This window comes from Croceibacterium soli (assembly GCF_009828065.1).
Lineage (GTDB): Bacteria > Pseudomonadota > Alphaproteobacteria > Sphingomonadales > Sphingomonadaceae > Croceibacterium_B > Croceibacterium_B soli.
In genome coordinates this window covers 167,315-278,097 of sequence record NZ_WTYK01000004.1, presented here as the reverse complement: position 1 = coordinate 278,097, position 110,783 = coordinate 167,315, and the positions used below count along the sequence as shown (strand labels likewise).

Below are 110,783 nucleotides of genomic sequence, written 5' to 3'. Positions count from 1 at the left end.
TCGCATTAGCTTGCTTACGAATCGTCGAGAGAGCTGTCGAATGTACGTCTGCATCTGCAATGCCATCAGGGAAACGGACCTGCGCTGCGCGGCGCGCCGCTGCCCCGGCGATGCCGATGCGGTCTACGCGTTCCTGGGCAAGCGCCCGCAGTGCGCGCAGTGCCTGGACGACGCGGCGGAGATCTTGATCGAGGAGCGCGAGGGCTGCTGCCACCAGGCCATAGCCGCCTGAACCGAGCGTCCTGACACGCATTCGCAAAAGCGCGGAATTCCGCCGTTTTTCGCTCTCTGCGAGGGCGTTCGCGCTTGCCAAATCCCCGGCCCGAGGCGCATGCTGATCCCCGGCTCACGAAAGGGAAGCGGCATGAAAGGCGACGACACTGTCATCGACTATCTCAACAAGGCGCTCACCAACGAGCTGACCGCGATCAACCAGTATTGGCTGCACTACCGCGTGCTGGACAACTGGGGGATCCACAAGCTCGCGGAGTACGAACGCCACGAGTCGATCGACGAGATGAAGCATGCGGACACCCTGGCGGACCGTATCCTGTTCCTCGAAGGGCTGCCCAACTTCCAGGCGCTGCACAAGCTCAAGGTCGGTGAAACGGTCGAGGAGATCCTCCGGGCCGATCTGGCGCTGGAGATGGAAGCCATCCCGCTGCTGAAGGACGCGATCCAGCACTGCGAGACGGTGCGCGATTACACCAGCCGCGAAGTGTTCGAGCGGATCCTCGAGAACGAGGAGGAGCATGTCGACTTTCTCGAGAAGCAGTTCGACATGATCGAGCGGATGGGGCTGCAGAACTACGTTCAGCTGCAAAGCAAGCCCGCGGGTGACGGCGACAGCTAAGGCTTCGACCGGCACCGTATTAATGCGGAGCGGTTGATTTACCTTCAAATTCCGCCCGACAGCGCATACTCCCGGTTAACGGGGAGGGCGGCGGGCACATGTCATCGCGACTCACAGGGCGGGTCCGGCAGGCGATGCTTGCGCGCCAGTCGCTTTCGAGCGGCCTGGCCTGGACCGCCGCCGCGGTGGTGCTTCCGACAGCGCTCCGGCTGGCGATAGACGGCGAACGCAGCGGGTTTCCTTTCGTCACCTATTTTCCCGCCATCGCACTGGCGGCCCTGTTTCTCGGCTGGCGCTACGGCGCCCTCGTCGCGCTGCTTAGCGCCGTTGCTGCGTGGCTGCTGTTCATGCACGGCGAGCCGCCGCTGATCGAAACGCCGGAGGGCGCGGCGATCCTCGCCCTGTCCGTGCTGTCGTGCGTGCTGCTGATCTTTATCGGCGAGACGCTGCGCCAGACCTTCATCGAGCTGGAGGAGGTCTCCACGCGCGAGGAACTGCTCAACGCGGAGCTGCGCCACAGGATGAAGAACATGCTGGCGGTGGTCGGCTCGCTGTCGTCGCTGACCCATCGTCACGCCGATCCGGAGAAGGCGCATATCGCTTTCGCCGAGCGCCTGGCGGCGCTCGACCGGGCCACGTCCCTGCTCGGCGGAGACAGCACGGTTGCCTGTGCCTTGCCCGATCTGGCCGAAGAGGCGCTGCGGCCGTTCCAGAGCGATTACGACATCCGTCTGTCAGGCGCTCCGCAGCAGGTTCACCGCGATTGCTGCGTTCCCGCGGTGCTCGCGCTGCACGAACTGGCGACGAACGCAATCAAGTACGGCGCACTGAGCGTGCCCCACGGCTGGGTCGAACTGGAGTGGGGCGAGCGCGAGGGCGGCATGGTGACGCTGCGCTGGCGCGAGTACGGCGGCCCGCCGGTGGTGAAGCCGGAGCGGCGCGGGCTCGGCAGCCGCATCCTGTCGATGCATTCGGCCGCAACCAGCTTCAAGATCGATTTCGCGCCGGACGGAGTCCGCTGCGAAATGCAACTGAAGGCGACCTAAACGGCGCCTCCCCGACTCAGTTGCCGAACGGGTTCTTCGGGCTCTTCAGCGTTAGGCGCACCGGCACGGCGCCGAAGCCCAGCTCGCGGCGAATGCCGTTGAGCAGGTAGCGCTCGTAGCTTGTCGGCAGCTCGGTCAGCCGCGTGCCGAAGATCACGAAGCGCGGCGGGCGCGTGCTCGACTGAGTGATGTAGCGCAGCTTGATCCGCTTGCCGCCGGGGGCCGGCGGGGGATTGGCGTCCACGGCCTGCTCGAACCAGCGATTGAGGGCGGCGGTCGAGACGCGCCGGCTCCAGGCTTCGCGCACTTCGAACGCGGCGGAGAGCATCTGGTCGAGGCCTTTGCCGGTGATCGCCGAGACGGCGACCAGGGGCACGCCCTTGAGCTGCGCAAGGCCTTCGTCGAGCGCGGTGCGGATGCCGTTGAACAGCGCGCTGGGGCCCTCGGCGATGTCCCACTTGTTGACCGCTACGATCAGCGCCCGGCCTTCCTCCAGCACGAGGTTGGCGATCTTGAGGTCCTGCACCTCCAGGCCGCGGGTGGCGTCGAGCAGCAGCACGACGACTTCGGCATAGTCGATCGCATGGCGCGCGTCGGCGACAGACAGCCGCTCGAGCTTGTCCTGGACTTTGGCCTTCTTGCGCATGCCCGCGGTGTCGACCAGCTTGATCTCGCGCGGTTCGCCGGTCGCCGGATCGGTCCACTGCCAGTCGACGGAGATCGAATCGCGGGTGATCCCCGCCTCGGGCCCCGTCAGCAGACGGTCTTCGCCCAGCAAGCGGTTGATCAGCGTCGACTTGCCGGCGTTCGGACGGCCGACGATGGCGAGCGAAAGGGGGGCGGAGCTGTCATGCTCTTCCTCCTCTTCCCCTTCACCGCCTTCTGCGGGCTCCTCAAACTCGTCCTCGTCGAGCTCCTCGCCCTCGATATGCGGGCGCAGCGCCTCGAACAGGTCCACCGTGCCCAGGCCGTGCTCGGCAGAGAACGGGATCGGATCGCCGAAGCCGAGCGCGTAAGCTTCCATGATGCCGTCGTCGCCGGAGCGGCCCTCGGCCTTGTTGGCCAGCAGCAGCACGGGCACGTTCTGTCCGCGCAGCCAGCGGGCGATCTCCTCGTCCAGCGGCGTCAGGCCGGCGCGCGAATCGATCACGAACAGCGCGACGTCGGCGCCCTTCAGCGACATTTCGGTCTGGGCGCGCATCCGGCCGGGAAGGGTGTCGGGCTCCTCGTCCTCCCAGCCGGCGGTATCGACCACCTGGAAATCGAGGCCGAGCAGCGAAACGTCGCCGTAGCGCCGGTCGCGGGTGACGCCGGGCTGGTCGTCGACCAGCGCGATGCGCTTGCCGACGAGCCGATTGAAAATCGTCGATTTGCCGACGTTGGGGCGTCCGATGATGACGACTTGGGGGAGGGGACGCATACGCATGCCGCGCCAAGTGGCGTTTCACCTGGCGCTTGGCAAGACAAAGCGGCCGAAGTCAGTCCTTGCGGGCGACCGGCGGGTTCTCTCCAAGATCCTCGTACCAGGCTTCGACCGGCCCGTTCAGCTTGATCGTCAGCGGCTGGCCCTTGCGGTCCATCGCCCGGCCAGCCTGCACGCGCACCCAGCCTTCGGAGATGCAATACTCCTCGACATTGTTGCGCACGACGCCCTTGAAGCGGATGCCGACGCCACGCTGTAGCTTGTCGGCATCGAAGTGCTCGCTGCGCGGGTTGATCGCGAGGCGATCGGGCGGGATGTCGGGGGCGTTGTCTTCGCTCATGCCGCCCCCCTAACCGCGCTGGGGGGAAAATCAATCCGGCGGCGGCGTTTCGCTTGGCATGTCCGGCTGCGACGGGGTTTCGTCGGGAGTGAAGCCGGGCTGGTCGATGTCGTCGCCGCGATCGGGCACTTCCTGTTCCGGCGCGCCGCCGGGCTCGTCGAAGTCGCCCTGGCCGGGCTCGATCTCGTCCGGGTTGCTGCCGGGGAAATCGCTGTCGCCGTCCTGGTCCGGGCGCGTCGCCGCGTCCTCCGCGCTGGCGTTGCGGTTGATCATGGGGGGTGTCGCCGGGGGAACCGTGCGGCCCCCGAATTCTTCTGCTTCCTGCTGGTGGGTTTGCATCGCGGGGTTTCCTTTCGCTCGGCGGAATCAACGCGCCGCCGGGGACGGGCGTTCCGCGATGACGAAACAGCCTGCCGTCCCGCTTGCCCTTTTGGCCCCGCATCTGTAACGGCGGCGGCCTGTTTGTGGGCTTCGGCCTGCAGAAGTTCGTTGGGCCGCGGGCGTGGCGGAACTGGTAGACGCGCTGGATTTAGGTTCCAGTATCGCAAGATGTGGGGGTTCGAGTCCCTTCGCCCGCACCAGTTTCCCGGCGCTCAATCCAGTGGTTTGGGGCCCGGGTATGTTTTGGAAGGCATAGAATGCAGATCGTCGAAACCACCAACGAAGGCCTCAAGCGCGCCTACGCGGTGACCATTCCCGCAAAGGACATCGAGGCGCGGATCGATGCCGAGGTCAAGAAGGTCGCGCCGCAGGTGCGCATGCCGGGTTTCCGTCCGGGCAAAGTGCCTGCGAACCTGATCAAGAAGATGCACGGCGAAGCGCTGCACTCCGATGCGTTCAACACCACGGTGCGCGAATCGGTCGATAAGCTGATGCGCGAGAAGAAGCTGCGCCCCGCGCTGCAGCCGAAAGTCGACCTGGGCGAAGGTTACGAGCAGGGCAAGGATGCCGAGCTCACCGTCGAGCTGGAAGTGCTGCCGGAGATCGCGACTCCTTCGATCGAGGGCCTGACGCTGGAAAAGCTCAACGTGCCCGTCTCCGACGAGCAGGTGGACGAGGCGCTCGCCAACCTGGCGAGCAATCAGAAGACCTACGTCGATGCGCCGAAGAGCAAGAAGTCCGCTGACGGCGACCAGCTGATCATCGATTTCGTCGGCCGCGTCGACGGCGTGGAATTCGAAGGCGGCAAGGCCGAGGACGCACCGCTCGTGATCGGCTCCGGCCAGTTCATCCCCGGCTTCGAGGAACAGCTCTCGGGCCTCAAGACCGGCGACGAGAAGACGATCACCGTCACTTTCCCGAGCGACTATCCGGCGGCCAACCTCAAGGGCAAGGACGCCGAGTTCGACATCAAGGTCAAGCAGGTCAAAGTGCCCGGCGAGACCACTGTCGACGACGAGTTCGCCAAGTCGCTCGGCATCGAGAGCCTCGACAAGCTGAAGCAGCTGCTGCGCGGCCAGCTGGAGCAGGAGACTGCCGGCCTCACCCGCACGCAGATGAAGCGCCAGCTGCTCGACAAGCTCGCCGCCGATTACGATTTCGAAGTTCCACCGAGCATGGTGGAAGCCGAATTCCAGCAGATCTGGCAGCAGCTCCAGTCCGAAGTCGCCAAGGAAGAAGATCCCGCGGCGGCGATGCAGGAAATCGAGGACGAGAAGGACGATTACCGCCGGATTGCCGAGCGCCGCGTGCGGCTCGGCCTGCTCCTGTCGGAAATCGGCCAGTCCAACGGCGTCGAAGTGACGAACCAGGAAATGCAGATGCTGCTGCAGCAGGCCGCTCAGCAGTATCGCCCGGAGGACCGCGAGCGGTTCGTCGAGTACGTCCGCAACGAGCCGATGGCCCAGGCCCAGCTCCGCGCGCCGCTCTATGAGGACAAGGTCGTCGACTTCCTGTTCGACAAAGCCGAGATCACCGAGCGCGAAGTGACGCGCGAGGAGCTCGAGGCAGCGATCGAAGCGGAAGAGACCGAGGAAGCCAAGCCCGCGGCCAAGAAGAAGGCTCCGGCCAAGAAGAAGGCCGCTGCAGCTGAGGGCGAGGAAGCCCCCGCCAAGAAGGCCGCTCCGAAGAAGGAAGCCGCCAAGGCGGCTGGCGACAAGCCTGCCGAGAAGAAGGCGGCCAAGAAGGCTCCCGCCAAGAGCGACGAGGCAGCCGAGCCGGCCAAGAAGGCCGAAGCCAAGAAGCCCGCCGCCAAGAAGGCCCCGGCCAAGAAGTAACCCGGATCCGCATCCTGCAGGCGCACAGCCTGCAGGATGCGCCTGAGTTCAGGATGACGGGTGGCCTGAATAGCCACCTGCCCTCACCGTCACCCTGAACTTGTTTCAGGGCGCCCATTGCGCAGCCAAGCTCAGGCGCCTCTGGGGCGAGCGTAGCACTCCTCCGCACCCCAATGCTCGGGGCACGATGGATCCTGAAACGAGTTCAGGATGACGAAGGTTTTGGCCTAGCGCCAACCCACCCACCCTTGAACCCAACTTCCCCATCGTCACCCTGAACTTGTTTCAGGGCCCATGCGGCAGTCACGCACGGGCGCCCGCTGCTAGGCCACGTGACCTGTCCCACCACCCGCTTCGCGGGCAGTTCCCTCTCCCCGCAGGGGAGGATCGATTGCTCAGGGCTTCTCCGGCGGAGACGCCCGCGATCGCGTCAGAAGCTGCCGGATACGTTCAGGTTGAAGACGTAGCCCACACCGCGCCGGCGGTTCTCGCGGAACAGGATCGGGGCGCGGTCGCGAGGGCCGGCGTAGATCGCCCGGTGCAGCACGCTGCCGCCCTTGAACAGGTTGCCGACACGGGCCCGCACGGTCAGCCCCATGACATCCTTGTGCTCGGCGAACACCGCACCGAAAGTGGGGACGTTGTAGTCGTAGCCGAACTCGCTGACGCGGTAGTACGGCGCGAAGATCGAGCGGCGGAACTCTGTGCCCCAGGCGAGGTCGGTGCGCGGCACGTCGTGGCGGAAGTCGAGCCGGATCTCTTTCAGGCGAGTGCGGTCGAATGCCCGCCTCGCCCGGGTGACCGGGTCCTTCAGCGTGGATTCCTCGATGTGCAGGTTGAGATCGGTCTTGGCCCCGGCGAAGCCGATCGAATCCATCTGCCAGGTACCCTGGACCGAATAGCCCCGCCGTTTGGCGCTGGGCACGTTGCCGCTGGATTCACCGCCGCCAAGGACCGGGATGACCGTGACGTAGTCCTGGATCCAGTCGTGGAACAGCTTGACCGAGGCCGATCCCCAGGCGCCGAAGTTGCGGCTCATCTCGAGCTCGAACTCCCAGCTCTGCGGCGGGCGCAGCTGGTTGTTGCCGGCATCGGTGTTGTCTTGCGACAGGTTCACCGCGGCAAGGAAGTCGGCGAAGTTGAGCTGCCCGACGCGGCGGGCGAACTCCATGGAGACGTCGAACCCTTCGGCCGCGGCCCAGGCCAGGTTGAGCGATCCCTTCGGCCGCAGGAACGAGCGCGAGAGCGCATTCGCCCCGCTTTGCGCGATGGTCGAATGCTCGGCGCCGGCGGCAAGTTGCAGGGTGACCTTGTCGGTCAGCGGGCGGCCGTAGCTCAGGATCGATTCGTAGCGGTCTTCCCGCACCCCGCCGGTGGCGGCGGGGAAGGGGACTTCGACGAAGCTGCCGGCCGGGTTCAGGAAGAACAGTGCGCCGACATTGTCGAGCCGGTTGAACGCCGCCTCCACCGACCATTGCCAGTCGCCGCCGAGCATGGCCCTGCGGTATTCGGCGCGGCCGACTCGTTCGCCTTCGTCGCTGGAGCGGGTGAAGCGGCTGCCCAGGGCTGGGCGGCCATCGGCGATCGACAGCACCGACTGGGTGCTGAAGTCGATCGTCTCGAAGCTCTCCAGCCCAATCAGCTTGAGCCGTCCACCACCTATCAGGAACTCTATGTCGCCGCCGATCTCGTAGTCGTAGCCCCGGTCGCGGGTGCGCAGTGCCCTGGACAGAGGGGTAAGCGCGCGATCGGTCCGCGCCTCGTCCTCGCGCGAATTGAACCAGCGGCGGCCATAGGACAGGTTGAGGTTCGCCTGGGTCTCGCCCAGGTCGAAGCGCAAGCTGGCGCCGAGCTTCGGGACGTCGATCTTGGACCGGGTCTCGTTCCGTCGGAACTCCACCACGCCCGGAGGGAAAGTGATCAGGTTCGGCCCGGCGGAACCGCCGTAGAAGGAATCGTTGCGCAGCGAGAGCGTCCAAGCCGTGGGGCCCGTCGTTCCCGAAACCGAAACGTCGCCCTGGCTCCAGCGCAGCGGGGCGGGGCCGGTCGATGCCTGCGGGCGCCACTCGAAGCGACCCGCGATCCCTCCCGTGCGGGTCGCGATCACGTTGGCCACCCGGCCGGAGAGGCCGGGGATGTTGAGCGTGGAGCCGTCGACGATCTCGATGCGGGTCACATCGCCGGCAGCGATACGGACGAGTTGGTCGGAGACGCTGGTCGATTTGCTGGACAGGCGCTCGCCGTTGACCAGCACGTTGCCGCTGGCCTGGCCGATCCCGCGCTGCGCTGCTCCGGGGGCGGGGCCTGCGCCGCCCTCGATCGAAAAACCGGGTACGTTGCGCAGCATGTCGAGCGCGGTACGCGGTGCATAGCGAGCAAAATCGGCCGGAGTATAAACCTGGCGCTCGCCGCCGGCCGCGCTGGCGGCAGGCTCTGCCACGGCCGTCGGAGCCGGCGGAGGGGCATCGCCGGTGATCGCCGCGTCGGCGGGTGGGGAGGCCTGATCTTCGGCGTTCGCACCGTTTCGCGCCGCGGCCGGCACAGCGCCCGCCGCAGCCAGCGCGAGGGCGCATGCGGTGGCCGAGCTCCACCCTGTCGTTCGGCGCATCCTCACCCTGTTTTACCTTATCGTTGACTTTGCCCAAACCCCTGAGCGGCGCCTCCTTAGCTACCTAACTTCCTTCTGCCAAGCGCGTGGGCTGTATCAATCTGTCGCCGGCCGGGCCCGGCACCGCCACGCCCACAGCTTGCAAGCGCGCTCGCGCTGGGGAGAAGTGTGCGGCGCCCTGCGGTTCTCCCCCAAGCCCCTTGAACATCGCGGCCCGAGGCGCGACATAGGCGCCCGTATCCCAAGACGAGAGGCTTTATGATCGACCTGTTCGGTACCGATAGCGCGCAAGGCAGATTCAACCACGATCCCGTGACCGGCGCATTGGTGCCAGTGGTCGTCGAAAGCACGAGCCGCGGCGAGCGCAGCTTCGACATCTTCAGCCGCCTGCTGCGCGAACGGATCGTGTTCGTGACCGGCCAGGTGGAAGATAACATGGCCTCGGTCATCGTCGCCCAGCTGCTCTATCTCGAGAGCGAGAACAGCCGCGACATCTCGATGTACATCAACTCGCCGGGCGGCGTGGTCACCGCCGGCATGGCGATCCACGACACGATGCAGTACATCAAGCCGCGCGTTTCCACCGTGTGCGTCGGCCAGGCCGCCAGCATGGGCAGCTTCCTGCTCGCCGCGGGCGAGCCGGGCATGCGCATCGCGCTGCCGAACTCGCGGATCATGGTCCACCAGCCTTCGGGCGGCGCGCGCGGCATGGCCTCGGACATCGAGATCCAGGCGAAGGAAATCCTCCGTATTCGCCAGCGGATGAACGATCTTTACGCGAAGTACACCGGTCAGACGCTAACCGAGATCGAGCGGGCGCTCGATCGCGACACGTTCCTGGAAGCCGACGAGGCACTGAAGTTCGGCATCGTCGACAAGGTTTTCGAGACCCGGCCGGCGACGGATGCGGTCGGCGACACGACCGGTTCCAGCGGCGGCGCGCCGGAGTGATCCGGAACGCCTCCGGGCGCGGGGCGTAAGCAGCAGGAAAGTGTAGCGTTTTGGCAACCCTGTGTCTTCAGGCTGGAGCAAGCCGGCGGCATCTAGGATAGACCGATTGATATTGGAGGTCCGAGGTTTACATTAGCCTTGGGCGAATCCTTCGCGGCCCAGCGGAGGGACAGGAAGAAAGAATGACCAAACTGAGCGGATCCGACAGCAAGAGCACGCTCTATTGCAGCTTCTGCGGCAAGTCCCAGCACGAGGTGAGGAAGCTCATCGCGGGCCCGACCGTGTTCATCTGCGATGAGTGCGTCGAGCTGTGCAACGACATCATCCGCGAGGAGACCAAGGGCGGCTTGGCCGGCAAGAAGGACGGCGGCGTACCCACGCCGCAGGACATCTGCGCCACGCTCAACGACTACGTCATCGGGCAGGAGCGGGCGAAGCGCGTCCTCTCGGTCGCGGTGCACAATCATTACAAACGCCTGAAGCACTCGGGCAAATCCGGTGAAGTCGAGCTCGCGAAGTCGAACATCCTGCTTGTCGGCCCCACCGGCTCGGGCAAGACCCTGCTCGCCCAGACCCTGGCGCGGACGTTCGACGTGCCGTTCACGATGGCCGACGCCACCACGCTGACGGAAGCCGGCTACGTGGGCGAGGACGTCGAGAACATCATCCTCAAGCTGCTGCAGTCGAGCGACTACAACGTCGACAAGGCGCAGCACGGTATCGTCTACATCGACGAGATCGATAAGATCACCCGCAAGGCCGAGAATCCCTCGATCACCCGCGATGTTTCAGGCGAAGGCGTGCAGCAGGCGCTGCTCAAGCTGATGGAAGGCACGACCGCTTCGGTTCCGCCGCAGGGCGGCCGCAAGCACCCGCAGCAGGAATTCCTGCAGGTGGACACGACCAACATCCTGTTCATCTGCGGCGGCGCGTTCTCCGGGCTGGAGAAGGTTATTGCCGACCGCCTGCAGAAGCGCTCGATCGGCTTCGGCGCGAACGTCGCCGATCCGGACCAGCGCCGCGTGGGCGAACTGCTCGAGAAGTGCGAACCGGAAGATCTGCTCAAGTTCGGGCTGATCCCGGAATTCGTCGGCCGCCTGCCCGTCATCGCGACGCTGCGGGACCTCGATGTCGGCGCCCTGGTGCAGATCCTTAAGGAACCGAAGAACGCCCTGGTCAAGCAGTACCAGAAGCTGTTCGAGCTCGAGGATGTGGAGCTGACGTTCACCGACGACGCGCTCGTCGCGATCGCCGAGAAGGCCATCAAGCGCAAGACCGGCGCGCGCGGCCTGCGCTCGATCGTTGAGAGCATCCTGCTCGACACGATGTTCGACCTGCCGAGCATGGACGGCGTGACCGAAGTCGTCGTCGACAAGGACGTCGTCGAAGGCCGCAAGGAACCCGTCCGCGTCGTGTCCAACGACAGCGGGAAGAAGAAGGAAGCGGCGGCCTGAGGGCTGCCGCTTCGCTCCCTAGCAGCGCGAATGGCCCAAGGTGCAATCGGCATCGCTGCCGGTTTCGATCTGCACGGTCGCATGGCCGATGTGGAAACGATGATCGAGGTCGTGGGCGATCTCCCGCAGGAACACATCGCTCGAACCGCCGGCAGGCATGACGAGATGGGCGGTTAGCGCCGTTTCGGTCGTGCTCATCGGCCAGATGTGCAGGTCGTGCACCGCGGCCACCCCGGGAAGGCTTGCCAGGTAGGCCCGCACCGCGCCCTCGTCGATGTCGTCCGGCACCGCGAGCAGGCCCATCTTCACGCTGTCCTTCAGAAGGCCCCAGGTGCCCCAGCCGATCACCGCCACGATGATCAGGCTGGTGATCGGGTCGATCAGCAAGACCCCGGTCAGCAGGATGAGCACCCCCGCCACGACCACGCCCAGCGAGACCAGCGCGTCTGCCGCCATGTGCATGAAAGCGCCGCGAATGTTGATGTCGTGCTTGCGCCCGCGCATGAACATCAGCGCGGTGGCGGTATTGATCACGATGCCGACCCCGGCCACGGCGATCATCGTCCAGCCTTCGACCGGGGCGGGATCGATCAGGCGGTCGACCGTCTCGAATAGGATCGCTCCTAGAGCGACCATCAGCAGCCCGGCATTGGCCAGCGCCGCGAGGATCGAGCTCGATTTGTAGCCGTAAGTGAACCGCGCGTTGGCCGGGCGAGCGGCCATGACACTGGCGCCCCAGGCGATCAGCAGGCTGAGCACGTCTGAGAGGTTGTGCCCGGCGTCCGCCACCAGCGCCATCGAGCCGGACAGCAGGCCGAACGTGGCCTCCACCAGCACGAAGGCGGAATTGAGCACGATGCCGATCGCGAAAGCGCGGTTATGGCTCCCCTGCCGAGGGAGGTGATCGTGGCCGTGACTGTGACCGTGCGAATGAGAATGCCCCGCGCCCATGGCGGTCAGTCGTAGACGCAGGAATCGAGCCCGTCACGCCGAACGACGCCGATGCGTGCTTCGATCGTGCGGGCATAGCGGCCGGTGAAGCCGGTCGGGTTCACCACGGGGCGCTTCTTGGGCTGCGGCAGGGCCGCGACCATGCGCGCGGCCTCGGACCGCGAAAGCCGCGCGGCCGAGTGGTTGAAATAGCGCTGGGCGCCCGCTTCGACGCCGTAAGTGCCGATGCCGGTCTCCGCGACGTTGAGGTAGACCTCCATGATCCGCCGCTTGCCCCAGATGTTTTCGATCAGCAGCGTGAACCAGGCTTCCAGCGCCTTGCGGAAATAGCCGCCGTCCTGCCACAGGAATACGTTCTTGGCGGTCTGCTGGCTGATTGTCGAGCCGCCGCGAATACGCCCGCCCTGCTGGTTGCGCTGGATCGCCTGCTCGATCGCCTCACGGTCGAAGCCGGCGTGGGAGCAGAACTTGCCGTCCTCCCCGGCGATCACCGCGGAAACCATGTTGCGGTCGATGCTCGAAAGCGGCTCCCAGTCCTTGGTCATGCCGTGCTCGTCCATCAGCATCGTGGCGGTCACCGGCACCGGCACGAAGCGGTAGACGATCACCAGCGCCAGGCTGACGCCCATGAACCACACGATAGCGAGGATGAGGAAACGCATCAGGCCGATCATGCAGCGCGGACTACAGCCCAGGCAGCCGAGGCGCAACGGCTCGACTCCGTCAAGAACGTGCGTAAAATCCTCCCCGTTTCCGCGAAGCGGGAATGGGGAGGGGGACCGCGCGCGAAGCGCGTGGTGGAGGGGTATGGCGCTACGTCGACACCAACATAACTACCGAGCCGCGCGCGAACTGCGCCGCAACTCCGGCGGAATCAAGCTTCGTAAGCAGCACCCGGTCGGCCCTTACGTGGTCGACTTCTACTGTGCGGAGGCGAAGCTCGCGATCGAGATCGATGGGATCGTGCATGATATGGGCGAGCGGCCGGAGCTGGACGCCCGGCGGGATGCGTTTCTGCGCACGCAGGGCATCGAAGTGGTGAGGATCCCGGCATCCGAGGTGCTGAAGTCGGTGAAGGATACCGCCGAGGCGATCGCGGCGTGCTGCCGCGAGCGTTGCGCTTGACCCCTCCACCACGACGGCTTCGCCGTCGCGGTCCCCCTCCCCATTCGGCTGCGCCGAACGGGGAGGATTTTCGTTAGGCAATCGCCGGGAGCAGGCGCTCCGTCGCGATGCGCTGCATGGCCTTCTGAAGCTTCTCGAACGCGCGGACTTCGATCTGGCGGATGCGTTCGCGGCTTACGTCGTAGACCTGGCTCAGTTCCTCCAGCGTCTGCGGATTGTCCGTCAGGCGCCGTTCGGTGAGGATGTGCTTCTCACGCTCGTTGAGGCTTTCCATCGCCTCCTGCAGCATCTCGTGGCGGACCTGGGCTTCCTCGGCATCGGCCACGACGCTGTCCTGCAGCGGGCGATCGTCGGTCAGCCAGTCCTGCCACTCGCCGGAGCCTTCCTCGCCGTTGCGCATCGAGACGTTGAGCGAGCCGTCGCCGCCCATCATCATGCGCCGGTTCATGTTGATCACTTCCTGCTCGGGCACGCCGAGGTCGGTCGCGATCTTGGTCACGTCGTCGGGATGAAGGTCCGTGTCCTCGTAGGCTTCGAGCTGCTTCTTCATCCGCCGCAGGTTGAAGAACAGCTTCTTCTGCGCCGCGGTGGTGCCCATCTTCACGAGCGACCACGAGCGGAGGATGAATTCCTGGATCGAGGCCTTGATCCACCACATGGCGTAAGTCGCCAGGCGGAAGCCCCGATCGGGCTCGAACTTCTTGACGCCCTGCATCAGGCCGACGTTGCCTTCTGAGATGAGGTCGCTGACCGGCAGGCCGTAGCCGCGATAGCCCATGGCGATCTTGGCCACGAGCCGCAGGTGGCTGGTGACGAGCTGGGCCGCCGCTTCGGGGTCCTCATGCTCGGCATAGCGCTTGGCGAGCATGTATTCCTGCTCGGCCGTCAGCACAGGGAATTTTTTGATTTCGGCCAGATAGCGGTTGAGGCTCTGCTCTCCGCCGAGAGCCGGCACGCTGAGTGCTTTGCTGTTACTCACGTCTTCCTAAACCTTTCTGCGTCGACCGGCGGCGCATGGACCCCTGCAGGGCATCCGTGCTGTGCGGTCACACCCTGATCTGTAATACACTAAAATTCTGTAGGACAGCGCGCAGTTCATCGATTTCAATGACCGGTTTCGTCGATCAGTTCCCGCATGTCGGGCGGCAGGTCGCTTTCGAAGCGCAGTCTGTCGCCGGTGACCGGATGAACGAAGCCGAGGACGGCTGCGTGCAGCGCCTGGCGCTGGAACCCGAGTTTCTGAAGGATCGGCCGGAGCCGTGCGTGTGCGCGCCCATAGACAGGGTCTCCCAATAGCGAATGACCGGTTGATGCAAGGTGAACGCGCACCTGGTGGGTGCGCCCGGTCTCCAGGCGGCACTCGACCAGGGCGCAATCGGCAAGCCGTTTCAGGACTTTGTAATGCGTCACGGCGTGCTTGCCGCGGGGCGAGGCGTCGGGGAGCAGGGCCATCTTCTTGCGGTCGGTGTCGGAACGTCCGATCCGGCCCTGGATAGTGCCCTCGCGCGGCATCGGATGGCCGTTCACGATCGCCAGGTAGACCCGCTCGATCGAGTGGTCGGCGAATTGCTTCGCCAGCCCCTCGTGCGCCGCGTCGCTCTTCGCCACGACCAGCAGCCCGGACGTATCCTTGTCGATCCGGTGCACGATCCCAGGGCGCGCCACGCCGCCGATGCCGGAGAGCTGGCCCGCGCAATGGTGCAGCAAGGCGTTGACCAGCGTACCGTCGCGATTGCCTACAGCCGGATGGACGACCAGCCCCGCCGGCTTGTCGACGACGATGAGATCCGCGTCTTCGAAGACGACGTTCAGCGGAATATCCTGCGGCTGCGCCACGGGATCTGTCGCCGGCGGGAGCGCGATGGCGAATTCGACGCCGTCCGCTGCCTTGCCCGACACTTGCCCGACCGGCTTGCCGGCCACCGTGACCGCGCCTTCGCCGATCAGCGCCTTGATCCGCTCACGCGACAGGCCCGACGCTTCGGCCAGCGCCTTGTCGAGCCGCTGCCCGCCGGTCAGCGTTCCGCTAATGATTTCCCCGTCCCCCATGCTAGGGAAAATGGGGATGGAGATCGTGCTGACAAGAGTGGCTTTCGACCGCATTACGGCAGAGGCCGCGAACGCCTTACCGGATGAGGCCTGCGGTATTCTCCTCGGCCAAGGGAACCGCATCGAACAAGCCCGGCCCGCGCGAAATGTTCATCCGGAACCGCGCACACACTTCGAGATCGATCCGCAGGCGCTGGTCGACGCGCATCGCGCCGCACGGGCCGGCGGGCCGCAGGTGATCGGGTATTACCACTCCCACCCGTCGGGTCCCGCAGAGCCTTCGAAGACCGACCAAGCCATGGCTGCGGGCGACGGCAGCGTGTGGGCGATCGTGGCCGGGGGCGACGTGCGGTGCTGGATAGACGACGCCGCGGGCTTCGCGGAACTTTCCTATGTGCTCGCGGACCGCTAAGTGCCCGGCATGACATCACCCACCGAACTCGCCGCTTTGCTCTGCTCCCGCCTTTGCCATGACATGCTCAGCCCCGTCGGCGCCCTCAGCAATGGGCTCGAACTCCTGCGCGACGAGCGCGATCCGCAGATGCGCCAGCGGTGCATGGAATTGCTGGAACAGAGCGCGCGGATCAGCGCCGACAAGCTCAAGTTCTTTCGCCTCGCCTATGGCGCGGCCGGCGGATTCGGCCAGGACGTGCCGGTGGAGGAGCCGCGCGCGCTGGTTCAGGCGCTGCTGGGCGACAACGATCGTATCGCGCTCGCCTGGGCCGTCGGCGACGCGATGCTGCCCAAGGCGGCGGTGAAGGTCCTGCTCAACCTGGCGGCGATCGGCATCGATGCCCTGCCGCGGGGCGGCAACCTGGACATCGGGGCCGAGCGGCGCGACGGCGCGACGGAGATCGCTGTCCGGGCGGCCGGCGCCCGGATCGCCTTCGACCGCACGATCGGGCAGGCGCTGGAAGGCTCGCTTCCGGAGGACGAACTGTCCGGCCGCACAGCGCCGGCGCACATGGTCCGGCTTCTGGCCGAGGAGCGCGGCGGCGGCCTGCAGTACGCGCTGACGGACGGAGCGCTCGTGATGGGCGCGGTCCTGCCGGACGCCTGATGAGCTGCCGGCCGGCCCAGGACGATCGGATCGGCGGATGAGCGACGAGCTTGTCCACCGCGAGGTTCCCTCGCCGAACTGGGACGAGCGCGAGGAGCGGATCTCGATGGTCGTGCTCCACTACACGGATATGCCCTCGGCCGACGGGGCGATCGGGCGGCTGTGCGATCCGGATGCGAAAGTCAGCGCGCATTACCTGATTACCGAAGACGGCGAGGTGGTCCGGCTGGTCCCGGAGCACAAGCGCGCGTGGCACGCCGGGCTCAGCTACTGGCGCGGCAAATCCAACGTGAACGGCATCTCGATCGGTATCGAGCTCGATCATCCCGGTCACACATGGGGTTACCGCGAATTCGCCGATGCGCAGATCGAGGCGCTGCTGCCGCTGCTCCACCGCATCGTTCGCGATTACGACATTCCGCGCGCCAACGTCGTCGGCCACTCCGACGTCGCGCCGCATCGCAAGCTCGATCCGGGCGAACTGTTCCCGTGGGAGCGGCTGGCCCGCTGCCACCTCGCCTTGCCGCGGCCCGAGAAGCTCGGGCTGGGCGATCCGTTCGAGAACGACGGCGCGTTCTTCCTGGCGCTGGAGCGCTTCGGCTACGATATTTCCGACGGGCGCAAGGCGGTCGAGGCGTTCCAGCGCCGCTGGCGGCCCGAGAAGATCGACGGCGAGATCGACGGGCAGATCCGCGCGATCCTGTTCCGATTGCTCTTGGACCGCGACCAGGGACGTACTAGGTAGGCAGCGCCAGGGGGCCGGGCAGCCGCGCCCTTCGTCAGGCTCAGGATGAGCGGGCGGAGGTCGAGGAAAGTCCGGGCTCCACGAAACAAGGGTGGCGGGTAACGCCCGCCGGGTGGAGGGCTTCGGCCGTCCGCTCAGGGAAAGTGCCACAGAGAGTATACCGCCGATGGCCCCTAAAAGGCACAGGCATGGGTGAAAGGGTGCGGTAAGAGCGCACCGGGGCTGCGGCAACGCAGCTCGCACGGCAAACCCCACCCGGAGCAAGACCGAATAGGGGTCTCGCGCCCATTCTAGGGCAGGGGTGTTTCGCCCCGAGAGGCCCGGGTTGGTTGCTTGAGCCTTGCGGCAACGCAAGGCCTAGATGAATGGCTGCCCTTGCGGGGACGTGGTCTTCGGATACCGCCCGCGAGACAGAACCCGGCTTACAGGCCCCCTGGCTCCACCTTCGACGAACTCAGGCAGCGAGTTGCCGGGAGGCCGCCGTTATGGCTCCGTTCTCGTCCACTGCTTCCAAGTATCGGCGCCGGTCGTCTTCGAGCACGAGCGCCGTCAGCCGGCCGCTGACGTAAGCGCCGGTGTCCACGCCGATGCGATTGCCGCGGTCTTCGGGCTCGTCGCAGATCGTGTGGCCGTGGACCACGACCGCGCCGAACGGCTCCGCGTGGGAGAGAAACGGCTCGCGGATCCAGCGCAAGTCCTGGCGGCGCTGCTCCTCCAGCGGCACGCCGGGAACGATGCCGGCATGGACGAACACGTAGTCGCCGATGGCGATCAGGTCTTCGAAGCCTTTGACGAATTCGCGGTCCGCAGCCGGTACGGCATGCACCATCATCTCCTGCACTTCTTCCACGGAAGCCTTCTGGTAAGCCGCGTGGTCGACGCCGTAGCTGAGCACAGTTTCCTTCCCACCAAACCGGAGGAAGTGGCGCAACGTTTCGATTTTCTCGAAGCTCTTGAGGAACATCTCCTCGTGATTTCCGGCCAGGATCCGCACCCGGCGCTGGCCCTGCCATGCGCGCGCACGGGCGATCACACCGGCGCTGTCGGGACCCCGGTCGACCAGGTCGCCGAGCAGGATCACTGTCGTCTCGGCAGCGCCTGCTTGGGCGTCATCCTCCTCGATCGCGGCGATGAGCGCCTCGAACAGGTCGAGCCGGCCGTGGATATCGCCCACGGCATAGACGCGCTGGCCGGCGGGAATGGCGGGCAGGGGAGCGCTCTCGGCGCGTTCGAAGATCCGGCGAATTGTTTTCAACATGGCTGCAAAGGTGTCGGTCCACACTCAAACACTGGCGAGGCAATTCGGTCCTGCGTTGCAGGGCCAGTGGGTCAATATACCTGACCGCCACGTTAATGTGATGCCGAAACAACACACCAGCGGCGACAGAGCGCGCGCTTATGGCAATTTCTCTTGTGCGTTGCAGCAACAATGTGCAGCTACGGCGCGTGTTCGCAGAATGTCGGCCCATCGAACGAGGCCGGCTCGCGTGACCGCAGGTGGGACGAAGCACAATTTCAACCAGCAATTGAGGAAATTGCCCATGCTTACGTCCGTCCGCAGCCTTCTGGCTGCTACTCTTCTTGCCGGCAGCGCCTTCGTCGCCGCTCCTGCTCTGGCGCAGGATGCCGGGTCCGGTCTCTCGGTCTCCGGCAACGCCGCGATCGTCACGGACTACCGCTTCCGCGGCGTCTCGATGTCGGGCGGCGACTTCGCCATCCAGGGTGGCCTCGATGTCGGCCATGACAGCGGCTTCTACGTCGGCACCTGGGGCTCGTCGATCGACGGCACTGCAGACTACGGCGAGATGGAGCTCGACGTCTACGGTGGCTGGAGCGGCGACATCACGCCTGGCGTGACGCTCGACGTCGGCCTGCTGTATTACATGTACCCTTCGGGCGACACCGGCGCCGACACGGACTATTTCGAGCCCTATGCCTCGATCGGGACGACGCTCGGCCCGGTCGGCGCGACCGTCGGCGTTGCTTACGCCTGGGAGCAGGATTCGCTCGGCGGTGACGACAACCTCTACCTCTACAGCGATTTCGAGCTCGGCGTGCCGACCACTCCGCTGACCCTGACCGCGCACCTCGGCTACACCGAAGGCCCGCTCGCGCCGCCGTACCTCGCCGGCAGCACGGACGACAGCGGGTTCGACTACTCGGTCGGCGCCAGCGCCACTGTTCTTGGCGGGCTGAGCCTCGGCGTCTCCTACGTCGGCGTCGATGGCCCGTCGGTCGACGGGCTCACCGACGATGCCGTCGTCGGTTCGCTATCGATGAGCTTCTAAGCTTCGACGCAAGTGTACCGGAAGGCCCGCTCCGCTTCGGCGGGGCGGGCCTTCTGCTTTTGCGGCGACGCGCACTAGAAAGCTCTGGCGGCGGCCATCACGTTTTCGCTACGGCGAGGCAGCAACTCGATACGAATGGAGCGACTTCCGATGGTTAAATATCTCCACACCATGATCCGGGTGAGCGATCCGGACGCCACTGTCGCGCTGTTCAAGCTCCTCGGCCTTGAGGAAGTGAAGCGCATGGAGAGTGAGAAGGGCCGCTTCACGCTGATCTTCCTTGCCGCGCCCGGCCAAGCCGGCGTCGCCGAAGTCGAGCTGACCTACAACTGGCCGCCGGAAGACGGCAGCGCGCCGGAGGAATACACCGGCGGCCGCAACTTCGGCCACCTGGCCTACCGCGTCGACGACATCTACGAGACGTGCCAGCGGCTGATGGACGCGGGCGTGACGATCAACCGTCCTCCGCGCGACGGGCACATGGCTTTCATCAAGACGCCGGACGGCATCTCGATCGAACTGCTGCAGGACGGCCACCTGCCGCCGCAGGAACCCTGGGCGAGCATGGAGAACACCGGCAGCTGGTAAGCAAGGGTCAGGCGTTCCCCGGCTGCTCCAGCGGCCGGGCGAACCGCAGGATCAGGTAGCCCAGGATCGCCGAGATGAGCGATCCGGTCAGCACGCCGAGCTTGGCCTCCTCCACCAGCAGGGGATCGCGGGGGAAGGCCAGCGCGCCGATGAACAGGCTCATGGTGAAGCCGATGCCGCACAGGACGGCCGTGCCCCAGATCTGCGCCCAGCTCGCGCCTTCGGGCCGCCGGGCGAAGCCGAGCTTGTCCGCGGCCACGATGCTGCCGAAGATCCCTACCTGCTTGCCCACGACGAGCCCTCCGGCGATCGCCAGGGGCAGCGGGTCGAACAGCGCGTCCAGCCCGATCTGGCCCAGAGCTACGCCGGCGTTGGCGAAACCGAACAGCGGCACGACCAGATAGGCGTTCCAACCGACCAGCGCGTGCTCCATGGTTTCGAGCATGCTGTGGCCGTCCCGCGTGCGCATGGGGATCGTCAGAGCGGCGACGACGCCCGCGATCGTCGCATGCACGCCGGAGTTGAGCACGCAGTACCACAGCGCCAGGGCAGCCAGGATGAAGGGCGAGATGCGCCGCATGCCGTAGCGGTTGAAGGCGATCATAACCGCGACGATCCCTAACGCGGCGAGCAGCCACGCGAGCTTGATATTGGCGGTGTAGAACACCGCGATGATGATCACCGCCCCAAGATCGTCCACGACCGCCACGGTCAGCAGGAAAAGCCGCAACGCCGCCGGTACCCTGCTGCCGAGCAGGCCGATCACGCCCATGGCGAAGGCGATGTCGGTCGCGGCGGGAATGGCCCAGCCCCGCTGCAGGCTGTATTCGCTGCCGGCGACCCAGAAGTAGACCAGGGCGGGCGCCGCCATGCCGGCCATCGCCGCGAGAACGGGCAGGCGCCGCTGCCGCGGATCCGCCAGGTTGCCGGCGATCACTTCGCGCTTCACCTCCAGCCCGATCACGAAGAAGAACACCGCCATCAAGGCGTCGTTGATCCACAAGTGCAGGTTGTAGAGCTTGGGAATCGGGCTCCAAGCCAGCCTGGCGTGGAACACCTCGAAGTATGTGGACGCGAAAGGGCTGTTCGCCAGCCCGATGGCCAGCGCCGCGACCGCGATCAGCAGGACGCCGGCAAAGGCATCGCTGACGAACAGGGCGCGGAAAGGACGGACGGCTGCGGATAGGATTCGTTCGGCCATGCCCCGCCCTTTCGGGAATTGGCCGGCCGTTTCAAGGGAAACCTAGCCTGTTGCGTTTTGGATCCACCTAGGTACATTTGCGTAGGGACCAAGCCGGGGGGCATCGAACGATGATGTGGGGGGCGTGGTCGCCACTCGAGTGGCTGGCGCTGCTCGAACACGAACTGCTGCTGTTCGCGGGCATTTTCTTCCTGATCGGCGCCGCCGACGAGTTCGCGATGGATCTCGCCTGGGCGTGGCTGCGACTGACCGGGAGGGCGCGCACCCGGCCAATCGGGGCAGCGGCCTACGAAGGGGAGCCCCTGCTGGGCCGGGCAGCCGTGCTCATTCCTGCCTGGCGGGAAGAGCGGGTGATTGCGACGACTATCGCCCATGCCCTTGCCGTTTGGCCGCACAGCGAGCTCCGCATTTATGCCGGGCACTATCGCAACGACAGCGCGACGGCGGCGGCGATCGTCCGCGGCGCCGGCGGCGATCCGCGGGTCTGCCTGGTAGTCCACGATCAGGACGGCCCGACTACGAAGGCCGATTGCCTCAACTGCCTTTACGCCGAGATGGAGGCGGACGAGCGCCGCAGCGGAGCGCCGTTCCGGATGGTCGTGCTCCACGATGCGGAGGACATGGTCGACCCCGCCGCGCTTGGTCTGCTCGATGCCGCGCTGGCGCAGGCGGACTTCGTGCAGCTGCCGGTCTTGCCGGAGCCGCAGCGAGCATCCCGCTGGATCGGCAGCCACTACTGCGAAGAGTTCGCCGAAGCACACGGGAAGGCGATGGTCGTACGCAGCGAAGTGGGCGCCTCGCTGCCGGCCGCCGGAGTGGGCTGCGCTTTCGACCGCCGGCTTCTCGGCACCATCGCCCGCGAGATGCGCGGGACGGGACCGTTCTCCGTCGACTCCCTGACGGAGGATTACGAGCTCGGCATGAAGATCAAGGCCGCTGGGGGGCGCTCGCTCTTCCTGCGCGCACGGCGGCCGGACGGGCGGCTTGTCGCCACCCGCGCCTGCTTCCCGCCGACCTGGCGTGAGGCCGTCATCCAGAAGTCGCGCTGGATCCACGGCATCGCCCTGCAGGGATGGGATCGGCTGGGATGGAGCGGCGGCTGGGCCGAGCACTGGATGCGGCTGCGGGATCGACGCGGGCCGCTGTCGGCGCTGGTCCTGTTCGCCGCTTACATGCTGCTCCTGGTGGTGGGGATTCTCTGGCTGGCCGGGCACTTCGGGTTCGCGCGTCCGTGGCAGCCGGGCAAGCTGCTGACGATCGTGCTGTGGATCGACCTCGCCAGCTTCGGCTGGCGTGCGGCAGTGCGCTTCGCCTTCACTGCGCGGGAATACGGCGCGCTGGAGGGACTTCGTGCCCTGCTGCGGCTGCCGCACGCGAACATCGTCGCCATCATGGCCGCGCGCCGCGCTCTCTTCGACTATGTGGCCACGCTGTGCGGCGCCAAGCTCCGCTGGGACAAGACTCATCACGAGGCGCACCCGGCCACTCTTCGGCCCATGCGGCGGGCAGGATGAGATGGCGTTTCGCCGATTCCAGCGGCCGAAGGGCCAGCCGCTGCTGGTGTTCTCCACCGTCATAGGCGGGTGGCTGGTGCTGCGGGTGCTTCTGTGGGAGCCTCCCTTCGGCGGTGCGCCACCGGCGCATCCCGCCGATCGCGGGGCTGCCGGACTGGCGAGCGCAGGCCGCACGGCGAGGATCCACGCCGGCACCGTCGCCCCAGCGCCATGGCAGCGCAGCGAAGCGCCACCGGCCTTGGGCAGTGTGTCCAGCCCACTCCAGGTCCCTCCCTCTGCGGCTGTGGCGCTGCCCCGGGAGAGGGTCGCCCCGATCCTGCCAAGCGCCGCAGACCTCTTCACGCAGGAAGGCTCTCCCGCCGGGCCGAACGCACCCCATCTAAGCCAGGTGGCCGAGCGCGAACCCGCGACCGATTCAGCCGACACGCGCTGGTCCGGTGACGCATGGCTGCTCCTCCGGGACGATTCCGCCGCACGGCTGGTCGCCGGCCGACCTGCATACGGCCGCAGCCAGACGGGCGCGGTGCTGCGCTACCGTCTTGCGCAAGCGAACGGCCACCGCCCGACCGCCTATGTACGCGCCACACGCGCCCTCGACGGCCCTCGTGAACGGGAAGTGGCCGCTGGTCTCGCCGTGCGCCCGTTGCCGGACCTGCCGCTTGGCGTCGCTGCGGAGCTGCGCGTGTACGAGCACCCGGGGGGCCGCGAAACACGGGGCGCCGCCTTCGCCGTGACCGAGCTGCCGCCGGCGCGGCTACCGTTCGGCTTCCACGGGGAACTCTACGCCCAGGTGGGCTACGTCGGCGGCAAGTTCGCCACGGCCTTCGCCGATGGCCAGCTGCGCGTGGACCGCCGCGTGATCGGCCGCGGTGAAGGGCGCGCACTGCGGATTGGAGCGGCGGTCTCCGGCGGTGCGCAGGAGCGGGCCGCGCGCCTCGACCTGGGTCCAAGCGCCACGGTCTCGTTCCCGCTCGGCGAAGCCCATTCGCGGCTGGCGCTGGACTATCGCTTCCGCATCGCGGGCGATGCCGAACCGGGTGACGGCCCGGCCCTGACATTTTCAGCGGGATTCTAAGGCTCCTCCTTCATTCCCGCGCCGGCTTGCGTTAGGCCGTGGTATGGACGTTTACCTCCCCATCGCGAACCTTGCGGTAAATGGGCTGGTAATCGTTCTGCTCGGTGTCGGCACCGGGATTCTCTCGGGCATCTTCGGCGTCGGCGGAGGGTTCCTGACCACGCCTCTGCTGATCTTCTACGGCGTCCCGCCCACGGTTGCCGCTGCTTCGGCCGCGACGCAGGTGACCGGCGCCAGCGTGTCCGGCGTCTTCGCGCACAGCCGCCGCAACGGGGTCGATTACCAGATGGGCGGGGTACTCGTGGCTGGCGGCGTCGTCGGCGCGCTGCTCGGCGCCGGCTTGTTCAACCTGCTCACCGCCCTCGGCCAGATCGATACGGTGATCTCGATCCTCTACGTCGCCCTGCTCGGCACGGTCGGCTCGCTGATGGGGCGGGAAAGCCTGCAGGCGCTACTGCGCAAGGAGGACGCGGCCAAGAAGCGGGCGGCCAAGCGGCGCCACCACCCGCTGGTCAGCAGCCTGCCGATGCGCTGGCGGTTCTATCGCTCCGGCCTCTACATCTCGCCGCTCGCGCCGCTGCTGCTGGGGGTGGTGATCGGGATCCTGACAATGCTGATGGGCGTCGGCGGCGGGTTCATCCTGGTGCCCGCGATGCTCTACATTTTGGGCATGAGCGCCAGCGTGGTGGTCGGTACGTCGCTGTTCAACATCCTCTTCGTCACCATGGCGGCGACAATGATGCACGCGCTGACGACAAAGGCGGTCGACATCGTGCTCGCGGGCGTCCTTCTGCTCGGCTCAGTCGTGGGGGCGCAGCTCGGGGCCAAGATCGCGGTCAGCGTGAAGCCGGAGCTGCTCCGCCTCATGCTTGCGCTGATCGTCCTCGCCGTGGCGCTGCGCATGGCCTTTGGCCTCGGCGTGCAGCCGGACGAGATCTATTCCGTAGTGCCGCTGTGAAGCGCGCGGCCCTGGCCCTACTCGCGTTCCTGGCGCTCACCGGGCAGCGCGATCCGATCCTCGTGCCCGAAGTCTCGCAGCACGAGGTTCAGGTGCGCCAGGGCTTCACCGGCACCGAGCTGCTGCTGTTCGGCGCGATCCTGGAACCCGACGGCCGCCGCGCCGGCCGCGATTACGACATCGTCGTGGTCCTGAAAGGACCGACGCAGCCGATCCGCCTGCGGGAAAAGCAGAAGATCCTCGGCATCTGGGTCAACGCGGAAAGCACCGCGTTTCGCTCCGCCCCATCCTACTTCGCAGTGGCCAGCTCGCGCCCGGTCGAGGACATCGTCGACGAGCGCACCGCGGCGATCTACGAGCTCGGGCTCGACTTCCTGCAGCTTTCGCCGATCGGCTCGATCGACCCGGAGGAGCAGGCCCGCTTCACGGCAGGTCTGGTCGAGCTGCGTGAGCGCCAGGGGCTTTACAAGCAGGACCCGGGCGGGGTGACGATTCGCGAGCAGGTTCTCTACCAGGCGCGCATCGCCTTGCCGTCCAACGTCCAGACCGGCCGCTACACGGCGGAAACCTTCGCCATCACCCGCGGCCGGGTGATCGCCTCGGCCAGCGCGGAGGTTGAAGTGCGCAAGGTCGGCTTCGAGCGCCTGGTGGCCGAATTCTCCGACGAGAACGCGTTCCTGTACGGTCTCATGGCCGTGGCCCTGTCGCTCGGGATGGGCTGGATGGCGGGCCGCTTGTTCGCCTTCATGTGATTGGAAATTGACGCGATTTTAACCTCGTGCGGGTTAGTTGCAGCCGGTCAATTTTCCAGGGCGACACGCGACGATGACTGAGATGCCGAGGCACGAGTTCGAGACGACTTCTCCAGCAGAGGGGAGGGTCGTGCCCCAGGCTGCCGGGCATGCTTCGTCCATCGATGTGCAGCCCATCGGCGTCGTGCTCGAAATCGCCGGCGCCGGCTCGCAAGTGGTGCTCGATCTGCAGCGGCTGACCGAATGCGCGCGCGACGGCGATCCTTCGATCGCGATCGCCGGCCAGGTCGGCAGCCAGGTGAAGATCAAGACCGAGGACGGCTGGCTCCTCGCCAGCGTTCGCGACCAGAAGCAGGACCGCCGCAGCGGCGGCATCCTCGCGAACATCGACTTCCTGGGGGAGGGCGACGAGGAGAAGCTGACCGGGCGCATCCACAGCTTCCGCCGCGGCGTGACCCGCTATCCGATCCCGGGCGCGATGGTCTATCCCGCGACCACTGCCGACCTCAGGCAGATCTATGCCTCCGACGGGCGCAGCGCGATTCAGATCGGCACGGTCTATCCGACCAACGATATCCGCGCGGGCCTTTACGTCGATGCGCTGCTCGGCAAGCACTTCGCGCTGCTCGGCTCGACCGGCACCGGCAAGTCGACCAGCGCGGCACTGATCCTCCACCGCATCTGCGACAGCGCGCCACAGGGCCACATCGTGATGATCGACCCGCACGGCGAGTACTCGGCGGCCTTCAAGACGACGGGCATGATCTTCGACGTCGGCAACCTGCAGATGCCGTACTGGCTGATGAACTTCGAGGAGCACTGCGAGGTGTTCGTCACCTCAAGCGGCAACGACCGGCAGGAGGATTCCGACATTCTCGCCAAGTGCCTGCTCAAGGCGCGCAGCAAGAACCGCCTGGCCGAGCAGATCGGCAAGATCACGGTCGATTCGCCGATCCCCTACCTGCTGTCCGACCTGACCAGCCTGATCACCGACGAGATGGGCAAGCTCGACAAGGCGACATCCTCGGCCCCGTTCATGCGCCTCAAGGGCAAGATCGACGAGCTGAAGACCGATCCCCGCTACCAGTTCATGTTCTCCGGCATGCTCGTCGGCGATACGATGGCCGACTTCATCTCGAAGATCTTCCGGATGCCCGGCGCCGGGAAGCCGATCTCGATCATCGACGTTTCCGGGGTGCCGTCGGACATCACCAGCACGGTTGTGGCGGTGCTGAGCCGGCTGGTGTTCGACTTCGCCATCTGGGGGCGCGACGAGCGGACCCGGCCCATCCTGCTGGTGTGCGAAGAAGCGCACCGCTACGTGCCCAACGAGAAGAACGCCGATGGCTCCTCGGTCGGCCGCATACTCGGCCGGATCGCCAAAGAAGGTCGCAAGTACGGCATCAGCCTGGGCCTGATCACCCAGCGCCCGTCGGATCTTGCCGAAGGCGTGCTATCCCAGTGCGGCACGATCATCTCGATGCGGCTGAACAACGATCGTGACCAGGCCTTCGTCAAAGCCGCCATGCCCGAAGGCGCCCGCGGCTTCCTCGATTCCATCCCGGCCCTGCGCAACCGCGAGTGCATCATCTGCGGCGAGGGCGTGGCCATTCCGATCCGCGTCTCGTTCGACACCCTGGACGAGACCAGGCGTCCGGCGTCCGAGGACCCGAGCTTCACCGAACTGTGGCGCTCTTCCGGCGGCGAGGAGGATGCGGTCCTTCGCACAGTCCAGCGCTGGCGCAGCCAAGGGAAGTAGGCGGCCCCGCAAGAGGGGCGGCTAGCGCCAGCGGCGGGCGACCAGGAACAGCACCGTCGGCCAGAACATCGTGTTGGCGAAGTCCACGTAGGGCTCCAGCGAGTCCCGCTGACCGCCGGCGAGGTGGTCGATTACCTCGTTGAGCAAAGCGAACGCGGCGACCAGCGCGAGCGGGCCCGGCGAACGCATCTTCTTCTTCAGGATCAGCGCGGAAACCACGAAGATCAGCAGCCCTGCGTGGACATGCAGCAAGTCCTCGGCGGCGCCCGTGTAACTTACCAGCCAGGCTTTGGCGCTTCCGTAACCGGCGATCAGGGGATCGAAGAATTCTCTCATGAATCGCCCGATGTCGCATCGCAGCGCCAACGTCCAGCGGGAACGAGGGGCTGCGGTTCGTTGTTCAGGTGCCCCTCGTGTCCCCGAACAGCTGGATGTGCAGCCTCTTGGACAAGGTCAGCTTGTGCTCCACGCAGAGCGGCGCGAGCCACGCCTCCCGTGCCTCCAGGGTGGCCACGTCGGTGCCTTCGGCCATCAGCCAGATCCGCTCCCGCGGAATGGCGAAACGCTCGGCCAGGGCGAGCACTTCCTCCACGTCGGCGGGCCCGGCGATCACGAACTTGAACGCCGCCCGCGGCTCCGCCGCCCAGTGCCGAAGCCGCTCCGGCACCAGCGCGAGATCGGCAGGATTGCCCGAATGGGCAAGCTTGGGGCTGACGTTGTACTGAGCGACCAGCGGGTCGAGCGCCGGGTGCGGCTCGACGGTGCCGTTGGTTTCGATCTCCACCCGCACCCCTGGCAGCAGCGCCAGCATCTTCGCCAGCGCCGCCCCTTGCAGCAGCGGCTCCCCGCCGGTGACGACGAGGCGGTTCTGATCAAGAGCGGCGATCCGCTCTGCGGTTTCCTCGTCTGACAGGACGACCTGGTTGGCCTTGCGCTCGTAAGTGGCGCCCGAACGGTGGGGCCGGTTGTCGCCTTCGAAATGCCAGGTGTACGCGGTGTCGCACCACACGCAGGCAAGGTTGCAGCGCGACAGCCGCACGAACGCCACCGGCTTGCCCTGCGACGGGCCTTCGCCTTGCAGCGACGCGAAGATTTCCGGTTCGCCGGGTGTGGTGGTGGCGAGGACTAGCGGCATCGGCTGCCTGTTGTTGGCGAAAGCGACAGGAGGGGCATGGGCGGCGAGTCCTCGGGACGGGCGATCGGCACTGGCAAACCGTGGGCGCGTAGGGAAGCTGTTTCGATCAAGCTCGGTTATCTCGGCGCCCGATCCCCTCCTCTTTAGAGGAGGGGCAGCGAGACTTGGCGAGCCGTAGGCGAGCCTAGTCGCAGCGGGGTGGTGCTGCGGTGGGCGCAAGGTTTCCGCGCGCCTTCACCACCCCCAACCCCCTCCTCTGGAAGCGAAGCTGTCCCGAAGGGACAACAGGAGGGGGCTTTTGGCGGCACTTCCACCTGATAAGATCCTCCCCCTCTGGGGGAGGTGGCGCCGGCCCCTTCGACGCCGCCTGCGGCGTCGCTCAGGACAGGCTCCGCCCGGTGACGGAGGGGGCTCGCCACACGCGCTGCACCAGGAGGCGGGCCCCCTCCACCACGCCGCTTCGCGTCGCGGTCCCCCTCCCCGTGCCGGGGAGGATTGAGACGTCACCCCAGCCGCGCCAGCGCGGCTTCCAGCCGCTCGACTTCCGCCGAATGGTGCGCGTGGTCGGCACGGGCTTTCTCGATGGCTTCGGGCTTCGCTTTCTCCACGAACGCCGGATTGCCGAGCCGCTTGCCGAGGCTGTCGCGCTCCTTGACCGAGGCATCACGGGCTTTCGACAGGCGCGCTTTCTCCGCCTCGGTGTCGATCACGCCCTCCAGCGGGACGATGAACACGTCGCCGCCTGCCGCGACCTGCATCGCCGCGCCGGCCGGTGCTTCGCCGAACGCAATCGGCGTGAGCCGCGCGAGCCGCTCGATGGCGGCCGCGCTGCGCTCGACCACTCGCTGCGCCAGCGGAGAGGGAGCAGGGCAAAAAGCCGCCAGCTTGGCGCCGGGGGAGATGCCGAGCTCGCTGCGGGCCGCCCGCGTAGCGGTGGTGAGTTGGATGACCCAGTCGATGGCGTCGGTGGCCGCAGCATCCACGCTCGCTTCCGGCTCCGGCCACTTCGCCAGGATCAGCTCGTAGGAACGGTCCCCCTGGGCATGCCACAGCTCTTCGGTGATGAACGGCATGAACGGGTGCAGCATGACCAGGATCTGGTCGAGCGCCCAGCCGGCGACGGCACGCGTTTCCACGGCTGCCGGCGATTCCTCATCGCCCTGGAAGACCGGCTTGATCAGTTCCAGGTACCAGTCGCAGAAGCGGTCCCAGGTGAAGTGGTAGATCGTGTTCGCGGCGGCATCGAAGCGCAGGTCGGCCATCGCCGCGTCGAGCTTCGTCACCGTCTGCGCGATTTCGCCGATGATCCACTGGTTGGCCGCGAGCCGCGCCGGCGGCGCCTTGATCGAGTTGCTCGCGCCGATGCCGTTCGCCTGGCAGAACCGCGTGGCGTTCCACAGCTTGGTCGCGAAATTGCGGTATCCCTCGACCCGCCGGTCATCCATCTTGATGTCGCGGCCCTGGCTTTCCATCGCCGCCATGAAGAAGCGCAGCGCGTCGGCGCCGTACTTGTCGATCAGCCCCAGCGGATCGACCACGTTGCCCTTGGACTTGGACATCTTCTGCCCGTCCGGCGCGCGGACTAGGCCGTGCAGGTAGAGCCGCTTCCACGGCACCTCGCCCATGAAATGCATTCCCTGCATCGCCATGCGCGCATCCCAGAAGAACAGGATGTCGAACCCGGAGATGAGCAGGTCGTTAGGGTAGTGGCGCGACAACAAATCCTCCCCGGCACGGGGAGGGGGACCACCCGCAGGGTGGTGGAGGGGGCTCTCCGCTGTCGCTTCGCCAGGCTGCGAGCCCCCTGCGTCAGCGCTGCGCGCTGCCACCTCCCCGTCCCGGGGAGGATTTGCGGTGTCCGGCCATCCCAGTGTGGCGAAAGGCCACAGCGCCGAGGAAAACCACGTGTCGAGCACGTCGGGATCGCGGCTGAGCGCCTTGTCGCCGGCGAGAGCCTGCGCCTCCTCCTCCGTCTCGGCGACATAGACCTTGCCGTCTTCGTCATACCACGCCGGGATCCGGTGGCCCCACCAGAGCTGGCGGCTGACGCACCAGGGCTGTATGTTCTCCATCCAGTTGAAGAAGGTCTTCTCCCAGGTCTTGGGGACGATCTCGATCCGGCCGTCGCGCACCGCCTGCATCGGCGGCTGAGCGAGGGTTGCGGCGTCTACGTACCACTGGTCGGTCAGCCAGGGCTCGATCACCACGCCGCCGCGGTCGCCGTAAGGCGTCTGGATCGTGCGCGGCTCGGCGTCGTGCTCGTTGCCGTCCTTGTCGACGTGGGGGATGAGGAAGCCCTGTTCCTTCATCCGCTCGACCACGAGTTTCCGCGCGTCGAAGCGGTCGAGGCCCACGAACTCCTGCGGGATCAGTCCGTCCGCCGTCTGCACGACGCGGGCTTCGGCGTCGAACATGTTGAGCATCTCGGCCGGCCTTATGCCGGCGCGCTTGCCCACTTCGAAGTCGTTGAAGTCATGGCCGGGCGTGACTTTGACCGCGCCGGATCCGAGTTCCGGATCGGCATGCTCGTCGGCAACGACCTTCAAGCGGCGGCCGGTGATCGGCTGGAGGATGTCCTTCCCGATGACGGACCTGTAGCGCTCGTCCTCCGGATGGACGGCCACGGCCATGTCGGCCAGCATCGTTTCCGGCCGCGTGGTGGCGACCACGATGTGATCCGCGCCGCTATCGAGCATGGCGCCGTCGGCCAGCGGGTACTTGTAGTGCCAGAAGCCGCCCTGCGTCTCGCGGGTCTCGACCTCGAGATCGCTGATCGCGGTCTTGAGCTTGGGGTCCCAGTTTACCAGCCGCTTGTCGCGGTAGATCAGGCCCTGGTTGTAGAGGTCGACGAAGACCTTCACCACCGCGCGGGTGAAATGCGGGTCCATCGTGAACTGCTCTCGCGACCAGTCCATCGAGCAGCCGAGCCGGCGCAGCTGGCGGGTGATCTGCCCGCCGCTTTCGGCCTTCCATTTCCAGACTTTGGCCACGAAGTCCTCGCGGCTGTAGTTGGTGCGCTTGTCCTGCCGCTCCTCGAGCTGGCGCTCGACCACCATCTGCGTGGCGATGCCGGCGTGGTCGGTGCCGACGACCCACAGCGCATCCTTGCCGCGCAGGCGCTCGTAACGGACGACGATGTCCTGCAGCGTGTTGTCGAGCGCGTGCCCGATGTGCAGGCTGCCGGTCACGTTCGGCGGCGGATTGACGATGGTGAACGGCACCGCGTCCGGCCGCTCGGGACGGAACAGCCCATTCTCCTCCCAATGGGAATACCACTTCGCCTCTATAGCGGCGGGGTCGAAAGTCTTGTCCAGCTCGGTGCTCATACAGGCCCGCGCCTTTGCCAGCGGCGGCAAGTGCACGCAAGCCGCGCGTGGCGGGCAGCTTGCGGCGGGGCGATTTTCCCACCATAGCGGGAGAATATGCGGCAATGGGCGGAATACAGCCTCGAAGACGAGGGCGGGCGCGCGAAACTCGTCCTGAAAGGGCCGCTGCTCATCTCAACCATCGGCAAGCTCGACCGGTACCTGCGCACTTTCGAGGGCGAGGTGGCCGAGATCGACCTGTCGCAGACGACCGCGATCGATACCGTCGGTGCGTGGACGGTCCTGCGCTTCGCCCGCGAACGGGAGGCCGAGGTCACCGGGGCGACCGAGCAGGCGAAGCGGTTGCTCAAGGCCGTCGAGGAAGCGGAAAGCAGCGCCGACATTTCGCCGCCGCTTCGGCTCCTGCGGCTGCGGGTCCCCGAACGGGTCGGTGAACTCGTCCTCGAATTCAGCGTCGGCGCGCGGCAGATCATCGCCTTCATGGGCCAGGTCGTGCTGTGTTCGCTGACCCTGATCCGGCACCCGTCGCGGTTCCGGGGCAAGGCCTTCGTGCGCCAGCTCGAGCTGGTCGGGGTCTCCTCGCTCGCCATCATCGGACTGATGAGCTTTCTGATCGGCATCGTGGTCGCGCAGCAAGGGGCGGCGCAGCTGCGCCAATTCGGCGCAGAGATCTACACCATCAACCTGACCGGGCGGCTGACGCTGCGCGAGCTCGGCGTGCTGATGACCGCGATCATGGTCGCCGGCCGCTCCGGGTCGGCTTTCGCGGCGCAGCTCGGCACGATGAAGCTGACCGAGGAAATTGACGCCATGCGCACGATCGGCGTTTCGCCGACCGAGGCGCTGATCATGCCGCGGATCCTCGCTGCCGTGTTCATGATGCCGCTGCTGGGCTTCTATGCGTCCGTCATGGCGATCATCGGCGGGGCCTTCATCGCCGAGCTGACGCTGGGTATCCCCTTCCTCACGTTCCTCCAGCGCATCCGCGAGGTCGTGCCGATCCATGACGTGTGGGTCGGGCTGATCAAGGCGCCGGTCTTCGGCCTGATCGTGGCGGTGACCGGATGCTACCAGGGCATGCAGGTGCAGGGGAACTCCGAGGAAGTCGGCCTCAGGACCACGATGGCCGTGGTCCAAGCGATTTTCATGGTCATCGTGCTCGACGCGTTCTTCGCGGTGTTCTTCACCGAGGTGGGCTGGGCATGAGCGAGGAACAGATCGATCAGCAGGTCGGCGACGTGGCGCTGGAGGAAGTGCCCGAGCATTTCGACGGCGAGTTCCCGATCGTCATCACCGGCCTGACCACGGCCTTCGGCGAGAACGTCGTCCACGAGGGGCTCGACCTCGAAGTCAGGCGCGGCGAAGTGCTGGGCGTGGTCGGCGGCTCGGGCACCGGCAAGTCGGTGCTGATGCGCGCGATCATCGGCCTGCAGCCGGTCGCGGCAGGCTGCATCGAGGTGTTCGGCAAAGACATCACCGCGGCCGAGCCGGACGAGGAGATCGGCGTCCGCAGCCGCTGGGGCGTGCTGTTCCAGGGCGGCGCGCTGTTCTCGACCCTGACAGTGGGCGAGAACGTGGAAGTGCCGCTGAAGCAGTTCTATCCGGAGCTCGACCAGGAACTGATGCACGAGATCGCGCGCTACAAGGTCGTGCTGTCCGGCCTTCCCGAAGACGCTGCGAGCAAGTATCCGTCGGAGCTGTCCGGAGGCATGAAGAAACGCGCCGGCCTCGCCCGCGCGCTGGCGCTCGATCCCGAGCTGCTGTTCCTGGACGAGCCGACCGCCGGGCTGGACCCGATCGGCGCGGCCAAGTTCGACGAACTCACGCGCGAGCTGGCGGAGACGCTGGGCCTGACGGTGTTTCTGATCACCCACGATCTCGATACGCTGTACGCCATCTGCGACCGTGTGGCGGTGCTGGCGGACAAGAAGGTCATCGCGGTCGGCACGATCCCGGAACTGCTCGAAAGCGACCATCCGTGGATCCAGGAGTACTTCAACGGGCCGCGCGGCCGGGCGGCGCAGGCAAGCACGGCGCGCAGCAAGTCGATAGACAAGCGCGACCGAGCGGGGGCATAGGGCAAGCGGATGGAAACACGGGCGAACTATGTTTGGGTCGGCGCGATTACGCTGATGCTGCTGGCCGCGCTGGCCGCGGCCATTGTGTGGATCGTCGGTTTCGGCAGCTCCGACCGCAAGCAGTACGACATCTTCTTCCCGCAGGCGGTCGAGGGCCTGACCATCGGCAGCCAGGTCACATTCGCCGGCGTCCCCGTGGGCAAAGTCGACGAGATGAACCTGTGGGCGAAGGACCCGCAGTTCGTGCAGGTGCGCATCAGCGTTAAGAACGAGGTGCCGATCCTGCAGGGGACGACCGCCACGGTGCTCGGCTCCTTCACCGGCGTTTCGACGATCCAGCTCGACGGTGCACGCGCCGGGCAGCCCCCGATCGTCAGGATCGGGCGCAACGGCGTGCCGGAAATCCCGCCCAAGGCAGGCGGCCTCGGCGCGATCCTCGCGAGCGCGCCGCAGCTGCTCGAGAACCTTTCCAACCTGACGGAGCGGCTGACCGAGGTCCTGAGCCCGCGCAACCAGCGCTCGATCGAAGGCATCTTCGCCAATACGGAGCGGCTCACCGCAGGGCTCGCCGATGCCTCGCCGCGAGTCGAGGGCGTGCTGACGGAGCTGGAGCTGACGCTGGCGCAGGCCACCGAGACGCTTAATGCGTTCGAGCAGACGCTCGGGACGACGGACCAGCTTCTCAACAGGGAAGGCGCCTCGATTGCGCAGGAGCTGCGCGAGACGCTGGCTTCGACACGCCGCGCCGCAGCTTCGATGGAAGCGGCAATGAACGACGTCCGCCCGGCGGCGCGCGAGTTCTCGGAAAGCACGCTGCCGGCGGCCGAAGCGGCGCTGCGCGACTTGCGCCGGACGACAACGTCCTTGCGCGAAGTCACGGAGTCGGTCGGGTCGGGCGGCGCGGGCGGCCTGCTCAAGGGCCAGAAGCTGCCGGATTACGAACCGTGAGGCGACAGGGGATGCAAGGCATGATCAGGAAAGCCGCAGCGGTCACCGCGATGGCCGCGGCATTGGCGCTTACGGGCTGCATCAGCCTCGGGGCCGAGCCGCCGGAGCAATTGCTGAACCTCACGCCGAACAATCCGGCTCCGGCCGGCAGCGCCGCCAGCGGGAACATCGACGCGGCAGTGGCGATCCTCGACCTGCAGACGCCGCAGAAGCTCAACGTCACGCGCGTGCCGGTGCTGGTCGACGGCAGCAACCTGGCCTACCTCAAGGACGCCGAATGGGTGGAGAAGCCCGCGCGGCTGTTCGGGCGCCTGCTGGCCGACACCATTCGCGCCAAGGGCAGCCGCCTCGTCGTCAGCGGCACCGATCTCGAATATGCCGCCGCGACCAAGCTTTCCGGCACGCTCTCGGCAATGGACTACGACGCTTCGCGCGGGTCGGCCGTCGTCCGCTTCGACGCGGTGCTGCAGACCGGCGAACGCCAGATCCTCACCCGGCGCTTCGAGAGCGAAGTGACAGGCATCGCCGCCGAGCCGGTGGCCGTCGGCGCGGCGCTCAACCGGGCGGCCAACGACGTGGCCGACCAGGTCGCGGAGTGGGTCGGCTGACAGGCTGAAGCGGCGACGCAGGTCGCTAGCCCTTCGACAAGCTCAGGGCGAACGGAGAAGGGGTATCGCATCAGTGGCGGACCCTGAGCAGAACAGCCGTTCGTCCTGAGCATGTCGAAGGACGCGCTGCTCCGTCAGCGCAAGCTGTCGCCCGCTCGTACATCGCCCTTTCTCGTCACCCTGAACTTGTTTCAGGGTCCATCGAGCCGCCTGTGCGGATAGTGCGGTGGAGTGGGGGCGTGGCCGGGTTGTGCCCCCAGGAACCACCTGTGCCGGCGGAGAAATGGTTGCTGAAACGAGTTCAGCATGACGAGTTTCTCTGGTGCCTGGCGACCTGAGCCTGGCGCGGGGAGCGCGCCGTTCAGCCCTGCCGTGCCAGCCGCGCGAAGCGCACTGCCTGCCGGAAAGTCTCAAGCCGCAGAGTGCGGTCCGCCTCGGCATCCGCGTCCCAGCCCCACAGTTCGGCCTGCCAGTCCTGCTCGCAATTGGCGGCGGCAAACAGCGCATCGGGATCCGAGCCTTCCTCCAGCGCCGCCAGTGCAACCGTCAATGAGGCGGTGAGCGAGGCGAGCGTTTCCAGCGCGGCGAGGGTGAACGGGTCGAGGTTCTCGATCAGCTCTCGCAGCCGCGCCAGGGTCTCGGGCGGCTGCGCGCGGTGTATGATGCCGCTGACCCGCTCCAGGCGGATCGCGTGGCGCGCTTCGGCGGCCTGCAGCAGCGGCTCCCACAGTTCCTGCTGGCGGCGGAACAGCGGCTCGTCCGGATCGGCGCGGTAGCAAAGAGTGTCGGTTTCCGCGAACGGCAGCATGCGGGCGGCCGCTGCCGCGCGGTCCGGTGCGATGCGGTCGATCGCGTAGTCGGCCAGGTCGCGCAGGACGAAGCTCTTCGGGTCGATCTCGTCGCCTTGCGCGCGCCATTCCTCCGCCAGCGCCTCCGCCAGGGCCCGGCTGGGCACGGCTTGCGCCCCGCCGCTTTGCGTGCGCAGCGGCCTGCCGTCGAGAAGCACCTGGAAGCCGCTCGCCGCCTCGCCGACCGAGACTTCTCGATAGAAGCGCTTCATCGGTCGGGGCTGCGCCATCTGCGCGCCAGGAAAGTCGGCACGAGGAAGACATCGGCGAGCCCGACCGCCAGCAGGGCATAGGCGGCCGGCAACGGCATCTCGATCCGGCCTTGCGTACCGAGCAGGCCGACGACCACCATTGCGACGCCAGCCAGCCGCGCGAACACGATCACCAGCCAGCGGTTGCGCGCGGTTGTGTCGCTCACGGGCTCAACCATGGAGCAGCTCCTCCAGCTCGATCGGCGTCGCGGCCACGGCGTCGGCCCCGGAATCGAGCAGTTCCGCTGTGGTGTGATAACCCCAGGCGACGCCGATCGCCCGGCAGCCGGCGGCGCGGGCCATCGCCATGTCGTACGCGGTGTCCCCGATCATGACCGTGTCCGCCGGAGCGGCGCCGGCTTCCTCCATCGCCATCTCCAACATCGAAGGATCGGGCTTGGAAGGATGCCGGTCGGCCGTCTGCAGAGTGGCGAAAAGATCGAAGATGCCATGGGTGACGAGGCAGCTCTTCAGCCCCCGGTCGCTCTTTCCCGTGGCGACGCCGAGCACCCATCCGCGGGCTTTCAGCCGCCCGAGCAGTTCGGCGATCCCGTCGTAAAGCGGCTCGCTCAGCGTCCCCTCCACCCGCGAGCGGCGAAACGCCTCCTTGTAGGCATCGACCGCCGCCGATTGCTGGTGCTCCGGCAATTCCGGCACGATCTGCCGGATCGCGACCGGCAGGCTCAGGCCCACGGTACGGCGAACCCGGTGCCGGTCCGGCGCGCCGAGGCCCGCTGCCGCAAAGGCAATCTCCATCGCGTCGCACACGCCGGCTTGGCCGTCGCTCAGCGTCCCGTCGCAATCGAACACGGCAAGACGCACGCTCATCCCGCGAAGCTCCGCATCAGCGCTTTCCGGTGGGCTTCGGCGGCTTTCCGGTGCGGGCGCCGCCTTCGGCGCGGGAGCGGCGTTCGCCCCGGCGGCCTTTGCGGACCTGCTTGGCGTGCTGGCGCGCGGCCTGCTTCTTCTGCGCCCGGTCGGGCGGGGGCGGGCCGCGTTCCGGTTCGGCGTCGCTCATGGTGATGTCGAAGCCGAGTTGCTCCATGGTGGCGGCGAAATGCTCCGGCAGTTCGGCCGTGACATCCAGCTTGCCGCTGCCGCCTTTGCTCTTCGGCGCGTCGATGATCAGCCGCCGCGCGTGGAGGTGCATCTTGCGGCTGACCGATCCGGTGAGGAAGGCCTCCTGCCCGCCGTACTTGCCGTCGCCGACGATCGGGTGGCCCATCGCCGCGCAGTGGACGCGGAGCTGGTGGGTGCGCCCGGTGAGCGGCTCCAGCTCCAGCCAGGCGGCGCGATTGCCGGCGCGGTCGATCATGCGGTACTTGGTCTTGGCCGGCTGGCCGTTCTCCTCGTCGACATGCATCTTCTCGCCGCCGGTACCCGGCTGCTTGCCGATCGGCGCTTCGATCGTGCCTTCCGCAACGTCGGGCACGCCGACCACCAGGGCCCAGTAGACCTTCTTGGCGCTGCGGCCGGAGAAGCGCTTGGAGAAGAACGCCGCGCTGCCGGGCGTGCGGGCGACGAGCAGGACGCCGCTGGTGTCCTTGTCCAGCCGGTGGACCAGGCGCGGGCGCGGCTCGTCCTCGCCGGCGAAGGCATCCAGCAGGCCGTCGACGTGGGAATGGGTCTTGGTGCCCCCCTGCGTGGCGAGACCCGGCGGCTTGTTGAGCACGAGCGCGGAATCGGTCCGCTCGATCAGCATCGCCTCGGCCTGGTCGAGCTGCTCGTCGGTCAGCGGCTTGACGACCCGCGCCTTTTTCTTGGTCGCCTCGCCGCCCGGCGGCACGCGCACGACCTGCCCGGCCGCGAGCCGGTCTTCCGGCTTGGCGCGCTTGCCGTCGATCCGCACCTGCCCGGTGCGCGCCCACTTGGAGACCATGCCGAAGCTCACTTGCGGCAAGTGGCGCTTGAACCAGCGGTCTAGGCGGACGCCGTCGTCGTCCTTGTCGACGGTGAATTGGCGGACCTCCCGATCACCCTGAGCTTGTCGAAGCCCGTCCTGAGCCTTGTCGAAGGAGGTCATGCCGCGATCCGCATCACGATGAGGCCGATGTACAAGGCGCTCAGCCCGGCGAGTACCGAAATCAGCGCATAAGTCACGGCCTGCAGCGCCTGGCCCCGCTCGATCAGCATGACCATCTCCAGGCTGAAGCTGGAGAACGTGGTGAAGCCGCCGAGCAGGCCGACGCCAAGGAACAGCCGCCAATGGTCGGCGCCTTGCCCTTGGCGAGCCAGGAACCCCGCGAGCAGGCCCATCGCAAGGCTGCCGCTGACGTTGACCGCGAGCGTAGCCCAGGGAAAGGTCGTGACCGCCTTCACCCCCAGCCAGTGAGTCATCCCGCGCCCCATCTGGTGGCGAAGGACCGCCCCGATCGCGCCGCCCAGCGCGACGGAGGTTGTGGCTATCATGGGGGAGGGGAGGCTCATTCCGGGCATGTAGACGCGACGGGGCGGACATGGAAGACTTGATCCCGGTCGTCGTCCCGGACTTGATCCGGGACCGCTGGCCGCTGGGTAATGCGCTGGACGGTTGCACCAGGCATCCAGCGGTCCCGGATCAGGTTAGGGACGACGAACTCGTGAAATCCTTGCCTTTCCCGCCCGATTCGCCTATCCGCGCCCTCGTTCTTGCCGGTCCGGAACGGATTCGGCGCATTTTTCATTGGTATTGGGTGCATCCCCGCGCCGATCGCTCGCGGGCTCTGCCGGTTGACGAGACAAGAGGTAGCTTAGTTTTATGCAGATCATGGTTCGCGATAACAATGTCGAGCAGGCCCTGCGTGCGCTCAAGAAGAAGCTGCAGCGCGAGGGTGTTTATCGCGAGATGAAGCTGCGTCGCCACTACGAGAAGCCGAGCGAGCGCCGCGCCCGTGAGAAGGCAGCAGCCATCCGCCGCGCGCGGAAGCTGGAGCGCAAGCGGGCAGAGCGCGACGGCGGCAAGTAAGCTGCGTCGCCACGGGCTTCAGTCCGGGACGCTGCCGGCGCAGCGATACGCTAATCGCTTGAACGGCATCTAGCCATAAGCCAAAGGGGCGCGGGGTTCGATCTCCGCGCCCTTTTGCTTTGCAGGAAACGACCATGGCCGAAGTCACTCGCGTCCCGATCCAGCCGATCCGCAAGGGATCGCTGACCAAGCTCTGGCTCGGCATCGCGGTCGCTCTCGCCGCTGCCTTGGCGCTGGCATGGTTCACAATCCCGCGCGGGGTTTCGGTGGAAGAATTGACCGCCGGAACCGGCGCCAGCCCGGGCGCCAGCGACGTGGTGTTCGTCCGCTACACCGGGAAGCTGGACGACGGCACGGTGTTCGACCAGTCGCAGGACATTCCGCTGCCGGTGGAAGGCATCTTCCCGGCCGGCACGCCGCTGCCGCTGGAAGGCATGATCCCCGGCTTCACCGAGGCGGCCCTGCAGATGAAGAAGGGCGGCAAGTACCGCTTCGAGATCCCGGCAGACAAGGCGTACGGCGCCGAAGGCAGCGCCAACCCGCAGACCGGGGAGCAGGTCATCCCGCCGAACAGCGACCTGACGTTCGAAGTCGAACTGGTCGACTTCATGAGCCGGCAGGACTTCGAGCGCCGCGTCCAGGCGATCCAGCAGATGATGCAGATGCAGCAGGGCGCGAACGGCGCACCCGGTGGCGCGCCGGGTGCTCCCGGCGGAGCGCCGGCGCCGCAACAGCCGGGACAGTAAGCCCGAGCCAGGGATCCTGAGGAGCGGCGACGCTTCTCAGGCATTCCTCACAACTTGCTCATGCTTCCGGCGCGCTTTGCGTGCATATCGGCACCCTCTAGCCCCGGGGGAGCCGACATGGACGTGAGCGAGAGCAATCAATCCGACTGGCCGCTGCGGCCGTGGCTCCTGGCCGGCGCCTTGGGCCTTGCCGGGTTGCTGGTGTGGCTGCTGTCCGACGGGGCCAACCATTCCCCCTGGCGAATGGCGGGCACAGCTTTCGTCTTCTTCGGCAGCATCGCCGCCGCCTTCACCGCCGAGCGTGACCGCTGGAAGGAGCCGCTCTCCTTCGCGCTGATCGCCGGCCTGGTCATGGCGGGGCTAGCCTGGCGCGCGACCGCTGCGGGCGACCGCTATGCCGACGAGGAGTATGGCTTCGCCGCCGGGGTTATCGCCACCGCGCTGGCGCTGCCGCTGTTCCAGGCCGGATTCCACCGCACCCGCTTCGCCACGCCTTACGCCCGGGTTCATTACCACGTCTGGACCGATGCGATCTGCGCCGCAGGCGCACTCGCCTTCACCGGCGCGGCCTGGCTCCTGCTCGTGCTCATGTCCGAGCTGTTCCATCTGCTCAAGATCGACCTGCTGCGCGAGGCGATGGGCGAGGAGTGGTTCGGCTGGACATACTCCGGCGTGGCGTTCGGCGCGGCGCTCGGGACCTTGCGCAACCAGGTGAAGGTGCTCGGCACGCTGCAGGCGGTGGTCACGCTGGTGCTGTCGATCCTGGCCGTGCCGTTGGCGCTGGGGCTGGCGCTGTTCCTCGTGGCAATGATCGTCTCCGGGCCGGAGGTCCTGTGGCAGGCGACCCGCAGCGCCACCCCGGTGCTGCTGGCCTGCGCCGCCGGAGCCTGGGTGCTGGCGAACGCCATCCTGCGCGATTCGGACGGGGAGATGAGCGGCAACCGCGTGCTGCGCGGGGCGGCTTTCGCGCTGGCGCTGGCGATCCTCCCGCTCACGGTGTTCGCCGCGGTTTCGCTCGGCACGCGCGTCGCCCAGCACGGCCTCAGCCCCGAGCGGCTCTGGGGCCTCGCGGCGATATCGGTGGCCTGTGCCTACGGCCTCGCCTGGTTCGTGGCCCTCGTGCGCGGCTTGAAACGCGGCACGTGGCGAGAGGGGCTGCGGCGCGCGAACCTCTACCTTGCGGTGCTGATCTCCGGCGTCGCCCTGCTGCTGGCGCTGCCGATCCTCGATTTCGGCGCGATCTCCGCCCGCAACCAGATCGCCCGACTGGAAAGCGGCGCGGTCAGCCCGGAGGACTTCGACTACGCCGCGCTGCGGTGGGACTTTGGCGACACCGGCAGGCAGGCCCTGGCGCGGCTCCAGCGCAGCGGCAATCCCCGTATCGCGGAGCTCGCCGAGCTCGCCGCGAAGCAGTCCCAGCGCACATATGGCTTCGGCCGGGGCAGGGACTTCCGCTCCGCCGACGAGCTCGAGCTGCGGGTGCAGCCGGACGATCCCGAGCTGCGGCGCATGGTCGTCGATTACCTGCGGGCCAATGCCTACGTGTGCCAGGAGTTCTGCGTGGCGCTCGATCTCGGCGCCGACGCGAAAGGCCGGCGCGAGGTCGCCCTGGTGGAGAGCGGGCGCTACTCGCGCGTGGCTCTGCCGGCAGGCACGCAAGAGCCGGAAGTCGCTCCGGCAGCGCCCGCGGGTTTCGGCCCGTCGAGCCGGGTGGAGATCCGTACCGTTCCGGAACGCTACATCTTCGTCGACGGCCGCAAGGTCGGTCCACCGCTCGGCAGCGAGTGAGCGCGCTTGATGCCGCCCGCGCGCCCCGCTAGGGCGCGGACATGTCGGTAGACCGTAAAACAGTGGCGAAGATCGCCAGCCTGGCGCGCATCAAGATGGACGAGGAAGAACTCGACCGCATGGTGCCGGAGTTCAACAACATCATCGCTTTCGTCGAGCAGCTCGGCGAGGTCGATACTTCGGGCGTCGAGCCGATGACCGCGGTGATCCCGCAAGCCTTGCGCTTGCGCGACGACGTGGTCGATGCTGACCCGCTGACCGGCGGGAACGTCCGCGAGAAGGTGCTGGCCAACGCGCCGCTGGCGGAACACGGGTTCTTTGCAGTGCCGAAGGTGATCGAATGAACAAGCGCAGCTTTTCATTCGGTCATCCCGGACAGCCGCGCAGCGGCGCGTGTTCCGGGATCCCCAACAAAAGACGCGGAGCCACAACACCGGCCTCTGCGCCCGGGGCGGAATGGACCCTGAAACAAGTTCAGGGTGACGGTTTATGACCATGAGCACCACCCCCTTCCCCGTTCGGGCTGAGCTTGTCGAAGCCCGCCCGCGCCGCGCATCTGCCCTTCGACAGGCTCAGGGCGAACGGACTTTGTCATGACCGAACTCACGAATTTGGGCGTTCGCGCCATCCGCGACGGCGTCGCCGCCGGAGATTTCACCGCGCGCGAAGTGGCCGAGGCGTTCAACGCCAACGTCGCTGCTGCGGCCGACCTCAACGCGTTCGTCATCGCCACGCCGGAAAAGGCGATCGAGGCGGCCGAGAAGGTCGACGCAGACCGCGCGGCGGGCAAGCCGCTGGGCAGCATGGCCGGGGTGCCGATCGGCATGAAGGACCTGTTCGCCACGCGCGGCGTGCAGACTACCGCGGCCAGCCACATTCTCGAAAGCTTTGTGCCCGAGTATGAGAGCACCGTTTCGCAGAAGCTGTGGGACGCGGGCGCCGGGATGCTCGGCAAGCTCAACATGGACCAGTTCGCGATGGGCTCGTCCAACGAGACGTCGTACTTCAGCAACGTGATCTCGCCCTGGCGGCGCAACGACGGCGGCAACGCTCCGCTCGCCCCGGGCGGCTCCTCGGGCGGCAGCTCGGCGGCGGTCGCGGCGCGGCTGTGCCCGGCGGCCACAGGTACCGACACCGGCGGCTCGATCCGCCAGCCGGCGGCGTTCACGGGCATCACCGGGATCAAGCCGACTTACGGGCGCTGCAGCCGCTGGGGCATCGTCGCTTTCGCCTCCAGTCTCGATCAGGCCGGCCCGATGGCGCGCGACGTCACCGACTGCGCGATCATGCTCGGCGCAATGGCCGGGTTCGACCCGAAGGATTCGACCAGCCTCGACCTGCCGGTGCCCGACTGGGCCGGATCGCTGGACAGCGACCTCAGGGGCAAGAAAGTCGGCATTCCGCGCGAGTACCGCATGGACGGCATGGACGCGGAGATCGCCAGGTCGTGGGACGACGGCGTGGCCTGGCTGAAGGATGCCGGCGCCGAAGTGGTCGAGATCAGCCTGCCGCACACCAAGTACGCGCTGCCGGCCTATTACATCATCGCCCCCGCCGAAGCCTCCAGCAACCTCGCCCGCTATGACGGCGTGCGCTACGGCCTGCGCGATCTGCCCCAAGGCGCCAACCTGCAGGACATGTATGCCGCGACCCGCGCCGCCGGCTTCGGTGACGAGGTCAAGCGCCGCATCCTGATCGGCACTTACGTGCTCTCGGCCGGCTTCTACGACGCCTACTACACCCAGGCGATGAAGGTCCGCACCCTGATCCGCAACGACTTCGAGAAGGCGTTCGAGGAATGCGACGTGATCCTCGCCCCGACCGCGCCTTCGGCCGCGTTCGCGCTGGGCGAGAAGGTCGACGATCCAATCTCCATGTACCTCAACGACGTGTTCGCCGTGCCCGCCAGCCTGGCCGGCCTGCCGGCCATGAGCGTGCCCGCCGGGCTCAGTTCCGCCGGCCTGCCGCTCGGGCTGCAGATCATTGGCAAGGCGTTCGACGAGCAGGGCGTGCTCAACGCCGGCCTTGCCATCGAGCAGCGCGCCGGGTTCACGGCTCAGCCGGAGAAGTGGTGGTGACCGGGTGGGGGCTAGCCATCATTGGGGCGCTCCTGCTGACCTTTGTATTTGCCCGATATATCTCGAAGAGGATCCCGCACGGCGAGGCGCGCTTCGACGAAAACGGAAAGCTGATTGAAGATGAGTAGCTACCGCATCCACGGCACCACCGGCGAATGGGAGGTCGTGATCGGCCTCGAGGTCCACGCGCAGGTCACCAGCAACGCGAAGCTGTTCTCCGGCGCATCGACCGAGTTTGGCTCGGAGCCGAACGCCAACGTCAGCCTGGTCGATGCGGCAATGCCGGGCATGCTGCCGGTGCCGAACCGCGAGTGCATCCGCCAGGCGGTGCGTACCGGGATGGCGATCGAGGCGCAGATCAACAAGTGGAGCCGGTTCGACCGGAAGAACTACTTCTACGCCGACTTGCCGCAGGGCTACCAGATCAGCCAGCTCTACCACCCGCTGGTGGGCGAAGGGCAGCTCGAGATCAGCCCCGACGAGAAGAACCCGGACCAGACCAAGATCATCGGCATCGAGCGCATCCATGTCGAGCAGGACGCCGGCAAGCTGATGCACGACCAGCACCCGACGATGAGCTACGTCGATCTCAACCGCTCGGGCGTGGCGCTGATGGAGATCGTCAGCCGCCCGGACATGCGCTCGCCGGCGGAAGCCGGGGCTTACGTCCGCAAGCTGCGCTCGATCCTGCGCTATGTCGGATCGTGCGACGGCAACATGGAAGAAGGCTCCATGCGGGCCGACGTCAACGTCTCGGTGCGCAAGCCCGGCGGCGAACTCGGCACGCGCACCGAGACCAAGAACGTCAACTCGGTCCGCTTCGTGATGGCCGCCATCGAGCACGAGGCGCGGCGCCAGGTCGACGTTCTCGAGGAAGGCGGCACAATCGTGCAGGAAACCCGCCTGTTCGATCCCGGCACCGGCACGACCCGCTCGATGCGCTCCAAGGAAGAAGCGCACGACTATCGGTACTTCCCCGATCCCGACCTGCTGCCGCTGGAGCTGGACGATGCCTTTCTGGAGGAATGCCGCGCCAGCCTGCCCGAGCTGCCCGATGCAAAGCGCAAGCGCTACATCGAGGTTCTCGGGCTCTCCGCCTACAACGCCGGCGTGCTGACCGCGGAAGTCGACACTGCGCGCTGGTTCGAAGCCCTGCTGGCGGAAACCGCCGCAGCTCAAGGCAAGGCGGAGGCGCACGTCGCCAAGCAGGCGGCGAACTGGCTGATCTCGGAGTTCTTCGGCGCGCTCAACAAAGTCGGGCGCTCGCTGGAGGACAGCCCGGTCAGCCATGCCCAGGCGGCCGAACTCCTCGCCCTGATTGGCAAGGGCACGATCTCCGCCACGATCGGCAAGCAGGTGCTCGAAACCATGTTCGAGACCGGCGACAACGCCGCCGCGATCGTCGAGCGCGAGGGCCTCACCCAGCAGAGCGACAGCGGAGCTATCGAAGCCGCGGTCGACGCGGTCCTGGCCGCGAACGGCGACAAGGTCGAGCAGTACAAAGCCGGCAAGGAGGCGCTGTTCGGCTTCTTCGTCGGTCAGACGATGAAGGCGATGCAGGGCAAGGCCAACCCGCAGGTCGTCAACGAAGTGCTGAAGGCGAAGCTCGGCTAGGCTGCGCTACCGGAGAGAAGCGATGGGCAAGGTTACGGGGATCGGGGGCTTCTTTTTTCGATCGCGTGACCCTGCCGCGCTCGCCGCCTGGTACGAGACGCATCTGGGGGTGGACGACATCTCCCATACGGTGTGGCGCCAGCAGGCGGGGCCGACTGTGCTCGCTCCGTTCGCGCAGGACACGGACTATTTCGGACGGGCCGAGCAGCAATGGCTCATGAATTTCCGCGTCGAGGATCTCGACGCGATGATGGCAGATCTCAAAGCATCCGGGATTTCGGTTGAGACACGCGCCGAGTGGGACTCCGAAGTCGGGCGCTTCTGCCGGATCCACGACCCGGAGGGGAACCCGATAGAGTTGTGGGAGCCTTCGGCGGAAAGCCGCTGAGGCCCTCAAGCGCGCGCAAAGGCACGCAGACCGTCACCGTATCGTTGAAACAGAAGACTGGATCACACCATGAGCGAAGCCCCGCGTCTGCCCCTGCCGCCGTTTACCGCCGAGACCGCCGCGCAGAAGGTCCGCACGGCGGAGGATGCCTGGAACGGCCGAGACCCGCAGAAGGTGGCGCTCGCCTATTCGCCCGATAGCCGCTGGCGGAACCGCGCCGAGTTTCTCCAGGGGCGGGAGGAGATCGCCGAGTTCCTCACCCGCAAGTGGTCGCGCGAACTCGACTACCGGCTGATCAAGGAGCTCTGGGCCTTCACCGGCAACCGCATCGCGGTGCGCTTCGCCTACGAATGGCGCGACGAGGGCGGCAATTGGTTCCGGTCCTACGGCAACGAGAACTGGGAGTTCGACGAGCACGGCTTCATGCGCCTGCGCATCGCCAGCATCAACGACCTGCCGATCGCCGAGGGCGACCGCCTGTTCCACTGGCCGCAAGGCCCCCGGCCGCAGGATCACGCCGGATTGTCGGAGCTGGGGCTCTAGGTCGCGCCACGGCTGGCGCGGAACGGGTGAACGCAATGCCGGCGATCGTCCTGGTCCATCCCGAAATCCCGCACAACACCGGCGCGGTCGGCCGCACGTGCGTGGCGCTGGACCTCGAGCTGGTGCTGATCCGCCCGCTGGGCTTCGACCTGTCGGACAAAGCCGTGCGCCGCTCCGGCCTCGACTACTGGCAGCACGTGCGGCTGGCGCAGTTCGATAGCTGGGCCCACTTCATCGCCGACCGAGCCCCTCGCCGCGAACAGCTATTCCTGTTCGAGGAATATGCCGAACGTTCCTTCTACGAGCCCGAATATCCCAACGATGCTTATCTGGTGTTCGGGCGCGAGACCAAAGGCCTGCCAAGAGCGATCACCGAGCCGCTTACCGACCGCCTCTTCCACCTACCGATGCGCTCGGACAAGATCCGCTCGCTCAACCTGGCGAACGCTGTGACGGCGGCCGCCTATCAGGCGATGCGCGGGAAGTTCGGGTAAATCCTCCCCTGCAAGGGGAGGGGGACCGCCCGCGTAGCGGGTGGTGGAGGGGTGTCCCCGTACCGGATAGCGTGACACCCCTCCGTCAGCCCTGCGGGCTGCCACCTCCCCTTCCAGGGGAGGATCCAATCTCACGCAAAGACGCTAAGGCGCGAAGGCCTCGCGCTTCTGCGCTCTCAGGCGCAACGCCTTCGTGCCTTCGTGTGAGCCAATCGAGGCCGCTTAGAGCCGAAGCTCCCTTCGCGCCATTGCGCCTTCGCATGCCAAAACCTGCGACCTGCACACCTCCTCACCCGGTGAGGATCAGAGCTCGCGCACGGACCCGGTGGCTTCTGTGTGTGGCTGCTACATGGACCCTGAAACAAGTTCAGGGTGACGATGGTTGCTGGGGAGGGGGTGAGAGCAGGCCCCCCAACCCCGTCATCCTGAACTTGTTTCAGGATCCATCCCGCCGCACGCGCAGAGCACGCAGGATTGATTTGCGACATACCTTCCCCTGCAAGGACTTTACCCCGGCGGCAGGCGCGTCAGGCCGCGCTGGATGATGCGTTCCTCCGCGTCCGAGGACTTGAGGTCGTCGCTCTCGCTCGCCGGGAGGTGCGTGTCCTGCTCGTCGGTCGGGGTCGAACGATCGCTTTCGCTGGCCGGGAAGTGGCCCTCCTGGCTCTTGCCAAGGCCCTTCTTGCCATCGGGGTCCATGTCGCGCTGGGTGGTGGGTTTCTGCTCGGTCATGGCGGGTCAACGCCCGAGCGGCACTGCGGCTCCCTTACAGCTCCTCGGCGCTCAGGTATTCGATCGGCATATCGAGCGTCTCGAGCTGCTCGTCGATCTGCTTGCGGTCGCCGACGACGATGATCGCCAGGTTCTCGGGCGAGAGATACTGCCCTGCCGCACTGTCGATCGCCTGCGCGTCGATCGCGCGGTAGATCTCCGGCAGGCGCGACTGGTAGTCGTCCGGCCGGCCGAGGAGCTGGTTCGTCATCAGGGCGCCGAGCACCTGGCCGTTGGTCTGGAAGCTGTTGGGCAAGGCGCGGATGTTGCCGTCGGTGACGCGCTGCAGCTCGGTCTCGTTCACACGTTGCCCGCCCGCGGCGAAGGCCTCCATCTGCTCCAGGATCAGGCGGATGGAGTCCGCCGTGCGGTCGCTCTGCACCGGGGTGAACACGCTCAGCCGGCGCGGGCCGACGACGCCGGAGAGCGAGCTGCTGATGCCGTAAGTCCAGCCCTTCTCCTCGCGCAGCTGCATGTTGAGCCGCGAGAGGAAACCGGAGCCGATGACCTCGTTGGCGAGATCGAGCGCTTCCCGCCCCTGCTGCGTGCCGGTCAGCGGCAGGACGCGGGCGAGCAGCAGCACGCTTTGCGGCGAGTTCGGGCGGTCGATCACCACCAGCTTGCGCGCAGGCTGCGGCGTCGGCACGGTCAGGTTCTTGACCGGCTTCGGCTCGGCCGGCGGGGTCCAATCGGCGAACGTCCGCTCCAGCGCTGGCAGCAGCTCGGCCATAGTCACGTCGCCGACGACGGTGAAGCGCGCAGTGTCCGGCCGCAGCCACTTGCGGTGCTCGCCCGCCAGCCTCTCGGGCGTGAGCGCCTGGATCACCGCCGGCTTCCCGCTTGCGCCGACCGAGCCGTAAGGATGGGCCTCGCCATAGACCAGCGGCCCGACGGCGCGGCTCGCCAGGCCCCGAGGGTCGGCCTGCTCCTGCGCGATCGCGGCGAGCCGCTGGTCCTTGACCCGCGCCACTTCGGCCGGATCGAACGCCGGGTTGCGCGCGATATCGGCCATCAGTTCCAGCGAGGGCACGAGATTGGCGGCTAGCGCGGTCATCGTGACGGTGCTCGAATCCGTCGTGGTTCCGGTGCCGATCGAGGCGCCGAGCCGTTCCTCCTCCACCGCGATCTCAAGCGCGCTGCGGCTGGTAGTGCCTTCCTTGAGCAGCTCCATCATCAGCGACTGCGTGCCCGCTCGCGCAGCCCCGTCGGCTGCCGTGCCGGCGTCGAATGTCAGGGCGAGGCTGACCTTGGGAACGGCCGTGCGCCGCGCCAGCGCCACTTCGATGCCGTTGGAGAGCCTTGCGTGCTCGACCGCCGGGAAGGTCAGCTCCGCCACCGGCGCGACCGGCGGCGCCTGCCGCGGCGAGGCCGTGCGGGTGACCTCGACCGGGATCTTGGGGTCGGGTTCGGGCGGAGGCACGGTGCCTTCGTCGCCCCAGCCGCCCATCAGGGCGCCGTCCTCGGTCCGCTCGCCGGGGATGACCGCAAGGGTGTAGGACGGGCGGCCCAGCCAGCGCTGCAGCGCCTCGCGCACTTGCGCCGGGGTGAGAGCGGCGAGCCGCTCCAGCTCCGCCTTGTAGTGCGCCGGATTGCCGGCATAGAGCAGCCCTTCGGCCAGTGTCGCGCCTTTGCCGGAGAAGCCGCCGACTTCCTCCAGCGCGCCGATTTGGGAGGAGACGAACTGCGTGGCCGCGCGGGTAACCTCGTCCTCAGTCGGACCCTCAGCCACCAGCTCGGCGATCACTTCGTCGAAGCGCTTCTCGGCCACTGCCCGGTCGACGCCGGGCTTCACGTCCATCTGCGCCTGCAGGAAGTTGATCTGCTCGTGCTGCTGCGCGCCGGCGGTGACGGAGACGGCGAGCTGCTCTCCGCGCACCAGCACGTTGTCGAGCCGCGAGCTGGCGAGGCCGCCGAGCACATGCAGGCCAACCGCCAGCGGAACCGCATCCGGCGAAGTCAGCTCCGGCCCGGTCCAGGCGCGGATCACCCGCGTCACCGGCACCTGGTCGGTCATCTCTTCACGCACCGGGGCGGCCAGGGTGACGGGCTCGGCAGCGACTTTGCGCACTTCCGGCCCGGCCGGGATCTCGCCGAACCAGTGCTGGACGATCGGCCGCGCCGTGGCCGCGTCGATATCGCCCGCGAGCGCCAGGACGACGTTGTTCGGGGCATAGTTGTCGGTGAACCACTGGCGCACGTCGGCCAAGCTGGCCGCTTCAAGGTCCGCCATCGAGCCGATCGTGGAGTGGCGATAGGGATGGCCGACCGGCAGCAGCCCGTCGGACAGCTTGTACTCGACGAGGCCGTAAGGCTGGTTGTCGCCCTGGCGCTTCTCGTTCTGCACGACGCTGCGCTGCTTATCGAGCTTGTCCTGCGTCACCGCGCCGAGCAGGTAGCCCATCCGATCGCTTTCCATGAACAGCGCCAGGTCGAGCGCGCCTGTCGGCACTGTCTCGACATAGTTGGTGCGGTCGTACCAGGTCGAACCGTTGGTGCTGGTCGACCCTGCCGCCTCCAGTGGTATGTCGAAGTTTTCGACATTCTCGCTGCCGCCGAACATCAGGTGCTCGAACAAATGGGCGAACCCGGTGCGGCCGCGCGGCTCGTGCTTCGATCCGACGCGGTAGTAGATCGTCACCCCCACGAGCGGCGCCTTGCGGTCGGTGTGGACGATCGTGGTGAGGCCATTGGGAAGCGTGAAGGTCTCGAACGGGATCTCGACTTCCTGCACCAGCTCCGCAAGAGGCGCGGCCTCGGCGGCCGGACGCGGCGTGTCCTGCGCCGTGACGGAGGAAGCAAGCAGGGCCAAGGGCAGGGCGGCGGCGGTGAAGAAGCGGCGCATGGATGTCCCGTCAGCAATCTGGATTCGTGTGAAACCACCTAGCACGGCCGTTCGCGCTCGGGGACACTTTCGACCAACGGCGCATTGGCCTTGACGAGCGTCCCCCCGGCGTGGGCAATCAAGCGCGGTGCGGCGAACCGGGTCTCTTGTGTTGCGGAAGTGTCACACCATCTAGTCGGCGACTGACGAATTCAGGGGCATTTGGAATGAATCTCGAAAAGTTCACCGACCGGGCCAAGGGCTTCCTGCAATCGGCGCAGACCGTCGCCATTCGCATGAACCATCAGCGCATCAGCCCCGAGCACCTGCTGAAGGCGCTGCTCGAGGACAAGGAGGGCATGGCCGCCGGCCTGATCCAGCGCGCCGGCGGCAATGCCAGCCTGGCGGTCGAGGAGATCGACAAGGCGCTGGCGAAAGTGCCCGCGGTCTCCGGCTCGGGCGCGCAGGCGACCCCGGGGCTCGACAACGATGCGGTGCGGGTGCTCGACCAGGCCGAGCAGGTCGCCGAGAAGGCCGGCGACAGCTATGTCACCGTCGAGCGGCTGCTGCTGGCCCTTGCACTGGCGAAGACGACCGCCGCCGGGCAGGCGCTGAAAGCCGCGAACGTCACGCCCGAGGCGCTTAACGAGGCGATCAACGCGCTTCGCGGCGGGCGCACGGCGGATTCCGCCGGCGCGGAAAACGCCTACGACGCGATGAAGAAATACGCCCGCGATCTCACGCAGGCGGCGCGCGACGGCAAGCTCGATCCGGTCATCGGCCGCGACGAGGAGATCCGCCGCACGATCCAGATCCTCGCCCGCCGGACCAAGAACAACCCGGTCCTGATCGGCGAGCCCGGCACCGGCAAGACCGCGATCGCTGAAGGCCTCGCCTTGCGCATCGCCAACGGCGACGTGCCCGACAGCCTCAAGGACCGCCGCCTGATGGGCCTCGACATGGGCGCGCTGATCGCCGGCGCGAAGTACCGCGGCGAGTTCGAGGAACGGCTCAAGGCCGTGCTCGACGAGGTCAAGGGCGCCGAAGGCGAGATCATCCTGTTCGTGGACGAGATGCACACGCTGATCGGCGCGGGCGCCTCGGAAGGCTCGATGGACGCCTCCAACCTGCTCAAGCCTGCGCTCGCGCGCGGCGAACTCCACTGCATCGGCGCGACGACGCTCGACGAATACCAGAAGTACGTCGAGAAAGACGCCGCTCTGCAGCGCCGCTTCCAGCCGGTGTTCGTCAACGAACCGACGGTGGAGGACACCATCTCGATCCTCCGCGGCCTCAAGGAGAAGTACGAGCTGCACCACGGCGTGCGCATCACCGACGGCGCGATCGTCGCCGCCGCGCAGCTCTCGCACCGCTACATCGCCGACCGCTTCCTGCCCGACAAAGCCATCGACCTGATGGACGAGGCGGCCAGCCGCATCCGCATGGAAGTGGAGAGCAAGCCCGAGGAGATCGAGGCGCTCGACCGGCGCATCATCCAGCTCAAGATCGAGGAATCCGCTCTCGTCAAGGAAAGCGACCAGGCGAGCAAGGACCGGCTCGCGGCGATCCGCGAGGAACTCGGCAATCTGGAGCAGCAGTCGAGCGAGCTGACCACCCGCTGGCAGAACGAACGCGACAAGATCCATGCGGAGGCGAAGGTCAAGGAAGAGCTCGACCAGGCGCGGATCGAGCTCGAGCAGGCGCAGCGCGCGGGCGATCTCGCCAAGGCCGGCGAGCTGTCCTACGGCCGCATCCCGGAGCTGGAGAAACGGCTCGCCGAAGCCGAGGGCCAGGCCGAGAACGCGCTCCTGCGTGAGGAAGTGACCGACGACGACATCGCTTCGATCGTCAGCCGCTGGACCGGCATCCCGATCGAGAAGATGCTCGAAGGCGAGCGCGAGAAGCTGCTCAACATGGAAGCGGCGATCGGCAAGCGCGTGATCGGCCAGGACCAGGCGGTCACCGCCGTCTCCAAGGCCGTGCGCCGCGCGCGCGCGGGCCTGCAGGATCCAAACCGCCCGCTCGGCAGCTTCCTGTTCCTCGGCCCGACCGGCGTCGGCAAGACCGAGCTGACCAAGGCGCTCGCCGGCTTCCTGTTCGACGACGACAACGCGATGGTCCGCATCGACATGTCCGAGTTCATGGAAAAGCATGCCGTCGCTCGCTTGATCGGCGCGCCCCCGGGCTACGTCGGCTATGAGGAGGGCGGTGTCCTGACCGAAGCTGTTCGCAGGCGGCCCTATCAGGTCGTACTGTTCGACGAGGTGGAGAAAGCCCATTCCGACGTGTTCAATGTCCTTCTCCAGGTGCTCGACGACGGGCGCCTGACCGATGGACAGGGCCGCCAGGTGGATTTCTCGAACACGCTGATCATCCTCACCAGCAACCTCGGCAGCCAGTTCCTGTCGAACATCACCGACGACCAAACGGTCGCCGATGTAGAGCCGCAGGTGATGGACGTGGTGCGTGGGCACTTCCGGCCGGAGTTCCTCAACCGGCTGGACGAGATCATCCTGTTCCACCGCCTCAGCCAGGAGCACATGGCGCCGATCGTCGATCTCCAGGTTGCCCGCGTGCAGAAGCTCCTGGAGGACCGCAAGATCGCGCTCGACCTGACCGACGCCGCCCGCCGCTGGCTCGGCCGCGTCGGCTACGACCCGGTCTACGGCGCTCGTCCGCTCAAGCGGGCGGTGCAGCGTTACGTGCAGGACCCGCTGGCCGAAAAGCTGCTGGCCGGCGAAGTCCCGGACGGCAGCACGGTGCACGTCGACGAGGGCGACGGGGAACTGCAGATCCGCGTGACCTGAGGCCGCTAACTGCGGAGTGCCGTCTCCGGTGCAGGACCGGGGACGGCGCTCCGCTGCGTCTTGTCGCAAATCCACCGGGGCCGCGTTGAAAAGGCCGACGCGGTTACCACTTACTCGCCATGCAAGTTCTTGATTTATCGCCTGAGACCGCCCTCGCCCCGGCCTCCTCCGAGATGCTCCTGGCGATCCTCGATCAGAGCCCCGACTGCATCAAGATCCTCGGCGCCGACGGCTGCCTGACCTACATGAACCGCAACGGCCAGTGCGCCATGGAGATCGACGACTTCTGCGCGATCCTGGGGCAGGAGTGGGCGCGCCTCTGGCCCGAGGAAAGCCGGCACCTCATCACGTCCGGACTGGCGGACGCGAAGTCCGGTGCAACGGTCCGCTTCCAGGCGCCATGTCCGACGGCGAAAGGCACGATCAAGTGGTGGGACGTGACCCTCCGCTCGTTCGACACCGGCGGCGAACTCGGCGGCTTCATCTCCATCTCGCGGGACATCACCGAACTCATGCTGGCGCGGGAAGCGGCCGACGCCGTAGCGGCCGAGATGAGCCACCGCCTGCGCAACGCCTACAGCATGGCCGGAATATTGATGTCGGCTTTCGCCAAGGGCGATCCGGAGAAGGAGCGCTTCACGAGCGAGATGCGCACGCGGCTGGGCTCCCTGGCGGCGGCGCAGACGCTGCAACAGAACGGCGGCGCGCACTCCCGTTTGCCGGAGCTGCTGAAGGCCATCGTCTCGCCTTATGCGACTCCCACCTGCACGCTGCGCTTCGGCGCGATCCCCGACATCGAGCTGGAGCAGGCGGCCGTCGATGCGCTGGCCATGGTGCTGGGCGAGCTCTGCGTAAACTCCGCCAAGCACGGCGCGCTCGGCGCCAATGGCGAGATCGTCGTCAGCGGCGAACACGACGGCGCCGTGCTGCGGATTACCTGGAGCGAACAGTCCGACCGAACGGTACAGGCGATCTCCCGCGAGAACGGCCAGGGCATGCAGCTCATGCGGCGCGTCCTGGCCGCCCGCCAGGGCGAGTTCGAGATCGACTGGCAGGAGAAGGGGCTCACCGCCGAACTCCGCTTCGCGCGGATCGGCTAAAGGGGCCGTGAGCACCTGCGCCGGCCACCTGTGCAGGTGGCGAGATGGATGCTGAGTTCAGCATGACGAATGAGAGATGCGGGACGCCTCGTTTGCTGAGCTCTCACGACCGCCCATGCCCCCCTTCCGTCACCCTGAACTTGTTTCAGGGCCCATCGGGCCGCCAGGGGCGGAGCCCTGTTGCGGGCGAAGCGGCTCCGCTTGTGAGCCTCCCAGCAACCCGTGCCTGCCGAGAAATGGATGCTGAAACGAGTTCAGCATGACGGGTTTGAGCGGGCGGTGTGCGAGACTTCTCGTTTGACGAGCCCTCACTGACCGCCCGACACACCCCCTCGTCACCCTGAACTTGTTTCAGGGCCCATTGGGCCGCCAGGGTCGGAGCCCGGTTGCGGGCGAAGCGGCGCCGCTTGTGAGCCTCCCAGCAACCTGTGCCTGCCGAGAGATGGATGCTGAAACCAGTTCAGCGTGACGGATTGAGGGACGTTGAGAAATCCCTCGTTTGACGAGCCCTCACACCAACCGCCCGACACCTCCTCCCGTCACCCTGAACTTGTTTCAGGGCCCATCGGGCCGCCTGGGGCGGAGCCCGGTTGCGGGCGAAACGGAACCGCTTGTGAGCCTCCCAGCAACCTGTGCCTGCCGATGGATGGATGCTAAAACGAGTTCAGCATGACGGATTGAGGTATGTTGAGAGATGCCTCGTTTCACGAGCCCTCACGATAACTGCGCGACACACCTCCTCGCGTCAGCTTTCGTCCCTCTGGTCCGCCGCGCCGGGAGCGGCTAAGCGGCGGGCCGAGAGACAGGAGACAGCCCATGAAGATCGACAGTTCCATCGCCGCAGTGGTCACCGGCGGCGCATCCGGCCTCGGCGAAGCGAGCGCGCGGGCGCTGGCTGCGAAGGGCGCCAAGGTGGCCCTGTTCGATCTCAACGAGGAGCGCGGGCAGCGCGTGGCCGAGGAGATCGGCGGGATCATGTGCAAGGTCGACGTGTCCGACGAAGCATCGGTCGATGCCGGCTTCGCGAAGGCGCGAGAGGCGCACGGGCAGGAGCGGGTGCTGGTCTGCTGCGCCGGTATCGGCACGATCGGCAAGACCGTCCGGCGCGACCGGGACAGCGGCGAGATCTCGCACCTGCCGGTCGAGCTGTTCCTCAAGACGATCAAGGTCAACCTCGTCGGCACGTTCCAGTGCGTCGCCAAGTCGGCTGCCGGAATGATGACGCTGGACGGGCTCGAGGACGGCGAGCGCGGCGCCATGGTCTGCACCGCCTCCGTCGCCGCGGTGGACGGGCAGATCGGCCAGGTCGCTTATGCCGCCTCCAAGGCCGCGGTGGCGGGGATGACCCTGCCGATCGCGCGCGACTTCATGTCCGAGGGTATCCGCATCAATTCGATCCTGCCCGGCATCTTCGCCACCCCGCTGCTCGCCGGACTGCCGGAGAAGGCACAGGAATCGCTCGCCGCGGCGGTGCCGTTCCCCAAGCGACTCGGGCGCCCGGAGGAATACGCCAGCCTGGTCATGACCATGCTGGAAACTGGCTACTTCAATGGCGAGACGGTGCGGCTCGACGGCGCCATCCGCATGCCGCCCAAGTAGATCCCGTGTCACCTCCCTGCCGACCCGTTGCGGAAGCACTCCGGGGCCAGTCGCGGCGCTCCCTTCAGGCGAGGCTTGCAAACGCGCGCCCGCTGCAACACAACTGGTAAGTCATGAAACAATCCATGCGCCTCGCCGACTTCCTGCCTTATCGGCTCTCGACCACGTCCAACGCGGTCAGCGGCCGGATTTCGCAGGAATACCGCACACGCTTCGGCCTCAGCGTGCCGGAATGGCGGGTGATGGCCGTGCTCGGCGACGCCGGGCCCATGACCCAGCGCGAGCTGACGCAGCACACGGTGATGGACAAAGTGGCGGTCAACCGCGCCTGCAAGGTGCTGGAGGAACGCGGCCTTGCCGTGCGCCAGCCCAACGCCAGCGACGGCCGTTCGCACTTGCTCGACCTGACGGAGGCGGGCCGCGAGGTGCACGGGCAGATCATGCCTTTGGCGCTGGAGATGGAGCGGCGGCTGTTCGCCAGCTTCACGGAAGAGGAAGTCGACACCTTCCGTTCGCTGCTCAAGCGCGTCCGCGACGAGGTCGACGATCTCGATGCCGACGACATCGACAGCGGTAACTTCGGCGTAGAGTAAGCCGACCGGCAACCCCAAACCTCCCCCTCACAGCGGAGGGTCGTCCTACTTGGCGCCGGGGCCTCCGCCGGAGAACGCGTCGCTGATCGAGCAGGCGGCCGGGCCGAGGATGACGATGAACAGCACCGGCAGGATGAACAGGATCAGCGGCACGGTCATGATCGCCGGCAGGCGCGCGGCCTTTTCCTCCGCCCGCATCATCCGCTCGTTGCGGAATTCGGCCGAGAGCACGCGCAGCGCCGAGGCGAGCGGCGTGCCGTAGCGCTCGGTCTGGATCATCGTGGTGACGACGCCCTTCACCGCGTCCAGGTCCACGCGATAGGCGAAGTTCTCGAACGCCTGGCGGCGTTCGGTCAGGAACGAGAGCTCGATCGCAGTCAGCGCGAACTCGTCGCCCAGTTCGGGGTAGGCGCGGCCAAGCTCCTTGGCGACGCGGTTGAACGCGGCGTCTACGGTGAGGCCGGCTTCGGCGCAGATCACCAGCAGGTCGAGCGCATCGGGCAGGCCCTTGCGGATTTCTGCAGTGCGCTTCGTGGTCTTGTTCTTGAGGAAGAGCTCCGGGCCCTTGTAGCCGCCGATCACGAGCGCGGCGAAGGCCATGAACCGCTTGAAGCTGCTCCAGTCGGGGAAAGTGTCGGACCAGTAGAGCACGATGACGCCGAGGAACCCCAGCACCACCGGAAGCACCATCCGCGCGAAGATCACGATCACCGCGTATTCCTTGTTGCGGTAACCGGCCTGCGCCAGCTTCTGCTGGATGATTTTGATCTGGCTTTCCTGCAGGACCTTCATGCCCTGCAGCGTGTCCTTCATCTTCTCGGTCGTGTCGGTGCGCTGGACCAGGCTCTGGCGCTTGCGCGCCTTGGCCGTGACGATGCCCGACTTCAGCTCGTCGCGGCGCGCATTCAGGGCCTTGAGGCGCTTGGCCATCGGATCCGTCACCGTCACCGCGGCATAGATCGCGAGAAGCACGGCAGCGGCGGCGATCCCGGCCAGGACCGAGCCGACGAGGATGACGTCGACGCCGAGGAGCGTGGGGCCGGCGGGCGGAGTGATCATGGCTGCGCCTTTTCCTCGCTCAAATCTCGAAGCTGACCATCTTGGCCATGATGAAGCCGCCGATGCTCATCCAAACCAGGCCGCCGAGGCCGGTGACGATCAGGCGATCCTCGGTGAAGAATCCGCCGACGTAGCCGGGGTTGATCCACCAGATCGCCAGGAACACCAGGAACGGCAGGGCGCCGACGATGTAGGCCGATGCTTTCGATTCCGAGCTCATCGCGCGGATCTTCAGCTTCATCTGCGAACGCTTGCGCAGCACGTCGGCCAGGTTGGACAGAGTCTCGGCGAGGTTGCCGCCGGTCTCCCGCTGAATGGCCAGGGTGATGACGAAGAACTGGAACTCGGCGGTGTTCAGCCGGTCGGCCGTTTCCTGCAGCGCCTCTTCCATCGTCCGGCCGATCTTGATCCGTTCGACCACGCCCTTGAATTCGGCGCCGACCGGCCCGGGGATTTCCGTCGCCACTACGCCGAGGGTCTCGGTGACGGGAAGGCCCGAGCGCAAGCCGCGAACCAGCAGCTCGATGCAATCGGGGAACTTCGCGTTGAACTGGTCGATCCGCTTCTTGATCAGCCGGTTGACGATCATGTGCGGCAGGCCGGCGCCGGCGATCACGCCCACGCCGAGCGAGAGCAACGGGGCGCCCGTCTTGAAGAATAGAAGCACCGTCACCGCCAGGCCGAGGCCCAGCGAGGTGTAGAGGTATTGCGTCACCGTCCAGCCGTGGCCGGTCCGGTCGAGCCGGAGCGCGAGAGCCTCTGCCCGCGAGCCGGAGCCGGCGATCTTGTGCATCTTCGGCTTGCGCGCGGCGATCGCCTTCTTGAGCTGCGATTCGACTTTGGCGGTGGTGCTTTCGGAATGGCGGAAGCGCACTGCTTCCAGGCGGCGCTGCGCTTCCTTGGCCGGCGAGCGGCCATTGAGCATCAGCGCACCGACGATCGCCAGGAACATCAGTCCCGCAGCCACGATCACAAGCTGGATCACACTCATGCCCTGCTATCGCCTTTCCCGGCCGTCACCGACGCTCAACCGTCGGCCGCGGCCGCGCCCTTGGTCTTGCTCTTTTTGCCCAGCAGCGACTTGAGATCGAACTTGCCGAGCAGCGACTGCGTGCCTGCTGCCGCCTCGTTGATCGCGTCCTCTTCGGCCACTCCGAGAACCGCCGAGGCGACCTCGCGCAGGGCGGCGCCGGCTTTGCTGGCGCGGTTGGCGTCGACGAAAGTCTGCCCCAGCTTGGCTGCGTTGACCGCCGCCTTGTGGTCGTAGGGGATCAGGAAATCGATCCGCCGCTCGATCGAGGCTTCGAAATCGGCCTTGCTGATTTCCGCCACCCCGGGCTGCACCTTGTTGGCGACGACCAGCGGCTGCACGCCGGGCGCGTTCGTCTTGAGCCAGGAGAGGATGCGAATGGTGTCGCGCGCGGACGCGAGGGTCATCTCCGTCACCAGCGTCAGCACGTTCACTTCGGCCAGCAGGTGGGGGAAGTTGATCAGCATGTTGCGCGGCAGGTCGATCACCGTGGCCGCGAACGCCTGGCGGAACTCCTCCTCCAGTTGCATGAAGGCGCTGCCGTCGGTCATCAGCGGCGAGCTCATCGGCGCTTCGGCGGACAGGATCGCCAGGTTCTCGTTCGCGCGGATCATCGCCCGCTCGATGAACAGGCCGTCGATGCGGCTGGGGTTCTCGATCGCGTCGGTCAGGCCGCGGCCCGGCTCCAGGTCCAGCGCCAGGGCGCCGGTGCCGAAATGGACGTCCAGGTCGAGCAAGGCGGTCGGCCGCTGGTGATCGGTGCTGAACAGCCAGGCGAGCGAGGTCGCCAGGGTCGAGGCGCCGACACCGCCGCGGGTGCCCACGACGGCGGTGGAAAGATGCACTTTCGCTGCGTCGGCATCCCCGCCGCGGGGGGCGGCGAAGATCGCCTGGGCCTGGTTCAGGGCGTCGCGCACCTGCCCGGCCGAAAGCGGCTTCAGGAGATAGTCGTGGATGCCGCTGGCCAGCAGGTCGCGGTACAGCCGTACGTCGTTGACCTGGCCGACGGCGATCACCACCGTGCCAGGTTCGCAGACTTCGGCGAGGGCGTTGATGTCGTTCAGCGGGTCGCCGCTCTCGGACAGGTCGACCATCAGGATCGCCGGGCTCGCCGCGATCGAGAGCGATTGCACGGCGTTGCGCAGGCCGCCCTTGGCGCACTTTTCCGGGGCCCAGCCCATTTCGATGGTGACCGGGCGCAGAACGTCCAGCGTGGTCTCGTCGCAGATGAACGCCGCGAACGGGTCGCGGTTGCCCGTCATGCCGGATTTCCAGGGTGCGTTCATATCAGTTTCCCCCACCTTGCGCGGATGCCGCGGGCAAGCCGCCGGCGCCGGTCGACGGCCGGTCGCGGTAAGTGTTGATGGCCTTGGTCGAGCTCATGACCACGGTTTCGCCAGTGCCCTCCGCGCCGCGCAGCAAGTGCTCCGGATCGGCGATCATCGCAGCCATGTTGCCGTTTACCGCGCAGCCGAAGCCGGGAGAGGTAGCGTTCTGGCTGTGCTCCGCGTGCTGGTCGGACCAGTCGGGGCAGCCCGGAACATGGGCGCTGCTGCGGGTCACGACCACTCGGACGCTGCCGGGGGCGACGAAGCCCTGGGTCACCGGCGCGCCGTCGCTCACCAGCAGGCCGTAGCGGCCGGCGATCGCAGCGATGTCTTCCCGCACCGCGGGGCTGGCGGCGGCGTCGTCGATGCCGATGCGGTCGCCGTAGCGCAGGTTCATCGTATCGAACCAGTCAGCCAAGCGGGCCTGTTCGGGGACCGACAGACCGTCGAAAGACGCGGGCAGGTCGAGAGTGTAGGTCGAACGCTGCACCACCGGCTGCTTGACGCTGTCGAGCGACCGGTTCGTCCCAGCCACGGAATTGCAGGCGGAAAGCGCCAGCCCGAGCGAGAGGGCGAGGGCGGCGGCGGCCGCGCGTTTGCTGCTAAGGGGCATCGTCGTCACCTTTCTCACTTGAGGCTGAAGCCGGGCACGGCGGCTTCGGCGCGCTGTTCGACTTTGCCCTTGCGGCGGTCCTTGTCGTCGGCGCCGATCGAGGGCGGCGGGGCCGGCTCGTCCGCGGCGCGGGGCATCGGGCGGCTCGCTCCGGATACGCCGTCCGTCTCGCGGTTGATCAGCAACTGCTGCAAGGCGGTCGGGGCCTGGTAGCCGTCGGTCGGCAGCTTGATCTGGCTGTCGTCGACCGGGTTCACCAGGTACGGCGTGACCACGATCACCAGCTCGGTCTGGCCCTTGCGGAACTCGGTCGAGCGGAACAGGTTGCCCAGGATCGGCAGGTCGCCGACACCGGGGGCCTTGTCGATCGTGCTGTTGGCATTGTTGCTCAGCAAGCCGGCGATCATGAAGCTCTGGCCGGAGCCCAGCTCTACCGTGGTTTCCGCCCGGCGCACGGTCAGCGCGGGGATGGTGAAGCCTTCCACCGTCACCGCGCCCTGGCTCGACAGCTCGGACACCTCGGGCCGCACGCGGATCGAGATCCGGCCGTTGGACAGCACCGTGGGGGTGTAGGCCAGGCTGACGCCGTACTTCTTGTATTCGATGGTCGTGGTGCCCAGTCCGCCGCTCAGCGGGATCGGGAACTCGCCGCCGGCCAGGAACTCGGCGGTCTCGCCTGAAAGCGCGGTCAGGTTGGGCTGCGACAGCGTGGTGACGAGGCCGTCGCGCTCGGCAAGGTCCAGCGCGCTGCCGATGTCGAGCCCCAGGAACCGCCCGAAGGCGCCCAAGGTCGTGCCGCTGGCGATAGGGCTGACCAGGCTGCTGCCCGTCGGGCCGCTCGTGCGGCCCACGCCCAGGCCGCCGGGGCTGCCCGGGGTGAACTGCGGGATCGCGCCGGCGCGGCCCTGGCCGATGCCGAACTTGAACCCGCCGGTCGTGTCGACCGTCGTCAGGTTCACGCCCAGTGCGCGGGTCAGCGAACGGCTGACTTCGGCGAAGCGCACCCGCAGGTTGACCTGCAGCGGAGTGGCCATCTTCAGGCGGGAGATCACGTTGGTCCCTTCACCCACGAAAGCGGAGACCAGCCTTTCGGCCTCGGCGGCGTCCTCAGGGGCGGCGACCGTGCCGGTCAGCAGCACCGTGTTGGCGCCCATCGTGGCGACGTTGATCTTGGCTTCCGGCATCGCCAGGCCCAGCATCTGCGGGATGCTGTCGAGGTTGGAGCCGACGCGGACGTTGGCCGACCAGATGATGTCGCCGCCGGCGTTGCTGGCATAGACGGTGGTCTCGCCGCCCGCCCGGCCGAAGATATAAAGCTGGCGCTGCGATTTCACCTGCACGTCGGCGACCTGGTCGTTAGCCACGAAAATGTCGGTCATGGAGCCGGGCACGGTGACGAGTTCGCCGCGGCCGATCGAAAGCACGATCTCCTGGGCCGGCGATACGAGCGCCTGGGCCGCGGCCGGGCCACCCGGCACGGCGGCCAGCGGCGACAGCGCGCACGCGGCAGTCAGCACTGTGATTAGGCGACGCTTCATTGTCTTGCCCCTCGATTGAGCGGCGCCTTCGGCGCGGCGCTCGGGTGTTCTGTCGATGTTGCTCATGGACCTCAGCGAACGGTGCTCAGGCCGGCCGCGGCCGTCGTGCCTGCGGCGGAGCCGGCTCCGCCCCCCTGGCGGTCGCGCAACTGCCCGGCGCCGCGCGCGACCGGTTCGACGGTGGTCGCCTGGCCCCGGGTGACACGGACCACCGGGCCCGAAGCGACCGGCGCGACGGCCGTGCCGCGAGCCGGCGCTGCAGCAGCAGGGTAATCCGCCTGCACCGGCGCGGGCGCGCTCTGCGCGGTCTGGGCCGGCATCGTGCTGCGCTGGAAGCGCGACACGTCGCCGCCGGTGACGTAGCTGGTGGCGCCGTCCTGCGGGCGGGCCATGGCGCGGCGCAGCAGCTTCTCCTCTTCGGCTTTCGACAGACCGTCCGGCATCTCGAAGTCGCCGGAAGCGATCGCCCGCTCCAGCTCCGACTGGTTGTCGGCGATCGAGCGCAGCGCGAGGCTGATCGTGCCGATGGTCTGCGCCACGGTGATCTTCTCGGCGATCCGCGGCGTCGCTTCGAGCGTCACGGTGCGGAATGCCTGGACGACCGTCTTGCCCTGGTCGTCCGTGGTGGTCTCGGTCGACTGGTCGGTGGCCAGCACGCGCAGGTTCCTGAGAACCGTCTCGGCGGTGTTGAGGCTCTGCCCTTCGGCGCCGCTGATCGTCTGGGTCAGCATCACGTCGACCCGGTCCCCCGGGAAGATGAAGCCGCCGACGCCGGTCTTCTCGGAAACCGGCACGGTGACGGCACGCATGCCCGGGCCCAGCGCCGCGGCCAGGAAGCCGCGGTCGCCCGGGCTCACGATCGAGCCCTGGGTCACCGGCTCGCCGGCCGTGATCGGGTGGCGCACGACGGTGCCGAGCAGCTTGGCCATGTCCGCTTCGCCGTCGACGAAGTAGGCGTCCTGCACCATTTCCTGCGGCCAGAGCTGGTAACCGATGGCATCGGCGGTGATGATCGTGCCGACCGGAAGGCCGCGCTTGGCAACGAGCACGCGCGGGCCCTGCGGCACCTGAGCGGCTTCAGCCTGAGGCGCCGTCGCGCCGGCGAACATGCTCCGCGCTGCCAGTGCGGTGCCGATCGCGACGATCAGTGCCGCCATCAGCAGAACCAGCTTCTTCCTGTCCATGTGCCTCAAGCCTCTTGAATGAAAATGGCGTTATGACCGGTACTTACGGCCGGAATGGTTAAAATCGGGTTCACCCGGAATTCCCGGCCGCGAAGCCCGCTGCAGGCCAGTATTGCGCCAGGAGGACCCACAATCCGGCGCTGGCGATGGCTACACCGTATGGGATGGCCAGCCGGTCCTTGCGCCCGCGGATCACGTGCCAGCCGGCGAAGACAATCGTCAGCACGCCGCCGAGCAGCGCCATGATGACGATCAGCTTGAGGAACGAGGCGGGCTCGATCCACAGCGCCAGGGCGGTCAGCAGCTTCACGTCGCCGCCGCCCATGGCGCGCAGCGCGAACAGGCCGGCGAGCACGACGAAGGCAGCCAGCGCCACGCCCACCTGCGCAGCCACTTCGGGCCACAGCGAAAGGCCGCTCGCCCACCAGAACAGCGGTGCGCCCAGGGCGATCGCGCCGTTCAGCCAGTTGCCGATCTGGCGCGAGCGCAAATCGGTGAAGGCGGCGATCAGCAGCGCGATTGCCAAGGCTGCCAGCAGCCCATATTTGAACGGATCGTCCACCCACGTGTCCCCGAGTAATTCCCGAGGTTCACTGCTAGCGATCAGGGCTTACTAAATAGTAACCACGCCAGGAGGGCGGCATAAGCCAAGCGCAACCGGCGGCCTTCGATCGCCGCTCCATTCCAGCCGACGCGATCGAGAGCAGTTGGACCGCGCCCGACGAGCACGCGATCCGCCGCATCGACTGGCCCGCGCCCGATGGCGCGGCGCGGGGAAGCCTGCTGTTCCTGCCGGGCCGCGGCGACGCTTACGAGAAATACCTCGAGACCCTGGAGCACTGGCGCCGGCGCGGGTGGTGCGTCACCGCGCTCGACTGGCGCGGCCAGGCGGGATCTGGCCGGCTCGGCGTCGATCCGGTGACCGGGCACATCGAGGATTTCGGGCACTGGGTCGCCGACCTGGCCGCCTTCTGGCGCGAATGGACCGCGGGACGCGAAGGCCCCTTCGTGCTCGCCGGCCATTCGATGGGCGGTCACCTCGTGCTGCGGGCGGTGGCCGAAGGGGCGCTGCGACCGGACGCGCTGGTGCTCTCCGCCCCGATGCTCGGCCTCCTGCCCGACTGGCTTCCCCCCAATGTCCAGCGCGCCGCCTCGGGCCTCATGTGCCGGATCGGCGAGCGGTGCCGCCCGGCCTGGAAGTGGAGCGAGAAGCCGGGCGAACTTCCCGTCGGCCGCGCCGCTCTGCTGACCCACGATGCGGACCGCTATGCCGACGAGCTGTGGTGGCGGCAGCGCAGGCCCGAGCTGGTGATGGGCCCGGGCAGCTGGGGCTGGGTGGCCGCGGCGGTGGATTCGATCGCGCTGCTCGGCCGGCGGGGCATGCTCGAATCGGTCGACATTCCCGTGCTCACGCTGGCCGCGAGCGAGGACCGGCTGGTCAGCTTCCCCGCGATTCGACGCGCCGCCGCCCGGCTGCCGCGCTGCGAATTCATCGTTTTCGGCCCGGAGGCGTTCCACGAACTGCTGCGCGAATGTGACCCCGTGCGCGACAGGGCCCTTGAAGCGATCGATCTTTTCCTCGACCGCGCATTGGCATGAGCGAAACCTACGACATCGCCGTGATCGGCGCAGGAATGGCCGGCGCGAGCATCGCCGCCGAGCTGGCCCCGCATGCGCGCGTGCTGTTGGCTGAGGCGGAAGACCGTCCCGGTTACCATGCTACGGGCCGTTCGGCGGCGTTCTGGGAGGAATGCTACGGCGGCCCCGACGTTGTCCCGCTGACGCTGGCTTCGGGCCCCTACTTGCGCGAGCATGGAATGCTCACCCGGCGCGGCGCGCTCTACATCGGGCGCGGGGAGGATGAGGCGGCCATCAACGCTTTCATGCAGCGCTTCGCCGGCACCGGCGTCTCGATCGAGCGCCTCGGACGCGCTGCGCTGGAGAGCCGCATCCCCGGTCTCCGTCGCGGCTGGGACCACGGGATTGCCGAGCCCGCCTGCGCCGACATCGACGTGGCCGGGCTGCACCAGCACTATCTCGCCCGCGCGCGCCGCGGCGGCGTCGAGCTCCTGTGCTCGGCCCGCCTGGAGAGCACTGAGCGTGAGGGGGAGGGCTGGCGCCTCTCCTTCGGCCGCGCGGGAGAGGCCAGGGCCCGCACGCTGGTCGTCGCTGCCGGCGCCTGGGCCGATCCGGTCGCCGAGCTGGCCGGGGCCCGCCCCGTCGGCATCCAGCCGCTCCGGCGCACCGTGGCGCAAGTGCGCACCGCGCCGTCCCCGCCGGCCGATCTGCCGCTGGTGCTGGGCATCGCCGGCGATTTCTACTTCAAGCCGGAGCACGGCAAGCTCTGGCTCAGCCCGCAGGACGAAACCCCGATGGCCGCCGCCGACGCCGCGCCGGAGGAGCTCGACGTGGCGCTGGCGATCGACCGCTTCGAACGCGTGGTCGACTGGCGGATCGAAGCGGTGGAGCACAAATGGGCCGGCCTGCGCAGCTTCGCGCCCGACCGCCTGCCCGTCTACGGCTTCGATCCGCACGTCGAGGGCCTGTTCTGGTTTGCCGGCCAGGGCGGCTTCGGCATCCAGACCGCCCCTGCCGCCGCCCGCCTCGCCGCGCAACTCCTGCTCGCCCTGCCCCGCGACGCGATGACCGAACGCCTCGATCCCGCGCTCTACTCGCCCGCCCGCTTCGGGTAGGCACCAAGCGCTCCCCCGTAACTACCCGCCCAAACCCGTCATGCTGAACTCGTTTCAGCATCCATTTTGCCGCCCGTACAGGTCGTGGGCGCGGGCACCAGCGGCGCCGCATCGCCCCCACCACGCTCCGCGCGCAGCGGCGGGATGGACCCTGAAACAAGTTCAGGGTGACGAGTGGCAGCAACGTGCAAGCTGTTGGAACGGTGCGCCCACACCCGTTGCACAACACCCCTGACCCGTCATGCTGAACTCGTTTCAGCATCCATTTTGCCGCCCGTACAGGTCGTGGGTACGGGCGCCAGCGGCGCCGCGTCGCCCTCCACCGGCTCCGCGCGCAGCGGCGGGATGGGCCCTGAAACAAGTTCAGGGTGACGAGGAGGAACTGGTCTGCCGAAGGGCAGCCTACCCCCGCGCCGCCTCGGCCGCGGCGCAGGCGAGCTTGTCGACGCGCTCGTTCTCGACGTGCCCGTCGTGGCCTTTGACCCACTGCCAGGTGATCTTGTGGGGCGCGGCGGCGGCGATGAGTTCGTGCCACAAGTCTTCGTTGCGGACCGGCTTCTTGCTGGCGCTGAGCCAGCCCTTCTTCTGCCAGCCGTGGATCCACTTCGTCATGCCGTCGATCACGTAGCGGCTGTCGGAATGGACGACGACTTCGCACGGCTCGATCAGCGCCTGCAGGGCGCGGGCGACGGCAGTCATTTCCATGCGGTTGTTGGTCGTGTGCGGCTCCCCGCCGCTCAGTTCCTTCTCGTGCTGGCCCATGCGCAGCAGCGCGCCCCAGCCGCCGGGGCCCGGGTTGCCCTTGCAGGCCCCGTCGGTGAAAATCTCTACTCTCTTCATCGGCCGGGCCATGCCTCAGCCATTGCCGCGAGGGAAGGCCTCCGTCCCCTTGGCGACGTAGAATTCCAGCCGGCGGGCGAAGTCCATCGGGTCCTTGCGCGTCACCAGCGCGCCGGCCGGCGTGTTCAGCCAGTCGTAGGCGCGGCTGGCGATGAAGCGCATCGCCGCGCCGCGGGCGAGGACGGGCAGGGCGGCGCGCTCATCCGCCGACAGAGGCCGGTGCGATTCGTATCCGGCGAGCAGCGCCTCGGCGATCGCCGGGCGGAAACGGCCGCCCGGGCCGAAGCACCACGCGGCGTGAGTCACCGCGAGATCGTAGGCAGTCAGGTCGGTGCAGGCGAAGTAGAAGTCGATCAGCCCGCTGACGCGGTCGCCGAGCATCAGCGCGTTGTCGGGGAACAGGTCCGCATGGATGACCGAGCGGGGCAGGTCCTGCGGCCAGTTGGCGCCGAGGTACTCCAGTTCGCTCGCGACCAGTGCTGGCAGGGTGGGATCGATCTCCGCCAGCCCATCGTCGCCGCAGCTCCCGAGCAGGTCGCGCCAGGTATCCAGGCCCATCGTGTTCGCGCGTTCGCCCGGAAAATTCGCCGCGGCCGCGTGGATCCCGGCCAGCGCTTCGCCGATGGCGCGGGCCTGCGCGGGCGTCGGCGTGTCGATCGAAACGCCGGGCAGGAACTCGATCAGCGCCACGGCCTTGCCGTCCACCATGCGATAAGCCGCTCCGTCACGATCGTGGATCGTGCGCGGGACGGGGCAGCCCTTGGCGGAAAGGTGGTCGAGCAGGCCCAGGAAGAACGGCAGGTCGTCGGCATCGACGCGGTGCTCATACATCGTCAGGATGAAGCGATCCTGGGTCGTCTCGACCAGCCAGTTGGAATTGGAGACGCCCTCGGCGATGCCTTTGGCGGAGACGAGCTCGCCCACGCCATACTCGGCGATCAGATCCGCCAGATCCTCGGCGGAAAGATGCGTGTAGACTGCCACGGGTAGGTCTAGTCGACGAGCTGGCGCGGCAGCTTGAAGGTCATCTTCTCCTCGGCCGTGACCAGCGTGCGCTCTTCCACTGCGCGCCACTCGCCCAGCTTGGCGATCACTTCGCGCACCAGCTCCTCCGGCGCGGAGGCGCCGGCGGTGAGGCCGACCGTGCCGACACCCTCCAGCCAGGCGGGATCGATGTCCGCCGCCCGCTGGATCAGCTTGGCCTCGGTGCCGCAGCGTTCGGCCACTTCGACGAGCCGCACCGAGTTCGATGAATTGGGCGCGCCTATCACCAGCACGAGGTCGCTCGCCGGGGCGATCTGCTTGACAGCCGCCTGGCGGTTGGAGGTCGCGTAGCAGATGTCCTCCGCCTTCGGCCCGACGATACCCGGGAAGCGCGCCCGCAGCGCCGCCACGACTTTGGCCGTGTCGTCGACCGAAAGGGTCGTCTGGGTGAGGAAGGCCAGCTGCGCGTCGGGGGCGAACTCCAGCGCCTCGACATCTTCGACCGTCTCGACGAGCGTCATGCCGCCTTCGGGAACCTGCCCGATCGTGCCGACGACTTCCGGATGGCCCCGGTGGCCGATGAAGACGATGTGCCGCCCGGCCGCAATCTGCCGTTCGGCCTGGCGGTGGACTTTGCTGACCAGCGGGCAAGTCGCGTCTAGATAGTCGAGCCCGCGATCCTCCGCCTCGGCTGGCACCGCCTTGGGAACGCCGTGGGCGCTGAACACCACCGGCACGCCGTCCGGCACCTGGTCGAGCTCGTCCACGAACACCGCGCCTTTGGCCTTCAGCCCGTCCACCACGTAGCGGTTATGGACGATCTCGTGCCGCACGTAGACCGGCGCGCCATAGCGCTCGATCGCCCGTTCGACGATCTCGATCGCGCGGTCCACTCCGGCGCAGAATCCCCGCGGCGCGGCGATCAGCACCTGCAGCGGCAGCTTCCCGGCCTGGCCCAGTGATCCCTGGGGCGATTCCTGAAAGGGGGCGTTCATGGGGGCACCTCTAGCGATTGTGCCGCTGCGGCGAAAGGGCTAGGGCGTCGCGTCAGTCTGGACGAGGAAGTCGCATGAAGTTTCGCACTGCCGCCATTGTCGCAATTGCCGCCGCCGCGCTGGCCGGTTGCCAAACGGAAGGCGATCTCGTGGTGCAGGAAGGCGTCGGCATCACTGCGCTGAGGACCGTGTGCCCCGCCGTCGGCGTTCCCGACTACACCGGAGACGTTACGCTGTTCTCGCCCGAGGGCGCCCGCACCGCCGATGCGATCGACGTGACCGCCGCGATCACCAATGTTCGCACGACTTGCGACGATACCGGCGCGAAGGTCTATGCCGCCGCCACCTTCGACGTGCTCGCCCAGCGCCGCGACACGCGCGGCGCGCGGACGGTCCAGCTGCCTTACTTCTCCACCGTCGTGCGCGGCACCAACGCGGTCGTCGCGAAGCGGCTGGGCACCGTCACGCTCCAGTTCGCCGACGGGCAGGCCCGTGCTTCGGCCAAGGGCGCCGCCGGCGCCCATATCGACCGCGCCGAAGCGACCCTGCCGGCGGAGATCCGTCAGCGCATCACCCGCAAGCGCGAAGCCGGCGATGCCGATGCGGCGGTCGATCCGCTCAGCGAGCCGGAGGTGCGCGCCGCGATCGGCCGCGCCAGCTTCGAGCTGCTGGTCGGTTTTCAGCTGACGCAGGACCAGCTGGCCTACAACGCCACGCGCTGATCCGCGCGCTGCTCCTTTCCGCGGCGCGTCAAACAGGCTAACGGCCCGCGCCATGTCCGATATGCACACGCTGTACGCCGCCTTTGCGGCGAAGATCGCCGCCGCTCTCGCTGCGCTGGAGAAGGAAGCCCAGCTTCCGGCCGGAATTTCCCACGCCGCCGTCAGTGTCGAGCCGCCGCGCGATCCTTCGCACGGCGATCTCGCCACCAACGCCGCGATGGTCCTGGCCAAGCAGGCGGCCACCAACCCGCGCGCCCTGGCCGAGAAGATCGTCGAGAAGCTCAGCGCCGATCCGGCCATCGAGAGCGCCGACATCGCCGGCCCCGGCTTCATCAACTTGCGTCTGGCGGACGAAAGCTGGCGCGAGGAGCTCCGGGCCATCGCCGCGCTCGGCGCCGATTACGGTCGCTCGACGCTTGGCACTGGACGGACCGTGAATATCGAATATGTCTCGGCCAACCCGACCGGCCCGATGCACATGGGCCATTGCCGCGGCGCGGTCGTCGGCGATGCACTGGCGGCGCTGCTCGAGTTCGCCGGGCACGATGTCGTCCGCGAATACTACGTCAACGACGCCGGCGCGCAGGTCGATGTGCTCGCGGAGTCCGTGTACTTGCGCTATTCCGAAGCGCTCGGCGTGGCGATCGGCGAGATCCCCCCGGGCCTCTACCCCGGCGAATACCTCAAGCCGATCGGCCAGGCGCTGGCTGGCGAATACGGCGACAAGTACCTCGAAGCCCCGGCCAGCGAATGGCGCGGTCTGTTTCGCAAGCGTGCCGTGGCCGAGATGATGGCGCTGATCCGGGCTGACCTCGCCCTGCTCGGCATCCATCACGACGTGTTCTCCTCGGAAGCCGAGCTCCAGGCCGCCGGGAAGCCCGACCAGGCCGAAGCCTGGCTGCGCCAGCACGACCTCGTCTATGACGGCGTGCTCGAAGCGCCCAAGGGCAAGACGCTGGAAGACTGGGAGCCGGTAGAGCTGCCGCTGTTCCGCTCGACCCGCTTCGGCGACGACCAGGACCGCCCGATCCGCAAGAGCGACGGGAGCTGGACGTACTTCGGCGCCGATCTCGCCTATCACATGCAGAAGGCGGGAGCCGCCGACGAGCTGATCGACATCTGGGGCGCCGATCACGCCGGCACGGTCAAGCGCATCAAGGCGGCGGTTGCCGCGCTGTCGCAAGGGCAGGGCAAGCCGATCCCGTTCGACGTCAAGCTGGTGCAGATGGTCCAGCTGCTGCGCGGCGGCGAGCCGGTGAAGATGTCCAAGCGCTCGGGCAACTTCGTGACCATCGCCGACATGGTGGAGGAAGTCGGCAAGGATGTCGTCCGCTTCACGATGCTCACCCGCAAGCCCGAAGCGCAGATGGACTTCGACTTCGCCAAAGTGGTGGAAGCCTCGAAGGATAACCCGGTGTTCTACGTGCAGTACGCCCATGCGCGGATCCGCTCCACGCTGCGCAAGGCCGAAGCCGAAGGTCTGGCGCCGTCGCCCGCGAACGTCGAGCGGCTCGGCCCGGACGAGCTGGCGCTCGTCAAGCTGGCCGCGCAGTTTCCCCGCACGGTCGAAGCCGCGGCCCAGGCGCGCGAGCCGCATCGGATCGCCTTCTTCCTCTACGACCTCGCGGCCGCGTTCCACGCCTATTGGAACATGGGTAACGACGATTCCGGCAAGCGCATCATCCTGGCACACGATCCGGAGCTGACCGGGGCGAGGCTTTTCCTCGGCCAGCAAATCGGGCAGGTTATCCGCAACGGTCTGGCCCTCCTTGGAGTGGAGGCGGTCGAGGAGCTCTAGAATGCAGGCAGCGGGCAAGGGGCGCGGGGGCGATCCGCTCGACGATGGCGCGATGGAGCCGGAGGAGCTTGCCTTCGCCGGCGAGGACGAGCGGCTGCCCTGGCTCGAGGGCGACGGCGATCTGGACGAAAACCAGGTTGATACCGGCCGGGTCATCGCGTTCGGGCTGGTCGGCCTTCTGGTTCTCGGCCTGCTCATCGGCGGGCTGTGGTTCTACTTCCGCGGCGGCTCGGAATCCCGGATCGTGGCCGACGGCAGCACGATCGAAGCGCCGGAGCAGCCCTACAAGACGAAGCCGGAGGATGCCGGCGGCACCCAGGCGCTCGGCACCGGGGCGACCAGCTTCGAAGTGGCCGAAGGGCAGAGCCCCGAAGGCCGCGTGGCCGTCAAGGAAGCGCCGCGCCCGAGCATCGACCGCGAACAGGCGGCCAAGGACACTGCCGGCGAGAAGCCGGTCCCCACCGGCGTGGGCGTTCAGGTCGGCGCCTACTCCTCGCGTGAGCGGGCCGAGGCCGGCTGGACGACGCTGGCGAGCCGCTTCTCCGCTCTCGACGGCGTCAAGCACCGCATTGTCGAAGCCACGGTGGACGGCAGCCCGATCTTCCGCCTCCAGGCCGTCCCCGGCGATCTCGCCGCCGCGCGGGCGCTCTGCGACAGCCTCCAGGCCTCCGGCGGCGATTGCCAGGTCAAGAACTAACCCCAAAATCTTCCACCTCCCCCAGAGGGGGAGGATTCGTTTAGGCGCCCCCTAAATCCACCAGGAGGACCGCCGCCGAAGGCGGTGGTGGAGGGGTGTCCACCTCAGGCGCCCACTAAATCCTCCCCGGGACGGGGAGGGGGACCGCCCGCGTAGCGGGTGGTGGAGGGGGCCCCTGGCCTGGACGAACGCCCGCGCCAGACCGCCGCCCCCCTCCGTCAGCGGCTACGCCGCTGCCACCTCCCATTCCAGGGGAGGATTTGGCGCGTGCTGGTTACTGTCCACACCGGCATCGGCGGCCGAACTTGCTCCCTCCGGCCTTTCCTGCGAATTTCCGTCCGATGACACCCGCGATCTTCGGCCTTTCCGGACTTGAGCTGACCGCCGACGAGCGGGCGTACTTCCGCGAGAGCGATCCGGCGGGTTACATCTTGTTCGGCCGCAACGTCGAGAACCGCGAGCAACTGCGCAAGCTGACCGACTCCCTGCGCGAAATCCACGGGCGCGAGCGGCTGTTGATCTCGATCGACCAGGAAGGGGGCAGGGTCGCCCGCATGAAGCCGCCCGAATGGGCGAGCTTCCCGCCGGGCGAGGCGTTCGCCAGGCTGTGGGACGTCGCTCCCGCGAGCGCGATTGAGGCGGCGCGCGCCAATGCCGAGGCCCTTGGGCTCGATCTCGCCGAAGTGGGCGTAACGGTCGACTACCTGCCGCTGCTGGATGTGCGCCAGCCCGGGGCGCACGACGTGATCGGCGACCGTGCCCTCGGCGCCGAGCCGATGCAGGTTGCCGCGCTCGGACGTGCGATCCTCGACGGACTTGCCCGTGCCGGCGTGACCGGCTGCGTCAAGCACATGCCCGGCCATGGCCGCGCCGGGGCCGATAGCCACAAGGAACTGCCCACGGTCGAAGCGAGCGAGGCGGAGCTCGAGACCGACATCGAGCCGTTCCGCACCCTGGCCGACGCCCCGATCGGGATGACCGCTCATGTGCGCTACACCGCCTGGGATGCTCAGAACCCGGCGACCCTGTCGGAATTCGTGATCCGCGAGATTGTCCGCAAGCGGATCGGCTTCACCGGCCTGCTGCTGACCGACGACATCGACATGGAAGCGCTCAGCGGCACCGTGCCCGAGCGCGGGGTGCGGGCGCTCGCCGCCGGGTGCGACGTCGTGCTCAATTGCTGGGCCAAGCTGGACGACATGGCGGGTCTTGCCGAGGTTCTCCCGGCGATGCCGGAGGAAGCCTGCCAGCGGCTGGAGCGCGCCTTATCGATCGCCGGCGGCAGCGGGCCCGCCGGCAACCCGGCCGAGCTGCTGGTCAAGCGGGATTCGCTGCTCAAGCTGGCCGAGGGCCTGGCCTGATGAAGCCGGCATGATGGAAGAAGGCCTTCTGTTCGAGCCGGTAGAGCCCGATTTCGAGGCCGATTGGGACGGCCTCGCCGCCGCTCCCAAGGATGACGAGGCGCTCTATCTGGAGTTGGAGGGCTGGGAAGGGCCGCTCGACCTGCTGCTCGATCTCGCCCGGCGGCAGAAGGTCGATCTCAAGTCGATCTCGATCCTCGCGCTGGTCGACCAGTACATCGCCTATATCGAGCAGGCCGAGGCCCTGAAGCTGGAGATCGCGGCGGACTACCTCGTGATGGCGGCCTGGCTCGCCTACCTCAAGTCGGCGCTGCTGCTGCCGAAGGAGGAGCAGGAGAACCCCAGCCCCGAGGAGCTGGCGCTGCGCCTGCAACTGCGGCTGCAGCGCCTCGGCGCGATGCGCGAGGCGGCGGCCCGGCTGATGACTCGCGAGCGGATCGGCCGCGACGTGTTCCTGCGCGGGGCGCCGGAGGGCTTGCGGGTCGACAAGGTGAACGCCTGGCAGTGCGACTGGTATGCGCTCGTCAGCGCCTATGGACAGGTCAAGGCGCGCACCGAGCCGGTGGTGCACATGGTGCGCGACCGCATGGTCATGACGCTCGACAGCGCGCTGGAGCGGGTCTCGACGATGCTGGGCGTGCGGCTCGACTGGATGGAACTGCGCGACTTCCTGCCGGTCGGCTCCACCCCGCAACTGCGCCGCTCCGCGCTCGCCTCCAGCTTCGTCGCCGCCCTCGAGCTCGCCCGGCTCGGCAAGGCGGAGCTGCGCCAGGAAGACGTCTTCGGGCCGCTGCACTTGCGGCGGGTGAAGGCGGCGTGAGCGAAACGGACGACCTCGTTCGCGCCGTCGAGGCGACGCTGTTCGCCGCCGAGGAGCCGATGACCGCCGACGCCCTCTCCGCCCACCTCGGCGGCGCCGACGTGCGCGACGCTTTGCGCGAACTGGAGGAGCACTACCGCGAACGCGGCGTGCGCCTGGTCGAGCGGGGGCGGCGCTGGCAGTTCCAGACCGCGCCCGACCTCGCCCACTTGCTGCGGCGGGAGAAGGAGCAGGTGCGCAGGCTGAGCCGCGCGGCAACCGAAGTCCTCGCGATCGTGGCCTATCACGAGCCGGTCAGCCGCGCGGAGATCGAGGCGATCCGCGGCGTGCAGACCAGCGGCGGCACTCTGGACGTGCTGATGGAGGCAGGCTGGGTCCGCGTCGCCGGGCGGCGCGAAGTGCCGGGGCGCCCGGTGATCTATGCCACGACCCCAGAGTTCCTCAGCCACTTCGGCCTGCAGAGCCGCCGCGATCTCCCCGGGATCGACGAACTGAAAGCCGCCGGCCTGCTCGATCCGGTCGACGAGGCTTACGACGAAATGGTCGGCAACCGGCGCGAGGATGGCGAGGAAAGTGCCGAAGAGTCCGACCGACGTACCGACGACGACGACGAAGCCGCCGACACTCCGCACACGGCGGCGCTGGAAAAGCCGGATGAAAGCGCCTAGGTAGCGCTTACAACATTCGGAGAGTTCCAGTGGGTAGTATCGGACCATTCCAGATCATCATCATCGCGCTGGTCATACTCGTGCTGTTCGGCCGTGGCCGGATCTCCGAGATGATGGGCGATTTCGGCAAGGGCGTGAAAAGCTTCCGCAAGGGGCTGGGCGACGACGAGGAGCCGGCCGCCAAGCCGTCCGCGCGCATCGAAGGACCGAGCCACGAAGCGAAGCCGGCCGCGCAGGCCGCTGCCGAGCCGGCGCCGGCCTCCGACCAGACTCGTTCCTGATCTAAGCAAGAGCGCCGACCATGTTCGATCTCGGCGCCGGCGAGCTGCTCCTCATCGTCATCGTGGCGGTGATCGTCATCGGGCCCAAGGACATCCCGCTGGCGATGCGCACGGCCGGGCGTTGGATCGGCAAGATCCGGCGCGTCTCCGGCCACTTCCGCGCCGGTCTCGACACCATGATCCGCGAGGCGGAAATGGAAGAGATGGAGAAGAAGTGGGCGGCGCAGAACGCCAAGATCATGAAGGAACATCCCGCCGACGCGGCGCCGGAGATGGAGCCGACCGGCGCCTTGCCTTCGCCCGCTGCCACGCCGCCGGCCGCGCCGCCCGCGCCTGAGGCTAGCGCCGAAGCGCGCGCCGAGCCGCCCGTGCCGCCGCCCGAAGCGCAAGAGCCGCAGCTCCCCTTCGGCAAGCGGAAGTAACCGCGCACAATGGCTTTGAAGATTCGTGACATCGACGAGACGCAGGCGCCCCTGCTCGATCACCTGATCGAGCTTCGCACCCGGCTGCTGCGGGCGATCATGGCGCTGGCGGTGGCATTCGCCGTGTGCCTCTACTTCGCCGCCGACATCTTCGAGATCCTGGTCTATCCGCTCGCCGCGGCATTCCCGGAAGGCGAAGGCCGGCTGATCTACACCAAGCTCTACGAAGCGTTCTTCGTGGAGATCAAGGTGGCGCTGTTCGCCGCCTTCTTCGTGAGCTTTCCGATCATCGCCAACCAGCTCTGGGCCTTCATCGCGCCGGGGCTCTATGCGCGCGAGAAGAAGGCCTTCCTGCCGTTCCTGCTCGCCACGCCAGTGCTGTTCCTGCTCGGCGCCAGCCTGGCCTACTTCCTGGTCATGCCGACGGCGTTCGAGTGGTTCCTCGGCTTCGAGGGCACGACCGGCGGCATCCCGCAGGAAGCGCTGCCGGCGATGGGCGATTACCTCGACCTGGTGATGCGCTTCATCCTGGCGTTCGGAATCAGCTTCCTGCTGCCGGTGCTGCTGCTGCTGCTGAACCGCGCCGGGCTGGTGTCGCGCGAACAACTCACCGGCGCGCGGCGCTACATCGTCGTGGCGGTGTTCATCGTGGCCGCCGTGATCACCCCGCCGGACATCGTTTCGCAGTTGCTGCTTGCCGTGCCGCTGCTCGTGCTGTTCGAAGCCTCGCTGCTGTTCATGAAGCGCAGCGAAGACATGGCTGCTGGCGAGGACGAGGGCGACACGTCCGGATAGCGACCGTATATAGCCCTGTGCTTTGACAAGCTCAGCACGAACGGGGTTGAGTTCGAGAATTACCCAAACCACCTCCGTTCGCCCTGAGCTTGTCGAAGGGCAGTCCTTCCCTTCAGCGCCGCGCCCGAAGACAGAGCGGTGCTTCGACAAGCTCAGCACGAACGGGTCTTGGGGGAGAGGTCTCTCTCACCGCGTAATCGTGCGTTCTTCCCCGCCGGTTGCTGCGTCCGCCGCGTAGACTTGCGCCCCGCCGATCCAGGTTTCGAGCACGCGGATGCCGCGCATGTCCTCCGGGCTGGCGAGCAGCGGATCGCGGTCGAGCACCACAAAGTCCGCCCGTTCCCCGGCGACAAGGCGCCCGAAGCGTCCGTCCGCGAAGCCCGCGTAGGCGGCACCGGCGGTGTAGGCGGCGAGGGCGGCCTCCCGGCTGATCGCTTCCTGCGGCTGCCAGCCGCCGAACGGTTCCCCGGCGGCGTCGGTCCGGCTGATCGCCGCTGCCAGACCGGCGAACGGGTTCGGCGCTTCGACCGGCGCGTCGGAGCCGAAGGCGAGCGGAGCGCCTGTGGCGAGAACCGACTTCCAGGCATATGCACCGGCCAGGCGACCGGGCCCGAGCCGCGCTTCGGCCATGGTCCGGTCGGAAGTCTGGTGGACCGGCTGCATCGAAGCGATAGTGCCGTGCCGGGCCAGGCGCGGAATGTCCGCCGGATCGAAGACCTGGGCGTGCTCGATCCGCCAGCGGCGGTCACCCTGGTAAGTCTGGGACAGCTCGTCGATCGCGTCGAGCACTTCGGCATTGGCGGCATCGCCGATGGCGTGGACGGCGACCTGGAACCGGTCCATCGCCGCACGGCTCATCAGGTTCCGCAGCTGGGTGCCGCCGAGAAGCTGCAGGCCGTTCTCCTTGGGCGCGTCGGCATAAGGGGCCTTGAGCCAGGCGCCGCGCGAACCGAGCGCTCCGTCGAGGTAAAGCTTGACCCCGTTCAGCCGCAGGCGGTCGTCGTAAAGCCACACGGTCGGGCCGCCGCCGCCGATCAGCAGCATCGATGGTACGCTGTCCGCATAGGAGATGATGCGCAGCCGCAGCCGCCCTTCGTCTCCCGCGCGGCGGAAGGTCATCCAGTCGTCGACGCTCGTGCCCATGTCGGTCACGGCCGTGATGCCGTTTGCCAGGAGCAGCTGCTGCGCTTCGTGCAGCGCCAGGTCGCGGTCCTCCGCGCGGGGCGCGGGAACGTGGCGGGCGACGAGATCCATCGCCGCGTCGACCAGCACGCCCGAAGGCGCTTTCGATCCGGCCAGGCGCTCGATCCGCCCGCCGGCGGGATCGGCCGTGGCCGCCGTGACGTTGCCTGTCCGGAGTGCAGCGGAGTTGGCCCACCCGGCATGTCCGTCGACCCGCCTCAGCCACACCGGACGGTCGGCGACCACGGCATCGAGCTCGGCGGCGGTCGGGAAGCGGCCGAGGCCCCACAGTTCCTGGTTCCAGCCCCGCCCGACGATCCACGCGCGGTCGGGATACTTCGCAGCGTATTCCGCGATCTTCGCCTGCGCCTCCGCCAGCGAGCGCGTGTCCGACAGGTCGAGCGACAGCAGCCCCAGGCCGATGCCCATCACGTGCGCATGGGCGTCGATCAGGCCAGGGATGACGGTGCGGCCGCGCCCGTCCACGCGATAGTCGACCTTCGACGGCGCCTGGTTGCGCTTGGCATAAGTATCGACGATCCGCCCGTTGTCGTCGATCACCATCGCCGCGAACCGCTTGACCCTGCCGTCGCGCTCCATCGAGATGCCGTTGACGTTGTCGATCAGCGTCTCGGCCAGCGCGGGGGTAGGCAGCAGGGCGAGGGCGAGGGCAGTCCAAATCCTCCCCGGGACGGGGAGGGGGACCATGCGAAGCATGGTGGAGGGGGCCGGCCTCCTGGTGCAGCGCGTGCGGAGGGCCCCCTCCACCACGCCGCTTCGCGTCGCGGTCCCCCTCCCCGTCCCGGGGAGGATTTTGGCAATCAAGCGCTTCATCGTCCTGCTCCCGGCAAATGGCGGATCAGCGCGCTGGTGTCCTGGCGGCCGCCGCCCTGCGCCTGGACTTGGGCATAGAACTGGTCGACCAGCGCCGTGATCGGCAGCGACAGCCCGTGCTCCGCGCCTTCGCCTAGCGCGATCGCCAGGTCCTTGCGCATCCAGTCGACCGCGAAGCCGAAGTCGAACTGCCCCGCGGCCATCGTCTGCCAGCGGTTCTCCATCTGCCAGCTTTGCGCCGCGCCGCCGGAAATCGCCTCCAGCACTTTGTCCATGTCGAGCCCGGCCGCCTGCGCCACCCGGACCCCTTCGGACAGGCCGGCGAGAACCCCGGCGATGCACACCTGGTTCACCGCCTTGGTCGCCTGGCCGGAGCCGGGCCCGCCGACATGGACGATGCGGGCGCCATAAGTCTCCATCACGGGGCGGGCGCTGTCGACGGCCTCAGCCTCGCCGCCGCACATGATGGCCAACTTGCCGCTCTCCGCGCCAGCCTGTCCGCCCGAGACCGGCGCGTCCAGCGCCAGGATCCCGCGCTCCGCCGCGCTCTCGGCGATGCGGCGGGCAATGGCGGGGGAGACGGTGGTGTGATCGATGAACAGCGTGCCTTTGGCCATTGCCGCCAGCGCGCCCCCGTCGCCGAGCACGACTTCGGCGAGATCGTTGTCGTTGCCGACGCAAGTGACGACTACGTCCTGCCCCGCTGCCGCCTCGACCGGCGTGCCGGCGGCGGCTACGTCGAGCCCTTCGGCGCGGTGCTTCTCCGTCCAGGCCGCAGCGCGCGACGCGGTGCGGTTGTAGACGGTGACCGTGTGCCCGGCGCGGGCGAGGTGGCCGGCCATCGGCGCTCCCATCACGCCGAGGCCGAGAAAGGCGATACGCTTGGGTTCGTTCATGCGCGCTTCCTGCCGCCTTGGGCGCGCCAAAGCAATCGTTGCGCTCACAGGGTTTCCCTTGGCGCGAAATTTACGTTAGGCCGCGCCCCGGATCGACGAGGGCCCATGGACGAGAGCAAGACAGCCGAGCAGCAGCTGACGTTGGGCGATGTGCGCGCCGCGGCGCAGCGCATCGAGGGCGCGGTAGTGCGCACGCCGACGATGCACAGCATCACCCTGTCCAAGATCACCGGCGCCGAGATCTGGCTGAAGTTCGAAAACCAGCAGTTCACCGCGGCCTACAAGGAACGCGGGGCGCTCAACGCGCTGCTGATGATGGACCCGGAACAGCGCAGCCGCGGCGTGATCGCCGCATCGGCCGGCAACCACTCCCAGGGCCTCAGCTATCACGGCACCCGCCTTGGCGCGCCGGTCACGATCATCATGCCCAAGACCACGCCGATGGTGAAGGTCATGCAGACCGAGCAGGTCGGCGGCAAAGTCCAGCTCGAAGGCGAGACCTTCGACGAGGCTTATGCTTATGCGCGGAGCATGGAGAAGCAGCTCGGGCTGACGTTCGTTCACCCGTTCGACGATCCGAACGTGGCGGCCGGCCAGGGCACGGTTGCGCTGGAGATGCTCGCCGACGCGCCGGAGATCGAAACCCTCGTCGTCCCGATCGGCGGCGGCGGCCTGATCTCTGGCATGGCTACGGTGGCCAAGGCGCTCAACCCGGACATCGAGGTGATCGGCGTCCAGGCGGAGCTGTTTCCTTCGATGTACGGCCGGATCAAGGGCTCTGCCCTGCCGTGCGGCGGGGACACGCTTGCGGAAGGCATTGCCGTCAAGGAACCGGGCGAGTTCACTTCGCAGATCATCGCCCGCCTGGTCGACGACATCGTGCTGGTGGGCGAGCCGGACCTCGAAACCGCGGTGTCGCTGCTGCTGCAGATCGAAAAGACCGTGGTCGAAGGCGCCGGCGCGGCCGGACTTGCAGCCATGCTTGCCCATCCGGAGCGGTTCGCCGGCAAGAAAGTCGGCCTGGTTCTGTGCGGCGGCAATATCGACACGCGCCTGCTGGCCAACGTGCTGCTGCGCGATCTCGCGCGGGTAGGCCGTCTGGCCCGCCTGCGCATCACCCTGCAGGATCGCCCCGGCGCTTTGTACAAGGTCATGCACGAGTTCGACGCGCACAGCGTCAACATCCTCGAGATCTACCACCAGCGGATCTTCACCGACCTTCCCGCGAAAGGCCTGGTGACCGACATCGAGTGCGAGGCACGCGACCGGGCGCAGCTGGAGAAGCTGATCGCCGCGCTGCGGGCGAAAGGCTACGCGGTCAGCCAGGTCGAGCTGAACTGATCGGCGGAAGTGCCCTGAAACGGGGCGATTTGCTGCCTGCGGCTCGGCTCGGCGAAAATTAGCCCTGCAAGTGTGGGAAATTGCGGTTAAGACTCTTTAACGATTTGAGTACCGGGAGCATACCGGTGCTTGGATCGTTTTGTCCCTGTCGCTTTAGAGAGGACCGCCAGCGCCGTGACGGCTCCCGTTCGTTTCCCCCGCTTCTTCGTCACGAGCCCTGCGCCGTGCCCGTACCTGAGAGGGAAGACGGAGCGGAAGGTGTTCACCGAGCTCAAGGGTCCCCATGCGGAAGAGCTGAACGACGCGCTCGGCCGGATCGGCTTCCGCCGCAGCCAGACCGTCGCCTATCGGCCCAGCTGCCTCGATTGCCGCGCCTGCGTCTCGGTGCGGGTCGTCGCCGGCGAGTTCACGCCCTCTTCGGGCCAACGCCGCAACATGAAGCGCAATGCGGACCTGGAGGTGACCGAATGCCGCCCCTGGGCGACGTCGGAACAGTTCGAATTGCTGCAGCGCTATCTTGGCGCCCGTCACCCGGGCGGCGGCATGGCGGCGATGGACGAGATCGATTACGCCGACATGGTGGAACATACTTCCGTTTCCAGCTTTGTCGTTGAATATAGGGAGCCCTCGGTTGACGGGAGGCCGGGTCGCCTGGTGGGCGCCTGCCTCACAGACCGCCAGGGGGATGGGTTGTCGATGATCTACAGCTTCTACGACCCGGAACATGAGGCGCGTACGGGGCTTGGGAACTACATCATCCTCGATCACATCAAGCGCGCGGCCGAAGGCGGACTTCCCTACGTCTATCTTGGATATTGGGTCGAAGGCTCGCAGCGGATGCAGTACAAGGTCCGCTATCGCCCGCTCGAACGCCTTGGACCAGACGGCTGGCGCCGCTTCAGCGAACAGCAGCAGGCCGCGCTCATCGCCGCTGCAGCGGAGCAGCGCGGCGCCGTCCCCGCCGTCGATGGCGGCACCAAGGACGGCACTCCCGGCGGGCAGCAGCAGTACAAGATCGCCTGACGCGCGCCTGCGCCGCGCCATGCGCCGTTTCCTTGCCGCCCTGTCGGCTTCCGCGGTTCTGGCTTATCCCTTGGCCGCGCAGGACCGCAGCACCGTTCCAGAGCTCGAGGACCTGATCCCGGATTCGGCGCTCGACAACCCCGAGGACTGGGCTCAGCAAGGCGTTCCGCCGGAAGCCTCCGCAGCCGAGAATGCACCGGCGGAGCTGGAGCCGAGCGATCCGCTGGCCGAAATGCCGCTGGTGGACGTGCCCTGGCCCGAGGAACTCGAGCTTCCCCAGGTCGAACCGCTTGCACCGGAAGAGGGCATCGTCTTCGCCGATGCCACCGAGCAGCTCCCCGCGTTGCCCGAGGGCGCCGAACAGCGCGTGTCCGACGAACTCGTGCTGGTGTTCCCCACCGAAGCCGCTCTGTTCCCCCAGCGCGACGAGTTCATCGAGCGCTTCCGCGAGCTTTCGACCGTGGAGGAGTACGACGACGAGAACAGCGCGGCGCGGCTCGCGGCGCAGGCGCGTGCCGACGAAACGCTGCTCCAGCGCATGCTGCGGGTCTACGGCTATTACGACGCGCAAGTGATCCGCACGATCGGCGGGGCCGTGGAAGGGGAGGCGGCGCGCAGCACCGCGCCCGAAGTCCGCTTCGACATCATCCCCGGCCCGCGTTACACGTTCGGGGCGATCGACCTCGGCTCCCTGGAAGCGGCGCGGGCGGATTACGCCGCGCTGCGCGAGGCGTTCGAAATCCAGCCAGGCGATCCGGTGCTGTCCGACAAGATCGTCGAGGAGCGGGCCGATCTCGACCTCGCGCTCGGCGAAAGCGGCTACCCGTTCGCCGCCATCGCCGACCCCGATCTGCTGATCGACCACGACCGGCAGGAAGGGGACCTGACGATGCCGGTCACGCCGGGCGGCAAGTACCGCTTCGGCCGGATCACCAGCAACCTGCCGGATTTCATGTCCGGTGAGCATCTCGAGGATATCGCCCGCTTCGAACCTGGCGACTTGTACCAGCGCAGCCTGGAGCTCGACTTACGCCGGGCGATCCAGGCGACCGGTCTGGTCGGCAGCACTCGGCTGACGCTGACCGAGGCGGCGCCCCCGGTCGGGGACGAACCGGGCACCGTCGACGTGGCGGTGGACATGACCAAGGCCCGGCTCAGGACCCTGGCCGGCCGCATCGGCTATGGCACGGGAGAGGGCTTCAAGCTCGAAGGAAGCTGGGAGCACCGCAACCTGTTCCCGCCCGAAGGTGCGCTGCGGGTGCGGGCGATCGCCGGCACGCGCGAGCAGCTGGCCGGCGTCACCTTCCGGCGCAACAACTTCCACGGCCGCGACCAGGTGCTGACGATCGACGCGTTCGCCAGCACGATCGACTACGAGGCTTACGACGCGCGCACGGCCTCCCTCGTGGCGACTTTCGAGCGGGTCAGCACGCTGCTGTTCCAGAAGCCGTTCAGCTGGTCGATCGGGGTCGAGGCGGTCGCCACTGCCGAGCGTGAGGCCGATGCCGAAGGCAACTTCGGGCCGCGCCAGACCTACTTCGTCGGCGCGATCCCCGGCTATGCGCAGTGGGACACTTCGGACGACCTGCTCAATCCGACCAAGGGCTTCCGCCTCGGCACCCGGCTTTCGCCCGAGACCTCCGTCACCAATGGAGAGCAGAGCTTCTACCTGCGCGGGCAGGGCGACGCGAGCTACTACCTCAAGACGAGCGACAGCATGGTGCTGGCCGGGCGGGTCCGGATCGCCAGCATCCCCGGCGCGCCGCTGTCCGCCATCGCGCCTTCGCGCCGGCTCTACGCCGGCGGCGCCAACTCTGTGCGCGGCTACGGCTACCGCGCGATCGGCCCGCACAACGCCGCCGGCGATCCGACCGGCGGCCGCTCGCTGGCCGAAGTCTCGGTCGAAGCGCGCATCCAGACCGGCTTCCTCGATGGGGCGATCGGCATCGTTCCGTTCATCGACGCAGGGACCGTCGGCCCCAGCACCGTGCCGAACTTCGACGAGATCAAGATCGGCGCCGGCATCGGCGTCCGCTACCTGACCGGCTTCGGCCCGCTGCGCTTTGATGTCGGCGTGCCGCTCAACCCGGGTCCGAACGACGGGCCGGTGGCGGTCTACGTCGGCTTGGGGCAGGCGTTCTGATGGCCGGGGAAGAGGCCGTCGTCGAAGGCACGGAAGGAGCGACCGTGCGCTCGGTTCGCCGCCACCCGGCGCGGCGGGCGGCGGTATGGATCGGCCGCCTGCTGGCCCTGTTGCTGGCGCTCATCGCGCTGGCCGTGCTGTTCCTCCACACCGGCTCCGGGCGGCAGTACATCGTGGACCGCATCGCCAGGGTCGCGCCGGCCTCGGGCCTGGCAGTCTCCGTGGGGCGCATCGAAGGGTCGGTCCTCTGGAACGCCACGCTCTACGACGTGGAGTTCCGCGACGCAGAGGGCACGCTGTTCCTGGAAGTGCCCGAGGTCGAGCTCAACTGGCGGCCCTACAAGTTCCTTTACGCCGGCCTCGACGTCCGCTCCCTGGTCCTCCACGACGGCACGCTCTACGCCTCGCCGGAGCTGAACCCCGGCGACCCCGAGGCGCCGATCCTGCCCGATTTTGACATCCGCGTGGACCAGTTCGTGGTCGACGATCTGCGCGTGGTCCCGGGCCTGGCCGGCGAGGAGCGGCTGATCGACTTCCGCGCCAAGGCCGACATCCGCGACGGGCTCGTGTTCCTCGATGCCGACGGCGATCTCGGCGGCGGCGATCACCTGGAGGCGCTGATCAACGTCGAGCCCGACGGCGACAAGTTCGACATCGATTTCGACTACCGCGCGCCCGAAGGCGGCCTCCTGGCCGGCCTGCTCGGGGCCGAGGAGGACCTGCACGCCCGGCTGAAGGGCACGGGATCGTGGGAGCGGTGGGACGGCTCGTTCCTGGCTCTCGGCGCGGGCGAGCGGGTCGCCGCATTCAGGCTGTTCAACCGGGCCGGACGGTACCGCATCTCCGGCCAGGCCTTTCCGGGCGCCTACCTCACCGGCCTGCCGGCGCGGGCGATGGGCGAAGTCGTCTCGCTGGCGGCGATCGGCACTCTGCAGGACAGTGTGCTGCAGGGCACGTTCGCCTTGCGCAGCCGCGGCGTCAGCGCCGATGCGGAAGGCGCCATCGACCTAGCCGAAAACGCCTTCGACGGGGTCGTGCTGGAAGCCAGCCTGGCCGATCCAGAGCTGTTCGGCGAAGGCATGCGGCTCGAGGACGCGGAGATCGCGGCAACTCTCGACGGCCCGTTCCGCGGCCTGCGCGTACCCCACGAACTGCGCATCGGCAGGGCCGACTTCTCCGGCACGGTCTTCTCCGGCTTCTTCCAGCGCGGCGTGCTGAGCTGGGACGGCACGCGCTACACCCTGCCGGTCGATGCGACCGTGGAACGCGTGCAGAGCGGCAACGAACTGCTCGACCCGCGGCTTGTCGGCGGCACGCTGAAGGGAACGGTGCTCCTCACCGGCGATACCCTGCTGTCGGACAGCCTCGCCCTCAGGTTCCCCGGCCTCAGGGCGGACCTTTCCTTGCGCGGCGACATGGCGCGGGGTGCCTATGCCCTGACCGGCCCGGTCGAGGTGCGCGGCCTCGAGCTGGAGAACCTCGGCACGATCGACGCCGGGGCGAAGATCGCGTTCAGAACCGCCAGCGGCGTGCCGTGGACGCTCCAGGCCAATTTCACCGGACGGATGCCGCGGGTCACCAACGCCACGCTGTCTAACCTCGCCGGTGAGAACATCCGCTTCAACGGCGGCGTCCTGATCGGCGCCGGCCGGCCGATCGTCTTCAACCGCACCAGCATCACCGCGAGCAAGCTGACCCTGCTGCTCGACGGGCGCGTGCAAGGCGGGGAGACCACTCTCGCGGGCGCCGGGCGCCATGTCGATTACGGGGCCTTCACCGTCGAAGGCGAGCTGACCGGCGAGGGCCCGCGCGCCGTGCTGGTGTTCGCCGATCCGCTGCCGGCCGCCGGCCTGAAGGACGTGCGTGTCGCGCTCGCCCCGACCGAGGACGGCTTCCGCATCGAAACCTCCGGCGGGTCGATGCTCGGGCCGTTCGACGGCCTGCTTCACCTCTACGCGCCCCCCGGCGGCCCCACGCGCGTCGCCATCGATCGCCTGGAAGTCTGGCAGACGAACGTCACCGGCGAAGTCGTGCTGGGTGAAGGCGCCGTCTCCGGGAATCTGGCGCTCGCGGGCGGCGGCCTGGACGGAACGATCGGTCTTATGCCGCGCAGCGGCGGGCAGGGCTTCGACGTGGATCTGACCGCCAACGACGCCCGCTTCGGCGGCGAGACTCCGCTGGCCATCCGCCGCGCCGACATCGACCTGAGCGGCTTCTTCGCCCAGGGCACCAGCACCGTCCAGGGGACCGTCAGCGCGCAGGGCCTCAGCTACGGCACGCTGTTCGTCGGCCGCCTCGCTGCCGACGCTGCGGTCGTGAACGGACGCGGCACGTTCAACGCCTCGCTCGCCGGGCGCCGGGGCAGCCGCTTCCAGCTGCAGCTGACCGGCGACGTCGCGCCCGAGCGGGTCGCCGTGGCGGCGCGCGGCAGCTACGGCGCGCGGCCGATTTCCATGCCGCGCAGGGCCGTGCTGCTGCGCCAGGACGACGGCAGCTGGCAGCTCCAGCGCACCCAGCTGAACTTCGGCGGCGGCATCGCCATTGCCGAAGGCAACTTCGGCGGCCCCGGCGGTGCGCAAGGCCGGGTCAGCCTGTCCGGCATGCCACTCTCGCTGCTCGACGTGGCGCTTTCCGATCTCGGGCTCGGCGGCACCATCTCGGGCATCGTCGACTTCCAGTCCGGCGCGGGCGGCGTCCCCACGGGCGAGGCGCGGGTCATGGTCGACAACCTCACCCGCTCCGGCCTGCTGCTCACCTCGCGCCCGGTCGATCTCGCGCTCGTCGCGCGGCTCTCGCCCACCCTGGCGCAGGCCCGCGCGGTGATCGAGGAGGAGGGCGAGACCAGGGGCCGGTTCCAGGGCCGCATCGCCGGCATGCCGCGCGACGGCTCCTTGTTCGAGCGCCTGAGCGCCGGCGACCTGTTCGCCCAGCTGCGCTACGAAGGTCCGGCCGATGCGCTGTGGCGGCTCGCCGCGCTCGACACGCTCGACATCACCGGCACGCTGCGCGTCGCCGCCGACGTGCGCGGCTCGCTCATCTCGCCGCGGGTGCGCGGTTCGCTCGCCGGCGACGCGCTCCGGGTGCAGAGCTCGATCACCGGCACCGACGTGCGCCAGGTCCGCGCGCGCGGGCGCTTCTCCGGTTCGCGGCTGCAACTGACCAGCTTCGCGGGAACGGCCCCCAACGGCGGCCGGGTGACCGGTAGCGGCACCGTCGATCTGGCGGACATGGGTCCAGGCCGGGGTCCGCGGATCGATCTCAGGATCGCCGCGCGCAATGCCGAGATCCTCGACATGGCGACGATGGGCGCCACCGTCACCGGGCCGATGCGGATCGTCTCGGACGGCGTCGGCGGAACGGTGGCCGGCCGCCTGGCGGTGAACGAGGCGCGCTGGCGCCTCGGCGGCGCGAGCGGGGCCGAGGAACTGCCCAACATTCGCACGCGCGAGATCAACGTGCCTGCGGACGTGGCGCCGGCGAGAGGGGTCAGCGCACCCTGGCGTTACCTGATCGATGCGGTCGCACGCAGCGGCGTGGAGGTCGACGGCATGGGCCTCGACAGCGAATGGTCCGCCAACATCAGGCTGCGCGGCACGACGGCCGAGCCGCGCATCGGCGGCTCCGCCCGGATCGTGCCGCGCCGCGGCTTCTACTCGTTCGCCGGCTCGCGCTTCGAGATCACGCGCGGTGTCATCGATTTCGACCAGAACTCGCCGCCCGATCCGCAGATCGATCTCGTCGCGGAAACCGAGACCGAGTCCGGCGGGATCGACGTCCAGGTGCAGGTCTCCGGCAATGCCACCCGGCCGGAGATCACCTTCAGTTCGAACCCCTCGCTGCCGCAGGAGGAAATCCTCGCCCAGTTGCTGTTTGGCGGTTCGATCAGCGACCTCTCGGCCACCGATGCCCTGCAGCTCGGTTCGGCCCTGGCCAGCCTCCGCGGCGGCGGCGGCATGGATCCGATCAACCAGCTGCGCAGCGCCATCGGCCTCGACCGGCTGCGCATCGTCGCCGCCGATCCCGCGCTCGACCGCGGCACGGCCCTGGCGCTGGGCAAGCGCTTCGGCCGCCGGTTTTACGCCGAAGTGATCACCGACGGCCGCGGCTACACCGCCACCGAGGTCGAGTTCCGCATCACCAGCTGGCTCTCCCTGCTGGCGACGATCTCCTCGCTCGGCCGCGAGAGCGTCGCGCTGGAATACAGCCGGGACTACTGATCCGGAGCCCCACGGTCACGCGGGCGCCCTTCGACAAGCTCAGGGCGAACGGGAGTGGGGGCGATGAAGAGCGGTGCTAGACTGGAGCCACCATCTCCGTTCGTGGTGAGCTTGTCGAACCACACGCGCGACCAGCTTGGCCTCCAACGGGTTCGGGCGAACGGGTGGTACATGGAGGCTTGCGCGCCACCAAGATCCTCCCCCGGAGGGGGAGGGGGACCGCCGAAGGCGGTGGAGGGGTGTCAACGCCAGCGGTTGCATCCGGCGGCCACACCCCTCCGTCAGCCCCGCGGGCTGCCACACCCCTTGCAGGGGAGGATCGCACGGGAGGATCAGGCGGGCGTGAGGTCCTTCAGCACGCCGTCCAGGGGGATCGCGACGCCATTGCTGGCCCGCAGCGCTTCTCCGGCGATCAGGGCCGAAGAGCCGTCGTCGCTGGTCACGCGGATGCTTTCGCCGTCGCGGCTGAAGCGCAAGGTCTGCTCGCCCATGGTCTCGGCGCGGACGGTGCCGCCCTGGGCGTCGATCGCCGCTCCGATGTCCGCCGGCGTCAGGTAGCCCGGCACGATGTGGTCGCGCAGGATGGCGGCCAGCGCTGCGCGGTGCTCCGTGCCGGCGCCCGCGTCGTGGACTTCGCCAAGCGCGGCGAAGGCGTCGTTGTTGGGGACGAGTATCGTGTAGGACCCGGCTCCGTCGAACACCGGAGCAAGCCCGACATCGCCGAGCGCCTTGGCTGCCGAGGACAAGTTGTCGGCGCCGGCGATCGCCTGCGCCAGGGTCTCGTTCTCGGTCTCCGATCCGGCCTCCTGCCCGGCCTGGCCCTGTTCGGCCTCCTCGGCGCACCCGCCCAGCGCGAGCGTCGCGGCGGCCAAGGCGGTAAGAATGCGCAAGTTCACGAAGTCCATGCGGTGCCCCCTCAACCTGCGATCAATTCGATGGCCGCTCTGACCAGCTGCGTCGTCGGATCGACCTCGTAGATATATCCGTCGTTGTAGCGGTAGGCGGCGTCGGGCCCGTCGGCGTACTGGCTGCGGTACGGGTAGGGCACGTTGTACACGTCGTACCCGGCGGGCATCGGCGCGCCGACGTTGATCGGATTGCCGGTCAGCAGCGCCGCGATCGAGCTGATGACGGAGGTCTGCGGGTCGACCCGGTAGAGCACGTTGTCGGCATAGCGGTATCCGCCGCTCGGCCCGAGATCGTAGTAGTCGACGTAGTAGTCGGGTACCGGCACCGGGTCGTAATAGCTCGGCCACGGATTACCCAGGGCCAGCGCGCCGCCGAGCAGCGGGATGAAGCCGGCCACGCGGTCCCCGTTCAGCCGCAACAGGTGGCCGTCGTCGTAGAGATACCGCCCGTCGCCCAGGCCGCGGAGGCCCCACCAATCCGGGTCGAAGTCGGCGAAGCGGTTGCCCTGCTTGGCCTGTCCCGGGGGAAGGCAGCCGTTGTTCTTCTTGGCAAGTCCAGGGGGGCAGCCGTCGATCAGTCCGCGGCCGGCATCGAGGAAGGCGAACTCGCCACGATCGCGGGGCGCTTCGAAGATGCGCCGGCCATCGTCCAGCACGCGGATACCGCGCGCATCGTCGTCCCTCCGGGCGACGCGGCGATCGTCGTTGCCGCGGTCGGCTTTGGAGGCGGAGTTGCCGCGGTTCTTTTCGCCGGCATCGGCCTTCGCCATGTCCTTGCGGTCGGCTTTTCCTTGGCCGGAAGCGGCCTTTGCGACGTCCTTGCGTTCGGCATTGCCTTGCCCGCGATTGCCTTCGTTGCCGCGCATGGCAGCCTGCTTCGGACCGCTTTCGCCGCGGTCCGCTTTGGCCGCATTGCCCTTGTCCGGCTTGTCGCTCTTGTTCTCGGCTGCCTTCATCGATTGCCCCGCGGCATGCTTGGAGTGATCGACGTCGTTGCCCTTGCCCTGGCTGTTGCCCTGGCCTTGCGCCGCTGCCGCGAAAAGCGCGATGGCAGCGACTCCGGTGATTAAATGTTTCATCTGGGATACTCCTTGTCCGCGAAACCGGGGGGCGACCCTTTAGGTTCCCGTTTTCCGGCGCGATTTCGGGCCGAATTCAGCCGTTTCGGTAGAGCTCGGCCTCGGCTGCCCGGCGGCGGGACAGCCCGTGCAGCACGCGCCCGCCGGCCTTGTTCCAGCGGGCGAACTCGCCCGCCGCAGCATCGTGCCGGCCTTCGCGGTGCAGCCGGGTCAGCGTCGCCCGGCCGATCGCGCCGGTGTTGTAGTGGAACGAGACCAGCGCATCGAACTGCCCTTGCGTCGCCGTGGCGCCGGCCAGCGCCCGCAGGACTTCGCTGGCGTGGCGGGCGATGTCGGCTTCCAGCCGCGCGTCGCATTCCGCCTGGGTCCACACCGTGCCGGGGCCGATACCCGGCCCCGTGGCGCCCCAGCCGATGGTCCACGGCACGCCGCCCGTTCCGGGATCGGGATAGGCTTCGAACCGGCCGTCGGGCCGCGCCTGGGCGCAGCCTTCGAAGCGCTTGATCATCGCGACTCCGGCGGGGCCGACCTGCCGTGGGCATTGCCCTGCGCTGCCGTCCAGCGCCGCCTGAATCGCCTGGTCGAGCGAGACGATCTCGTCCCGCCGAAAGCCGCGCCCGAGCATTGCCCGCACTCTGTCGAAGATGATTTCCCGCCGCATCGTCGCCCCCGCCAAGTCGATCCGGTGGCGGCATGAAGCAGGTTCGAAGCGAATAGGAAAATGGTTTTCGCGGTGGAAAATACCTAGTTGAGTCGACTGGACGGCCGATCGACCGATCCTCCCCTGGGAGGGGAGGTGGCAGCCGGGAGGGCTGACGGAGGGGTGTAACCGCCGGCGGGGACACCCCTGCACTACCCGCTTCGCGGGCGGTCCCCTCCCCTTGCAGGGGAGGATTACCTGCGCACGAAAAAGGGCGCCCGGATCTCTCCGGGCGCCCCTCCTTCTCGGTCGATCGAAGTGCGATCAGCCGCTGTAGTACATGTCGAATTCGACCGGGCTGGGGGTCGTTTCCCAGCGGCTGACTTCTTCCCACTTCAGTTCGAGGTAGGAGTCGATCTGGTCTTTGGTGAACACGTCGCCCTGCAGCAGGAACTCGTTGTCCGCGGCGAGCGATTCGAGCGCTTCGCGCAGGCTGCCGCAGACCGTCGGTACCTCGGCCAGCTCTGCCGGCGGCAGGTCGTATAGGTTCTTGTCCATCGCTTCGCCCGGGTGGATCTTGTTCTGGATCCCGTCGAGGCCGGCCATCAGCAGCGCGGCATAAGCGAGGTAGGGGTTGGCAAGCGCGTCGGGGAAGCGGAACTCGACCCGCTTGGCCTTCTCGCCCGTGCCGTACGGGATGCGGCACGAAGCCGAACGGTTGCGTGCCGAATAGGCCAGCAGCACAGGTGCCTCGAAGCCCGGGACCAGCCGCTTGTAGCTGTTGGTGCCGGGGTTGGTGAAGGCGTTCAGCGCCTTGGCGTGCTTGATGACGCCGCCGATGAAGTACAGGCACATGTCGGACAGCCCGGCATAGCCGTTACCGGCGAACAGCGGCTTGCCGCCGTCCCAGATCGAGAAGTGCGTGTGCATGCCGCTGCCGTTGTCGTTCTTGATCGGCTTCGGCATGAACGTCGCCGTCTTGCCGTAAGCATGGGCGACCTGGTGCACGACGTACTTGTAGATCTGCATGCGGTCGGCGGTCTGCGTCAGCGTGCCAAACGTCAGGCCCAGCTCGTGCTGAGCCGCAGCCACTTCGTGGTGATGCTTGTCGCAGGGCAGGCCCATCTCGAGCATCGTCGCGACCATCTCGCCGCGAATGTCCACGGCGCTGTCGACCGGGGCCACCGGGAAGTAGCCGCCCTTGGCGCGCGGACGGTGCGCCATGTTGCCGCCCTCGATCTCGGTGGCGGTGTTCGTCGGCAGCTCGACATCGTCGATCTGGAAGCCCGAACCGGCGTAGTGATCTTCGAAGCGCACGTCGTCGAACATGAAGAACTCGGCCTCGGGGCCGACATAGACGGTGTCGCCGATGCCGGTGGTCTTGAGGAAGTTCTCGGCCCGCTTGGCGGTCGTGCGCGGATCGCGCGCGTACCAGTCACCGGTCGACGGCTCGACGATGTCGCAGAACACGATCATCATCGGCGTGGCGCTGAACGGATCCATGTAGACCTCGCCCAGGTCCGGCTTCAGGATCATGTCGGATTCGTTGATCACCTTCCAGCCGGCGATCGACGAACCGTCGAACATCAGGCCTTCTTCGAGCTGGTCCTCGTCGAGCGCCGAGGCGACCATCGACAGGTGCTGCCATTTGCCTTTGGGATCGGTGAAGCGAAGATCGACCCACTCGATCTCCTCGTCCTGGATCCGCTTCACGATTTCCTTTGCGGTGGGCATTGTCTTCCTTCCTTGAGCGTAAGTTCTTGATGTTCGTGATGTTCGTAAGTCCGGCCGCGGGCTCGCCGGGCCGGGGATTGCGTCAGATCGCCGCGTCGTCCTTCTCGCCGGTGCGGATGCGCAGCGCGGAATCGATCGTGGAGACGAAGATCTTGCCGTCGCCGATGCGCCCGGTCTGGGCCGCTCCGGCGATCGCCTCGACCACCCGGTCCGACTGGCCGTCGGGCACGACGACCTCCAGCTTCACCTTGGGCAGGAAGTCGACGACATATTCGGCCCCGCGATAGAGTTCGGTATGCCCCTTCTGCCGGCCGAAGCCTTTGGCCTCGGTCACCGTGATGCCCGATACGCCGACTTCGTGCAGCGCTTCCTTCACCTCGTCCAGCTTGAACGGCTTGATGATGGCTTCGATCTTTTTCACGTGACCCCTGCGTGCAAAGCCGGGCCGCAACCCAGAGGGGTGCGGGCCGGACGGTCCGAGTTTTCCCGGCACGCCTTCTTCAAGAATCGTGCCAAGCGTGTGGCGGCTGGGTAAACGCTCCTCGCAGTCCGGGGAAGGGCGGAATCGCAAGATTCTCGCCGTTTCAGCAGCGCTTCCGAAACTTCCGTGCGCGACCAGGCTGCCGGTGCTGCCTGCGAAAAAGGCATGCCTGCCCAAGAAACGGGCACTACAGCCGTAGGCCTGCCGTTTCGTCGAGCCCGGCCATGAGGTTGAGCGACTGCACCGCCGCACCGCTGGCACCTTTGCCCAGGTTGTCGAGCACGGCGACGAGCCGGGCCTGCGATCCGTCGGCCGAGGCGAAGACATGCAGTTCCATGCGGTCCGAAGGCGCGAGCGAACGGCGCAGCAGCAGCTCTCCGTCCGGCTGCTCGCCGATCGAAACGATCGGGCTGCCGGCATAGAAATCGTCGAGACATTCGCGCAGTTCGTCGGCACCTGCAGCCCCGGTCATCGCAGCCAGCGGCAACGGCACTTCCACCACCATGCCCCGGTGCGCCGGGATCACGGCCGGGCTGAACAGCGGCGGCACGGACAGGCCGCAGCGCTCCTGCATTTCCGGCACGTGCTTGTGGCCCAGCGACAGGGCGTATCCGCGCCAGGCGATGTCGCCATCGTCCTCGAACCGGGCGATCAGCGCCTTGCCGCCGCCGGAGTAGCCGGACACGGCGTTGCAGGTGTAGGGCCAGTCGGCGGGCAGTAGCCCGGCGCGCACCAGCGGCGCGACCAGGCCGATGAAGCCGGTCGAATAGCACCCAGGATTGGACACGCGCGTCGCCTCGGCCACGGCTTCGCGCCCCGACACTTCGGGGAAGCCGTAGACCCAGCCGGGGGTAACCCGGTGCGCGGTCGAAGCGTCGATCACGCGGACATTGCTACCCGGTTCGATCAGCGCGACGGCTTCGCGCGCGGCATCATCGGGCAGGCACAGGATCGCGAAGTCGGAGGTGTTGAGCGCTTCCGCGCGGGCGGCGGGGTCCTTGCGCCGGTCATCGCCCAGCACGACGAGCTCGAACTCGGCGCGGCCTTCCAGCCGCTCGGCGATCTCAAGCCCGGTGGTGCCCGCGGCACCATCGATGAATACGCTTCGTGCCATCAGGCGAACGCCTCCAGTCGGTCCAGGTGGACGTAACCGACCGGCCCTTCGAGCGAGAGGCAGCCCCAGGCCCAGTTGCCGGCGACGTCGAGCACTTCGAAGCTGTCGCCCTCCATCAGCGTGCACAGCTCCTCGGCGCCGACCTCGGCTTCGGCGAGCAGCGAGGCTCCGCCGGGCATGACGGTGCGCGGCTGCGGCACGGCGTAATGCGGCACGAAATGCTTCCCGGCCAGGCCGATGTGGGCGAGGTCGCCGCGCAAGGGCAGGCGCCGCGAATCAGGGCGTGCAACAGGGCCGGCAAGGGTGAAGGGCCCTTGCGCATGCCTGTGCCAGGATTGGTTTTCGGACTGGCCGGTCACTTGTCTCTCGTGCTTGGTCGGGGCGGCGCTTAGACCGCGTGCGCTGTCCCGGCAAGCCGCCGGAAGCGGCGATCGTCAGCCGAAGCGATCCTGCACCATCCGCCAGGCCGCACGCAGGCCCAGTGCGGCCCCGCCTTTGGGCCTCCCGGGCTTGGCATTCGGCCGCCAGGCGAACGTGTCGAAATGGGCCCAGTCGATCCCTTCGCCGACGAACTTGTCGAGAAACAGCCCGGCGACGCTGGCTCCGGCGAAGCCGTTGGCGGGCGCGTTGTTGGTGTCGGCGATGTCGGACGCCAGCCACTCGGCGTAGCCCTGGTGCAGCGGTAGGCGCCAGACCGGATCGTCGCTGTCCTTGCCGGCGGCGAGCAGCGCCTCGGCCGTGGCATCCTCGCGCGTGAACAGCGCGGGGAGGTCCGGGCCCAGAGCAACGCGGGCCGCGCCGGTGAGGGTGGCGAAATCGAGCAGGAGCTCCGGCTTGTCCTCACTCGCCAGCGCCAGGGCGTCACCCAGGATCAGGCGCCCTTCGGCATCGGTGTTGCCGATCTCGACGGTCAGCCCCTTGCGGCTCCGCAGCACGTCGCCGGGGCGGAAGGCGTTGCCGGCGATGGCGTTCTCGACCGCCGGCACCAGGCATTGCAGCCGCACCTTAAGGCCCGCGCCCATCACCAGCCCGGCCAGCGCCAGCGCATGGGCGGCCCCGCCCATGTCCTTCTTCATCAGCAGCATGCCCGCCGATGGCTTGATATCGAGCCCGCCCGAATCGAAGCACACGCCTTTGCCGACCAGGGCCAGCTTCGGCGCCTTGGGGTCGCCCCAGGTCAGCTCGATCATCCGCGGCGCATGGCTGCGCGCGGCAGCGCGGCCCACCGCGTGGACCATCGGGAACTCCTGCTCCAGCGCGTCGCCGCGCGTGACCTTCAGCTTGCCGCCGTGCTCCTTGGCCAGCGCCTCGGCCACTGCCTCGAGCTGCGCCGGGCCCATGTCCTCGGCCGGCGTGTTGACGAGGTCCTGCACGAGGCAGACGGCCCGCGCCTCGGCTTCGGCAGCCGCGATGCGGGCCACGTCGCGGGTCAGCAGCACGCGCGGGCCCTGGGCGTCCTTGTCGTCCTTGTAGCGGATGAAGCGGTACTGCGCGGTCTGCCAGCCGTGCAGCGCCTTGCCGGGTTCCCCCTGAGCCCGGCGATAGGTCCCGGCCGGCAGCGCCTCGGCCAGCCTGGCCATGCACCAGCTGGAAAGCTCCTCGGGATCGGCCACGCCGCCGACGGCGAACCAGCTTTCCCCGTCGGGCACGATGCCGACCTGATATCCCGATCCGTCGAACTTCTGCGCCGCCAGCGCCGTGCGCTGCGGCCCGCTCAGCGTCTTCGCCCAGGCTTCGAAGCCGTCCTTGTCGACCAGATGGATGGCGATCGCATCCTGCGCGCGATCCGGCTGGATAAGGTCTTTGATCTCGCTCATAAGCCGCCCCTAGCGCCATTCGCCCGGAGAAATCCAATGCCGTTTCGCCCTCTCTTGCCGCTCGCACTGCTGGCTGTCGCCGCGTGCTCGAACGGTGACGGGACCACGGAAGAGCAACTGCCCGCCGATTCGGCGACCCCCGCTGCAACCGCCACGGCCACGGCGGAGGAAGAAGGCGGCGCCAAGTCGGTCGACGAGGAAAGCGAGCTCTACAGCTTCGAATATTCCTATCCGGCCGAGGCTGGAGAAATCCCCGCGCTGCGCCGGCAGCTCGACGCCGAGCTGGCCGGGCGGAAGAAGGAACTGATCGCCAGCGCCCGCGAGGGCATGGAGCAGGCCGAGGACAGCGGCTTCCCGTACAACGCCTATTCCTTCTCCAAGGAGTGGAAGGTGGTCTCCGACCTGCCGAACTGGCTGAGTCTGTCGGGCGGGTTCTCCTCCTACACCGGCGGTGCCCACGGAATGTACGGCCTCGATTCGCTCGTGTGGGACAAGCAGGTCGGCCGCGGCTTTCCGGCGGCGGAACTGTTCAACTCGACCGAGGCGCTCGACCGCGCGCTCGGCGAGCGCCTGTGCGAAGCGCTCAACCGCGAACGCAAGGAGCGGCGCGGCGAGCCGGTCCCGGAGGGCAGCGACGAGGAGTTCGACCGCTGCGTCGGGGTCGAGGATGCCACGGTCGTGGCCGGTTCCTCGAACGGAAGGACCTTTAACCGCATCACCGTGTGGTTCGGCCCTTACGTCGCGGGTCCCTATGCGGAAGGAAGTTTCGAACTGGAGTTTCCGGTGGACCAGGCGATCCTAGACGCCGTGAAGCCGGCTTTCCGGCCGGCGTTCTCGATCGCGCGCTGAGGGCCTCGCAATCCCGCCGTCGGATCGCTACATGGCGGTGATGACCGAATACCAGCACGTCACCGGCACCGAAACCGTCCTGCGCGACGGCACCATCAAGCTCCACGGGCCCGAGGGCTTCGACGGCATGCGCGCAGCCGGCAGGCTCGCGGCGGAAATCCTCGACGAGATGGCCCTGCGCGTGGAGCCCGGCGTCTCGACCGAGGAGCTCGACCGCGTGGTCCGCGAGATGACGCTCGACGCCGGCGGCGTGCCCGCCACGCTCGGCTACCGCGGCTACACGCATAGCTGCTGCATCTCGATCAACCACGTCGTGTGCCACGGCATCCCATCGGACAAGCGGCTGAAGGACGGCGACATCGTCAACATCGACGTGACCCCGCTGCTCGACGGCTGGCACGGCGATTCCAGCCGCATGTACCTGGTCGGCGACGTCGGGCTGAAGGCCAAGCGGCTGGTCGATGTGACCTACGAGTGCCTGATGATCGGCATCGAGCAGGCGAAGCCGGGCGCGCGACTGGGCGACATCGGCGCGGCGATCCAGGCCCATGCCGAACAGTTCCGCTACGGCGTCGTACGCGAATTCTGCGGCCACGGCCTCGGCCGCCTGTTCCACGATGCGCCCGAAGTGGTCCACGCCGCCAAGGCGGGAACCGGCCCCGAGTTACGGCCCGGCATGTTCATGACGATCGAGCCGATGATCAACCTCGGCAAGGCGCCGGTGAAGCTGCTCAGCGACGGCTGGACCGCAGTCACTCGCGACAAGAGCCTCTCGGCCCAGTTCGAACATTCGATCGGGATTACCGAGGATGGGTGTGAGATCTTTACCGCCAGTCCCAAGGGGTTGGACCGGCCGCCTTACTACTAGGCGACGGCCCTCATCCAAGCTCCGCTAGCTCGCTGCGCTCGCAAGCTGCGCTATCCTTCTCCCACCAGTGGGAGAAGGAATTTCGCTCCGGACCCCAACTTCTTCGCTCACTCGTGAGGAGAGGGAGTTGCTCCGAGCCCTACCTTCTTCTCCCACTGGTGGGAGAAGGAGTTTGCTCCGGGCGCCGACTTCAGACCCTAACTTCTTCTCCCACTGGTGGGAGAAGGATACGAAGGCTTGGCGACTTGTCGCCTAGCCGTAGTTGGATGAGGGGAGGGCCGGCGCGCCTAGCCCCCCTCACCCCTCTCGCACGGCCCTGATCGCCGCCCCCCCGGCGAACGGCGCAATCGCACACAGCAGCAAGCTGATCGCTGCAGTCAGCGCCAGCCCAGCCTCGCCACCCGTCGACAGCGCCCCCGCGCCGAAGATCAGCAGCGGCACAGCCAACGGCACGAGCAGCAATCCGCCCAGCGCTGCCCCACCGCGCAGCGACACCGTCAGCGCGGCGATAATCAGCCCAATAGCAGCGAGGCCGGGCGTACCCGCCAGCAGCCCCAGCTCAACCAGCCGCAGGGTCTCCCCCTCGATCCCGAGCAGCGCCGCGGCGGGCACGGCGGCGATCATCAGCGGCGGCCCGAAGCTCAGCCAGTGGGCGAGCAGGCGCACGGCGACGACAGCCTCTTCAGCGATCCCCCGCAAGGCGAACTGATCAAACAGACCCTGCTCCAAGTCAGGCGCCAGCAGCCGGTCGAGCGGCAGGATCGCCGCGAGCAGCGCGGCGACCCAGATCACTCCGCCGCCGGCGCGCGCCAGCAGCACCGGATCGGGCCCGACCGCGAACGGGAACAGCATCGCCACCGCCAGGAAGAACAGCACCGGCAGGATTGCACCGCCACGGCGCCCGCCGCCGAACATCTGCGCCAGGTCGCGGCGCAGGATGGTCAGGAGCGCGCTCAAGACGCGAACTCCGATAGGTCGAGCTGCCTGAGCCCGGCGAGGGCGAACGGCTGGTGGGATGCGATGACCGCGATGCCGCCGCTCGCGCAGAACGCGGCAGTGTCTTCGAGCAAAGTCGAGGCGGCCGCCGTATCGAGGCCGTTCAGCGGCTCGTCCAGCAGCCGGATCGGCGTGCCTTGCGCCTTCAGCCGGGCAAACGCGGCGCGCTTGCGCTGGCCGGTCGAGAGGAAGCGGACCGGGACGTCGAGCAGGTCGGCGAGGCCGAGGGCGGCAAGTTCCTCGGCCCGGTAACCGCCGCCGTCGACCCGCTTCCAGAAGTCGAACGCCTGGCCGAGGGGCAGGTGCTCGTCGAGCGCAGGGCGTTCGTCGAGCAGCGCGACCGCGCCCGTACGTTCGACTGTCCCCGCGAAGGGCCGGAGCAGCCCCGCCAGGATCCGCAGCAGGCTCGACTTGCCGGTGCCGTTGGGGCCGGCGATCTGCAGGGCGTCGCCGGGCACAAGCGAAAAGCCGAGGCCGCTGAACAGCAGCCGGTCGCCCCGGCGGCAGGCGAGATCGTTCACCGAGAGGCGGCACCCTTCCATCCGCAAGCGCGTTAGGCCAAGGAACGGTGACCGACAATCCTCCAGGGAGACCAGCGATGGCCGTGCCGCAACTGACCGACGCCGAACGCGACCAGGCTCTTCTGGGGCTTCCCGAATGGTCCTTGCGCGACGACAAGCTGGCGCTCGTCCGCCAGTTCAAGTTTCGCGGCTTCGGCGAGGCGTTCGCCTTCATGACCCGCGTCGCCCTGGTTGCCGAAAAGCGCGATCACCATCCTGAGTGGTCGAACGTCTACAACCGGGTCGAGATCACCCTGACCACCCACGCCGCCGGCGGCCTCTCGCAGCGCGACGTCGACATGGCCGCGGCGATCGACGCGCTGCTTTAGGTGAACCCCCACGAAGTTCAGGTGGATCCCCACAAAGGTCCGTTCGCCCTGAGCCTGTCGAAGGGCGGCAGCGCCGCGCCTGCGGGCTTCGACAAGCTCAGCCCGAACGGGAGGTGGTGTTGGGACAAGCTTAGCTGGGCAGCGAAGTCGCGCGCCGATATTAACCCCGTTCGCCCTGAGCTTGTCGAAGGGCGTAGCGCGGCCCTCGCGAGCTCTCCCTGCTAGCTCGCCATGGTCCGCGCGAAGCGGCGCAGCGCATTGGGCGCCCACCGGCCCAAAAAGAGCAGCTTGCGGGCGGTCTTGCCGGCGAGGTGGTGGAGCCGGTTGCCGTGAACGGCCTGCCAGGCGGCCTCGGCCACGTCCTCCACGCTCGTGTCGCTCGGGTCCATCATGACCGAGCGCGCGCTGACTCCCGCGCTCGCCCACTCGGCGTCGAGCGATTCGGTCAGCGAGCGCAGCCCCGCGCTGGTTACGCCGGCAAGCGCCTGGCCGGGCATTCCGTAAAGGCCCGCCGCGATGCCGATGTTGAGCAGGCACGATCCCGGCGCGGTATCCCTGAGCCAGGGGTAGGCCGCCTGCGCGCCGTTGATTGTGCCGCGCAAGGCGATGTCCAGGTCCCGGTCGATCTTCTCCGGCGCTTGTTCGGCGAATGAGCCTTCCGCCGGCTGCCTGGCGCAGTTCGCCAGGACGTCGATCCGCCCGCCGGAGGCGCGGGCGACGATCCGCAGCGCCTCCTCCCACTCGCTCCGCTGTGACACGTCGAGCGGCTGGCAGTAGGTGAACCCGCCGGGCAGCAGGGTTTCGGTCTCCTCCATCGCCGCCTCGTCGGTGTCGCCGAGGCCGACGAACCAGCCTTCGCGTGCGAAGCGCTGTGCGATCGCCCGACCTATGGCGGAACCGCCGCCGGTTACGAAGATCGTCCTGCGAACTGCCATTCCAGCCATTCCCCCCCCTTCGATGTAGCTTAGCGGCCCACTTCCGGCAGCTTGCTTTCGCCTTCGAACTTGCCGGCCTGATAGTCGAGTATCGCCTGGTGAATTTCCGCTTCGGTGTTCATCACGAACGGCCCGTGGGAGACGACCGGCTCGTCGATGGGGTCGGCATGGCCGAACAGCAGAACGGCCTCTTCGCCGCTGGCCTGAACCGCAACGCCTTCGCCGTCGGACAGTTCGACTAGGTGCCACGGCTCCACTGCAGTGCCCGCGACGTCCACCGCGCCGCGCGCGGCATAGAGGAACACGGATCGGCCCTGCGGCGCAGGCAGCTCGGCCCGGCCGCCTGGCCGCAGGCGCACGACCGACATGAACACGCCGGTGAGCGACTGGATCGGTCCCTGCACGCCCTCGAACGTGCCCGAGACCAGCTCCAGCTCACCGCCGCCACCGGGCAGCGGCACTGACGGTATCGCGTCCTTCTGCACGCCCGAATAGCGGGGGCCGGTCATCTTCAGGCGTGACGGCAGGTTCACCCACAGCTGCAGGATCTCGAGCGGACCGCCGCTGCGCTTGAACTCCGGCGGGGAGACTTCGGCGTGGATCAGGCCCGACCCGGCGGTCATCCACTGCACCCCGCCGGCTTCGATCACGCTAGCGTGCCCGCCGCTGTCGTAATGCGCGAGATTGCCTTCGAGGATGAAGGTCACCGTCTCGAACCCGCGATGCGGGTGCGGGCCGAAGGGCAGGCCGCCGTTGTTCGGCGGATAGACCTGCGGCCCGTGGTGGTTGAGGAACAGGAACGGGTCGACCTGCGGCACGGCCGGGCCGGGCAGGGGACGGCGGGTCACCAGGTCGGCGATGTCGTCGCGGTAGGCCGAGTGGATGGCGGTGACGGTTCGCATGGCTAGAGCAGCTCCGCGCCCGTGACGATCTGCGCGGTCGAACGTTCCACTTCGCCGCTGATCGGCTCGGCCCGTCCGCCGAGCACCGTCGCGAGGAAGTTCTCGGTGATCGCGTTGAAGGCGATGTTGTTCTCTGGCCGGTGGAAACCGTGGCCCTCGTCCGGGAAGACGACATAGGTGACCGGGATGCCGTGCTTCTGCATCGCTTCCACGATCTGGTCGCTTTCCGACTGCTTGACGCGCGGGTCGTTGGCGCCCTGGCCGATCAGCAGCGGGCGGCAGATCCGGTCCGCCTTGTGGAGCGGGCTGCGGTCGATCAGCAGCTGCTTGCCTTCGGGCTTCTCGGGATTGCCCATGCGCTCGTGGAACTGCCTCACCAGCGGCTCCCAGTAAGGCGGGATGGTCTCGAGCAGGGTCTCGAGGTTGGACGGGCCGACGATGTCCACCCCGCAGGCGAACACCTCCGGCGTGAAGGCCAGGCCGACGAGCGTGGCGTAACCGCCGTAGCTGCCGCCCATGATCGCGATCTTGTCGCGTTCGGCGATGCCCTGGGCGACCGCCCATTCGACGGCGTCGATCAAGTCGTCATGCATCCTGGCGCCCCACTCCAGGTTCGCCGCGTTGACGAACGCCTTGCCGAACCCGGTCGAGCCGCGGAAGTTGACGCTGAGCACGGCGTAGCCGCGGTTGGCGAGCCACTGGTGGGAGCGGTTGAAGCCGTATGCGTCGCGGGCCCAGGGGCCGCCGTGGACCAGCAGCACCATCGGCACCGGCGCCCTGGGCACGCCCCTTCCTTCCGCATCGCTGCCCGGCGGCAGGGTCAGGTAGCTCGGCAGGGCCAGGCCGTCGCGCGCGGGGATCTCCAGCGCGTGCATCGGCTGCAGCGGCGCGCCTTCGAGCTCCGGTCGGGAGACGTAGAATTCCTCCAGCGTGCCGGCGACACGGTCGTAGATCAGCGTGCGGGTCGGGCCGGTCAGCGGGTCGTGGCCGATGATCCACTTGTCGTCGGCGTCGGTGCGGGACTGGACGCCGAACTCGCCCTCCAGCCGCTCGCGCAGGAAGGCGAGCGCCTGTTCGATGTCAGGCTCCAGCGCGACCCACTCGCGCTTCAGGTAATTGACCGAGTATGCCTCGATCTCGCCCGTCAGCGGGTGCTGCATGGTCCCGCCGATGTCGGCACGTTCATCCTCGGCGATGAGCCTGCGCTCGCCGGTCTCGGTGTTCTCGGCGAAGATCGCGGCGGTATTCCGCCCGCGGGAGTCGATCCAGTAGAGCGTCTTCCCGTCGGCCGTGTAGCCGGCGACGGTGGTGCTGAGCGCGTCTTCCAGGCCGGTGCTCTCGCGCGGCGTTTCGGCGATCCGCCCGTCCGTGATCTCGAACATGTCGTTCCCGCCGGCCGCGTTCTGCCGCAGCGCCCAGCGCAGCGTCAGGGTGTCGTCGGCCAGGAAACCGGCGTAGCCTTCGTTCTGCAGCACCAGCTCCAGCGCGCCGCTGGTAAGATCGAGCAAGTGGATGTCGTGGTGCCGCGGGTCGCGGTCGTTGAGGCCGACGAGCGCCTTGTCCTTGATCGCGTGCGAGAACCCGACGATCTGCACGCGGGTGTTCTCGAACGGCGTGAGGCTGCGCTCGTCCCCGCTGTCGATGTCGACCTGGTAGAGCAGGTAGTTTTCGTCGCCCGCCTTGTCCTGCACGTAGAGCAGGCTGCGCGAATCCGGGGCGAAGAAGTAGCTCGGGATCGGCCGCTCCGTGGCGCTGGTCATGCGCCGCGCGGCACCCGGGTCGGTGACCGGCGCGATCCAGACGTTCATCACCTCCTCGTGCGGCGCCATCCAGGCGAGCCAGCGCCCGTCCGGGCTGATCTGCGCGCCGGAGCGGGTCGGGTTGCCGAACAGGGCCGTGCGGGGGATCATCGGAACGTCCTGGACGCGCGTCGCGGCGGAGGGGAGAACGGCGGCTTCGATCATTCGGGCGTTCCTCGTAGTCGTTGTGGTGCGCTGCCCAGGCGGGCGGCATCGTGGCCGGCCCTACATTGGGGTCCTGGCGGCTTTAACCAAGCCCGCGCGTGTCAGAGCGCGGCGTTGTTGTAGCAGTGCCAGGTCAGCAGCGTGACTGCGCCCCGGTGCGGCCGCCAGTCCTCGGCTGCCGCGCGGATCTCCTTCTCCGACGGCCGCTCCGGCCAGCCGAGGATCTTGCCGAGGCCGATCTGCACCGCGAGGTCTCCGGCGGGCCAGATGTCCTGCCGCCCTTCAGCGAACAGCAGGTAGATCTCCGCCGACCAGCGGCCGATGCCCTTGATGCGGACGAGCTCGGCGATCGCTTCCTCGTCGTCGGCCGGCAGGTTCTCCAGGTTGAGCTCCCCGCTGGCGACCAGCTCGCACAGTGACCGCGCATAGCCCTGCTTCTGGCGCGAGAGGCCGCAAGCGCGCAGCGCGTCGAAGTCGGCGGCCAGCAAGGCTTCGGGGGTGACTTCGCCCAGCGCCGCTTCGAGCTTGTTCCAAACGCTGGCGGCGGCGGCGACGCTGACCTGCTGGCCAACGATCGTGCGCAGCAGCGTGCGGTAGCCGCGCTCGCGAATGCGCGGCTCCGGGTAGCCGGCAAGCTGCAAGGCGCGGGCGATCGCCGGTTCACGCGCGGCGACCGCATCGAGCCCGGCGTTGATCTGTTCGGCGGTCAGTCCCATCTTGTCCCTCGCTTGCCAAGACTTGCCCGATTGCCTAGCAGCCGCGGCCGAACACGCCATAGGGGACCCGCACACCATGCCCAAGCTGATCGTCGTCAACCGCGCAGGCGAGGAACGGGCCGTCGAGGCCATCGACGGGCTGACCGTGATGGAAGCGATCCGGGACAACGGCTTCGACGAGCTTCTGGCGCTGTGCGGCGGCTGCTGCAGCTGCGCGACCTGCCACGTCCACGTCGACCCGGAGTTCTTCGGCATGCTCCCGCCGATCAGCGAGGACGAGGACGACCTGCTCGATTCGAGCGGCGACCGCAACGAGTACTCGCGCCTCGGCTGCCAGATCCCCTTCACCGCGGACCTCGACGGGCTGAAGGTCACGATCGCCCAGGAAGACTAGTCGCAGCGGGGCGCCGGGATTGTTTATGCGCTCGCAGAGGCGCGGAGGCGCAGAGGATCTTTTCTCACGCAAAGGCGCGAAGGCGCTAAGAGCAAGCGCGGCTGACGGGCGCTGCACTCCGCATAGCTCGCATGTTCGGATTGCGGCTTCGCCGCAGGAAACTTCGCGCCTTCGCGCAGTTGCGTGAGATCAATCGCCCCTTTTTTCAGAGGAGGGGGCTATGATTGCAGCATCCCCTCCGCGCCTCTGCGCCTCTGCGAGCGCAAAAATCTCTGCATCTCCGCGTGAACCACGGCAAGACCGATTTCACCTGCAACAAGCGCATTTGCGTTGCGATGGCGCTTTGTGCCGCTTAGTCCCTCATCGCATGACGGCACCCAAGGCGCTTTCCGGCACGCTCGACCTCATCGGCAACACCCCGCTCGTTCTCCTCAAGGGCCCGAGCGAGGCGGCGGGCTGCGAGATCTGGGGCAAGTGCGAATTCGCCAATCCCGGCGCTTCGGTGAAGGACCGCGCGGCGCTGTGGATCGTGCGCGATGCGGAGGCGCGGGGCGAGCTGCAGCCCGGCGGCACGATTGTGGAAGGGACCGCCGGCAACACCGGGATCGGCATGGCGCTGGTCGCCAATGCACTCGGCTACAAGACGATCATCGTCATGCCCGAGACGCAGAGCCGCGAGAAGATGGATACGCTGCGCGCGCTCGGCGCGGAGCTGGTGACCGTCCCCGCGGCACCGTACAAGAACCCCGGGCACTTCGTGCACACCAGCCGCCGCCTGGCGGAAGAGGCGCCGAACGCGATCTGGGCCAACCAGTTCGACAATGTCGCCAACCGCCGCGCGCACGTGGAAAGCACCGCGCCGGAAATCTGGGCGCAGATGGACGGGCGGATCGACGGCTTCACCTGCGCCGTCGGCACCGGTGGCACGCTGGCGGGGGTGGGCCTCGGCCTCAAGGGCTTCGACGAGAAGATCTGCATCGCGCTGACCGATCCCCACGGCGCGGCGCTTTACGAATACTACGCCAATGGGGAGCTCAAGTCCGAAGGCAACTCGGTGGCCGAGGGCATCGGCCAGGGCCGCATCACGGCGAACCTGGAAGGCGCGCCGGTCGATACGCAGTTCCGCATCTCTGACGAGGAAGGGCTCGAATGGGTCGGCCGCCTGCTCAAGGAGGAAGGGCTGTGCCTCGGCCTGTCGAGCGGGATCAACGTGGCCGGCGCGGTCGCGCTCGGGCGGCAGCTCGGCAAAGGCAGCCGCGTGGCGACGATCCTTTGCGACACCGGCTTCCGCTATCTCTCGACGCTCTACAACGCCGAATGGCTGAAGGCGAAGGGCTTGCCGGTTTTCGACTGGCTGCGTTAATCTCCGCCCGCTAGAGTCCCCCTCATGGTCAGCGAACCCCAGGACGAGCAGGTCTATACCGCGCCGCTATCCGGCACGCGCGCACAGGCGCTGCAGCGCCTGCAGATTGGTGTGTTCGGCCTCGGCGCGATGGTGCTGCTGGTCGGTCTCGCCAATATCGTCATCGACCGTGCCGAGCAGACCGAAGCCGGCACCGTGCCGGAAGCCGCGTCTACGGTCGCGCCCAGCAAGACCCCCGAGGCGAGCGATCCCCTGGCCGATGCCGGGGTGGCGCCGGAAGTGGTGCAGCCGGCGCCGACGGTACAGCCCGAGCCTTCCCCACCGATCGTTCTCGATGCCCTCCCTGCACAAGGCGATTAAGGCCGCTCTGGCCACTGCGCTGCTGTTCCTCGGCCCTCCGGCGGTGGCGCAAGTCGAGCCCCAGACGCAGGCGCAGGCGCAGCAACCGAGGGCGCCGCTCGGCCTGATGGGTACGATCCCGATCTATTGGGGCGAGGCTGAGCAGTTCGGCGATCTGATCGGCGGCGCCGCGGAGGCGCACTGGGCGCGCGCGGAGCTGGAGCGCGAATACGAACTGCGCCCGATCGCCTACCTCGACGAAGCGGCGCTGGCCGGGCTCGACCGGCTCCTGCTGGCCCAGCCGCGGCCGCTGAGCGGGGAGGAGAACGTGGCGCTAGACGCCTGGGTGCGGGGCGGGGGGCAACTGCTGTTGTTCGCCGATCCGATGATGACCGGTCATTCGGAGTTCGGCCTGGGCGATCGGCGGCGGCCGCAAGACGTGGTGCTGTTGTCGCCGATCCTGAACCACTGGGGCCTGGCGCTGCAATTCGCAGACGACCAGCCGCTCGGCACGCGTGTGGCGCGGGACGGGGACCTCGCCGTGCCGGTCAACCTGCCTGGCCAGTTCACGCTTGCCGGCGACGAGGGATGTGCCCTCTCCGCCGAGGGCCTGCTGGCCCGCTGCGCCCTCGGCCGCGGTCATGCGACGATCTTGGCCGATGCCGCGATGCTCGACCTGCACGAGCCGAGTCCGCTCGCCGGACCCGCCCTGGGCCGGCTGGCGCAACTGGCGTTCGCCGGATCCGGGGAAATCGCGGGAGAATAGCGGGTCCGCAGCCGCAAGGCCTGCGAGTCGCTGCCGATTCCACACTTCGAGCGAGGCTGACGGCCCGGCGGAGAGTTGCGTCGCTCTCGTCGGAACTGCCGCTATATCCACGATAAAGCGCAAAATTCGCGACCGATCCCCTAATTTCCCCTTCCATCCCCGGCCTGCCCGCGATAGATAGTCAGTCCATCGGACAAATCGCCCGTATTGCATCCCGAAGTGGGATGGCCGGGCCGCGCTCATGCGCGGCCGAACGGGGAAGATTTGTTCCGGCGCAGTAGCAACCGACCAGAGGGCGGGGGACCGGGGTAAGTGGCGGATCGGCCGAACGGATACAGCGGACAGGGCTTCTCGCTTCGCGGCGAGAAGAACCGCCTCGCGCTGCCTTCGGCCTTCCGCAAGGCGGTGACCGACTCCAGCGCGGGCGAGCGCGTGCTGTGCATCGCCAAGCATGACCGCTGGAAATGCCTGACCGGCTTCGGCCTTTCCCGCACCGAACGGTTCGAGGAATACCTCGACCGCGAGGAAGAGCGCGCCACCCGGCTGAGCAAGGAATACGACCGCGACTTGCGCTCGATGCAGCTCTGGGGCTTCGAGCAGATCCCGTTCGACTCCAGCGGCCGCTTCGTCCTGCCCGACCACCTAGCCGAGTTGGGGAATTTGCGGGACGAGGTGTTCTTCCACGGTGCCGGCGAGTTCTTCACTCTGTGGAGCCCCGAAGAGCTCTACGGAATGGGCGCGGGCTGGGAAGGTCCGCAGGCCGCATGCCGCAAGCTGGCCGCCGACACCGCGAAGGGGCGCAAGAAGTGACCCTTCGACAAGCTCAGGGCGAACGGACGCCGCACATCCCCGTCCTCCTCGACGAGGTGATCGCCGCTCTGGATCCGCAGCCCGGCGACGTGATCGTCGACGCCACGTTCGGCGCGGGCGGCTACACGCGCGCGATCCTCGACGCGGGCGCCACGGTGCATGCTTTCGACCGCGACCCCGATGCGATCGCCGCCGGCCGCCGCTGGGCTGAGGCGAGCGAGGAGCCGCCGCGGCTGGTGCTCCATCACCGCCGCTTCTCCGAGATGCTCTCCGCCATGACCGAGGCGGGCGTTGCGCGGGTCGACGGCGTGACGATGGATATCGGCGTCTCCTCCATGCAGCTCGACCAGGCCGGGCGGGGTTTCGCATTCTCGGCCGACGGCCCGCTCGACATGCGCATGAGCCAGGAAGGCGAGTCCGCGGCCGACTTCCTCAACTCTGCGCGCGAGGAAGATATCGCCAACGTGCTCTACCTCTACGGGGAGGAGCGCCAGAGCCGCCGCGTCGCCCGCGCGATCGTCGCCGCCCGTCCGCTGGAGACGACCGGCGATCTTGCCCGGGTCGTGCGCAAGGCGCTCGGCTACCGCGCCGGCGCGCCGAAGGACCCAGCGACCCGCAGCTTCCAGGCGGTGCGCATCCACGTGAACGCCGAATTGGAAGAGCTGGCGGAAGGACTTTCCGCCGCCGAGGCGCTGCTGCGGGAAGGTGGCCGCCTGGCCGTGGTGAGCTTCCACAGCCTGGAAGACCGGATCGTGAAGCGCTTCCTGCGCGAGGCGGCCGGAGCGCAGGCCGGCACTTCGCGCCATTTGCCGGACACCCGCGGCGGACCGGCGCCGACGTTCGCGCGCCTGTCCAAGGCCATTCGCGCATCCGACGCAGAAACCGCCCGCAACCCGCGCGCCCGCTCGGCCACCCTGCGCGCCGCCATTCGCACCGCGGCTCCGGCCCGGCACCATCGAGGGGAAGCCGCATGAGCACCCAGGCCCGTCTGCGCAGAGTTGGCTGGATCGCGGCGCTGGCGCTGTGCACACTGTGCTACCTGGGGCTTCACCTGAAGGTGCACGCCGTGCAGAGCGAAGTCGTCAACGCCGAACGTCGGATCGTTCAGCTGGAGGACGAGAAGCTGCTGCTCGAGACCGAATTCGCCACGCGCGCCAGCCAGGAACAGCTCGCCCGCTGGAACCGGGTCGAGTTCGGCTACACCGCGCCCAAGGCGCGGCAGTTCCTCGAGAACGAACGCCAGCTGGCCCGCTTCGGCACGCCGCGCCTGCCGGGTGCGCCGGAACCGATCCGCGTGGCCAGCCTGACCGCCGGGGACGAAGCACCGCCGTTCCCGAAGTTCGTGTCGCCGCTCACCGGCAAGCCGGTGGACCCGGAACTGCTCGAGCCTGAGGTTCACCGCGTGGCGCTCAGCGCGGGCGATACCGCCGGTGCCTTGCGCATCCCGCTCGCCGCGGCGGTCGGGAACGTTGGCGAATGAATGCGCTGACCTTCAGCGCCGGCTTCGCTCCATCGCGCATCAGACTGGTCGACATCCGCCGGCGCCAGTTGCTGACCGCGCAGCTGCGTATGCTGCTTCTCGGCGGCGGGTTCGCGCTGGTGGCGCTCGCGGCGCTGCTGCGGGTCGCCTGGCTCGGCGTGGTCCAGCCGGCGCCGGCCGAGCATTCGATGGCCCAGGCGCTGCTGCCGCCGCGCGGCGAGATTACCGACCGCAACGGCACGCCGCTGGCGCGCGCCTTCCCCGCCTATGCCCTCTGGTTCAACCCCGACGCTCTGGGTGACGGCGGCACGCCGCTGGTCAAGCCGCTGCCGGACGTCGTCGCCCAGCTGAAGGCGATTTTCCCGGATCTCGACGTTGCCGAAACGACCCGCATCCTCGCGGCCGGCAAACCCGCCTACTTGCGGCGGCGCGTTCTGCCCGAAGAAGTGAACCGGGTGAACGCGATCGGCGAACTGGCGCTGGAAACGCCGGCGGAGACCGACCGCCACTATCCGCAAGGCAAGCTCGGCGCGCACGTGCTCGGCTATGTCGCCGCAGACGGGCACGGCCGCGTCGGCATGGAGGCGTTCCTCGACGAGCGCCTTCTGGATCCGGCGCAGCGCGGCAAGCCGGCGGCGCTGTCGGTCGACTTGCGGGTGCAGGGCGCGCTGGAGGACGAACTCGCCAGCGGCATGCGCATGGTCGACGCGATCGGCGCGGCGGGGGTCGTGCTGGACGTGGACAGCGGCGAAGTGCTCGCGCTCGCATCGCTGCCGGCGTTCGATCCGAACAAGATCGATGCCGAAGGCCAGGGCAACATGTTCAACCGGGTGACCAACCAGGTCTACGAACTCGGCTCCACCTTCAAGCCGCTCACCGTGGCGGCGGCGATCGATGCGGGGGCGGTTACCGATCTGTCGCGCCGCTATTCCGCGACGCCGTACCGAATCAGCGGCTACACGATCAAGGACCTGAAGCCGAAGGGCTCCTCGCTCAACGTGCCCGAGATGCTGATCTACTCGTCCAACGTGGTGACGGCCCACATCGTCGAGGATCTCGGCACGAAACGCCTCAAGCAGACGATGGTCGACCTGGGCATGAACGAGCGGCCCTATGTCGAACTGCCGGCGCGCGGCTTCCCGATCTGGCCGGGCGGCAACTGGCCGTTGCTGCGCGGCGTGACGGTCGGTTACGGCCACGGCATCGCGGTGACTCCGCTCCACCTCGCCAGTGCCTATGCGGCGATGGTCAACGGCGGCACCTGGCGCCCGGCCACTCTGCTGAAGGTCAAGCCGGGGCACGAGGCGCGCGGGCGGCAGGTGTTCAAGGCCAGCACCAGCGCGCGCATGAACCAGCTGCTGCGGATGATCACCGTCTACGGCACCGGCCGCAATGCCGACGCGCCGGGCTTCCGCGTCGGCGGCAAGACCGGCAGCGCCGAGAAGCCGGGCGCCGGCGGCTACCAGCGCACGACCCTGGTCTCCACGTTCGCCGCGGCCTTCCCCATGGACAAGCCGCGCTATGTCGTGATCATCATGCTCGACGAGCCGAAGGGCACCGCGGCCAGCTCCTATCAGCGCACCGCGGCGTGGAACGCCGCGCCGATCGTCGGCCGCCTCGTTCCGCGGATCGGCCCGATGCTGGGCGTGCTGCCGGACGAGGGCCGCGACATCGACCTCAGCGATCTCAAGCCGCTGGTCGGCGGGAAGGACTGATGCTGCTCGGGGCGCTTGCCGCCGCTGTCGGCTTGGACGCGGGCCCGGCGGCCGACGCGGCCGTGACCGGCTTCGCGATCGATCACCGCAAGGTCGCACCGGGCAACGTGTTCGGCGCCTTCCA

At 67.8% G+C, this 110,783-nt stretch carries 107 protein-coding genes, 1 tRNA gene and 1 other RNA gene (1 of these 109 cut by a window edge); 63 read left to right on the top strand and 46 right to left on the bottom strand.

What is annotated here, in order from left to right:
- Positions 1-40 precede the first annotated feature (40 nt).
- The 3 genes from GRI75_RS09025 (at position 41) to GRI75_RS09015 (ending at position 1,899) form a co-directional block, all read left to right on the top strand.
- Complete coding sequence (locus GRI75_RS09025; RefSeq protein WP_160746631.1) at positions 41-232, top strand: (2Fe-2S)-binding protein; 192 nt, start codon at positions 41-43, stop codon at positions 230-232.
- 132 nt (positions 233-364) lie between these two features.
- Positions 365-853 (top strand): bacterioferritin, encoded by a 489-nt coding sequence (bfr, locus tag GRI75_RS09020; protein WP_160746630.1) that lies wholly within the window; start codon positions 365-367, stop codon positions 851-853.
- Positions 854-951: 98 nt separating this feature from the next.
- On the top strand, positions 952-1,899 hold the full coding sequence (locus tag GRI75_RS09015) for an HWE histidine kinase domain-containing protein (RefSeq protein ID WP_160746629.1): 948 nt from the start codon (positions 952-954) through the stop codon (positions 1,897-1,899).
- A gap of 16 nt (positions 1,900-1,915) precedes the next feature.
- Here GRI75_RS09015 and der read toward each other — a convergent pair whose 3' ends face one another.
- The 3 genes from der to GRI75_RS09000 are packed head-to-tail and all read right to left on the bottom strand — an operon-like array spanning position 1,916 to position 4,001.
- Positions 1,916-3,325, bottom strand: a complete 1,410-nt coding sequence (gene der / locus GRI75_RS09010) for a ribosome biogenesis GTPase Der (protein ID WP_407925139.1) — start codon at positions 3,323-3,325, stop codon at positions 1,916-1,918.
- 52 nt (positions 3,326-3,377) lie between these two features.
- Positions 3,378-3,662, bottom strand: a complete 285-nt coding sequence (locus GRI75_RS09005) for a DUF3297 family protein (protein WP_160746628.1) — start codon at positions 3,660-3,662, stop codon at positions 3,378-3,380.
- Positions 3,663-3,692: 30 nt separating this feature from the next.
- Complete coding sequence (locus GRI75_RS09000) at positions 3,693-4,001, bottom strand: hypothetical protein (RefSeq protein WP_160746627.1); 309 nt, start codon at positions 3,999-4,001, stop codon at positions 3,693-3,695.
- Between the two features lie 157 nt (positions 4,002-4,158).
- Here GRI75_RS09000 and GRI75_RS08995 point away from each other — a divergent pair.
- Together GRI75_RS08995 and tig are read left to right on the top strand one after the other, a co-directional pair.
- Positions 4,159-4,243: transfer RNA gene (locus GRI75_RS08995), tRNA-Leu, on the top strand.
- Between the two features lie 57 nt (positions 4,244-4,300).
- The gene (gene tig, locus GRI75_RS08990) at positions 4,301-5,878 is read left to right on the top strand and encodes a trigger factor (protein WP_160746626.1); all 1,578 of its coding nucleotides are present in this window, start codon (positions 4,301-4,303) and stop codon (positions 5,876-5,878) included.
- A 430-nt stretch (positions 5,879-6,308) separates the two neighbouring features.
- Here the strand turns inward: tig and GRI75_RS08985 are convergent, their stop codons facing one another.
- Entirely contained in the window at positions 6,309-8,486 is a 2,178-nt protein-coding gene (locus GRI75_RS08985; RefSeq protein WP_160746625.1) for a TonB-dependent receptor plug domain-containing protein, read from the bottom strand.
- A 258-nt stretch (positions 8,487-8,744) separates the two neighbouring features.
- On the opposite strand from GRI75_RS08985, the gene GRI75_RS08980 reads away from it, so the two are divergent.
- Positions 8,745-9,437, top strand: coding sequence for an ATP-dependent Clp protease proteolytic subunit (locus GRI75_RS08980; RefSeq protein WP_160746624.1), 693 nt, complete (start codon positions 8,745-8,747; stop codon positions 9,435-9,437).
- A gap of 182 nt (positions 9,438-9,619) precedes the next feature.
- Positions 9,620-10,891, top strand: a complete 1,272-nt coding sequence (gene clpX, locus GRI75_RS08975; protein WP_160746623.1) for an ATP-dependent Clp protease ATP-binding subunit ClpX — start codon at positions 9,620-9,622, stop codon at positions 10,889-10,891.
- 18 nt (positions 10,892-10,909) lie between these two features.
- Here clpX and GRI75_RS08970 read toward each other — a convergent pair whose 3' ends face one another.
- Both GRI75_RS08970 and mtgA read right to left on the bottom strand, forming a co-directional pair.
- Positions 10,910-11,842 (bottom strand): cation diffusion facilitator family transporter, encoded by a 933-nt coding sequence (locus GRI75_RS08970; RefSeq protein ID WP_160746622.1) that lies wholly within the window; start codon positions 11,840-11,842, stop codon positions 10,910-10,912.
- A 5-nt stretch (positions 11,843-11,847) separates the two neighbouring features.
- On the bottom strand, positions 11,848-12,516 hold the full coding sequence (gene mtgA, locus GRI75_RS08965; RefSeq protein WP_160746621.1) for a monofunctional biosynthetic peptidoglycan transglycosylase: 669 nt from the start codon (positions 12,514-12,516) through the stop codon (positions 11,848-11,850).
- Between mtgA and GRI75_RS14765 the strand changes: the two genes are divergently transcribed.
- Positions 12,470-12,967, top strand: a complete 498-nt coding sequence (locus tag GRI75_RS14765) for an endonuclease domain-containing protein (protein WP_328597954.1) — start codon at positions 12,470-12,472, stop codon at positions 12,965-12,967. The two genes, mtgA and GRI75_RS14765, sit on opposite strands and share 47 nt — an antisense overlap.
- A 73-nt stretch (positions 12,968-13,040) precedes the next feature.
- On the opposite strand, the gene rpoH is transcribed toward GRI75_RS14765, so the two are convergent.
- Positions 13,041-13,946 (bottom strand): RNA polymerase sigma factor RpoH, encoded by a 906-nt coding sequence (rpoH, locus tag GRI75_RS08955; protein ID WP_328597953.1) that lies wholly within the window; start codon positions 13,944-13,946, stop codon positions 13,041-13,043.
- A gap of 125 nt (positions 13,947-14,071) precedes the next feature.
- On the bottom strand, positions 14,072-15,016 hold the full coding sequence (locus GRI75_RS08950; protein WP_160746619.1) for an RluA family pseudouridine synthase: 945 nt from the start codon (positions 15,014-15,016) through the stop codon (positions 14,072-14,074).
- Positions 15,017-15,032: 16 nt separating this feature from the next.
- Between GRI75_RS08950 and GRI75_RS08945 the strand changes: the two genes are divergently transcribed.
- From GRI75_RS08945 to rnpB, 4 genes are all read left to right on the top strand, one after another.
- Complete coding sequence (locus tag GRI75_RS08945; protein WP_160746618.1) at positions 15,033-15,428, top strand: Mov34/MPN/PAD-1 family protein; 396 nt, start codon at positions 15,033-15,035, stop codon at positions 15,426-15,428.
- Between the two features lie 9 nt (positions 15,429-15,437).
- Complete coding sequence (locus GRI75_RS08940) at positions 15,438-16,076, top strand: histidine phosphotransferase family protein (protein ID WP_160746617.1); 639 nt, start codon at positions 15,438-15,440, stop codon at positions 16,074-16,076.
- Positions 16,077-16,113: 37 nt separating this feature from the next.
- A complete protein-coding gene (locus tag GRI75_RS08935; RefSeq protein WP_160746616.1) occupies positions 16,114-16,821 on the top strand; it encodes an N-acetylmuramoyl-L-alanine amidase in 708 nt (235 codons plus the stop codon).
- Between the two features lie 6 nt (positions 16,822-16,827).
- Positions 16,828-17,262: RNase P RNA component class A (rnpB, locus tag GRI75_RS08930), an RNA gene on the top strand.
- A gap of 13 nt (positions 17,263-17,275) precedes the next feature.
- Here the strand turns inward: rnpB and GRI75_RS08925 are convergent.
- Positions 17,276-18,079: a metallophosphoesterase family protein gene (locus GRI75_RS08925; RefSeq protein ID WP_160746615.1), complete on the bottom strand. Its 804-nt coding sequence runs from the start codon at positions 18,077-18,079 to the stop codon at positions 17,276-17,278.
- Between the two features lie 283 nt (positions 18,080-18,362).
- Here GRI75_RS08925 and GRI75_RS08920 point away from each other — a divergent pair, with 283 nt between their 5' ends.
- Together GRI75_RS08920 and GRI75_RS08915 are read left to right on the top strand one after the other, a co-directional pair.
- Entirely contained in the window at positions 18,363-19,109 is a 747-nt protein-coding gene (locus tag GRI75_RS08920) for a TorF family putative porin (protein WP_160746614.1), read from the top strand.
- Between the two features lie 150 nt (positions 19,110-19,259).
- Positions 19,260-19,697, top strand: coding sequence for a VOC family protein (locus tag GRI75_RS08915; protein WP_160746613.1), 438 nt, complete (start codon positions 19,260-19,262; stop codon positions 19,695-19,697).
- A gap of 7 nt (positions 19,698-19,704) precedes the next feature.
- On the opposite strand, the gene nhaA is transcribed toward GRI75_RS08915, so the two are convergent.
- Entirely contained in the window at positions 19,705-20,898 is a 1,194-nt protein-coding gene (gene nhaA, locus GRI75_RS08910; RefSeq protein WP_160746612.1) for a Na+/H+ antiporter NhaA, read from the bottom strand.
- Positions 20,899-21,008: 110 nt separating this feature from the next.
- Between nhaA and GRI75_RS08905 the strand changes: the two genes are divergently transcribed.
- The 5 genes from GRI75_RS08905 (at position 21,009) to GRI75_RS08885 (ending at position 26,956) form a co-directional block, all read left to right on the top strand.
- Positions 21,009-22,412, top strand: a complete 1,404-nt coding sequence (locus tag GRI75_RS08905; RefSeq protein ID WP_160746611.1) for a glycosyl transferase family protein — start codon at positions 21,009-21,011, stop codon at positions 22,410-22,412.
- Between the two features lies 1 nt (position 22,413).
- On the top strand, positions 22,414-23,487 hold the full coding sequence (locus GRI75_RS08900) for a hypothetical protein (RefSeq protein ID WP_160746610.1): 1,074 nt from the start codon (positions 22,414-22,416) through the stop codon (positions 23,485-23,487).
- A gap of 43 nt (positions 23,488-23,530) precedes the next feature.
- Positions 23,531-24,445, top strand: coding sequence for a sulfite exporter TauE/SafE family protein (locus GRI75_RS08895; RefSeq protein ID WP_160746609.1), 915 nt, complete (start codon positions 23,531-23,533; stop codon positions 24,443-24,445).
- A complete protein-coding gene (locus tag GRI75_RS08890) occupies positions 24,442-25,197 on the top strand; it encodes a TIGR02186 family protein (protein ID WP_160746608.1) in 756 nt (251 codons plus the stop codon). Before GRI75_RS08895 ends, GRI75_RS08890 begins: the two co-directional genes overlap by 4 nt.
- Positions 25,198-25,270: 73 nt before the next feature.
- Positions 25,271-26,956 (top strand): ATP-binding protein, encoded by a 1,686-nt coding sequence (locus tag GRI75_RS08885; RefSeq protein WP_160746607.1) that lies wholly within the window; start codon positions 25,271-25,273, stop codon positions 26,954-26,956.
- Positions 26,957-26,977: 21 nt separating this feature from the next.
- Here the strand turns inward: GRI75_RS08885 and GRI75_RS08880 are convergent, their stop codons facing one another.
- From GRI75_RS08880 to GRI75_RS14600, 3 genes are all read right to left on the bottom strand, one after another.
- Entirely contained in the window at positions 26,978-27,292 is a 315-nt protein-coding gene (locus tag GRI75_RS08880; RefSeq protein WP_160746606.1) for a hypothetical protein, read from the bottom strand.
- Between the two features lie 64 nt (positions 27,293-27,356).
- Complete coding sequence (locus GRI75_RS08875; protein WP_160746605.1) at positions 27,357-28,091, bottom strand: 7-carboxy-7-deazaguanine synthase QueE; 735 nt, start codon at positions 28,089-28,091, stop codon at positions 27,357-27,359.
- Between the two features lie 503 nt (positions 28,092-28,594).
- Complete coding sequence (locus GRI75_RS14600) at positions 28,595-31,417, bottom strand: valine--tRNA ligase (protein ID WP_235911425.1); 2,823 nt, start codon at positions 31,415-31,417, stop codon at positions 28,595-28,597.
- A gap of 96 nt (positions 31,418-31,513) precedes the next feature.
- On the opposite strand from GRI75_RS14600, the gene GRI75_RS08860 reads away from it, so the two are divergent.
- From GRI75_RS08860 to GRI75_RS08845, 4 genes are read left to right on the top strand one after another with little or no spacing between them, the layout of a single operon-like run.
- The gene (locus GRI75_RS08860; protein WP_160746604.1) at positions 31,514-32,623 is read left to right on the top strand and encodes an ABC transporter permease; all 1,110 of its coding nucleotides are present in this window, start codon (positions 31,514-31,516) and stop codon (positions 32,621-32,623) included.
- Positions 32,620-33,495 (top strand): ABC transporter ATP-binding protein, encoded by an 876-nt coding sequence (locus tag GRI75_RS08855; RefSeq protein ID WP_160746603.1) that lies wholly within the window; start codon positions 32,620-32,622, stop codon positions 33,493-33,495. Before GRI75_RS08860 ends, GRI75_RS08855 begins: the two co-directional genes overlap by 4 nt.
- Positions 33,496-33,504: 9 nt before the next feature.
- The gene (locus GRI75_RS08850; RefSeq protein WP_160746602.1) at positions 33,505-34,443 is read left to right on the top strand and encodes an MlaD family protein; all 939 of its coding nucleotides are present in this window, start codon (positions 33,505-33,507) and stop codon (positions 34,441-34,443) included.
- Positions 34,444-34,463: 20 nt separating this feature from the next.
- Positions 34,464-35,051, top strand: coding sequence for an ABC-type transport auxiliary lipoprotein family protein (locus tag GRI75_RS08845; RefSeq protein WP_160746601.1), 588 nt, complete (start codon positions 34,464-34,466; stop codon positions 35,049-35,051).
- Positions 35,052-35,412: 361 nt separating this feature from the next.
- Here GRI75_RS08845 and GRI75_RS08840 read toward each other — a convergent pair whose 3' ends face one another.
- Genes GRI75_RS08840 through crcB form a run of 5 tightly spaced genes read right to left on the bottom strand, consistent with a single transcriptional unit; the run spans position 35,413 to position 38,559 of the window.
- Positions 35,413-36,111 (bottom strand): ATP12 family chaperone protein, encoded by a 699-nt coding sequence (locus GRI75_RS08840; protein ID WP_160746600.1) that lies wholly within the window; start codon positions 36,109-36,111, stop codon positions 35,413-35,415.
- Positions 36,108-36,329, bottom strand: a complete 222-nt coding sequence (locus GRI75_RS08835; RefSeq protein WP_160746599.1) for a hypothetical protein — start codon at positions 36,327-36,329, stop codon at positions 36,108-36,110. Before GRI75_RS08835 ends, GRI75_RS08840 begins: the two co-directional genes overlap by 4 nt.
- Positions 36,322-36,978, bottom strand: a complete 657-nt coding sequence (locus tag GRI75_RS08830) for an HAD-IA family hydrolase (protein WP_160746598.1) — start codon at positions 36,976-36,978, stop codon at positions 36,322-36,324. Before GRI75_RS08830 ends, GRI75_RS08835 begins: the two co-directional genes overlap by 8 nt.
- Before the next feature lie 16 nt (positions 36,979-36,994).
- Positions 36,995-38,173, bottom strand: a complete 1,179-nt coding sequence (locus tag GRI75_RS08825) for an RluA family pseudouridine synthase (protein WP_160746597.1) — start codon at positions 38,171-38,173, stop codon at positions 36,995-36,997.
- On the bottom strand, positions 38,170-38,559 hold the full coding sequence (crcB, locus tag GRI75_RS08820; RefSeq protein ID WP_235911424.1) for a fluoride efflux transporter CrcB: 390 nt from the start codon (positions 38,557-38,559) through the stop codon (positions 38,170-38,172). The genes GRI75_RS08825 and crcB overlap by 4 nt, the downstream gene beginning before the upstream one ends.
- A 328-nt stretch (positions 38,560-38,887) precedes the next feature.
- Here crcB and rpsU point away from each other — a divergent pair, with 328 nt between their 5' ends.
- From rpsU to GRI75_RS08775, 9 genes are all read left to right on the top strand, one after another.
- Entirely contained in the window at positions 38,888-39,094 is a 207-nt protein-coding gene (rpsU, locus tag GRI75_RS08815; RefSeq protein ID WP_160746595.1) for a 30S ribosomal protein S21, read from the top strand.
- A gap of 134 nt (positions 39,095-39,228) precedes the next feature.
- Entirely contained in the window at positions 39,229-39,840 is a 612-nt protein-coding gene (locus GRI75_RS08810) for an FKBP-type peptidyl-prolyl cis-trans isomerase (RefSeq protein ID WP_160746594.1), read from the top strand.
- Positions 39,841-39,957: 117 nt separating this feature from the next.
- Positions 39,958-41,628 carry a DUF4153 domain-containing protein gene (locus GRI75_RS08805; RefSeq protein ID WP_160746593.1) on the top strand — a complete coding sequence of 557 codons (1,671 nt, stop codon included), beginning with the start codon at positions 39,958-39,960 and terminating at the stop codon, positions 41,626-41,628.
- A 41-nt stretch (positions 41,629-41,669) separates the two neighbouring features.
- A complete protein-coding gene (gatC, locus tag GRI75_RS08800) occupies positions 41,670-41,972 on the top strand; it encodes an Asp-tRNA(Asn)/Glu-tRNA(Gln) amidotransferase subunit GatC (protein ID WP_160746592.1) in 303 nt (100 codons plus the stop codon).
- Positions 41,973-42,221: 249 nt separating this feature from the next.
- Positions 42,222-43,706: an Asp-tRNA(Asn)/Glu-tRNA(Gln) amidotransferase subunit GatA gene (gene gatA, locus GRI75_RS08795; RefSeq protein WP_160746591.1), complete on the top strand. Its 1,485-nt coding sequence runs from the start codon at positions 42,222-42,224 to the stop codon at positions 43,704-43,706.
- Positions 43,707-43,826: 120 nt separating this feature from the next.
- Positions 43,827-45,320, top strand: coding sequence for an Asp-tRNA(Asn)/Glu-tRNA(Gln) amidotransferase subunit GatB (gene gatB / locus GRI75_RS08790; RefSeq protein ID WP_160746590.1), 1,494 nt, complete (start codon positions 43,827-43,829; stop codon positions 45,318-45,320).
- Between the two features lie 22 nt (positions 45,321-45,342).
- Positions 45,343-45,708 carry a VOC family protein gene (locus GRI75_RS08785; RefSeq protein WP_160746589.1) on the top strand — a complete coding sequence of 122 codons (366 nt, stop codon included), beginning with the start codon at positions 45,343-45,345 and terminating at the stop codon, positions 45,706-45,708.
- Positions 45,709-45,777: 69 nt separating this feature from the next.
- Complete coding sequence (locus GRI75_RS08780; RefSeq protein WP_160746588.1) at positions 45,778-46,251, top strand: nuclear transport factor 2 family protein; 474 nt, start codon at positions 45,778-45,780, stop codon at positions 46,249-46,251.
- A gap of 35 nt (positions 46,252-46,286) precedes the next feature.
- A complete protein-coding gene (locus GRI75_RS08775) occupies positions 46,287-46,745 on the top strand; it encodes a tRNA (cytidine(34)-2'-O)-methyltransferase (protein ID WP_160746587.1) in 459 nt (152 codons plus the stop codon).
- 507 nt (positions 46,746-47,252) lie between these two features.
- On the opposite strand, the gene GRI75_RS08770 is transcribed toward GRI75_RS08775, so the two are convergent.
- Complete coding sequence (locus GRI75_RS08770) at positions 47,253-47,477, bottom strand: hypothetical protein (protein WP_160746586.1); 225 nt, start codon at positions 47,475-47,477, stop codon at positions 47,253-47,255.
- Positions 47,478-47,511: 34 nt separating this feature from the next.
- Positions 47,512-50,358 (bottom strand): M16 family metallopeptidase, encoded by a 2,847-nt coding sequence (locus tag GRI75_RS08765; protein WP_160746585.1) that lies wholly within the window; start codon positions 50,356-50,358, stop codon positions 47,512-47,514.
- A 206-nt stretch (positions 50,359-50,564) separates the two neighbouring features.
- Between GRI75_RS08765 and clpB the strand changes: the two genes are divergently transcribed.
- From clpB to GRI75_RS08745, 4 genes are all read left to right on the top strand, one after another.
- Complete coding sequence (gene clpB, locus GRI75_RS08760) at positions 50,565-53,144, top strand: ATP-dependent chaperone ClpB (protein ID WP_160746584.1); 2,580 nt, start codon at positions 50,565-50,567, stop codon at positions 53,142-53,144.
- A gap of 173 nt (positions 53,145-53,317) precedes the next feature.
- Positions 53,318-54,244 carry a PAS domain-containing protein gene (locus GRI75_RS08755; protein ID WP_160746583.1) on the top strand — a complete coding sequence of 309 codons (927 nt, stop codon included), beginning with the start codon at positions 53,318-53,320 and terminating at the stop codon, positions 54,242-54,244.
- Positions 54,245-55,060: 816 nt separating this feature from the next.
- The gene (locus GRI75_RS08750; protein ID WP_160746582.1) at positions 55,061-55,843 is read left to right on the top strand and encodes an SDR family NAD(P)-dependent oxidoreductase; all 783 of its coding nucleotides are present in this window, start codon (positions 55,061-55,063) and stop codon (positions 55,841-55,843) included.
- A gap of 113 nt (positions 55,844-55,956) precedes the next feature.
- The gene (locus GRI75_RS08745; RefSeq protein ID WP_160746581.1) at positions 55,957-56,436 is read left to right on the top strand and encodes a MarR family winged helix-turn-helix transcriptional regulator; all 480 of its coding nucleotides are present in this window, start codon (positions 55,957-55,959) and stop codon (positions 56,434-56,436) included.
- A 45-nt stretch (positions 56,437-56,481) separates the two neighbouring features.
- On the opposite strand, the gene GRI75_RS08740 is transcribed toward GRI75_RS08745, so the two are convergent.
- The 7 genes from GRI75_RS08740 to GRI75_RS08710 all read right to left on the bottom strand — a co-directional run bounded on the left by GRI75_RS08740 (position 56,482) and on the right by GRI75_RS08710 (position 63,750).
- Positions 56,482-57,495: a type II secretion system F family protein gene (locus GRI75_RS08740; RefSeq protein ID WP_160746580.1), complete on the bottom strand. Its 1,014-nt coding sequence runs from the start codon at positions 57,493-57,495 to the stop codon at positions 56,482-56,484.
- A gap of 19 nt (positions 57,496-57,514) precedes the next feature.
- Positions 57,515-58,486 (bottom strand): type II secretion system F family protein, encoded by a 972-nt coding sequence (locus tag GRI75_RS08735; RefSeq protein WP_160746579.1) that lies wholly within the window; start codon positions 58,484-58,486, stop codon positions 57,515-57,517.
- Positions 58,487-58,521: 35 nt separating this feature from the next.
- The gene (locus GRI75_RS08730; protein ID WP_160746578.1) at positions 58,522-59,811 is read right to left on the bottom strand and encodes a pilus assembly protein CpaE; all 1,290 of its coding nucleotides are present in this window, start codon (positions 59,809-59,811) and stop codon (positions 58,522-58,524) included.
- Between the two features lies 1 nt (position 59,812).
- Complete coding sequence (locus GRI75_RS08725; RefSeq protein ID WP_160746577.1) at positions 59,813-60,466, bottom strand: CpaD family pilus assembly protein; 654 nt, start codon at positions 60,464-60,466, stop codon at positions 59,813-59,815.
- Positions 60,467-60,480: 14 nt separating this feature from the next.
- Positions 60,481-62,004 (bottom strand): type II and III secretion system protein family protein, encoded by a 1,524-nt coding sequence (locus GRI75_RS08720; RefSeq protein ID WP_160746576.1) that lies wholly within the window; start codon positions 62,002-62,004, stop codon positions 60,481-60,483.
- Positions 62,005-62,075: 71 nt separating this feature from the next.
- On the bottom strand, positions 62,076-63,188 hold the full coding sequence (cpaB, locus tag GRI75_RS08715) for a Flp pilus assembly protein CpaB (protein WP_160746575.1): 1,113 nt from the start codon (positions 63,186-63,188) through the stop codon (positions 62,076-62,078).
- A 70-nt stretch (positions 63,189-63,258) separates the two neighbouring features.
- The gene (locus GRI75_RS08710; protein ID WP_160746574.1) at positions 63,259-63,750 is read right to left on the bottom strand and encodes an A24 family peptidase; all 492 of its coding nucleotides are present in this window, start codon (positions 63,748-63,750) and stop codon (positions 63,259-63,261) included.
- A gap of 80 nt (positions 63,751-63,830) precedes the next feature.
- Between GRI75_RS08710 and GRI75_RS08705 the strand changes: the two genes are divergently transcribed.
- Together GRI75_RS08705 and GRI75_RS08700 are read left to right on the top strand one after the other, a co-directional pair.
- Positions 63,831-64,787, top strand: coding sequence for an alpha/beta fold hydrolase (locus tag GRI75_RS08705; protein WP_160746738.1), 957 nt, complete (start codon positions 63,831-63,833; stop codon positions 64,785-64,787).
- On the top strand, positions 64,784-65,881 hold the full coding sequence (locus GRI75_RS08700; protein ID WP_160746573.1) for an NAD(P)/FAD-dependent oxidoreductase: 1,098 nt from the start codon (positions 64,784-64,786) through the stop codon (positions 65,879-65,881). Before GRI75_RS08705 ends, GRI75_RS08700 begins: the two co-directional genes overlap by 4 nt.
- A 402-nt stretch (positions 65,882-66,283) precedes the next feature.
- On the opposite strand, the gene rnhA is transcribed toward GRI75_RS08700, so the two are convergent.
- Genes rnhA through ispH form a run of 3 tightly spaced genes read right to left on the bottom strand, consistent with a single transcriptional unit; the run spans position 66,284 to position 68,700 of the window.
- On the bottom strand, positions 66,284-66,721 hold the full coding sequence (gene rnhA, locus GRI75_RS08695) for a ribonuclease HI (RefSeq protein WP_160746572.1): 438 nt from the start codon (positions 66,719-66,721) through the stop codon (positions 66,284-66,286).
- 15 nt (positions 66,722-66,736) lie between these two features.
- Positions 66,737-67,705 (bottom strand): homoserine kinase, encoded by a 969-nt coding sequence (gene thrB / locus GRI75_RS08690; RefSeq protein WP_160746571.1) that lies wholly within the window; start codon positions 67,703-67,705, stop codon positions 66,737-66,739.
- An 8-nt stretch (positions 67,706-67,713) separates the two neighbouring features.
- Positions 67,714-68,700 (bottom strand): 4-hydroxy-3-methylbut-2-enyl diphosphate reductase, encoded by a 987-nt coding sequence (gene ispH, locus GRI75_RS08685; RefSeq protein ID WP_160746570.1) that lies wholly within the window; start codon positions 68,698-68,700, stop codon positions 67,714-67,716.
- 74 nt (positions 68,701-68,774) lie between these two features.
- Between ispH and GRI75_RS08680 the strand changes: the two genes are divergently transcribed.
- The 9 genes from GRI75_RS08680 (at position 68,775) to tatC (ending at position 76,264) form a co-directional block, all read left to right on the top strand.
- The gene (locus tag GRI75_RS08680) at positions 68,775-69,422 is read left to right on the top strand and encodes a hypothetical protein (RefSeq protein WP_160746569.1); all 648 of its coding nucleotides are present in this window, start codon (positions 68,775-68,777) and stop codon (positions 69,420-69,422) included.
- A 52-nt stretch (positions 69,423-69,474) separates the two neighbouring features.
- Complete coding sequence (argS, locus tag GRI75_RS08675; protein WP_160746568.1) at positions 69,475-71,220, top strand: arginine--tRNA ligase; 1,746 nt, start codon at positions 69,475-69,477, stop codon at positions 71,218-71,220.
- Position 71,221: 1 nt separating this feature from the next.
- Complete coding sequence (locus GRI75_RS08670) at positions 71,222-71,917, top strand: SPOR domain-containing protein (RefSeq protein WP_160746567.1); 696 nt, start codon at positions 71,222-71,224, stop codon at positions 71,915-71,917.
- A 341-nt stretch (positions 71,918-72,258) separates the two neighbouring features.
- A complete protein-coding gene (nagZ, locus tag GRI75_RS08665; RefSeq protein WP_160746566.1) occupies positions 72,259-73,278 on the top strand; it encodes a beta-N-acetylhexosaminidase in 1,020 nt (339 codons plus the stop codon).
- A 13-nt stretch (positions 73,279-73,291) separates the two neighbouring features.
- Positions 73,292-74,098, top strand: a complete 807-nt coding sequence (locus tag GRI75_RS14595; RefSeq protein ID WP_160746737.1) for a segregation and condensation protein A — start codon at positions 73,292-73,294, stop codon at positions 74,096-74,098.
- 59 nt (positions 74,099-74,157) lie between these two features.
- Complete coding sequence (scpB, locus tag GRI75_RS08655) at positions 74,158-74,766, top strand: SMC-Scp complex subunit ScpB (RefSeq protein ID WP_235911443.1); 609 nt, start codon at positions 74,158-74,160, stop codon at positions 74,764-74,766.
- A gap of 29 nt (positions 74,767-74,795) precedes the next feature.
- Positions 74,796-75,047 carry a twin-arginine translocase TatA/TatE family subunit gene (gene tatA / locus GRI75_RS08650; protein ID WP_160746564.1) on the top strand — a complete coding sequence of 84 codons (252 nt, stop codon included), beginning with the start codon at positions 74,796-74,798 and terminating at the stop codon, positions 75,045-75,047.
- Positions 75,048-75,067: 20 nt separating this feature from the next.
- Positions 75,068-75,469 (top strand): Sec-independent protein translocase protein TatB, encoded by a 402-nt coding sequence (gene tatB, locus GRI75_RS08645; protein WP_160746563.1) that lies wholly within the window; start codon positions 75,068-75,070, stop codon positions 75,467-75,469.
- Between the two features lie 9 nt (positions 75,470-75,478).
- A complete protein-coding gene (gene tatC / locus GRI75_RS08640) occupies positions 75,479-76,264 on the top strand; it encodes a twin-arginine translocase subunit TatC (RefSeq protein ID WP_160746562.1) in 786 nt (261 codons plus the stop codon).
- A 186-nt stretch (positions 76,265-76,450) separates the two neighbouring features.
- Here the strand turns inward: tatC and GRI75_RS08635 are convergent, their stop codons facing one another.
- Positions 76,451-78,154 carry an amidohydrolase gene (locus GRI75_RS08635; RefSeq protein WP_407925138.1) on the bottom strand — a complete coding sequence of 568 codons (1,704 nt, stop codon included), beginning with the start codon at positions 78,152-78,154 and terminating at the stop codon, positions 76,451-76,453.
- A 122-nt stretch (positions 78,155-78,276) separates the two neighbouring features.
- Positions 78,277-79,176 carry an NAD(P)-dependent oxidoreductase gene (locus GRI75_RS08630; protein WP_160746560.1) on the bottom strand — a complete coding sequence of 300 codons (900 nt, stop codon included), beginning with the start codon at positions 79,174-79,176 and terminating at the stop codon, positions 78,277-78,279.
- Positions 79,177-79,281: 105 nt separating this feature from the next.
- On the opposite strand from GRI75_RS08630, the gene GRI75_RS08625 reads away from it, so the two are divergent.
- From GRI75_RS08625 to GRI75_RS08610, 4 genes are all read left to right on the top strand, one after another.
- Positions 79,282-80,517 (top strand): threonine ammonia-lyase, encoded by a 1,236-nt coding sequence (locus GRI75_RS08625; protein WP_160746559.1) that lies wholly within the window; start codon positions 79,282-79,284, stop codon positions 80,515-80,517.
- Positions 80,518-80,691: 174 nt separating this feature from the next.
- On the top strand, positions 80,692-81,540 hold the full coding sequence (locus GRI75_RS08620) for an arginyltransferase (protein WP_160746558.1): 849 nt from the start codon (positions 80,692-80,694) through the stop codon (positions 81,538-81,540).
- A 19-nt stretch (positions 81,541-81,559) separates the two neighbouring features.
- Entirely contained in the window at positions 81,560-83,683 is a 2,124-nt protein-coding gene (locus tag GRI75_RS08615) for a BamA/TamA family outer membrane protein (protein ID WP_160746557.1), read from the top strand.
- Positions 83,683-87,900 carry a translocation/assembly module TamB domain-containing protein gene (locus tag GRI75_RS08610; RefSeq protein WP_160746556.1) on the top strand — a complete coding sequence of 1,406 codons (4,218 nt, stop codon included), beginning with the start codon at positions 83,683-83,685 and terminating at the stop codon, positions 87,898-87,900. Before GRI75_RS08615 ends, GRI75_RS08610 begins: the two co-directional genes overlap by 1 nt.
- A gap of 332 nt (positions 87,901-88,232) precedes the next feature.
- On the opposite strand, the gene GRI75_RS08605 is transcribed toward GRI75_RS08610, so the two are convergent.
- The 8 genes from GRI75_RS08605 to GRI75_RS08570 form a co-directional block, all read right to left on the bottom strand.
- Entirely contained in the window at positions 88,233-88,805 is a 573-nt protein-coding gene (locus GRI75_RS08605) for a fasciclin domain-containing protein (RefSeq protein ID WP_160746555.1), read from the bottom strand.
- A gap of 11 nt (positions 88,806-88,816) precedes the next feature.
- A complete protein-coding gene (locus GRI75_RS08600; protein WP_160746554.1) occupies positions 88,817-89,887 on the bottom strand; it encodes a hypothetical protein in 1,071 nt (356 codons plus the stop codon).
- 76 nt (positions 89,888-89,963) lie between these two features.
- A complete protein-coding gene (locus tag GRI75_RS08595; RefSeq protein WP_160746553.1) occupies positions 89,964-90,548 on the bottom strand; it encodes a lysozyme in 585 nt (194 codons plus the stop codon).
- Between the two features lie 303 nt (positions 90,549-90,851).
- Entirely contained in the window at positions 90,852-92,261 is a 1,410-nt protein-coding gene (gene glnA, locus GRI75_RS08590; RefSeq protein ID WP_160746552.1) for a type I glutamate--ammonia ligase, read from the bottom strand.
- A gap of 82 nt (positions 92,262-92,343) precedes the next feature.
- A complete protein-coding gene (locus GRI75_RS08585; RefSeq protein ID WP_160746551.1) occupies positions 92,344-92,682 on the bottom strand; it encodes a P-II family nitrogen regulator in 339 nt (112 codons plus the stop codon).
- A gap of 247 nt (positions 92,683-92,929) precedes the next feature.
- A complete protein-coding gene (gene argC / locus GRI75_RS08580; RefSeq protein ID WP_160746550.1) occupies positions 92,930-93,856 on the bottom strand; it encodes an N-acetyl-gamma-glutamyl-phosphate reductase in 927 nt (308 codons plus the stop codon).
- Positions 93,856-94,116 (bottom strand): SH3 domain-containing protein, encoded by a 261-nt coding sequence (locus GRI75_RS08575; protein WP_235911423.1) that lies wholly within the window; start codon positions 94,114-94,116, stop codon positions 93,856-93,858. Before GRI75_RS08575 ends, argC begins: the two co-directional genes overlap by 1 nt.
- 174 nt (positions 94,117-94,290) lie before the next feature.
- Positions 94,291-95,673, bottom strand: coding sequence for a leucyl aminopeptidase family protein (locus GRI75_RS08570; RefSeq protein ID WP_160746549.1), 1,383 nt, complete (start codon positions 95,671-95,673; stop codon positions 94,291-94,293).
- Between the two features lie 36 nt (positions 95,674-95,709).
- Between GRI75_RS08570 and GRI75_RS08565 the strand changes: the two genes are divergently transcribed.
- Together GRI75_RS08565 and map are read left to right on the top strand one after the other, a co-directional pair.
- Positions 95,710-96,522: a DUF4163 domain-containing protein gene (locus tag GRI75_RS08565; RefSeq protein ID WP_160746548.1), complete on the top strand. Its 813-nt coding sequence runs from the start codon at positions 95,710-95,712 to the stop codon at positions 96,520-96,522.
- Between the two features lie 40 nt (positions 96,523-96,562).
- Complete coding sequence (map, locus tag GRI75_RS08560) at positions 96,563-97,390, top strand: type I methionyl aminopeptidase (RefSeq protein WP_160746547.1); 828 nt, start codon at positions 96,563-96,565, stop codon at positions 97,388-97,390.
- A 297-nt stretch (positions 97,391-97,687) separates the two neighbouring features.
- On the opposite strand, the gene GRI75_RS08555 is transcribed toward map, so the two are convergent.
- A complete protein-coding gene (locus GRI75_RS08555) occupies positions 97,688-98,347 on the bottom strand; it encodes a heme exporter protein CcmB (RefSeq protein WP_160746546.1) in 660 nt (219 codons plus the stop codon).
- The gene (gene ccmA / locus GRI75_RS08550; protein WP_160746545.1) at positions 98,344-98,928 is read right to left on the bottom strand and encodes a heme ABC exporter ATP-binding protein CcmA; all 585 of its coding nucleotides are present in this window, start codon (positions 98,926-98,928) and stop codon (positions 98,344-98,346) included. Before ccmA ends, GRI75_RS08555 begins: the two co-directional genes overlap by 4 nt.
- Before the next feature lie 56 nt (positions 98,929-98,984).
- Here ccmA and GRI75_RS08545 point away from each other — a divergent pair, with 56 nt between their 5' ends.
- The gene (locus GRI75_RS08545) at positions 98,985-99,275 is read left to right on the top strand and encodes a 4a-hydroxytetrahydrobiopterin dehydratase (protein ID WP_160746544.1); all 291 of its coding nucleotides are present in this window, start codon (positions 98,985-98,987) and stop codon (positions 99,273-99,275) included.
- A gap of 221 nt (positions 99,276-99,496) precedes the next feature.
- Here the strand turns inward: GRI75_RS08545 and GRI75_RS08540 are convergent, their stop codons facing one another.
- From GRI75_RS08540 to GRI75_RS08525, 4 genes are all read right to left on the bottom strand, one after another.
- Positions 99,497-100,210, bottom strand: coding sequence for an SDR family NAD(P)-dependent oxidoreductase (locus tag GRI75_RS08540; RefSeq protein WP_160746543.1), 714 nt, complete (start codon positions 100,208-100,210; stop codon positions 99,497-99,499).
- Positions 100,211-100,239: 29 nt separating this feature from the next.
- Positions 100,240-101,112, bottom strand: coding sequence for a pirin family protein (locus GRI75_RS08535; protein ID WP_160746542.1), 873 nt, complete (start codon positions 101,110-101,112; stop codon positions 100,240-100,242).
- Positions 101,113-101,114: 2 nt separating this feature from the next.
- Complete coding sequence (locus tag GRI75_RS08530; RefSeq protein WP_160746541.1) at positions 101,115-103,076, bottom strand: S9 family peptidase; 1,962 nt, start codon at positions 103,074-103,076, stop codon at positions 101,115-101,117.
- Positions 103,077-103,177: 101 nt separating this feature from the next.
- A complete protein-coding gene (locus GRI75_RS08525) occupies positions 103,178-103,792 on the bottom strand; it encodes a DNA-3-methyladenine glycosylase family protein (protein WP_160746540.1) in 615 nt (204 codons plus the stop codon).
- Between the two features lie 76 nt (positions 103,793-103,868).
- Here GRI75_RS08525 and GRI75_RS08520 point away from each other — a divergent pair, with 76 nt between their 5' ends.
- From GRI75_RS08520 to GRI75_RS08485, 9 genes are all read left to right on the top strand, one after another.
- Positions 103,869-104,186, top strand: a complete 318-nt coding sequence (locus GRI75_RS08520) for a 2Fe-2S iron-sulfur cluster-binding protein (RefSeq protein WP_160746539.1) — start codon at positions 103,869-103,871, stop codon at positions 104,184-104,186.
- A 367-nt stretch (positions 104,187-104,553) separates the two neighbouring features.
- Positions 104,554-105,549: a cysteine synthase A gene (locus GRI75_RS08515; protein WP_160746538.1), complete on the top strand. Its 996-nt coding sequence runs from the start codon at positions 104,554-104,556 to the stop codon at positions 105,547-105,549.
- A gap of 24 nt (positions 105,550-105,573) precedes the next feature.
- A complete protein-coding gene (locus tag GRI75_RS14440; protein WP_202389664.1) occupies positions 105,574-105,909 on the top strand; it encodes a hypothetical protein in 336 nt (111 codons plus the stop codon).
- A complete protein-coding gene (locus tag GRI75_RS08510; protein ID WP_160746537.1) occupies positions 105,884-106,654 on the top strand; it encodes a motility-associated ABC transporter substrate-binding family protein in 771 nt (256 codons plus the stop codon). Before GRI75_RS14440 ends, GRI75_RS08510 begins: the two co-directional genes overlap by 26 nt.
- 312 nt (positions 106,655-106,966) lie before the next feature.
- Positions 106,967-107,464, top strand: coding sequence for a division/cell wall cluster transcriptional repressor MraZ (locus tag GRI75_RS08505; RefSeq protein ID WP_160746536.1), 498 nt, complete (start codon positions 106,967-106,969; stop codon positions 107,462-107,464).
- On the top strand, positions 107,461-108,438 hold the full coding sequence (rsmH, locus tag GRI75_RS08500) for a 16S rRNA (cytosine(1402)-N(4))-methyltransferase RsmH (RefSeq protein WP_328597952.1): 978 nt from the start codon (positions 107,461-107,463) through the stop codon (positions 108,436-108,438). The genes GRI75_RS08505 and rsmH overlap by 4 nt, the downstream gene beginning before the upstream one ends.
- Positions 108,435-108,944, top strand: coding sequence for a hypothetical protein (locus GRI75_RS08495; RefSeq protein WP_160746534.1), 510 nt, complete (start codon positions 108,435-108,437; stop codon positions 108,942-108,944). The genes rsmH and GRI75_RS08495 overlap by 4 nt, the downstream gene beginning before the upstream one ends.
- On the top strand, positions 108,941-110,659 hold the full coding sequence (locus tag GRI75_RS08490) for a peptidoglycan D,D-transpeptidase FtsI family protein (RefSeq protein WP_160746533.1): 1,719 nt from the start codon (positions 108,941-108,943) through the stop codon (positions 110,657-110,659). Before GRI75_RS08495 ends, GRI75_RS08490 begins: the two co-directional genes overlap by 4 nt.
- A protein-coding gene (locus GRI75_RS08485) for a UDP-N-acetylmuramoyl-L-alanyl-D-glutamate--2,6-diaminopimelate ligase (RefSeq protein WP_160746532.1) crosses the window boundary here: on the top strand, positions 110,659-110,783 show its start. The gene runs 1,342 nt beyond the window's last position; 125 of the gene's 1,467 nt are visible here — the first part of the coding sequence; it begins with the start codon at positions 110,659-110,661; the stop codon falls past the right edge of the window. Before GRI75_RS08490 ends, GRI75_RS08485 begins: the two co-directional genes overlap by 1 nt.

What these genes read in the sequence shown, in the direction of transcription:
- GRI75_RS09025 (WP_160746631.1), top strand. Translation starts at nt 41, where the DNA reads ATGTACGTCTGCATCTGCAATGCCATCAGGGAAACGGACCTGCGCTGC.
- bfr (WP_160746630.1), top strand. Translation starts at nt 365, where the DNA reads ATGAAAGGCGACGACACTGTCATCGACTATCTCAACAAGGCGCTCACC.
- GRI75_RS09015 (WP_160746629.1), top strand. Translation starts at nt 952, where the DNA reads ATGTCATCGCGACTCACAGGGCGGGTCCGGCAGGCGATGCTTGCGCGC.
- der (WP_407925139.1), bottom strand. Translation starts at nt 3,325, where the DNA reads ATGCGTATGCGTCCCCTCCCCCAAGTCGTCATCATCGGACGCCCCAAC.
- GRI75_RS09005 (WP_160746628.1), bottom strand. Translation starts at nt 3,662, where the DNA reads ATGAGCGAAGACAACGCCCCCGACATCCCGCCCGATCGCCTCGCGATC.
- GRI75_RS09000 (WP_160746627.1), bottom strand. Translation starts at nt 4,001, where the DNA reads ATGCAAACCCACCAGCAGGAAGCAGAAGAATTCGGGGGCCGCACGGTT.
- tig (WP_160746626.1), top strand. Translation starts at nt 4,301, where the DNA reads ATGCAGATCGTCGAAACCACCAACGAAGGCCTCAAGCGCGCCTACGCG.
- GRI75_RS08985 (WP_160746625.1), bottom strand. Translation starts at nt 8,486, where the DNA reads ATGCGCCGAACGACAGGGTGGAGCTCGGCCACCGCATGCGCCCTCGCG.
- GRI75_RS08980 (WP_160746624.1), top strand. Translation starts at nt 8,745, where the DNA reads ATGATCGACCTGTTCGGTACCGATAGCGCGCAAGGCAGATTCAACCAC.
- clpX (WP_160746623.1), top strand. Translation starts at nt 9,620, where the DNA reads ATGACCAAACTGAGCGGATCCGACAGCAAGAGCACGCTCTATTGCAGC.
- GRI75_RS08970 (WP_160746622.1), bottom strand. Translation starts at nt 11,842, where the DNA reads ATGGGCGCGGGGCATTCTCATTCGCACGGTCACAGTCACGGCCACGAT.
- GRI75_RS14765 (WP_328597954.1), top strand. Translation starts at nt 12,470, where the DNA reads ATGAACCACACGATAGCGAGGATGAGGAAACGCATCAGGCCGATCATG.
- mtgA (WP_160746621.1), bottom strand. Translation starts at nt 12,516, where the DNA reads ATGATCGGCCTGATGCGTTTCCTCATCCTCGCTATCGTGTGGTTCATG.
- GRI75_RS08950 (WP_160746619.1), bottom strand. Translation starts at nt 15,016, where the DNA reads ATGGGGGACGGGGAAATCATTAGCGGAACGCTGACCGGCGGGCAGCGG.
- GRI75_RS08945 (WP_160746618.1), top strand. Translation starts at nt 15,033, where the DNA reads ATGGAGATCGTGCTGACAAGAGTGGCTTTCGACCGCATTACGGCAGAG.
- GRI75_RS08940 (WP_160746617.1), top strand. Translation starts at nt 15,438, where the DNA reads ATGACATCACCCACCGAACTCGCCGCTTTGCTCTGCTCCCGCCTTTGC.
- GRI75_RS08935 (WP_160746616.1), top strand. Translation starts at nt 16,114, where the DNA reads ATGAGCGACGAGCTTGTCCACCGCGAGGTTCCCTCGCCGAACTGGGAC.
- GRI75_RS08925 (WP_160746615.1), bottom strand. Translation starts at nt 18,079, where the DNA reads ATGTTGAAAACAATTCGCCGGATCTTCGAACGCGCCGAGAGCGCTCCC.
- GRI75_RS08920 (WP_160746614.1), top strand. Translation starts at nt 18,363, where the DNA reads ATGCTTACGTCCGTCCGCAGCCTTCTGGCTGCTACTCTTCTTGCCGGC.
- GRI75_RS08915 (WP_160746613.1), top strand. Translation starts at nt 19,260, where the DNA reads ATGGTTAAATATCTCCACACCATGATCCGGGTGAGCGATCCGGACGCC.
- nhaA (WP_160746612.1), bottom strand. Translation starts at nt 20,898, where the DNA reads ATGGCCGAACGAATCCTATCCGCAGCCGTCCGTCCTTTCCGCGCCCTG.
- GRI75_RS08905 (WP_160746611.1), top strand. Translation starts at nt 21,009, where the DNA reads ATGATGTGGGGGGCGTGGTCGCCACTCGAGTGGCTGGCGCTGCTCGAA.
- GRI75_RS08900 (WP_160746610.1), top strand. Translation starts at nt 22,414, where the DNA reads ATGGCGTTTCGCCGATTCCAGCGGCCGAAGGGCCAGCCGCTGCTGGTG.
- GRI75_RS08895 (WP_160746609.1), top strand. Translation starts at nt 23,531, where the DNA reads ATGGACGTTTACCTCCCCATCGCGAACCTTGCGGTAAATGGGCTGGTA.
- GRI75_RS08885 (WP_160746607.1), top strand. Translation starts at nt 25,271, where the DNA reads ATGACTGAGATGCCGAGGCACGAGTTCGAGACGACTTCTCCAGCAGAG.
- GRI75_RS08880 (WP_160746606.1), bottom strand. Translation starts at nt 27,292, where the DNA reads ATGAGAGAATTCTTCGATCCCCTGATCGCCGGTTACGGAAGCGCCAAA.
- GRI75_RS08875 (WP_160746605.1), bottom strand. Translation starts at nt 28,091, where the DNA reads ATGCCGCTAGTCCTCGCCACCACCACACCCGGCGAACCGGAAATCTTC.
- GRI75_RS14600 (WP_235911425.1), bottom strand. Translation starts at nt 31,417, where the DNA reads ATGAGCACCGAGCTGGACAAGACTTTCGACCCCGCCGCTATAGAGGCG.
- GRI75_RS08860 (WP_160746604.1), top strand. Translation starts at nt 31,514, where the DNA reads ATGCGGCAATGGGCGGAATACAGCCTCGAAGACGAGGGCGGGCGCGCG.
- GRI75_RS08855 (WP_160746603.1), top strand. Translation starts at nt 32,620, where the DNA reads ATGAGCGAGGAACAGATCGATCAGCAGGTCGGCGACGTGGCGCTGGAG.
- GRI75_RS08850 (WP_160746602.1), top strand. Translation starts at nt 33,505, where the DNA reads ATGGAAACACGGGCGAACTATGTTTGGGTCGGCGCGATTACGCTGATG.
- GRI75_RS08845 (WP_160746601.1), top strand. Translation starts at nt 34,464, where the DNA reads ATGATCAGGAAAGCCGCAGCGGTCACCGCGATGGCCGCGGCATTGGCG.
- GRI75_RS08840 (WP_160746600.1), bottom strand. Translation starts at nt 36,111, where the DNA reads ATGAAGCGCTTCTATCGAGAAGTCTCGGTCGGCGAGGCGGCGAGCGGC.
- GRI75_RS08835 (WP_160746599.1), bottom strand. Translation starts at nt 36,329, where the DNA reads ATGGTTGAGCCCGTGAGCGACACAACCGCGCGCAACCGCTGGCTGGTG.
- GRI75_RS08830 (WP_160746598.1), bottom strand. Translation starts at nt 36,978, where the DNA reads ATGAGCGTGCGTCTTGCCGTGTTCGATTGCGACGGGACGCTGAGCGAC.
- GRI75_RS08825 (WP_160746597.1), bottom strand. Translation starts at nt 38,173, where the DNA reads ATGACCTCCTTCGACAAGGCTCAGGACGGGCTTCGACAAGCTCAGGGT.
- crcB (WP_235911424.1), bottom strand. Translation starts at nt 38,559, where the DNA reads ATGATAGCCACAACCTCCGTCGCGCTGGGCGGCGCGATCGGGGCGGTC.
- rpsU (WP_160746595.1), top strand. Translation starts at nt 38,888, where the DNA reads ATGCAGATCATGGTTCGCGATAACAATGTCGAGCAGGCCCTGCGTGCG.
- GRI75_RS08810 (WP_160746594.1), top strand. Translation starts at nt 39,229, where the DNA reads ATGGCCGAAGTCACTCGCGTCCCGATCCAGCCGATCCGCAAGGGATCG.
- GRI75_RS08805 (WP_160746593.1), top strand. Translation starts at nt 39,958, where the DNA reads ATGGACGTGAGCGAGAGCAATCAATCCGACTGGCCGCTGCGGCCGTGG.
- gatC (WP_160746592.1), top strand. Translation starts at nt 41,670, where the DNA reads ATGTCGGTAGACCGTAAAACAGTGGCGAAGATCGCCAGCCTGGCGCGC.
- gatA (WP_160746591.1), top strand. Translation starts at nt 42,222, where the DNA reads ATGACCGAACTCACGAATTTGGGCGTTCGCGCCATCCGCGACGGCGTC.
- gatB (WP_160746590.1), top strand. Translation starts at nt 43,827, where the DNA reads ATGAGTAGCTACCGCATCCACGGCACCACCGGCGAATGGGAGGTCGTG.
- GRI75_RS08785 (WP_160746589.1), top strand. Translation starts at nt 45,343, where the DNA reads ATGGGCAAGGTTACGGGGATCGGGGGCTTCTTTTTTCGATCGCGTGAC.
- GRI75_RS08780 (WP_160746588.1), top strand. Translation starts at nt 45,778, where the DNA reads ATGAGCGAAGCCCCGCGTCTGCCCCTGCCGCCGTTTACCGCCGAGACC.
- GRI75_RS08775 (WP_160746587.1), top strand. Translation starts at nt 46,287, where the DNA reads ATGCCGGCGATCGTCCTGGTCCATCCCGAAATCCCGCACAACACCGGC.
- GRI75_RS08770 (WP_160746586.1), bottom strand. Translation starts at nt 47,477, where the DNA reads ATGACCGAGCAGAAACCCACCACCCAGCGCGACATGGACCCCGATGGC.
- GRI75_RS08765 (WP_160746585.1), bottom strand. Translation starts at nt 50,358, where the DNA reads ATGCGCCGCTTCTTCACCGCCGCCGCCCTGCCCTTGGCCCTGCTTGCT.
- clpB (WP_160746584.1), top strand. Translation starts at nt 50,565, where the DNA reads ATGAATCTCGAAAAGTTCACCGACCGGGCCAAGGGCTTCCTGCAATCG.
- GRI75_RS08755 (WP_160746583.1), top strand. Translation starts at nt 53,318, where the DNA reads ATGCTCCTGGCGATCCTCGATCAGAGCCCCGACTGCATCAAGATCCTC.
- GRI75_RS08750 (WP_160746582.1), top strand. Translation starts at nt 55,061, where the DNA reads ATGAAGATCGACAGTTCCATCGCCGCAGTGGTCACCGGCGGCGCATCC.
- GRI75_RS08745 (WP_160746581.1), top strand. Translation starts at nt 55,957, where the DNA reads ATGAAACAATCCATGCGCCTCGCCGACTTCCTGCCTTATCGGCTCTCG.
- GRI75_RS08740 (WP_160746580.1), bottom strand. Translation starts at nt 57,495, where the DNA reads ATGATCACTCCGCCCGCCGGCCCCACGCTCCTCGGCGTCGACGTCATC.
- GRI75_RS08735 (WP_160746579.1), bottom strand. Translation starts at nt 58,486, where the DNA reads ATGAGTGTGATCCAGCTTGTGATCGTGGCTGCGGGACTGATGTTCCTG.
- GRI75_RS08730 (WP_160746578.1), bottom strand. Translation starts at nt 59,811, where the DNA reads ATGAACGCACCCTGGAAATCCGGCATGACGGGCAACCGCGACCCGTTC.
- GRI75_RS08725 (WP_160746577.1), bottom strand. Translation starts at nt 60,466, where the DNA reads ATGCCCCTTAGCAGCAAACGCGCGGCCGCCGCCGCCCTCGCCCTCTCG.
- GRI75_RS08720 (WP_160746576.1), bottom strand. Translation starts at nt 62,004, where the DNA reads ATGAAGCGTCGCCTAATCACAGTGCTGACTGCCGCGTGCGCGCTGTCG.
- cpaB (WP_160746575.1), bottom strand. Translation starts at nt 63,188, where the DNA reads ATGGACAGGAAGAAGCTGGTTCTGCTGATGGCGGCACTGATCGTCGCG.
- GRI75_RS08700 (WP_160746573.1), top strand. Translation starts at nt 64,784, where the DNA reads ATGAGCGAAACCTACGACATCGCCGTGATCGGCGCAGGAATGGCCGGC.
- rnhA (WP_160746572.1), bottom strand. Translation starts at nt 66,721, where the DNA reads ATGAAGAGAGTAGAGATTTTCACCGACGGGGCCTGCAAGGGCAACCCG.
- ispH (WP_160746570.1), bottom strand. Translation starts at nt 68,700, where the DNA reads ATGAACGCCCCCTTTCAGGAATCGCCCCAGGGATCACTGGGCCAGGCC.
- GRI75_RS08680 (WP_160746569.1), top strand. Translation starts at nt 68,775, where the DNA reads ATGAAGTTTCGCACTGCCGCCATTGTCGCAATTGCCGCCGCCGCGCTG.
- argS (WP_160746568.1), top strand. Translation starts at nt 69,475, where the DNA reads ATGTCCGATATGCACACGCTGTACGCCGCCTTTGCGGCGAAGATCGCC.
- GRI75_RS08670 (WP_160746567.1), top strand. Translation starts at nt 71,222, where the DNA reads ATGCAGGCAGCGGGCAAGGGGCGCGGGGGCGATCCGCTCGACGATGGC.
- nagZ (WP_160746566.1), top strand. Translation starts at nt 72,259, where the DNA reads ATGACACCCGCGATCTTCGGCCTTTCCGGACTTGAGCTGACCGCCGAC.
- GRI75_RS14595 (WP_160746737.1), top strand. Translation starts at nt 73,292, where the DNA reads ATGGAAGAAGGCCTTCTGTTCGAGCCGGTAGAGCCCGATTTCGAGGCC.
- scpB (WP_235911443.1), top strand. Translation starts at nt 74,158, where the DNA reads ATGACCGCCGACGCCCTCTCCGCCCACCTCGGCGGCGCCGACGTGCGC.
- tatB (WP_160746563.1), top strand. Translation starts at nt 75,068, where the DNA reads ATGTTCGATCTCGGCGCCGGCGAGCTGCTCCTCATCGTCATCGTGGCG.
- tatC (WP_160746562.1), top strand. Translation starts at nt 75,479, where the DNA reads ATGGCTTTGAAGATTCGTGACATCGACGAGACGCAGGCGCCCCTGCTC.
- GRI75_RS08635 (WP_407925138.1), bottom strand. Translation starts at nt 78,154, where the DNA reads ATGGTCCCCCTCCCCGTCCCGGGGAGGATTTGGACTGCCCTCGCCCTC.
- GRI75_RS08630 (WP_160746560.1), bottom strand. Translation starts at nt 79,176, where the DNA reads ATGAACGAACCCAAGCGTATCGCCTTTCTCGGCCTCGGCGTGATGGGA.
- GRI75_RS08625 (WP_160746559.1), top strand. Translation starts at nt 79,282, where the DNA reads ATGGACGAGAGCAAGACAGCCGAGCAGCAGCTGACGTTGGGCGATGTG.
- GRI75_RS08615 (WP_160746557.1), top strand. Translation starts at nt 81,560, where the DNA reads ATGCGCCGTTTCCTTGCCGCCCTGTCGGCTTCCGCGGTTCTGGCTTAT.
- GRI75_RS08610 (WP_160746556.1), top strand. Translation starts at nt 83,683, where the DNA reads ATGGCCGGGGAAGAGGCCGTCGTCGAAGGCACGGAAGGAGCGACCGTG.
- GRI75_RS08605 (WP_160746555.1), bottom strand. Translation starts at nt 88,805, where the DNA reads ATGGACTTCGTGAACTTGCGCATTCTTACCGCCTTGGCCGCCGCGACG.
- GRI75_RS08600 (WP_160746554.1), bottom strand. Translation starts at nt 89,887, where the DNA reads ATGAAACATTTAATCACCGGAGTCGCTGCCATCGCGCTTTTCGCGGCA.
- GRI75_RS08595 (WP_160746553.1), bottom strand. Translation starts at nt 90,548, where the DNA reads ATGCGGCGGGAAATCATCTTCGACAGAGTGCGGGCAATGCTCGGGCGC.
- glnA (WP_160746552.1), bottom strand. Translation starts at nt 92,261, where the DNA reads ATGCCCACCGCAAAGGAAATCGTGAAGCGGATCCAGGACGAGGAGATC.
- argC (WP_160746550.1), bottom strand. Translation starts at nt 93,856, where the DNA reads ATGGCACGAAGCGTATTCATCGATGGTGCCGCGGGCACCACCGGGCTT.
- GRI75_RS08570 (WP_160746549.1), bottom strand. Translation starts at nt 95,673, where the DNA reads ATGAGCGAGATCAAAGACCTTATCCAGCCGGATCGCGCGCAGGATGCG.
- GRI75_RS08565 (WP_160746548.1), top strand. Translation starts at nt 95,710, where the DNA reads ATGCCGTTTCGCCCTCTCTTGCCGCTCGCACTGCTGGCTGTCGCCGCG.
- map (WP_160746547.1), top strand. Translation starts at nt 96,563, where the DNA reads ATGACCGAATACCAGCACGTCACCGGCACCGAAACCGTCCTGCGCGAC.
- ccmA (WP_160746545.1), bottom strand. Translation starts at nt 98,928, where the DNA reads ATGGAAGGGTGCCGCCTCTCGGTGAACGATCTCGCCTGCCGCCGGGGC.
- GRI75_RS08545 (WP_160746544.1), top strand. Translation starts at nt 98,985, where the DNA reads ATGGCCGTGCCGCAACTGACCGACGCCGAACGCGACCAGGCTCTTCTG.
- GRI75_RS08540 (WP_160746543.1), bottom strand. Translation starts at nt 100,210, where the DNA reads ATGGCAGTTCGCAGGACGATCTTCGTAACCGGCGGCGGTTCCGCCATA.
- GRI75_RS08535 (WP_160746542.1), bottom strand. Translation starts at nt 101,112, where the DNA reads ATGCGAACCGTCACCGCCATCCACTCGGCCTACCGCGACGACATCGCC.
- GRI75_RS08530 (WP_160746541.1), bottom strand. Translation starts at nt 103,076, where the DNA reads ATGATCGAAGCCGCCGTTCTCCCCTCCGCCGCGACGCGCGTCCAGGAC.
- GRI75_RS08525 (WP_160746540.1), bottom strand. Translation starts at nt 103,792, where the DNA reads ATGGGACTGACCGCCGAACAGATCAACGCCGGGCTCGATGCGGTCGCC.
- GRI75_RS08520 (WP_160746539.1), top strand. Translation starts at nt 103,869, where the DNA reads ATGCCCAAGCTGATCGTCGTCAACCGCGCAGGCGAGGAACGGGCCGTC.
- GRI75_RS08515 (WP_160746538.1), top strand. Translation starts at nt 104,554, where the DNA reads ATGACGGCACCCAAGGCGCTTTCCGGCACGCTCGACCTCATCGGCAAC.
- GRI75_RS14440 (WP_202389664.1), top strand. Translation starts at nt 105,574, where the DNA reads ATGGTCAGCGAACCCCAGGACGAGCAGGTCTATACCGCGCCGCTATCC.
- GRI75_RS08510 (WP_160746537.1), top strand. Translation starts at nt 105,884, where the DNA reads ATGCCCTCCCTGCACAAGGCGATTAAGGCCGCTCTGGCCACTGCGCTG.
- GRI75_RS08495 (WP_160746534.1), top strand. Translation starts at nt 108,435, where the DNA reads ATGAGCACCCAGGCCCGTCTGCGCAGAGTTGGCTGGATCGCGGCGCTG.
- GRI75_RS08490 (WP_160746533.1), top strand. Translation starts at nt 108,941, where the DNA reads ATGAATGCGCTGACCTTCAGCGCCGGCTTCGCTCCATCGCGCATCAGA.